Source organism: Spirosoma migulaei, from assembly GCF_054776855.1.
Genome location: NZ_BAAHBG010000022.1, coordinates 57672 through 173014, shown reverse-complemented (window position 1 = coordinate 173014; position 115343 = coordinate 57672). Strand labels below are relative to the sequence as shown.

General features: G+C 47.1%; 90 protein-coding genes (1 of these 90 only partly in view). 58 read left to right on the top strand and 32 right to left on the bottom strand.

What is annotated here, in order from left to right:
• Positions 1–146: 146 nt before the first annotated feature.
• A complete protein-coding gene (locus ACYVGO_RS21960) occupies positions 147–581 on the bottom strand; it encodes a cytochrome B (RefSeq protein ID WP_142771954.1) in 435 nt (144 codons plus the stop codon).
• Positions 582–674: 93 nt separating this feature from the next.
• Between ACYVGO_RS21960 and ACYVGO_RS21955 the strand changes: the two genes are divergently transcribed.
• Positions 675–977 (top strand): DUF4286 family protein, encoded by a 303-nt coding sequence (locus tag ACYVGO_RS21955; RefSeq protein ID WP_460971109.1) that lies wholly within the window; start codon positions 675–677, stop codon positions 975–977.
• Positions 978–1025: 48 nt separating this feature from the next.
• Here ACYVGO_RS21955 and ACYVGO_RS21950 read toward each other — a convergent pair whose 3' ends face one another.
• Entirely contained in the window at positions 1026–3404 is a 2379-nt protein-coding gene (locus ACYVGO_RS21950; protein ID WP_460971108.1) for an efflux RND transporter permease subunit, read from the bottom strand.
• A gap of 309 nt (positions 3405–3713) precedes the next feature.
• On the opposite strand from ACYVGO_RS21950, the gene ACYVGO_RS21945 reads away from it, so the two are divergent.
• From ACYVGO_RS21945 to ACYVGO_RS21930, 4 genes are all read left to right on the top strand, one after another.
• Positions 3714–5888, top strand: a complete 2175-nt coding sequence (locus ACYVGO_RS21945; RefSeq protein WP_460971106.1) for a GEVED domain-containing protein — start codon at positions 3714–3716, stop codon at positions 5886–5888.
• 117 nt (positions 5889–6005) lie between these two features.
• Positions 6006–6584 (top strand): hypothetical protein, encoded by a 579-nt coding sequence (locus ACYVGO_RS21940; RefSeq protein ID WP_460971105.1) that lies wholly within the window; start codon positions 6006–6008, stop codon positions 6582–6584.
• Between the two features lie 324 nt (positions 6585–6908).
• Positions 6909–9260, top strand: a complete 2352-nt coding sequence (locus ACYVGO_RS21935) for a glycosyltransferase family 4 protein (RefSeq protein WP_142771960.1) — start codon at positions 6909–6911, stop codon at positions 9258–9260.
• 101 nt (positions 9261–9361) lie between these two features.
• The gene (locus ACYVGO_RS21930) at positions 9362–10852 is read left to right on the top strand and encodes a glycoside hydrolase family 130 protein (protein ID WP_142771961.1); all 1491 of its coding nucleotides are present in this window, start codon (positions 9362–9364) and stop codon (positions 10850–10852) included.
• Positions 10853–10946: 94 nt separating this feature from the next.
• On the opposite strand, the gene ACYVGO_RS21925 is transcribed toward ACYVGO_RS21930, so the two are convergent.
• The 3 genes from ACYVGO_RS21925 to ACYVGO_RS21915 are packed head-to-tail and all read right to left on the bottom strand — an operon-like array spanning position 10947 to position 16317.
• On the bottom strand, positions 10947–11465 hold the full coding sequence (locus ACYVGO_RS21925; protein ID WP_142771962.1) for a DUF1735 domain-containing protein: 519 nt from the start codon (positions 11463–11465) through the stop codon (positions 10947–10949).
• A gap of 24 nt (positions 11466–11489) precedes the next feature.
• Positions 11490–12998 carry a SusD/RagB family nutrient-binding outer membrane lipoprotein gene (locus tag ACYVGO_RS21920; RefSeq protein WP_460971104.1) on the bottom strand — a complete coding sequence of 503 codons (1509 nt, stop codon included), beginning with the start codon at positions 12996–12998 and terminating at the stop codon, positions 11490–11492.
• Positions 12999–13020: 22 nt separating this feature from the next.
• Complete coding sequence (locus tag ACYVGO_RS21915; protein WP_460971102.1) at positions 13021–16317, bottom strand: SusC/RagA family TonB-linked outer membrane protein; 3297 nt, start codon at positions 16315–16317, stop codon at positions 13021–13023.
• A gap of 639 nt (positions 16318–16956) precedes the next feature.
• On the opposite strand from ACYVGO_RS21915, the gene ACYVGO_RS21910 reads away from it, so the two are divergent.
• The 4 genes from ACYVGO_RS21910 (at position 16957) to ACYVGO_RS21895 (ending at position 23204) form a co-directional block, all read left to right on the top strand.
• Positions 16957–20187 carry a SusC/RagA family TonB-linked outer membrane protein gene (locus ACYVGO_RS21910; protein ID WP_142771964.1) on the top strand — a complete coding sequence of 1077 codons (3231 nt, stop codon included), beginning with the start codon at positions 16957–16959 and terminating at the stop codon, positions 20185–20187.
• A gap of 23 nt (positions 20188–20210) precedes the next feature.
• Positions 20211–21758 carry a SusD/RagB family nutrient-binding outer membrane lipoprotein gene (locus ACYVGO_RS21905; protein WP_460971100.1) on the top strand — a complete coding sequence of 516 codons (1548 nt, stop codon included), beginning with the start codon at positions 20211–20213 and terminating at the stop codon, positions 21756–21758.
• A gap of 510 nt (positions 21759–22268) precedes the next feature.
• The gene (locus ACYVGO_RS21900) at positions 22269–22793 is read left to right on the top strand and encodes a hypothetical protein (protein ID WP_142771966.1); all 525 of its coding nucleotides are present in this window, start codon (positions 22269–22271) and stop codon (positions 22791–22793) included.
• Between the two features lie 33 nt (positions 22794–22826).
• Positions 22827–23204, top strand: a complete 378-nt coding sequence (locus tag ACYVGO_RS21895; protein ID WP_142771967.1) for a hypothetical protein — start codon at positions 22827–22829, stop codon at positions 23202–23204.
• A 74-nt stretch (positions 23205–23278) separates the two neighbouring features.
• Here the strand turns inward: ACYVGO_RS21895 and ACYVGO_RS21890 are convergent, their stop codons facing one another.
• The 6 genes from ACYVGO_RS21890 to ACYVGO_RS21865 form a co-directional block, all read right to left on the bottom strand.
• Complete coding sequence (locus tag ACYVGO_RS21890; protein ID WP_460971099.1) at positions 23279–24760, bottom strand: PQQ-dependent sugar dehydrogenase; 1482 nt, start codon at positions 24758–24760, stop codon at positions 23279–23281.
• A gap of 108 nt (positions 24761–24868) precedes the next feature.
• The gene (locus ACYVGO_RS21885) at positions 24869–25945 is read right to left on the bottom strand and encodes a plastocyanin/azurin family copper-binding protein (RefSeq protein ID WP_460971098.1); all 1077 of its coding nucleotides are present in this window, start codon (positions 25943–25945) and stop codon (positions 24869–24871) included.
• 27 nt (positions 25946–25972) lie between these two features.
• On the bottom strand, positions 25973–26977 hold the full coding sequence (gene meaB, locus ACYVGO_RS21880) for a methylmalonyl Co-A mutase-associated GTPase MeaB (protein ID WP_460971097.1): 1005 nt from the start codon (positions 26975–26977) through the stop codon (positions 25973–25975).
• Between the two features lie 137 nt (positions 26978–27114).
• Positions 27115–27795, bottom strand: coding sequence for a 2-C-methyl-D-erythritol 4-phosphate cytidylyltransferase (locus tag ACYVGO_RS21875; RefSeq protein ID WP_460971095.1), 681 nt, complete (start codon positions 27793–27795; stop codon positions 27115–27117).
• Positions 27796–27866: 71 nt separating this feature from the next.
• Positions 27867–28910: a tRNA preQ1(34) S-adenosylmethionine ribosyltransferase-isomerase QueA gene (gene queA / locus ACYVGO_RS21870; RefSeq protein WP_142771972.1), complete on the bottom strand. Its 1044-nt coding sequence runs from the start codon at positions 28908–28910 to the stop codon at positions 27867–27869.
• Between the two features lie 131 nt (positions 28911–29041).
• Positions 29042–29389, bottom strand: a complete 348-nt coding sequence (locus ACYVGO_RS21865) for a hypothetical protein (RefSeq protein ID WP_142771973.1) — start codon at positions 29387–29389, stop codon at positions 29042–29044.
• 187 nt (positions 29390–29576) lie between these two features.
• Here ACYVGO_RS21865 and ACYVGO_RS21860 point away from each other — a divergent pair, with 187 nt between their 5' ends.
• On the top strand, positions 29577–30524 hold the full coding sequence (locus ACYVGO_RS21860) for a gluconolaconase (protein WP_460971094.1): 948 nt from the start codon (positions 29577–29579) through the stop codon (positions 30522–30524).
• Between the two features lie 106 nt (positions 30525–30630).
• Here the strand turns inward: ACYVGO_RS21860 and ACYVGO_RS21855 are convergent, their stop codons facing one another.
• A complete protein-coding gene (locus ACYVGO_RS21855) occupies positions 30631–31272 on the bottom strand; it encodes a 3-keto-disaccharide hydrolase (protein ID WP_460971093.1) in 642 nt (213 codons plus the stop codon).
• A 269-nt stretch (positions 31273–31541) separates the two neighbouring features.
• Between ACYVGO_RS21855 and ACYVGO_RS21850 the strand changes: the two genes are divergently transcribed.
• From ACYVGO_RS21850 to ACYVGO_RS21840, 3 genes are all read left to right on the top strand, one after another.
• Positions 31542–33473 carry a sensor histidine kinase gene (locus tag ACYVGO_RS21850; protein WP_460971092.1) on the top strand — a complete coding sequence of 644 codons (1932 nt, stop codon included), beginning with the start codon at positions 31542–31544 and terminating at the stop codon, positions 33471–33473.
• A gap of 95 nt (positions 33474–33568) precedes the next feature.
• Entirely contained in the window at positions 33569–34441 is an 873-nt protein-coding gene (locus tag ACYVGO_RS21845) for a PE-PGRS family protein (protein ID WP_460971090.1), read from the top strand.
• Positions 34442–34549: 108 nt separating this feature from the next.
• Positions 34550–35731 carry a cation:proton antiporter gene (locus tag ACYVGO_RS21840; protein WP_460971089.1) on the top strand — a complete coding sequence of 394 codons (1182 nt, stop codon included), beginning with the start codon at positions 34550–34552 and terminating at the stop codon, positions 35729–35731.
• 44 nt (positions 35732–35775) lie between these two features.
• Here ACYVGO_RS21840 and ACYVGO_RS21835 read toward each other — a convergent pair whose 3' ends face one another.
• On the bottom strand, positions 35776–36087 hold the full coding sequence (locus tag ACYVGO_RS21835) for a hypothetical protein (RefSeq protein WP_460971088.1): 312 nt from the start codon (positions 36085–36087) through the stop codon (positions 35776–35778).
• 81 nt (positions 36088–36168) lie between these two features.
• On the opposite strand from ACYVGO_RS21835, the gene nhaD reads away from it, so the two are divergent.
• On the top strand, positions 36169–37455 hold the full coding sequence (nhaD, locus tag ACYVGO_RS21830; protein ID WP_460971087.1) for a sodium:proton antiporter NhaD: 1287 nt from the start codon (positions 36169–36171) through the stop codon (positions 37453–37455).
• Between the two features lie 87 nt (positions 37456–37542).
• Here nhaD and xrtN read toward each other — a convergent pair whose 3' ends face one another.
• The 6 genes from xrtN to ACYVGO_RS21800 form a co-directional block, all read right to left on the bottom strand.
• Positions 37543–38676: an exosortase N gene (gene xrtN / locus ACYVGO_RS21825; protein WP_460971086.1), complete on the bottom strand. Its 1134-nt coding sequence runs from the start codon at positions 38674–38676 to the stop codon at positions 37543–37545.
• Positions 38663–41326, bottom strand: a complete 2664-nt coding sequence (locus tag ACYVGO_RS21820) for an XrtN system VIT domain-containing protein (RefSeq protein WP_460971085.1) — start codon at positions 41324–41326, stop codon at positions 38663–38665. Before ACYVGO_RS21820 ends, xrtN begins: the two co-directional genes overlap by 14 nt.
• A 120-nt stretch (positions 41327–41446) precedes the next feature.
• On the bottom strand, positions 41447–41746 hold the full coding sequence (locus tag ACYVGO_RS21815; protein WP_460971084.1) for a winged helix-turn-helix domain-containing protein: 300 nt from the start codon (positions 41744–41746) through the stop codon (positions 41447–41449).
• Positions 41743–42378, bottom strand: coding sequence for a hypothetical protein (locus ACYVGO_RS21810; protein WP_142771984.1), 636 nt, complete (start codon positions 42376–42378; stop codon positions 41743–41745). Before ACYVGO_RS21810 ends, ACYVGO_RS21815 begins: the two co-directional genes overlap by 4 nt.
• Before the next feature lie 40 nt (positions 42379–42418).
• The gene (locus tag ACYVGO_RS21805) at positions 42419–42787 is read right to left on the bottom strand and encodes a diacylglycerol kinase family protein (RefSeq protein WP_460971083.1); all 369 of its coding nucleotides are present in this window, start codon (positions 42785–42787) and stop codon (positions 42419–42421) included.
• A 15-nt stretch (positions 42788–42802) separates the two neighbouring features.
• Positions 42803–43522: a DUF1361 domain-containing protein gene (locus tag ACYVGO_RS21800; protein ID WP_460971082.1), complete on the bottom strand. Its 720-nt coding sequence runs from the start codon at positions 43520–43522 to the stop codon at positions 42803–42805.
• Between the two features lie 159 nt (positions 43523–43681).
• Between ACYVGO_RS21800 and mazG the strand changes: the two genes are divergently transcribed.
• Entirely contained in the window at positions 43682–44521 is an 840-nt protein-coding gene (gene mazG / locus ACYVGO_RS21795) for a nucleoside triphosphate pyrophosphohydrolase (RefSeq protein WP_460971080.1), read from the top strand.
• Positions 44522–44569: 48 nt separating this feature from the next.
• Positions 44570–45307 (top strand): metallophosphoesterase family protein, encoded by a 738-nt coding sequence (locus tag ACYVGO_RS21790; protein ID WP_460971079.1) that lies wholly within the window; start codon positions 44570–44572, stop codon positions 45305–45307.
• A 40-nt stretch (positions 45308–45347) separates the two neighbouring features.
• On the opposite strand, the gene guaB is transcribed toward ACYVGO_RS21790, so the two are convergent.
• Positions 45348–46820, bottom strand: coding sequence for an IMP dehydrogenase (gene guaB, locus ACYVGO_RS21785; RefSeq protein ID WP_460971078.1), 1473 nt, complete (start codon positions 46818–46820; stop codon positions 45348–45350).
• 251 nt (positions 46821–47071) lie between these two features.
• Here guaB and ACYVGO_RS21780 point away from each other — a divergent pair, with 251 nt between their 5' ends.
• Together ACYVGO_RS21780 and ACYVGO_RS21775 are read left to right on the top strand one after the other, a co-directional pair.
• Entirely contained in the window at positions 47072–47458 is a 387-nt protein-coding gene (locus ACYVGO_RS21780) for a hypothetical protein (protein ID WP_460971077.1), read from the top strand.
• A 475-nt stretch (positions 47459–47933) separates the two neighbouring features.
• Positions 47934–48254 (top strand): hypothetical protein, encoded by a 321-nt coding sequence (locus ACYVGO_RS21775; protein WP_460971076.1) that lies wholly within the window; start codon positions 47934–47936, stop codon positions 48252–48254.
• Positions 48255–48649: 395 nt separating this feature from the next.
• On the opposite strand, the gene ACYVGO_RS21770 is transcribed toward ACYVGO_RS21775, so the two are convergent.
• Positions 48650–49072, bottom strand: a complete 423-nt coding sequence (locus ACYVGO_RS21770) for a DUF2141 domain-containing protein (protein ID WP_460971075.1) — start codon at positions 49070–49072, stop codon at positions 48650–48652.
• Between the two features lie 40 nt (positions 49073–49112).
• On the opposite strand from ACYVGO_RS21770, the gene recJ reads away from it, so the two are divergent.
• A complete protein-coding gene (gene recJ, locus ACYVGO_RS21765) occupies positions 49113–50855 on the top strand; it encodes a single-stranded-DNA-specific exonuclease RecJ (RefSeq protein WP_460971074.1) in 1743 nt (580 codons plus the stop codon).
• Positions 50856–50968: 113 nt separating this feature from the next.
• Complete coding sequence (gene lptB / locus ACYVGO_RS21760; RefSeq protein WP_142776667.1) at positions 50969–51700, top strand: LPS export ABC transporter ATP-binding protein; 732 nt, start codon at positions 50969–50971, stop codon at positions 51698–51700.
• A gap of 11 nt (positions 51701–51711) precedes the next feature.
• Here the strand turns inward: lptB and recO are convergent, their stop codons facing one another.
• Positions 51712–52404 carry a DNA repair protein RecO gene (gene recO, locus ACYVGO_RS21755; protein ID WP_142771994.1) on the bottom strand — a complete coding sequence of 231 codons (693 nt, stop codon included), beginning with the start codon at positions 52402–52404 and terminating at the stop codon, positions 51712–51714.
• Between the two features lie 90 nt (positions 52405–52494).
• Here recO and ACYVGO_RS21750 point away from each other — a divergent pair, with 90 nt between their 5' ends.
• Positions 52495–53331 (top strand): fumarylacetoacetate hydrolase family protein, encoded by an 837-nt coding sequence (locus ACYVGO_RS21750; protein WP_142771995.1) that lies wholly within the window; start codon positions 52495–52497, stop codon positions 53329–53331.
• A gap of 107 nt (positions 53332–53438) precedes the next feature.
• Here ACYVGO_RS21750 and ACYVGO_RS21745 read toward each other — a convergent pair whose 3' ends face one another.
• Both ACYVGO_RS21745 and ACYVGO_RS21740 read right to left on the bottom strand, forming a co-directional pair.
• The gene (locus ACYVGO_RS21745; RefSeq protein ID WP_460971073.1) at positions 53439–54575 is read right to left on the bottom strand and encodes a 5-(carboxyamino)imidazole ribonucleotide synthase; all 1137 of its coding nucleotides are present in this window, start codon (positions 54573–54575) and stop codon (positions 53439–53441) included.
• A gap of 109 nt (positions 54576–54684) precedes the next feature.
• On the bottom strand, positions 54685–55389 hold the full coding sequence (locus tag ACYVGO_RS21740) for a head GIN domain-containing protein (protein WP_142771997.1): 705 nt from the start codon (positions 55387–55389) through the stop codon (positions 54685–54687).
• Between the two features lie 337 nt (positions 55390–55726).
• On the opposite strand from ACYVGO_RS21740, the gene ACYVGO_RS21735 reads away from it, so the two are divergent.
• On the top strand, positions 55727–56425 hold the full coding sequence (locus tag ACYVGO_RS21735; RefSeq protein ID WP_142771998.1) for an ABC transporter ATP-binding protein: 699 nt from the start codon (positions 55727–55729) through the stop codon (positions 56423–56425).
• On the opposite strand, the gene ACYVGO_RS21730 is transcribed toward ACYVGO_RS21735, so the two are convergent.
• Positions 56390–57232, bottom strand: a complete 843-nt coding sequence (locus ACYVGO_RS21730) for an aminotransferase class IV (RefSeq protein WP_460971072.1) — start codon at positions 57230–57232, stop codon at positions 56390–56392. The genes ACYVGO_RS21735 and ACYVGO_RS21730 overlap by 36 nt on opposite strands.
• Positions 57233–57378: 146 nt before the next feature.
• Between ACYVGO_RS21730 and ACYVGO_RS21725 the strand changes: the two genes are divergently transcribed.
• Positions 57379–58821 carry a TolC family protein gene (locus tag ACYVGO_RS21725; protein WP_246859495.1) on the top strand — a complete coding sequence of 481 codons (1443 nt, stop codon included), beginning with the start codon at positions 57379–57381 and terminating at the stop codon, positions 58819–58821.
• An 85-nt stretch (positions 58822–58906) separates the two neighbouring features.
• A complete protein-coding gene (locus tag ACYVGO_RS21720; RefSeq protein ID WP_142772001.1) occupies positions 58907–60319 on the top strand; it encodes an efflux RND transporter periplasmic adaptor subunit in 1413 nt (470 codons plus the stop codon).
• 284 nt (positions 60320–60603) lie between these two features.
• On the opposite strand, the gene ACYVGO_RS21715 is transcribed toward ACYVGO_RS21720, so the two are convergent.
• From ACYVGO_RS21715 to ACYVGO_RS21705, 3 genes are read right to left on the bottom strand one after another with little or no spacing between them, the layout of a single operon-like run.
• On the bottom strand, positions 60604–61776 hold the full coding sequence (locus tag ACYVGO_RS21715) for an ATP-binding protein (protein WP_460971071.1): 1173 nt from the start codon (positions 61774–61776) through the stop codon (positions 60604–60606).
• Positions 61777–61834: 58 nt separating this feature from the next.
• Positions 61835–63067: a hypothetical protein gene (locus ACYVGO_RS21710; RefSeq protein WP_460971070.1), complete on the bottom strand. Its 1233-nt coding sequence runs from the start codon at positions 63065–63067 to the stop codon at positions 61835–61837.
• The gene (locus tag ACYVGO_RS21705) at positions 63064–65532 is read right to left on the bottom strand and encodes a DUF2339 domain-containing protein (RefSeq protein ID WP_460971069.1); all 2469 of its coding nucleotides are present in this window, start codon (positions 65530–65532) and stop codon (positions 63064–63066) included. Before ACYVGO_RS21705 ends, ACYVGO_RS21710 begins: the two co-directional genes overlap by 4 nt.
• A gap of 234 nt (positions 65533–65766) precedes the next feature.
• On the opposite strand from ACYVGO_RS21705, the gene ACYVGO_RS21700 reads away from it, so the two are divergent.
• Positions 65767–66771: an NAD(P)H-dependent glycerol-3-phosphate dehydrogenase gene (locus ACYVGO_RS21700; protein ID WP_460971068.1), complete on the top strand. Its 1005-nt coding sequence runs from the start codon at positions 65767–65769 to the stop codon at positions 66769–66771.
• A gap of 98 nt (positions 66772–66869) precedes the next feature.
• Here the strand turns inward: ACYVGO_RS21700 and ACYVGO_RS21695 are convergent, their stop codons facing one another.
• The gene (locus ACYVGO_RS21695; protein WP_198174729.1) at positions 66870–67025 is read right to left on the bottom strand and encodes a hypothetical protein; all 156 of its coding nucleotides are present in this window, start codon (positions 67023–67025) and stop codon (positions 66870–66872) included.
• A 177-nt stretch (positions 67026–67202) separates the two neighbouring features.
• Here ACYVGO_RS21695 and ACYVGO_RS21690 point away from each other — a divergent pair, with 177 nt between their 5' ends.
• The 5 genes from ACYVGO_RS21690 to ACYVGO_RS21670 all read left to right on the top strand — a co-directional run bounded on the left by ACYVGO_RS21690 (position 67203) and on the right by ACYVGO_RS21670 (position 70145).
• Positions 67203–67790: an RNA polymerase sigma factor gene (locus tag ACYVGO_RS21690; RefSeq protein ID WP_460971067.1), complete on the top strand. Its 588-nt coding sequence runs from the start codon at positions 67203–67205 to the stop codon at positions 67788–67790.
• A 101-nt stretch (positions 67791–67891) separates the two neighbouring features.
• Positions 67892–68905: a S1C family serine protease gene (locus ACYVGO_RS21685; RefSeq protein WP_460971065.1), complete on the top strand. Its 1014-nt coding sequence runs from the start codon at positions 67892–67894 to the stop codon at positions 68903–68905.
• A 111-nt stretch (positions 68906–69016) separates the two neighbouring features.
• Positions 69017–69298, top strand: a complete 282-nt coding sequence (locus ACYVGO_RS21680) for a hypothetical protein (RefSeq protein ID WP_460971064.1) — start codon at positions 69017–69019, stop codon at positions 69296–69298.
• Between the two features lie 133 nt (positions 69299–69431).
• Positions 69432–69680 carry a MoaD/ThiS family protein gene (locus tag ACYVGO_RS21675; RefSeq protein ID WP_142772009.1) on the top strand — a complete coding sequence of 83 codons (249 nt, stop codon included), beginning with the start codon at positions 69432–69434 and terminating at the stop codon, positions 69678–69680.
• A 54-nt stretch (positions 69681–69734) separates the two neighbouring features.
• The gene (locus ACYVGO_RS21670) at positions 69735–70145 is read left to right on the top strand and encodes a molybdenum cofactor biosynthesis protein MoaE (RefSeq protein WP_460971063.1); all 411 of its coding nucleotides are present in this window, start codon (positions 69735–69737) and stop codon (positions 70143–70145) included.
• 91 nt (positions 70146–70236) lie between these two features.
• On the opposite strand, the gene ACYVGO_RS21665 is transcribed toward ACYVGO_RS21670, so the two are convergent.
• On the bottom strand, positions 70237–71355 hold the full coding sequence (locus tag ACYVGO_RS21665) for an endonuclease/exonuclease/phosphatase family protein (RefSeq protein WP_460971062.1): 1119 nt from the start codon (positions 71353–71355) through the stop codon (positions 70237–70239).
• A gap of 189 nt (positions 71356–71544) precedes the next feature.
• Between ACYVGO_RS21665 and ACYVGO_RS21660 the strand changes: the two genes are divergently transcribed.
• The 13 genes from ACYVGO_RS21660 (at position 71545) to ACYVGO_RS21600 (ending at position 87222) form a co-directional block, all read left to right on the top strand.
• Positions 71545–72057: a ribosome maturation factor RimP gene (locus ACYVGO_RS21660; RefSeq protein WP_460971061.1), complete on the top strand. Its 513-nt coding sequence runs from the start codon at positions 71545–71547 to the stop codon at positions 72055–72057.
• 89 nt (positions 72058–72146) lie between these two features.
• Positions 72147–73391, top strand: coding sequence for a transcription termination factor NusA (gene nusA / locus ACYVGO_RS21655; RefSeq protein WP_142772013.1), 1245 nt, complete (start codon positions 72147–72149; stop codon positions 73389–73391).
• Between the two features lie 157 nt (positions 73392–73548).
• The gene (gene infB, locus ACYVGO_RS21650; protein WP_460971060.1) at positions 73549–77004 is read left to right on the top strand and encodes a translation initiation factor IF-2; all 3456 of its coding nucleotides are present in this window, start codon (positions 73549–73551) and stop codon (positions 77002–77004) included.
• Positions 77005–77261: 257 nt separating this feature from the next.
• Positions 77262–77615, top strand: a complete 354-nt coding sequence (locus tag ACYVGO_RS21645) for an S-adenosylmethionine decarboxylase family protein (RefSeq protein ID WP_460971059.1) — start codon at positions 77262–77264, stop codon at positions 77613–77615.
• A gap of 5 nt (positions 77616–77620) precedes the next feature.
• Positions 77621–78922 carry a DUF4178 domain-containing protein gene (locus tag ACYVGO_RS21640; RefSeq protein WP_460971058.1) on the top strand — a complete coding sequence of 434 codons (1302 nt, stop codon included), beginning with the start codon at positions 77621–77623 and terminating at the stop codon, positions 78920–78922.
• Between the two features lie 2 nt (positions 78923–78924).
• Positions 78925–79122, top strand: a complete 198-nt coding sequence (locus ACYVGO_RS21635; protein ID WP_460971057.1) for a hypothetical protein — start codon at positions 78925–78927, stop codon at positions 79120–79122.
• 13 nt (positions 79123–79135) lie between these two features.
• The gene (locus ACYVGO_RS21630) at positions 79136–79342 is read left to right on the top strand and encodes a DUF350 domain-containing protein (protein ID WP_460971056.1); all 207 of its coding nucleotides are present in this window, start codon (positions 79136–79138) and stop codon (positions 79340–79342) included.
• Positions 79335–80882 (top strand): polyamine aminopropyltransferase, encoded by a 1548-nt coding sequence (locus ACYVGO_RS21625; RefSeq protein ID WP_460971055.1) that lies wholly within the window; start codon positions 79335–79337, stop codon positions 80880–80882. Before ACYVGO_RS21630 ends, ACYVGO_RS21625 begins: the two co-directional genes overlap by 8 nt.
• Positions 80872–82530, top strand: coding sequence for an FAD-dependent oxidoreductase (locus tag ACYVGO_RS21620; RefSeq protein ID WP_460971054.1), 1659 nt, complete (start codon positions 80872–80874; stop codon positions 82528–82530). The genes ACYVGO_RS21625 and ACYVGO_RS21620 overlap by 11 nt, the downstream gene beginning before the upstream one ends.
• On the top strand, positions 82530–83573 hold the full coding sequence (locus ACYVGO_RS21615) for a hypothetical protein (protein ID WP_460971053.1): 1044 nt from the start codon (positions 82530–82532) through the stop codon (positions 83571–83573). The genes ACYVGO_RS21620 and ACYVGO_RS21615 overlap by 1 nt, the downstream gene beginning before the upstream one ends.
• Positions 83570–84274, top strand: a complete 705-nt coding sequence (locus ACYVGO_RS21610) for a metallophosphoesterase (RefSeq protein ID WP_460971052.1) — start codon at positions 83570–83572, stop codon at positions 84272–84274. The genes ACYVGO_RS21615 and ACYVGO_RS21610 overlap by 4 nt, the downstream gene beginning before the upstream one ends.
• 175 nt (positions 84275–84449) lie before the next feature.
• Positions 84450–86549: a BatA domain-containing protein gene (locus ACYVGO_RS21605; RefSeq protein ID WP_142772023.1), complete on the top strand. Its 2100-nt coding sequence runs from the start codon at positions 84450–84452 to the stop codon at positions 86547–86549.
• Positions 86550–86700: 151 nt separating this feature from the next.
• Positions 86701–87222: a hypothetical protein gene (locus ACYVGO_RS21600; protein WP_460971051.1), complete on the top strand. Its 522-nt coding sequence runs from the start codon at positions 86701–86703 to the stop codon at positions 87220–87222.
• A 12-nt stretch (positions 87223–87234) separates the two neighbouring features.
• On the opposite strand, the gene ACYVGO_RS21595 is transcribed toward ACYVGO_RS21600, so the two are convergent.
• Entirely contained in the window at positions 87235–88272 is a 1038-nt protein-coding gene (locus ACYVGO_RS21595; RefSeq protein WP_460971050.1) for a chemotaxis protein CheB, read from the bottom strand.
• Positions 88273–88557: 285 nt separating this feature from the next.
• Between ACYVGO_RS21595 and ACYVGO_RS21590 the strand changes: the two genes are divergently transcribed.
• Positions 88558–93204: a CheR family methyltransferase gene (locus ACYVGO_RS21590; RefSeq protein WP_460971049.1), complete on the top strand. Its 4647-nt coding sequence runs from the start codon at positions 88558–88560 to the stop codon at positions 93202–93204.
• A gap of 11 nt (positions 93205–93215) precedes the next feature.
• Here ACYVGO_RS21590 and ACYVGO_RS21585 read toward each other — a convergent pair whose 3' ends face one another.
• Positions 93216–93680 (bottom strand): response regulator, encoded by a 465-nt coding sequence (locus tag ACYVGO_RS21585; RefSeq protein WP_460971048.1) that lies wholly within the window; start codon positions 93678–93680, stop codon positions 93216–93218.
• 288 nt (positions 93681–93968) lie between these two features.
• Between ACYVGO_RS21585 and ACYVGO_RS21580 the strand changes: the two genes are divergently transcribed.
• The 14 genes from ACYVGO_RS21580 to ACYVGO_RS21515 form a co-directional block, all read left to right on the top strand.
• The gene (locus ACYVGO_RS21580; protein WP_460971047.1) at positions 93969–94331 is read left to right on the top strand and encodes a hypothetical protein; all 363 of its coding nucleotides are present in this window, start codon (positions 93969–93971) and stop codon (positions 94329–94331) included.
• A 109-nt stretch (positions 94332–94440) separates the two neighbouring features.
• Positions 94441–94989: a bifunctional nuclease family protein gene (locus tag ACYVGO_RS21575; RefSeq protein WP_460971046.1), complete on the top strand. Its 549-nt coding sequence runs from the start codon at positions 94441–94443 to the stop codon at positions 94987–94989.
• Between the two features lie 547 nt (positions 94990–95536).
• A complete protein-coding gene (locus ACYVGO_RS21570; RefSeq protein WP_142772028.1) occupies positions 95537–96109 on the top strand; it encodes an RNA polymerase sigma factor in 573 nt (190 codons plus the stop codon).
• 207 nt (positions 96110–96316) lie between these two features.
• Positions 96317–97366, top strand: a complete 1050-nt coding sequence (locus ACYVGO_RS21565; RefSeq protein WP_460971045.1) for a sensor histidine kinase — start codon at positions 96317–96319, stop codon at positions 97364–97366.
• Positions 97363–98430, top strand: a complete 1068-nt coding sequence (locus ACYVGO_RS21560; RefSeq protein ID WP_460971044.1) for a sensor histidine kinase — start codon at positions 97363–97365, stop codon at positions 98428–98430. The genes ACYVGO_RS21565 and ACYVGO_RS21560 overlap by 4 nt, the downstream gene beginning before the upstream one ends.
• A 235-nt stretch (positions 98431–98665) precedes the next feature.
• On the top strand, positions 98666–99997 hold the full coding sequence (locus tag ACYVGO_RS21555; protein WP_460971042.1) for a glycosyltransferase: 1332 nt from the start codon (positions 98666–98668) through the stop codon (positions 99995–99997).
• A gap of 388 nt (positions 99998–100385) precedes the next feature.
• Positions 100386–101894, top strand: coding sequence for a glycoside hydrolase family 43 protein (locus ACYVGO_RS21550; RefSeq protein ID WP_460971040.1), 1509 nt, complete (start codon positions 100386–100388; stop codon positions 101892–101894).
• A gap of 281 nt (positions 101895–102175) precedes the next feature.
• The gene (locus ACYVGO_RS21545; RefSeq protein ID WP_460971039.1) at positions 102176–102823 is read left to right on the top strand and encodes an RNA polymerase sigma-70 factor; all 648 of its coding nucleotides are present in this window, start codon (positions 102176–102178) and stop codon (positions 102821–102823) included.
• A gap of 53 nt (positions 102824–102876) precedes the next feature.
• Positions 102877–103875 (top strand): FecR family protein, encoded by a 999-nt coding sequence (locus ACYVGO_RS21540; RefSeq protein ID WP_460971038.1) that lies wholly within the window; start codon positions 102877–102879, stop codon positions 103873–103875.
• A gap of 27 nt (positions 103876–103902) precedes the next feature.
• Entirely contained in the window at positions 103903–107385 is a 3483-nt protein-coding gene (locus tag ACYVGO_RS21535) for a SusC/RagA family TonB-linked outer membrane protein (RefSeq protein WP_460971037.1), read from the top strand.
• Positions 107386–107494: 109 nt separating this feature from the next.
• Positions 107495–108934: a RagB/SusD family nutrient uptake outer membrane protein gene (locus tag ACYVGO_RS21530; protein WP_460971036.1), complete on the top strand. Its 1440-nt coding sequence runs from the start codon at positions 107495–107497 to the stop codon at positions 108932–108934.
• 176 nt (positions 108935–109110) lie between these two features.
• Positions 109111–111417: a GH92 family glycosyl hydrolase gene (locus ACYVGO_RS21525; RefSeq protein ID WP_460971035.1), complete on the top strand. Its 2307-nt coding sequence runs from the start codon at positions 109111–109113 to the stop codon at positions 111415–111417.
• 52 nt (positions 111418–111469) lie between these two features.
• Positions 111470–113773, top strand: coding sequence for a GH92 family glycosyl hydrolase (locus ACYVGO_RS21520; protein WP_460971034.1), 2304 nt, complete (start codon positions 111470–111472; stop codon positions 113771–113773).
• A gap of 143 nt (positions 113774–113916) precedes the next feature.
• On the top strand, positions 113917–115343 hold the 5' portion of the coding sequence (locus ACYVGO_RS21515) for an L-lactate permease (RefSeq protein WP_460971033.1). 343 nt of this gene lie beyond the right edge of the window; 1427 of the gene's 1770 nt are visible here — the first part of the coding sequence; its start codon is at positions 113917–113919; its stop codon lies off the right edge, out of view.

Genomic DNA, 115343 nt, shown 5'->3' with positions numbered 1-115343 from the left:
TGACCGTAAACTAATTACTATGATAAATCTTCTGTTATTTATTTTACTATCCAGAAAATGCTGGCCGTTATCTTAAAATACGTGTGGGTCTAAAGCAGTTCATAGACTACTTTAGACCCACTACAAAACTTCATCTATGGCTTGGCTCAGAACCAGCCTGCGCCAATAATACGGAATGGCCAGGGAATGGAAGCCAGAATAAGCAACAGACCCAAGCCATAGAAAATGCCTACCAGACGTTGCTTGGTTGTAGCATCAGATGCTCGTTTGGAACGGGAATAACCAATGGTAATGAGTATGATCGCAATCAACATACCGGTAGTGTGCTCTACACTGTAGAAACGGTAGAGTTTTTCGCTCATCATACTGAAATTCACTTTTGGGCTGATGAATAAAAGAATCAGGCCTATTATCAATTGGGTGTGAATGGAAATTAGGGTGAACAGGTATAATTTGCGGTTGCCATCGGTATAACCGCTACGACCCTGCCACTTGCCAATGGCGGTGATAACAGCAACCAGTAACAGAATAAGGGCTACCCAGCGAAGCCCCGAGTGGGCGTGTACTAATCCAGAATACATAACTTGGTCAGTTTAACGGACAATTTGGTTTCTGAAAGCAAAGAAACAACCAAACCGCCAACTTACCTTGTCGATTGCTTGTTTGTCTTATCTATGATTCTTTACAATACTACCTATAGCGTTGCCAACGAAGTTGCAGAGGACTGGCTTCGCTGGATGAAGCGATTCTTTCTACCTGCCGCCGTAGCCACGAACCTACCCGTCGGGCATCGGGTTTTACGCTTGCTGACCGAACTCGATAATGGAGGTACGACCTATTCAATCCAACTTGATTTCGACTCTCTGGAGTCCTACACGACTTATCAGGAGCTTCATGCAGATGCCCTGCGCCAGCGGATTCAGCACCGATTCGGCAATCAATTTGTCTCCTTCGATACCTTTTTGGAGGACGCTTAAAAGGAGTGAAGAGTGAATAATGAAGAATAAACCGAACTCTATTCTTCATTATTCACTCTTCACTCCTTTTCTTTTTTTATCGACCGTCAATAGAAACGCAGGGAGCAGGATCAGATTAGAGGCCATCCCCATCAGTAGGGTAATGGATACCAGTATACCCAAGGCAACGGTCCCCTGAAACGTGGAGGCTGCAAAAATGGCGAAGCCCGCAAACAGAATCATGGCCGTATAAAACATGCTGATACCTGTATAGCGTATCGTTTCTGAAATGGCCCGATCCAGGCTAAGTTTCTGGTTGCGCAGTTCATCCCGGTACTTGGTAACGAAATAGATGGTCCCATCCGAGGAAATGCCAAAAGCGATACTGAAAATCAGAATCGTGGATGGTTTAAGGTGAATGCCGCAGAATCCCATAATGCCTGCCGTCACAATCAGGGGTACCACACTGGGCAGAATGGCAATCAGGCTCAGGCGAATGTCGCGAAGCAGAATAATAAGAATGATCGAAACCAGTAAGACGGCTAATACGGTACTCTCGGCAAGGTTCTTAAGCAGGTAGTCATTGCCACGCGTAAACACTACACTGTTGCCTGTAATGTTCACCTCATACTGTTCATTAGTTGCAACGCGCTTACCAGTTGCCCGGTCTATATTGAATATAGAATCGGCTTTGGGCTGGAGCTCATTCAACAGTTGTGTGGTGCGAACTGTGCCCACATCGGGCATCTGGAAACTGATGCGGGTATATTGGAACGTAGTATCCATATACGCCTTGAAGGCAGATCCTCCAGCCGCATTCTTTGCGCCTTTCAACTGGGGAACATAACTCGCTAACTGGCTCAGTTCAAGCGCACCGGGCAGTGCAAAATATTTTGGATCGCCCCCCCGATACGACTGATAAAAAAACTTGATGGCTTCTACCAGCGAGAGTGGTCGTGTAAATTCATTGTAGGTATTGAATTCCCGTTCGAGTACCTTGATTTTGGTTAGTGTTTGCGGAGTGAGTACACGCCCAGGTCGCTTTGTATCAATGCTCACTTCAAACGGCATGACACCCTTGAACCGGCTTTCAATAAACTTTAAGTCGGTATAGATCGGATCATTCTTCGGTAAATCATCGACTACATACCCAATTGGATTGATGCGTAATGCGCCCACAATGGCAACAGCTGTTAGAAGGCCAATGAACGTATATATGGCTGTCCGACGGGTATGAACCAGATGGTTGACCCAGGTCAGGAACCCACTCACCTGCCGACGCTCTAAATGCCCGCGTTGTTTCGGGGAAGGAACGGGTAGATAACTGAATATAATGGGAATCAGAATCAGCGAGACGACATAGGTGGTCATGATGCCAAATGCCGCCACCAGCCCGAATTGCAGTAGGAGAGGGCTACCTGTGAAATAAAACACGAAGAAGCCAATACTGGTAGTTACGTTGGCAAAAAAGGTAGTTTCGCCAACCTTCTCAGTTGCAATAAGTAAGGCCTGGTGCTGGCTCCGGTTTCGATTTAGTTCTTCATGATAGCGATTCAGTAGAAAAATAGTGTTCGGGACACCAATCACAATAATGAGCGGAGGAAGCAGACCTGTTAGTAGGGTAATATCGTATCCAAACAAAACGATGTAGCCCAGGTTCCAGATAACGCCCAGACCTACTACGATCAGAGCCGCCAGCATGACGGTTAGCGAGCGAAAAAAGTAAACCAGAATCAGGCCCGTTACCAGAAAAGCCAGGCCCATAAACAGGGTCATTTCTTTGCTGACTTTGGCCGAAAATTCCGTGCGGATATACGGCATTCCCGACATATGCACCGACCCGTCAGCTCCCAATAGTGTATGCTGTCTGCCGAACGAATCGGCTACGGCCTCTACCTGACGAACCAGTGCAATTCGATTTTTAGTATTCACAACCTTCTGATCGAATGTTATGGCCATCAGATGTGCCCGCCCACTACTGTCGCTTACCAGACCCCGGTAAAAGGGTAACGAGGCAATTCGTTCACGCAGGCTATCCAACCCAGTCTGTGTTGTAAGTGGGCGTGATACTAAGGGCCAAATCCGGAACGTGTGCGCCGAATCATCGCGGACAATACCAAACAGATTGGCATTCGACACGACATCTTTAACGCCCTCAATTTTTCGGATTTTCTGACTCAGCGTATACCAACTGTTGAAGAATCCAAGCTGGTACATGCTATCAGTTTCAATACACAGCACCATGACACTACCATCCTGCCCAAAACGCGATTTGAAGGCTTCATATCGCTGAAAGTCGGGGTCAGTAACGGGGAGAATTTTAGCTAATTCGTAGGAGAGTTTGACCTTACTGGCCTGATACCCCATAAAGGCCGTACCGAGTAATACGACTACAATTAAGGCTATTCTATTACTTAAAATGTACGATGAGATACGGTGCCAGATCATTCCTGATTAACGCAAAGTAAGTCCGAAAGGTACGCAAAAACACTTTAGCAGATTTTTTCTCATGTGCACAATGGGGTTTTGGGCGTACCTATTCAAGGAACGATGTAGTAATCTGGCTGACTATTTCGCCGATTTGTCTTAAACTGGAAACGGTAATCTTATGGTATAAAATCATCAAAAGTCTCTTAGTATATACGTATTGGTAATCTAATTAATAAGATTATTACGAAAACGCCTTTTAGTAGAAATCGACTATGGCTAATATTATATAGTGTATCTTGAGTTTTTTAACCAGCTAGCCAGTTATTTATGCCTAAAATCTACGCGAAGCGTTCTGGCCAATTTGGTAGTCGATTTTTCTATCTATTGATCAGTAGTTTAGTTGCTCTACCGTTTGTCGCAACAGCTCAGCTGATTAACCCACCTTTATTTCAGTGTGCAACGGAAAGCCTTTCACCTGCCGACCGGCAGGCCCTTGAAGCCGAAGCGGCCCTGGCTCTTCGCTTAAAACAAGCCTTTGGCCCTTCTTTTGTCTCCCTAACGTATGTGCCCATCAGACCACATATTATCCGAAAATCGGATGGTACAGGGGGCTACAGTATGTCTAGTTTGAATAATGTGATGGCCCTGACCAATAAATATTATCTCCAGAATGGAAATGGCATTCAATTTTATTTTTCAGGTACCACGCCTGATTATATAGACAGTGATGTCTTATATGCTCAGTATCGTCAGAATGCTGATGATGCTACCGTGGCCCCGCGTGATGTGACAAATGCATTAAACCAGTACTACGTTCACCAATTTGACAACGCTAGTCTGGGTGGTTATGCCCAATTCCCCGCGAATACGGTAGCTTCTACCCGTACAATCATTCTGGATGAAGGCTCTGATGACGATATGGGTAATCGATTAATACCCCATGAGTTAGGGCATACCTTTAACTTGTTGCATACTCATGAGCCATTCTATGGGTATGAACGGGTGACGCGTGGTGCCGGGGCCAACTGCACAACCACCGGCGATTTGGTCTGTGATACACCCGCCGATCCCTATGGGCGGTACGCGGGTGCAAATTATGCCTGTATATCTGGATGCCCACCCTCTTATACGTGTACCTTCGTTGACGATCAGAATAATCTCTATACGCCTTCGCCTACCAATCTTATGTCGTATTATTTCCCGTGCGTACATGATTTTACCGCAGGGCAATATGATCGCATTCAGGCTGGTCTGGCCACGCGTCAGAACCACACCGCTTACACACTCGATGCTCCGGAAACAGCCATGGCGGCCCCTTCAACTGTTGTAGCCACTATACAGGGTAGCGGCATCGTAATTACCTGGCAAGATAACTCCAGTACAGAAATGGGCTATTTCATCGAGCGGTCCACTTTTCCCACAACAGGATTTGTCCCAATAGGTGGAGTAGCGCCTAATATCACTACGTTTACCGATAGGTCGTTCACATCCCAAACCCGGTATTACTATCGGATTAAAGCATCTAATACAACTACGGGAAGTACTAGTATAGCAGCTACAGTGGTTGCTCCCGATTGTCGTCCCTCATTTGCGAATGATGGTTGCCCGTATGCAATTAACATAACGGGTGTAACAGTAAACGGCGCAACCTTAAGTCAAAATTCGGGCTGTTCGCCCAGTAGCAGCAGTTACTATACATCATTTACCGCCGTTAGCGGAACCGTTACTGCCGGGCAATCCTCCACCTTTACTGTTACGAAAGGTACATTTAACCCAATGGGTGGCACTATTTGGGTTGATTTAAACAATAACGGCTTGTTTGAAACGAACGAACGGCTCTATCAAATGCCGGGAGTAAATATGGCCAGTACATTTTCGGGTAGTCTGACTATACCGGCCAGTACTACAGCCAGTACGGTCGCCATGCGGGTTGTAGTTGCTTTTTCAACCGTTCCTTCCGACCCATGCGGAAGTTATTCATATGGTGAAACAGAAGATTATGTATTGGTTGTTAAGCCAGCCTGTAGTGCACCCGTTGCCAGCCTCGCTGGAACAACTACTATTACGGCTGGGCAAACGGCTACACTTATGGTCAGTTTAACCGGAGCCGCTCCTTTTTCACTGACTGTTAACTCCAGCAGCAGTCCGCCTATCACCTATACCGGTATTCCTGCGTCGCCATTTAGTTTCACGGTGGCTCCAACTGTTAGCACCACCTATACAGTAGGACAAGTATCCATTGGCTGTAGTAGCGGTACCGTGAGCGGTACCGCCATCGTTACGGTCAACGCCTGCACAACAATGTACACCCTTAAAGTAGGTAACTGGGACGATCCCACTGTTTGGTCATGTAACCATATTCCTTCCCAAACGGACCAGGTGCAGATAGGTCATGCTATAGTTGTACCAACTAGCTTTGTAGCCAGAGCCTTACGTGTTGACTACAGTATCGGGGGACTTTTGACTATTAGCCCAACGGCCCAGTTGCGCTTGGGACCGTAAGCAATGCAACCTGTTTGTTAGGACGATTCAGTGCTACCTGATTACGTGAGAAACTGATCAAGCATCTTTTTACGACATTTGTTGTTAGGGAGTCTATACCCATTAAATGGAAGTACTATGAACATCGCGAAATGGTTTTTCTATTTAGTTGTTGGTTGCCTGTCCTGTTCACAATCGTCAACTACCCCCGAGCCAGAAATAACGATTGATGGACCATATCGGGTAACAGCCACGTTGAATGACTCAACCTGGTATGGGGCCGCTGATGCCTCTAAAACGATTGGGTTAACTGGCGAAACCAGTTGTACCAAAAATAGAATTGACGTTAAGTTCTCCACCGATTTGCCGTTTTCCAATACTACCCCAAAGCAAGCCGCAACCGGTTGCGTAGGCAATTGTGTACCCACTCAAATACTGGTATTTCACAATATTCCGTTGGCTGTTGGAAAGTATCTGGTCTCCGATCTAAACGCATGTGCTGGGGCGGCAGGTGGTGTTTCCTATTTTCTGCTTCTTGGTGGAGACAGCATTATAAAAACCTACACCTCTCAGGCAAATAGTATCGGTTGGATTCAGATTACAGGGTATAGTGCAAGCCAACAGGCCGTCCAGGGTACGTTCGAAATTGAACTGACGGATATAACAGCACCTACCGTTCGATTCAAAAACGGTAGCTTCAAAGCCTTACTGAACTAGTAAGCATCAGTTTATTGTACGCTTGGAACTTAGCGTTACAGGAATGCCAATTATAGTGCACAGTTAAGGAAGGACTCTTTTAAAAGACGCTGTCTGCATTCTAGCTGCTACAACTACTCACTACCTGCCTTCGACTAAAAATTTTATAGGCTATCTTGTAGATTATAGGGAAAAATAAAGTATTAGTTGGATAATAGTTTGTTCGATTGCCTTATTCGGCTCCTAAGCAATTAAATTATACTGTTAGGCCAAACAAAAGGGGGCATTAGCCGATTATAGTTGTAGATTAAATAGCATTCAGTACGATAAACTAACTCAACCGGTATGACAACTCATGTAAACTATAGTGGAATTACGAATCAAGGCGAACCGCGGTTAAAGGTATGGGAGCATAATCCCAAAAATGTAGCGTTTGTCGGTGACTATCTACCCAGACAGTGCGGCATTGCTACATTCACATCGGATCTTTATACTTCATATAATGCATTTATTCCTAATTCCAATGCTTTAGTTATATCAGTAAACGATACCCTTGAGGGCTATGATTATCCGTCAGAAGTCCGCTATGATTTTTATCAGCATGATCAGAACGCGTATCGCAAAGCTGCCGAATTTCTAAATTCAAAAGATGTCGATGTGGTTTGTCTGCAACACGAATACGGCATTTATGGTGGTTCGGCGGGAAGTTATATCTTGACGCTGCTGCGTAATCTGACCATGCCTGTGGTCACTACGTTTCATACCATTTTGAAAGACCCCAATGAAGAACAGTTGGTGGTGTTGAAAAGCATTGCCGATTTATCATCAAGGGTGATTTGTATGAGTGAAAAAGGCCGGGATTTTCTGATTAATATCTACGAGATTCCCGACGAAAAAATCGACGTTATTCCACACGGTATTCCTGATATGCCTTTTGTTGATCCTCATTTTTACAAGGACAAATTTGGCATGGAAGGCAAACAAACGCTATTGACATTCGGCTTGCTTTCGCCCAATAAAGGCATTGAAAATGTAATTCGGGCGCTGCCCCGTATTGTGGAGCAATGCCCCAATGTGGTGTATATGGTGTTGGGAGCTACTCATCCGCACCTGCTCAAACATGAGGGAGAAGCCTACCGCGATAGCCTGAAAAAATTAGCCGCCGATTTGGGGGTTCGGGATCATATCCGATTCTATAACCAGTTTGTTGAGTTGGAGGATTTGCGCGAATACCTTGGTTCTGCCGATATCTACATTACGCCTTATTTGAATCCGGCTCAGATTACGTCGGGGACCTTATCCTATGCTTTTGGCTGCGGGAAAGCGGTGATCTCGACACCTTACTGGCATGCCGAAGAATTGCTGGCCGAAGGCAGAGGAATGCTAGTGCCCTTTGGTGATTCAGAAGCTATTGCTGATCAGGTTATTACGATGCTGACTGACGAACCGGCGCGGCATTCGATTCGGAAGAAGGCGTATATGATGGGCCGTGAGATGATCTGGGAACGGGTTATTCAGTCGTATGCCCATTCATTTACACAAGCCCGGCAGGAACGAATGAGTACCATTAACAGTCAGGTGCCGTATGCAATGGGTGCGCATAGTAATGCCGCATTTAAACTGCCAGCGCTTCGGCTCGATCACCTGTTCCGCTTAACCGATTCAACGGGTATTGTGCAGCACGCACGACATCACCTGCCCTATTACGAAGAAGGCTATTGCACCGACGATAACGCTCGGGCGCTGATTCTGACGCAGATTTTGCAGGAGGCTGGACTAAGCGACGCTAAACTGGCCCGTACCGCCGACAACTATTGTGCGTTCATTAATCATGCCTATACACACGATTATCGACGGTTCCGTAACTTCATGAGTTATGACCGGCGCTGGCTCGAAGAGGTGGGTTCCGACGATAGCACAGGCCGTACCATCTGGGCATTAGGTACCTGTATCGGTCGGGCTACGGATCGGAATACCGTGAGCTGGGCTATGAATCTTTTTGAAAAAGTATTGCCGAGTGTTGTTACAATGACATCACCCCGTGCCTGGGCGTTCTCGTTGCTGGGTATTCACGAATATCAGAAGAAATTCAACGATGATCGGCTGGCTAAAACCATTCAGCGGCAATTACTCGATAAGCTGGTGTTTCGTTACACCGAAACCGCCACAGAAGAATGGCCGTGGTTTGAAAACACGTTGTCGTACGACAATGCTGTATTGGTTCATGCGCTGCTACGTTCTGGCGATGAGCGGTTTATCCAAATGGGGCTTACATCACTTCGGTGGTTGATAAACTTACAGACGGCCACCTATGGCCATTTTCAGCCAATTGGCTCAAATGGATTTTATACAAAAGGTCAACCTCGTGCTTATTTCGATCAGCAACCACTCGAAGCACAGAGTACGGTGTCTGTTTGTTTGGCGGCCTTTGAGGTAACGGGCGATGCTGAATGGCAACGGACGGCTATCCGGGTGTTCAAGTGGTTTACGGGCTTTAATGACCTTGGCCTGCCGTTGTATGATCAGCAAACTGGTGGTTGTCGGGATGGGTTGCATATCGACCGGGTCAATCAGAACCAGGGGGCGGAGTCCAGCCTATCCTATTTGATTGCCCTGGCAGAATTGCATCTGGCCCAAAAGAAGCGAGCTGAACCAAAACCGGTGAATGTTGAAATGCCCGCTTTACTGAATGGGTAATTTGTCAACCAGTTGTACCGTTTATCAGTTGGACAGCTACTATATTTGCTCCTATACGAACCGGGGAGTTGTCCGCTCGACTACCTTACTTACTGATACTGATGAGTATAAAAGCCACCCGAACAGGCATTGTTCTGCGGCCCGATCCTACGCGAGTGTTGTTTCGCCCGTTTGAACTGGGCAGCGCTACCCGTACCCTGAAAATTATTGCCCGAGTTGGCAGCATGACCGACGAAGAAGCCGAACAGAAACTCGATGAAGTGATTCGCGAATTCGGTGGGCGTCATTATAAACTCGAACGGTTTTTGTTACAGCGATTTGACCAGATTAAATCGCAGTTATTAACCGATGAGCCACTTACTGAGGACCGAAAGCTGTTGCTAGGGGCGTATTTCACCATGGAATATTCGCTCGAATCGGCTGCACTTTTCAATCCGTCGATGATCTGGCACCCCGATCAGACCAATGTGCCGCCTGGATTCAAGCGGTTCATTTTAAGTTTGCGGGCAACGGGAGAGGGGCACGTATCGTCGATTTCATTCCGTATGGGCTATATCGACGAAAACGGGAAAATCGTGTTACGGAAGCCATCCCGCTATGTCACATCGCCCGATATGGTTCCCAATCATGTCTTTAACCGGTCTGTATTTGAGCGTAAACTCTATGAGTTGCGGTTGGAAAACAGCATTCAGGAAAAAATGATGGCGGGCCTCGGTGATGAATTTAGTCTCCTTGAACTGGAAGCCCAGATTAAACGGGTATCGGCTCAATTTCGCTACAATGCAGAATATGAGACCATTGCGAGCGGACTGTTGGCACTGGCTAAATCGAACTACGAAGTTCACTTTGAGGATGACCAGAGCTTAGATGAGCGGTGCATTTTTCCGACTTCGCCCAATGAAACAAACGGCATTGAGGATGCGCGGTTTGTACAGTTCACGGACGATGATGGTCAGATAACGTACTATGCCACCTATACGGCCTATAATGGAAAAGTAACGTTTCCGCAACTGCTGGAAACCAAAGATTTTACCCATTTCAGTGTGAGTACCCTTAACGGGGCCGAAGTCTCTAATAAAGGCATGGCTCTGTTTCCACGTAAAGTCAATGGTAAATATGCTATGATTTCACGGCAGGACGGGGAAAATATCTACCTGATGTATTCCGATGATTTGTATTTCTGGCAGACGAAAGACATACTGCTCAAGCCGACCTACCATTGGGAATACGTACAGTTAGGCAACTGTGGTTCACCCATCGAAACGGAAGCAGGTTGGCTGGTGCTGAGCCATGGGGTAGGACCTATGCGGAAGTATGCCATTGGCGCTTTTCTCCTCGACCTTAACGACCCCAGCAAAGTAATTGGCCGCACTGCCGAACCAATCCTTAGCCCTGATGAGAATGAACGGGAGGGCTATGTTCCCAATGTGGTCTATAGCTGTGGGGCGCTTATCAACAACGATGAATTGATCATTCCCTATGCCATGGCCGACTACGCCAGTAGCTTTGCTACGGTGAATGTAAAGGAACTTCTGGCCGAGCTAACCGGGGAAACTAAGCCGGCAACGGTTACTAACGAGGTAGTTGCTTAAGCTTTTCGTTCTTCGTTCTCACTCGGCGTAGCCAAGCGAGAACAAAAAAGCCAGTTACGAATTCGTAACTGGCTTTTTTGTTAAAAATCACTCTTTACTTCGTTAGTGAAACGACCAGGATCTGCGTATGATAATTAGCACTAATAACTACATTGCTGGGTACGGTTGTAATGCTAATGGGTATCGCATAAGGGCCACCCGTTGCTGGTACCTGTGTACCAACAACGTTGACGTTCACCGTAGCAATGCGCTGACCGGCTGCCACCGTCACCATAGGATTGGGTAACTGGAACGCAGCTGCTGGTGGAATCGTATACGAAGTTTTATTTGCTGTATTGTAAGCCGTCAGGGCTGCCTGATCAATGGCAACGGTAACAGGAACATCCTGCGATGGCGGATTGGGCGACGCAATATTAATGTCGACTGGAGCTACAAGTGATGTGCTGGTAGCCGAAACCGTTACCGTTTTAAGAATACTTCGGTTGGCCACATAGGGAATTTCGGCTACGTAGCCTGCTCCCGCGAAATCGACAAAGTGTTCGTCGTCTTTGAGGCACGAAGTCAGACCAACTGCCAAACTTGCGGCCACGATAATACTAAATAACTTGTTCATGGTTGTTTGCTTGTTTTGGGTGGCTTACTTTTCCCAGAATATTTTGCTTGTAAACTGATTGATAGTACCTTGAGCGCCTACGTTAAATGCGTTATTGCTATACTCTGAGGTGGGATAAAGCAACCGAAGTGGAATTTGCTTCACTGTGGTGCTTGGGTCCTGCGAGATTGGAATCGTAATGGGTAATCCCAGCCGACGATAATCCGACCAGGCTTCAAAGGGCGCTGTGCTATTTTCCGAAGCCCATTTCTGAGTAATAATCGCTTCGATCTTGTTAGTCGATGCATCCCAGTTTACGTCATTCAAACCCGCTTGAGAGTAATACGCAACTGCTTCAGCTGCGGTACGGCCTACGTTAATGAATGACTCCGTAATAGCTGACTGGTACAAGGTTTTTGGGTCGCCCGTAATCCAGCCCCGTTGTGCGGCTTCTGCCTGCATAAACAGGCTTTCGTGCGATAGTAAAATCGGCGAAGGTTGGTCAACACTCGTTAAAACGCCTGGGCCTATATCCGATACCTGGCTGTTTACCAATACATCGGTAGTGCCAAAGTAGGTGCCATTAAATGTGCTGGTTGTACCCGCAACGGGTCTATAATAGGCACCCAACCGAGGGTCATTTGTACTTTTATAGAACGTGATTCCGTACAGATTTCCTTTGAACTGGTTGTTCAGCGTTGTTGGATTACCATTAATCGCGTAAAATGCCCCGAACAACGGATTCTGCATGTTTTGGGAATTCGTATAGCCTGGATTTACACTTGCATTTTCGCCCGCGCCCAAAAAGCTATAACCTGAAGCTTTAATAGTGGCTAACTGCGTTTGAATGAACGAAGCGCGGTCGGTTTTTTCCGATTGACGAAGCAGCATCCGTAACTTAAGGGTGTTGGCAAACTTGAGCCACTTATTGATATCCCCCTGGAACATGATATCGTTTGGTCCCGGATTAAGCGTGCCATCACCTTTGCCCAACAGAACTATTGCAGCGTCGATCTGCTTGAACAAGTCGTCATAAATATCCTGTGCTTTGTCGTAAGTAGGTAGAATATTAGCCGTGCCCTGTAAAGCCGATGTATAAGGAACATCGCCGTAGGTATCGACCAAAATCTGAAAATGCAGGGCTTTCATGATTTTGGCCATGCCCTGTAAAAGTGGTTGCCCCAGCGTAGCCGCCTGATTCTCTACATAATTGTAGTTTTTCAGATTGAGGTAAGCGCTTGTCCAGACGCTGTTGTTGAACGCTTGGGTGAACTGGTAGTTTTTATCCGATGTAGCAATCGAATAGTTACCACTCCAGTTCCAGTAACCCATCCACAAATTCAGGAAATAGAAGCTACCGGCGGCACCACTAGGCGCATTGCCCGTAAGATACCAACCCGTTGTAGCCAGTGCGTCGGGTAACACCAGTTGTGGTGTAGCCGCTGTTACCTGGTTCGGGTTATTATTAACGTCGAGATAGTCGCTTTTGCAGCCCGCCACTACGGCCAGCAGTACAGCTAGCATGCCAGCTGTTAGTCGTTTTATATAAATCATTGTTGTTTGCTGAATTAAGTTCTTAAAAACCAAAACTGAGCCGGAATCCATAAAGCCGAGTTGGGGGCGTCTGGTATTCGGTTGTGGTACCTACCGCGTTACTGGTATCGTTGGCATTTGAGCCACCCGAAAATTCAGGATCGGTGAATACATTTGTTTTAGGTCGAAGCATAATCAGGTTTCGGCCCGTCAGCGCAATGTTCAGCGACTTAATGAATTTGGTGTAATTCATTATCTTGCTCGGAATGTTGTAGCTCAGCACAACTTCACGAAGCTTCCAGAAGTCGGCACTTGTTACGTAACTATAGGCAGCATTATGGTAGCCAGAATTAGTCCAGAACACGAGATTACCATCTTTGGTAGTCACATTCGTATTTGGGTTGATACTGGCTGTAGTAATGCCATCTGGGTTATTGGTTACAATCACCGAGTTCGGGAACACAAAGTTTTGCCGTCCAGCATAAGTCGACCGGATGCCTGCTCCCGTAAATTCGAGCGCATTTCCCAAAGCGTTATAGATAACAGCACCACCACGGTACTCAACCACAGCTGCCAGAGTCAATCCTTTGAATTTAAAGGTATTGGTTAGGCCGAAGCGATATTTCGGTTGCGTTGTACCCGCATATTTAAGGTTGGGGTCCAGCAGGGGATAGCCCGTTGCGTCAACAACAGGTCGGCCAGTATATTGCCCACTTGCATCGTAGTTAGGGGCTTTCGGATCGGTCGATTGTACTCGCTGGATATCGCTGACAAATAACGCTGGGTACGCATACCCTTTGGCCGCATATACGTTCGAGGCTCCGCCCGATAAAGTTGGCCGATAGGGGTCAGTTCCGTAAGGAATATTAATGCGGGGTAGATCCTGATACAAGTCCGTTACCTTGCTTTCCAGATACGTGAAGTTGGCATTAACATCCCAGGTAAAACCTCCCGTATTGACTAGCGGTCGGATGGTGCGTAAATCCAGTTCAAAGCCCTGGTTTTGCATGGTGCCTGTGTTAATCAAAGCCGTGGAGTAGCCCGTTGCCTGCGATATCCCAATCGGAACGGTCTGATTCGTCGTCAGCGTATTATAGTATACAGCTTCGAAATTGAACCGGTCAAACAAGCCTAATTCTATCCCGACTTCCCGGCTGTTCGTGAACTCAGGCTTCAAGTTTGGGTCGTTCTGCTGATTACTTTGTTCAAAACCAGCCTGACTACCAAATGGGAATCCTGTTCCCGGATTGAACACATTCTGTAATTGATACGGAGCAACGTTAACCTGACCAACCTTTGACAAGCTACCCCGAATTTTGGCGTAACTGAGTACAGTATTGCTTTTTAGGGCTGGAATCACTTCGGTTAGCACAACCGATGCATCAACTGCTGGATAAAAGAAGGAACGATTGCTGGGAGCCAATAAGGAAGTCCAGTCATTACGACCCGATGCATGCACGAACAACGCATTTTTATAACCCAGTGTCAGATCGCCAAATACACCCTGTAACCGGCTTTGGCTGCTGTATTCAGCTAACGTAGCGTTCCCCAATCGGTTGGCAACGTTATACGTGCCTGGCACAACAAGCGCCCCTGCATAGTCGTATGTGGTTCGTAAATATTCCTGCCGGGTCTGTTGGCCAAGAATCAGCTTGGTGGTAAAATCGCCAAAGGTTGGACTCAGGGTAACGAGCAGGTCACCCGTGAAGCGCGTTTTTAACTGAGTAGCATCCTGTACACTGGCATTCGTGTGACCACCTGCTGATGAGGCAATATTGCCCGCTTCCCAGGGATCACCGGTAGCATAATCCGAGAACGTTACATCAGCAATGTGGGCTTTCAACTGCGAATTATATACCTGACCGCCAACCCGGTATAATACACTCAACCAGTTTGTGAACTTATACGCTACATCGGCCGATCCCTGAATGGTATACAGGTCCGTAATCTTCCGCGAATTGTCACCCGTTATTTGCCAGTAAGGATTTGGATAATAAGCGTTGTAGTAGCCATTGACATCGCCGTAGGGAGAGGTAATGTCGTTGAGTGGATAACTATTCAGCGGAGCCTGTGGCTGCTGATTCAGTACGTTCCAGTACACAGGGCGGTTTTGGTTGAAGTCGCCATTCTCGGTATTCGTATTCTGATACGAAAACTGTACGCCTGCATTGGCGGTAAACTTATCGACCGCCCGACCTCCTTTAATACTGATGTTGGTCCGCTGATACTTATCGTTCGGTACCACCCCTTTCTGATCCACACGCTGTAAACTCAACCCAAAATAATTGAGGTTATCGCCGATGCGGTACGAAATATCATGCTGTTGCGTAACACCGGTGTTAAAGAAGGCCTTACGGGGATCTTTTGACGGGGCTGAATACGGAATTTTGAGCGTATCGAGCCGAACGTTTCCATTCGCATCCCGAATCTGAACACCGTATCCAAGCGGCTGAATCGAGCCGTCGAACGGGGTTCCAAACTGCTGATTTTCGTAAGGCACGTACGTTCGAGCGTAGTTACGATCATAAAACGGAACGCCTTCACCACCATTAGCGCCAAACTGAGTTTGTAGTCCGGGCATATAGGAAATGCTCTCGAACTGCGTATTGTTCGTGTAGGTAATCTGTGGCTTGTTGTTTTGCGTGCCTCGTTTCGTGGTAATGATGAGGGCGCCATTCGATGCATCGGAGCCGTAGAGAGCGGCTGCGCTCGGTCCTTTTAGTACAGTAGTCTGATCAATATCATTCGGATTAATTGATGTTAAGAAAGAGATGTCTGATATAACGCCATCGACAATCAGTAAGGCCTGATTATTACCGAGAAAGGATCGGTTACCGCGTAAGGTAAGCCGGACGCCCGCTCCTACACCGTTATTGGTTGTATTGATTTGCAGACCCGAAACCTTACCGGTTAATCCGTTGGCCACGTTGATTGGCGCTGCCTGGGTAATTTGAGCATTACTAATACGGGCAATTGATGTCCCGATCTCTCGCTCTGTACGCTGAATACCAAAGCCAGTTACCACAACCTCATTTAGGGTAGAAGCATCAGCAGCTAAAACGACATTGATGGTGCTTTGGCTACCCACAACGATGTCCTGCGATTTGAACCCAACAAATGAGAATGTTAGGGTAGTATTTGGCTCTACGTTGAGCCGGTAATTCCCATTCACATCGGTGGTTGTACCTCGGCTGGTACCCTTTACAACAACACTCACACCTGGCAGACCAGACCCATCATCGGATGATGTCACTCGTCCCGTTACAGCCGCTTCCTGTGCCAGCAATGGCAGACAGGAAAAGAGCGAAAGTAACCAACTTAGAATTAGAACTTTTCTCATAAAGTTGACAGCGTTTAAATTAAGAAATTAATAAAAATTATAGCCATGTTAACGAAGTGTTAAAATGTAACTAATTGCAAATTAAGTAAATAAATTTAATGCAAAAGGCCTTTCACAACTATGGGGAAGCTTCTAATAAAATTGTATTTTTAGGTGAAAATACTTAGGTAGGTCGATAGAGAATACTTAATCTGTAAAAGGGATAGTAACTAACTAATTTTGGAATTAACTATTTAAACGATATATTATATGGACTGTTTCTGAAAACAACTTATTCTATACTAAGATGGCCATTACCTCATAGCCTTCAGAATCACTAAAAAAAGGCAGGCTAGTATGGGAAAACTAATTTTAGAAAAAATAGGGCAGGGAGATTAATAAATTTTAATTCAATTCTTAATTCAGTACAGCTGCTATTAAATTATCATTAAGAAAAGAAAATGTGCTGGTTTGGGCCTTAGCTACCCCTTTAAGCTATATAGACTTGCTATAACAGAACAATATTTTAGCAATAATTCAACAGACAACTTTTTGTGGTTTGCGTTCTCATATTGATAAAATGGTATCTTTAACGAATTTTTAATACTTTTGGTGTAGTTTTTATACTTAAGTATCACTTCTTAACTTAAACAACGTTCTATGCGTAAATTTTTACTAACACAGCTCCTACTGTGTTTATTCGCTATTCCGTTGATTGCTCAAAATCGGGCTATCACTGGAAAAATCACTTCATCAGAAGACGGCTCTCCATTACCAGGTGTTACTATCCTTATAAAAGGAACCACCCAGGGTACAACAACAAATTCAGACGGTACTTTTCAGATTAATGCAGCAAAAGGCGCTGTCATGCAGGTTAGTTTTATTGGCTTTGCAACCGAAAGTGTTAAGCTGGAAAATCAGACCACAGTGAATCTGGCCCTGAAACCCGATGCGTCTCAGCTTCAGGAAATTGTGGTAACGGCTCAGGGTATTCGGAAGAGCCAGCGGGAAATTGGGTATGCTATCTCGAAAGTAGCTACTGAAGACGTAACCGTTGGTCGGTCCCCACAGTTAGCCCAGGCTCTCTCGGGAAAAGTGACTGGTTTGGCTGTTTACAACGTCAATAACAGTGTTGATCCAGCCGTGAAGGTTGTTTTACGCGGATATCGTTCGTTGACTGGTAATAACGAAGCGCTGGTTGTTCTCGATGGTATGCAAACGACCTCGACCATCTTATCAACCATCAACCCAAATGACATTGAGAGTGTGTCCATCCTGAAAGGTGGCCAGGCTGCTACCTTGTATGGTTCATCAGGTATCAATGGTGCCCTGATCATCACCACCAAAAGGGGGGCAAAAGGAAAACTGAAAGTGAATTATTCAAACAGCACGAACTTTGAACAGATCAGTTTCCTTCCTCAGATTCAGGATAAATACGGCTCTGGCTCGCACTATGCTACGGCGTTCGGTACAACGGGCTATAAGACAGATTATCTGGAGCGGATGAAAGATAACTGGCGCGCCTACGAAAACCAGCAGTATGGTGATGCCTTTGATGGATCAGTTCGGATTCAGGGACGAACCGCTGAAGATGGTAGCCAGCTTCTTATTCCGTATTCGGCCGTTCCAGATGCACGCCGGAAAGCCTTCAATACGGGTGTTTCGGTGAATAACCAGATTAATTTCCAGGGTGGCGACGAAACCAGTTCGTTCTACATGTCGATTGAGAATCAGTCGGTAAACGGGATTGTTCCAAACGATAAGAGTGTTCGGACGGGTACCCGTCTGTCGGCTACGAAAGAATACGGTAAACTGACGGCCAGCTTTAACGCCGGTTATGTGCAGGGCGTTTATAATCGTACTTCGTTTGATTTCTACAATGGCGTATTAAACCAGCCAGCAAACTTGCCATTGAGCGACCTACGGAACTGGCAGACCAATCCGTTGGCCAACCCAAATGGATTCTATAACGATTACTACAACAACCCATACTTTGAGGCCGACAATGCCCGGCGAAATTATAAGGACGCCAACATTAACGGTAACCTAAGCCTGACGCTCAAAGCAACGAACTGGTTATCCTTGACGAACCGCCTGGGTGTTATGAACAACTCCCGTACCGGTAAAAATACCGTCGGCAAGTTTACCTATTCTGACTGGGCGAAAAGTAAATCATTTATTCCGGCTCCGTTCTTCCGGGATGGTGATGGCACAGGCATTTACCGGGCACTTACCGATACGCCAGGTTCTGTAGAAGACTTTTCAGGTACGGAAAATGTCATTAATAACGAATTCCAGATTCAGCTGTCGAAAGATCTTGGTCCGGTATCCAATCGATTAATTTTGGGTAACAGCTTGTATCAGCGCACAACAAACAACATTTTGATCGGTTCAAGCTCAATTGTTGTTCCTGATGTCTATAACGTATCGAACCGTCAGGGCATCCTGAGAGGTGGGCAGATTCTTACGCAGGAGCGCCGTCTGGGTTATTATGCCGATTATACCGCGAACTATAAGAACTTCCTGATTTTGAACGGTTCGTTCCGTTTTGATCAGACGTCTAAGTTCTACAAGCCAAACCGAGATGCTAGTTTCTGGTCATACCCCTATTATGGCGCAGCGGTTTCGTTTATTGCTACCGATGCGTTCCCAAGCATCAAGAGTGAGTTCCTGAACTATTTTAAGTTACGGGCTAACTATAACAAAAACGCCAACGATAATATTCCGTTGTATGGATTGGATCTGACCTATCCGAACGGAACGAGCTTCCCATATGGGAACACAGTTGGTTTGACGGTTGGTAACACCCTACCCGATCCCAACTTAAAGCCTGAAACAGTTTATTCTTCTGAAATTGGTGGTGAATTTCAACTGCTGAATAACCGCATCAATATTGATGTGTCGGCTTATACACAGAACTCTAAGGGGCAGGTAATTACGGTACGGGTTCCAAACTCGACAGGTTTCCAGAGTTTGTTAATCAATGTAGGCGAGACCAAAAACTGGGGTTACGAAGCTGAGCTGAAATACCTGATTGCCAGAGGGGGCAAGTTCTCCTGGGATGCCAGTGTTCGTTATTCCTATAACGATAATAAAGTTATTGACCTGTATCCAGGTATTAATGAATTCCAGATTGGTGGTTTCTCGTATGCAAACACCAACGTAATTAAGGATTCCCGCTTCCCGGTCCTGAAAACAGATGGCTACCAATACGCTCCAGATCAGTCAGGACGTGTTTTGGTAAACGCAACGACAGGCTATCCTTTACGTAATACGTCGTTATCAGCTCGAGGTGGTGTTCTGCCACGGCACATTGCCGGTCTGGGCTCCAAAATGGAATATGGCAACTTCGGCTTTACGTTTAACTTTGAGTATCGGGGAGGTAACGTAATGTTCAGTGATTTGGGCCGTCAGATGACCTTTACCGGAACGGGTAAATGGACCGAAGATCGCGCTCCGCACGTTTTCCCGAACTCCGCTATTCTGAATGCTGATGGCAGCGTGTCGCCTAATACGACGAATGTGCGCGAGGCAGAGTATGCTCTTTGGGTAGATAACTACCGGTTAATCTCTGAAAACTTTGTTACACCAGCCTGGTTCATCAAACTTCGGGATATCAACCTGTCGTATCGTCTGCCACAAAACCTGATGAACAAAACCAAGATTTTCTCTGGAGCTAGCATTGCAATCTACGGACGGAACTTACTCACCATCGTTGACAAGCTGAACTATTACACCGACCCTGAATTTAGTTACCAGGGTAACCCAGATCCGGGTAGTCAGGCTACACAAACTCCCACAACAAACTCATCGGTTGGTATCGGGATCAATACAACGGGCCAGACTCCACCAGTGCGCCAGTATGGGGTAAACATCAATCTTACGTTTTAGTCAACAGCAATATTGAACTTGATATGAAATTCAAAACATTAATTATAGCTGCTTTAGTGACCTTGGCGGGTAGTAGTTGCGATACCAAAAAGTTTCTTGACATCAACACCAACCCGAACCAGTTGCCCACCTCGTTGCCCAACTATGTATTTACCAATGCGCTGAATACAACAGCGACGAACATAGCTGGCAACACAAATGGACAGGGTTCGAACGAACTCGGTTTCTATTGGGCAGGTCAGTGGTCGCAGGGAAATGGGTATATTATTACGACTACCCAATTTGCCTACCAATTCACGAATGGTGATTTCAATTATTGGGATCCCTATTATGATAATCTGGAAGATTATCAATTTGTGATTAACAACGCCGATGCTAATAACCAAAAGTTTCTGAAGGGGCCAGCTAAGGTGATGAAGGTAATGCTGTTCCAGCAACTAGTTGATCTGTATGGGAACATACCGTATACGGATGCGCTAAAAGCGGCCGCTGTGTTAGCCCCAAAATTTGATGATCAGAAAGCCGTTTATGCATCGTTAATTACCTCACTGGACGAAGCTATTGTTGATCTAAAAGCGAATCCATTTGCGGGTGGTTTTGGTACGTCTGACATTGCCTTTGGTGGTAATATTACCAAGTGGATTCAATTCGCGAATTCACTCAAGATGCGCATACTGATTCGTCAGTCTAAAGTAGCGGGCCTGGAGTCGTACATCAAGACCGAGATCAACAAAATCGTGACTGAAGGTTCAGGGTTTGTTACGGGATATGATGCTAGTATTGGTGGTCCATCCTTCTTTCAACCGGCAGCGGGCCAGTTAAACCCCGTTTACGATCGCTGGGGCTATGACGCTACCGGTGCTAAACGGGCTTTGAATAACTACCCACGGCCAACGCAATTCCTGATAAATACGCTCAAAGCAAATGGTGATACCCTGCGCCTGAAGCGGATTGCGTATGCTACTGGTGGTGAAAATAGCAACACGCCTGGTGTTAGTACGAAAGCTGAAATTGCAGCAAACTATGCGGGCACACCATTTGGCGCTAGTTCTGGCTACTTACCAGCAAATACCTCCTCTGTAGGACCTAGCTTATTAGTGAAAGGTGATTACAACCGTCCGTATATTATCATGACGGCATCTGAAGTTCAGTTCCTGCTGGCAGAGGCTAAACAACGGTACGCCGACGTGACTTTACCAAATACGGCTAAAGCTTATTTTGAAGAAGGTATTGTTCAGTCGTTCCGCGTATTAGGTGCTAACACAGCTGGTGCCGCTGCATTTAAAGGTAGTAAAATTGAAAACTACGACTTTGATTCGTCAACGGATAAGTTAGCGGCTATTGCCATCCAGAAATGGATTGCCTTGACGAACTTCAGTGGTTTGGAAGCATGGGCTGAATACCGACGGACCAACCTGCCGGTTACGCCACAAAGCATTCAGGTGCCTGATACCAAACGGCCTACACGTCTTTTCTACCCAAATACGGAAGGTGGCTCAAACTCAGCTAACGTGACTGCACAAGGTACCATTGACGTATTTGCTACTAAGTTGTTCTGGGACGTTGACTAACTGATTCTGTTAGCTGTCTCTTCATAAAAAAGGAGGTCATCAATATGATGACCTCCTTTTTTATGAAGAGAATTGTAGCGTAAGCTGAACTATAGGTCAATCCATCCATAAAAAAAGCGGGCCGATAGAATCGGGCCGCTTTCTGCATTACGCTTTATCCAACTATTAAAATTTTCTTGCTTTAGGAAATCGTATGCAGACTAACAAGGATATATAAGGCAGGATTATAGGAGTGGCCTGATACATACTGTGGTGTTAGGCTGTGGGCAAATACACTTGTGTACTGATTTCTATCAGAAAGTAAACCTTATTCTCATTAAAATCATAGTATGGCTAGACTAATGTATATTTTTCGGTAGGTTTATTAATTTCACGGTAGTAAATCCAATGCGAGGGTACATACTTGCATTGCTTGTGTAGTGGTCTTGTACAGTCGTTGTTTATGCAGAGGTGACACCAAACTTTTTGCCCAAAACGAAGTTATTCTATAAAATTAGCCGACTCAACATCATGAAAGACGAAAAAGATATAGATCGAGACGATGCCCAGCTAAATGGCCGAACGGAAGGCCCATTTAGCACTGACGATACGGATATCGACAGGCCGAATGAGGATAATAGAAACCGGTATCAACAGGAGAACTCGGCCAATGGTACGGATAGCCAGCAGGTGCGTGGTGGCCAGGACGGCCGGAATGACCGGGCTATTGGCAGTACCGATATGGACAGTAAAAATGGCGTACTACGTATGGGCGATAATGCCAATAGTACACTTGAACTAACGGAAGAGGGATTAAATAGCGCCGTAGCCGATGAGGCTAAAACGAACACAGCTATGGTAGATGTAACAACCCATGGTCCCGATGATTATGCGTCTGCTGATCAGGTACCCGTACCAAAGGCTGAAGAAGAAGCAAAAAAACAGACTGGTAAAAAGGACAGGAAGGAGTTGGCCAGTGAAGAAAAGGCGCGGCAGACTCACGATACTGACCTAGCTGAGACAGGCACCGATCTGAATAATAAACCTACATATTAACTTTTCTTTCTCAACACCTAACAAAGTAACGTTATGAGCGTAAGTAGCAATTCCCGCAAAGAAAGCACTGAGTCATATGCGGCTCAGGCCATGCACAACACCATGGGGATTCCCCCAGCGTTGGCACAACTAAACGACAAAAATCTGGATAACGAATTGCCTTCCCGTGTAGCAGACAGTAATGACACCGATGTTCCTGGTGACGTTACCGAAGCGGATGCTGTAATTGCGGAAGTCGACGATGAAAATGGCGCCACAAACGCGGATATCGAAGAATCCAAGCGGGCTTCGTGGGGGCAACCTCCTGTAAATACCGACGAAGGCAACCCGGACTGGGCCACCAGCACAACTGATGAACCTGTTCCAGCAACACGCGCTAATGAGCCCGAGCGGACACTGGGTAACGCATAATAGGTAATTCGATAAGTAACAACAGAATCGGGTTGGTTAAGTCTCTAAAAGGCTTAGCCAATCCGATTCTGTTGTTACTTCACCAACTGGTTTAAGGTATAGCATACCAGTCGATTCATGAGCTTTTTTTGTCCATTACTGGCCTGTAAATTGCCAAAGGTAAGTTCATAAATCCGGTTAGGCTTTAACTCGCTTAACGTCAATAATACCGTTTTCCGGTCGTCAGAAAACGCTACGGCCGAAACAGAAACTGTTTGAACGTCCATCTGTGGGGACCCATAAGCACGATGGTATTCATAATAATAACTACGAAAGTGATAGTTTGCCAGACCACGGGCAGTAGCTTCGTCAACAGGATGGGTAAAGGTCAGGGCAAAGCCAGTTGGAGTTAATTTCATCGCCATTAGGTCCAATGGAACACCGGAACCAGATTTATAACGAAGCCGCTGAATACCCCGCGCACCAAGCCAGCCATGATCGGTTTGGCCCAGATATAAGCTGCCATCAGGTGCGAAGGCCAATCGATTATTGCCAATCCGCATCGGAACACCATTTGAACCTGCCTTACTGAAAAAGGGTATGCAGGCTCCCTGCATCTGTCCATTCACCTCATCGGGCAGAATACGTAACAAGTGGGCAAAATCCATATCGCTCACAAACAGTTGATTCGCAAAGGGACCGAATTTGCCGCCTGTATTATCCAATACAATTTGCGTAGGTGAATGCGCCATTAATTCGTGCGGAAAGGCGATACTCTCAACCGTTCGCATACTGTCGAGTGTTTGGACTGACAAGGTCAGTGGGTCGATGTCCGGGAAGCCAGGTCGCCAGACCAGGCTGGTTGGATGGCCGTAAAATTTCCCTTCTTCCACATGATACAGTTTACTGGTGCCAAGCCAGTCCCCCTGATTGTCTGTAACGAATAAACGACCCTGCGCATCGAAACCCAGTCCGTTAGGTGATCGAAAGCCACTGGCAAATGGTTTTAGTTTCCCATCGGGGGTAAGTTTCATAACCCAGCCCCGGTAGGGTACACAGGAATACATCCGTCCTTGTCGCCCCAGCGCATCGTACTTCCCCCGAACTTCATCGCGGATACCCGCGCCGTTAGAACCTGTATTCAGACTGATATACAAATTCCCTTTAGCATCACGCACAGGGCCAAACGCAAACTCATGGTAATTACCCGACATGCCAAACTGATCCGTAACGGTCTCATATTTATCCGCTATACCATCGCCATTCGTATCGGTCAGGCGCGTGAGTTCGGGTCGCTGAACAACCAATAACTCCCGATTACTGATCGCTATGACGCCTAGTGGGTCATGTAGACCTTCGGCAAAGAGTTTCCAGGTTTTGGTTTTAGGCGTATAGAGCATCACTTCGCCCCGGTGGAAACAGGCTGCCATACGCCCGTCGGGCAGAAATGATAAGCCACCTGTTTCGGCCACTAAACCGGGTGGGGTAGGAATCGTTTCCACCTCATAATAATCGGAAATCGTATCTGCCGGGGAGGCCGTGAGCAGCAGGGAGGAAAGTAGGAGGGAGATAAGCATGAGTTAGTTAACAATGTAACATGGATAATGGTCAATGAAAGTGATTGATAGACAAAGGTTTTTTCGGGGTAATTATTCATTATTCATTGTATATTATGCATTATCCATTCAATCTGTTGACACTGATAAAGTGAACTGACGGGTTCCGGCAGGTAGGCGGATCTCTCCATTCTTTAATTGTCCAACGGATGGCCGTAGCTTTATACCAGGTTGGATCGTTGTAACAAACGTAACGGGTTGTTTACTGGGGCCGACCGAAAACGTTCGTATAAGGCCGCGCCCAGTGGGTAACGGTTTAACCAACTCGCGGATTTCCACCCCATTGATGCTATAACGAAATTCAGGGTATCGATTTACCAACTGATAGCCTTTGAACTGGGGTTGTTCCTGGAGGCCAGATCCTATTTTCCAGGGAAAGCCACCCGTGTCCCGAAAATAAATTTCCCCAACGATCTTGGTCAAGCGCTGCCCTTTGCCATCCCACTGTTCGGTATTATCAACGAACCCTCCCGACCAGGCGTAACGCAATCGGCAATGACCCGCATCAAATACGTACGATTGACCGCCTTCAGGTCCGGGTAAGCCTACAGCTATGGCTGCTGGGCCACAATCAGGCATAAAGGTTCGGTAAACGGCAGGGAGCTTCAGCGTGTATGGATGGCCCGACATGGCAGGCTGATGGTGCTGATGACCAAAATCGGCCATACGGTCAGGATTCGGGATATTCAAATCCTGATCCGGTGGAGGGAGTCGTTTGGGCTCGTTGGTGGCATAGATTACCCCGTACATGATTGAACCATGGCCGGGATATGTACATACAAAGGGATAGGCCCCTTCGGGTAAGCTAACCACTAATGAATCGACATTGCCGGGTTCAACGCTTATGGTATGCGCCAGTACATCTTCCATGATCGGTACATGATGCTGAGCGGGCCCCTTGTTTCCCAGCGCTAAAGCGAATTCAACTACGCGCAAGCGTGAGTTTGGCCGGGTAATAACGAGGTTATGGGCCATATCATCCTTATTTTTGAAGACAAGTTTCAGACGCGTATTTGGCCTGATAACCAGTCGTTTCTGATCGAATTGCAGGCCGATCGATGTGGAAAGGGTAATGAGCGTATCTCGTTGAGCATGTGCTATCTGAGCAGATAACAGAATACCCACGATGAGTAACAAGTTTGGCATAGGGTTAAAAGCAAAAATCGATTAACTCTAATGATTATTGGTGGATGGGTTGAGCAACATGTCTACGGCGGGTGAAGGGAGGAGTGTACCCGATAGGACCTGGTTTTCAAGCCTGTTGATCTGCTCACGAATACCCGGCTGACTGTAAAATTTCCCTTCGAGTCGCTGCCGTAACAGGGATCGGAACCAGGCCAATTGCTGCTTCTGCCGTCGGCGATTTCCGGCACCGTTTTGGGTTGTCAGTTGATGGTGTTCCTCAATCGTCTGCCAAACGTCGGATATACCGAATGGTTGAGTGTTATGCTCGGGTAGGGCCGAACAGGTTAGTACCGGCGGAAACCAGCCTGTTCCTGTGGGTGGAAATAAGTGTAGTGCATTTTGGTATTCAACGCGAGTGCGGTTGGCGGCTGACCGATTATCACCATCAGCTTTCGTTATTACCAGTGCATCGGCTAGCTCCATAATGCCCCGTTTCATGCCCTGCAATTCATCGCCTGCTCCTGCCAGCATCAATAGCAGGAAAAAGTCAACCATGCCATGGACAACGGTCTCTGATTGGCCTACGCCTACAGTCTCCACCAGAATCGTATCGAATCCGGCAGCTTCGCAGAGCAACATGGTCTCGCGAGTTCGGTGAGTGACTCCGCCCAGCGAGTCGCCTGCTGGTGAGGGGCGGATATAGGCGCTTGGATTCATTGAGAGCGTTTCCATCCGGGTTTTATCGCCTAGTAAACTACCACCCGAACGCTGGCTGGTTGGATCAATGGTAAGCACTGCTAATCGATGCCCCAAACCAGTAAGGTAAGTGCCAAACGCTTCAATAAATGTACTTTTCCCCACGCCCGGAACACCGGTAATACCTATCCGGATCGAATTGCCTGCTTTGGGTAAAATAGCCTCCAGGACTTGCTGTGCTAACTCCTGATCATCTGCCCGACGACTCTCTACAAGCGTAATGGCCTGACTGAGTAACAGTCGGTCGCCAGCGAGAATGCCGCTAACGTAGTGATGAGCAGGGTGTCGGTGGCGCATTCAGAACCGGGATTTATATGATTAGACTGATTTTTATGATTTTGTTCATTAACTATGATTATAAATCTTATGAATTAAGTATTAATGGCAAGACTCAGATCATTTAAGGCCCGGCAAAATCAGTGGAATCAGTTCAATCATAAAAATCCCGGTCGAAGATCCTCAGGCGTTGTAATTTTTATATTTTCGTATGATCCCTCAATGAGTGTTATCGGAAAACCAGCATATTCCATAACGCTGGCGCAATCGGTGAAGAATGCCTGCTCCTCGGTTTTAAAGGCATGCCGGAATGCAGTTAGTTGAAACGTTTGGGGGGTTTGAACCAGACGATACTGACTCCGATCAACAGCCTGACTAACTCCATCGGTCCCAACGACGCGTATTGAATCTTTCACCGGTACGCAGGTTACTGCTGATCCGGTACGGGCAGCCGTTTCGAAACTAGTCAGGATGATTTCTGGCGAAATAAAAGGCCGGACACCATCATGGACTGCTACTAAGCCATCACTCGCTCCAATCGCCTGTAGCCCATTGCGAACCGATTGGAAGCGAGTGGCTCCCCCATTGACGGTCTGGATGGGTGGGTGAAAATTATGGTCTTCGCAAAGGGTGTTCCAGATAGACCAGTCGCCTGAAGGAAGAACCAGAATAAGCTGGGAAGCAGGTACTACAGTCAGAAAACGCTCAATCGTATGCTGGAGAATCGGCTTGCCTTTTAGTAACAGAAACTGTTTTGGAATGTCGGATTTCATCCGGCTACCACTTCCCCCGGCTACAATAATAGCAAAAAACGGGTTGTTCACTGGTTGGTGGGTCATAACGAAATGAGGGGCTCAATGGCCCCTCAAAAATAGTAATCATACTGACTTTGACCGCTCTGGTTGTTCGGTTAAATAATCAACATCGCATCGCCGTAGCTGAAGAAGCGATATTTTTCTTTAATGGCAACCTGATAGGCTTCCTTGATGAGTTCATGCCCCCCAAAGGCGCTGGTCATCATGATCAGGATAGACTCCGGCAAGTGCAGGCTTGTCAGCAATGAGTTCGCAATTTTGAAGTCGTAAGGGGGGAAAATAAACCGATCTGTCCAGCCTTCAACGGGCTTCAAACGGCTGTTTGCAGAGACCGACGACTCAATCGCTTTGAGTGATGTAGTTCCGATTGCGCACACACGCTTGCCAGCATCCAAAGCCGTGTTAACGATTTTAGATGACTCTTCGGAAATTTTATAGTTTTCAGAATCAGTTTTGTGTTTGGTCAGATCTTCAACATCCACCTGACGGAAGGTGCCCAAACCAACGTGCAGCGTAATAGGGGCGAAGTGGATACCTTTAATTTCCATCCGTTTCATCATGGCACGGGTAAAGTGCAATCCGGCGGTAGGAGCGGCTACTGCCCCAACATGTTGGGCAAAAACCGTTTGATAGTCATCACGGTCGGCGTCTTCGGCTTCCCGGTTCATGGCGCGGGGAATTGGTGTTTCACCCAGTTCGTCTACTGCTTTCATGAATTCCTCATGATTGCCATCAAACAAAAAGCGGATAGTCCGACCACGCGACGTCGTATTATCAATTACTTCCGCAACCAGGTCACTATCACCGAAATATAGTTTATTGCCAACACGAATCTTACGGGCTGGGTCGACTAGAACGTCCCAGAGTTTCATTTCGCGATTGAGTTCGCGCAGGAGGAAAACTTCAATTTTGGCACCTGTTTTTTCCTTATTGCCGTACAGCCGTGCTGGAAAAACTTTGGTGTTATTGATCACCATCACATCGCCATCACTGAAGTAACTCAGCATATCCGAAAATTGCTTGTGTTCAATAGTCTTGGCTTTCCGGTCAACGACCATTAGCCGTGATTCGCCCCGCTCAACTGGGTATTTCGCAATTAGACTTTCGGGTAAATCAAATTTAAACTCGGATAACTTCATAGGATATCAGCACGAAAAAGAACGGTGCGTTTTTTGTAAAGGGCGCAAAGATAGTAAAAAACCCGGAAAAAGTCAAATTTTCCGGGAGATTTTCTTGCAAATATCAGAGAAATGACTATCGAATAGTCATTTTAGTGGCCAATTGGCTGAACAGACCCTTCCGTATTCACATGCGCCCGATCGGTCGTGTTAAATTTCGCCATCAATTCAGGGGAGACTTCATTTGCATACGTGCCCTGGGCAGATACAAAAACACCTTTCATTCCATTAGATGCTGTGATCGCATATAATGTCATTTCATCACCAGGATCTGAAGTGCCTTCGAACCGGTAAAACTTATCGACATTAAATTCTTCGCTCTTCAGTTTCGTTTCTGTGCTCTTCTCTTCCAAATAGTCTTTTTTAGGACCGAATTCGTGTGTATAGCCTTTTGTGCGGAGATCTTCCATCACTTCGGTCAGGGTGGTCATGTGGTTCATAACGGTAGCGTTTAGTACATTAGTAAAACTCAAAAGAGAGTGGATAGTTTTCGGTCCTATAAAGGCCATTGCCTATGTTGGCGAAACATTTGCCAGAAAAAGGGTATTAGGGATTTATTTCTTCATACGGGATACATAACCAGCTATGATTACTTGCCATCAATCTATCCATAAACTCCTCATACTGATGCTACTTGTTTCTGCCTGTAACACCACCGATCCTGAATTTACGATTCCTGTCCTGCCCCAACGGATTGAGTTTTCGGCTAACCGCCAATATCCGGAGGGAATTGCCTATTCGCCTACGCTCGATCTGTTTCTGATCAGTTCAATAACCCAGGGGAAAATAGGAACTGTGGATCAAATGGGCCGGTATGCCGATTTGATTACTGATGACAAACAACTTATCAGTAGTATTGGGATGAAGGTACGTGGCTCGCTGTTATACGTTTGTAATGGGGACCAGGGTGTTTCGGATAAGAGTACGGAACACACAGCCCTGAAAACAGCCGGATTATTTATCTATGACCTGAGTACGAAACAGAATGTACGTCGAGTCAATCTGGCTGCTCTGCTGCCCAATGAAAATCACTTTGCTAATGACATTGCTTTTGATGCAGCAGGCAGTGCGTATGTGACAGACTCATATGCACCTGTAGTTTATAAAATTCCTGCGGATACAGCGCAATCGGTCACGATTATCAACTCTCCACTGTTCGCAGGTGTAGAAGGGATTAACCTGAATGGAATCGTGTATCACCCCGATAATTACCTGATTGTTGTAAAGTCGAACGAAGGAAAGCTGTTTAAAATAGACCTCACTAATACAAACACGATTACAGAAATAACGGGAGTGAATCTGCCCGGCGGAGATGGTATGTTAGTTTACAACAACGATTTATACGTTGTGAATGGACGAAACCAGGTATCGCAGATTCGAAGTTCAGATGGATGGAAAACGGCTTCGCTAGTTAAAGTCGATACGGTTGGGTATGAAGATGCTACTACGAATGTATTGGTAAACGACAAGGTTTATACATTAAACGCCCGCATTGGTGAGGTCAGCGCAGCCGCAACCGCTAAAGATACCTCCCAACTTCAGGCAAGTGGTTATAGTATTCAGCAGTTTAAATAGAAAGGAGGAGAGGGAGTAAAGGGAGGAGGGGGAAGAAAGGGAAAAGCAGCATAGCTTCCAATCCCTTTCTTCCCCCTCCTCCCTTTACTCCCTCTCCTCCTTTTCATCAATCCGGCAACACCTTGATCATAATGTCTTTGTAATAAATTTTGCTTTTTGGATCGTGGCCTTGTAAGGCAACGGTGCCCATGCTTAGTTTTTTTGGTGATTTGCCGTTACTAATGCTATCAGGTTCAGTGTAATCGTTGATGAGCTTATCATTGATTTTGATCATCACTTTTTTGCCCTGTACAATGATGTGTTCAGTATACCATTCTTCGTCCTTTACAAATACCTCCTTTACATCCTGCACTCCATAAACGCTACCGGTTTTACGCCAGTCAGTATGCGTTTGATTTACCTGAATTTCGTATCCTTTGGAAGGCCAGCCAGTGTTCTGGTAGGCTGTGTGAATAAACATGCCTGAATTGGAGCCGGGCATGGTCTTTACCTGCGCTTTAAACTCAAAATTCTTGAAATTATGATTGCCTACGGGGCCTTCGTAAAACAAGTGGGCACGTGGCCCGGCTACAACGATAGCGCCATCCTGAATGGTAAACGTGCTTGGGCTATCTTCATTAACTTTCCAGCCAGTAAATGTTTTGCCGTCGAAAATACTGACCCAGCCGTCGGCAGATGGGCGAAGGGTGAAACTAAAGCAAAAACCGAGCAGCAGTGTGGCTGCTAACAATGTCAGACGAGTTTTCATACGAATGGGGCGAGTTGTGTTTAGGGTGGCCCAATCACTAAAGCAAACAGACGGTAGAAACTAACGAACATGGCTTGTATATATAGCTTTTGGGGTGAAATCTTTATACCTGGCCTGATTTCAGAATAGCTAGCTGCTAGTAACGGAGTTTATCAATTGGTTAACAAATTGCCTGCTTAACCAAGGGCAAATAGCTGAGTTAGTGATAAATAATATAAGTTGATTGTTGTAAATTGCCTCCAGTATTACCACCACCCTTGTACGTTAAAATGCTAACTGAACAGTCCACCGATGTCGGATTTGTTGAGCTTCTTGATGCCCTGCCCGATTCGGTAGTCTGGATGCGGGCGTTGCGTAATGAAGCCAATGAAGTTGTAAATTTCCAAATAGACTACGCCAATCAGAAAGCACAGGACCTGACACAAAGTATGTATCAGGTCTGTGTGGGTACGTTGGTGCTGGGCGATAATGACCATATTAAAGCCTTTACGGAGAAGAGTTTTCAGGTCATGTGTCGGGTGCTGGAAACAGGGCAGCCACATGAGTTTGACTTTTTTAACCCACAACTGAACGGCTGGTTTCTGATGAGCCGCTCTAAACTGGGTGATGGTGTCCTTTGCGTTACTCGGGAAATTTCGTCGCTGAAAATTGCCGAACAGGCGCATCGACGGCAAACGAACTTGCTTAATAGCGTACTGGATAGCTCTCTCAACGGAATTATGTCGTTTGCATCGGTACGGGATGATGCCGAGGAAATCATTGATTTTACCTTTCTGTCAGCCAACAAGGCTGCTTGCCGTATGGTGGCTAAACCGGTCGATGAGATCATTGGGCAGCGGCTCTTATTGATTTTCCCGGGTAATATCGAATCCGGACTGTTTGCGAAGTACATTGAAACGGCCGAAACCGGTGAGCCAACACGTACTGAAACCTATTATAGCCACGATGGGCTGGATTTCTGGCTTGATATTTCAGCGGAAAAGCTTGGGGATGGTTTTGTCGTTACATTCACCGACATAACTGTACAAAAGCTGGCGGCTAAGGTTGTAGAGCGGGCGGCTACTGAGTTGCAAACGATTATTGATACATCGCAAACGGGTATTTTTCTGTTCAGCCCGGTTTATAATGACGATGGTGAACTGATAGATTTCCGGTTTCGGGTAGCTAATCGGCAACTGGCTGCTTACGTAGGCCAGCAACCCAAGGCTGTAATTGGTGCATTAGGGAGTACCTGGTTTCCTGAATTCAAAACAAACGGTTTGTTTGATCGATATCGTCAAACCTATGAAACGGGTGAGCAAGTACGGTTTGATTTTCACTATAACGGAGATGGCATTGATGTTTGGCTCGACATTATGGCCACCAAAATGGGTAATGATGTTCTGGTAACCTTTGCCGATTATACACCCCTGAAACGGCTTCAGCAACAATTAGAAAATACGGTTACAGATTTACAGCGTTCGAACAAAAACCTGGAGCAGTTTGCCTACGTGGCCAGCCATGATCTACAGGAGCCGTTGCGAAAAATTCAGGCCTTTGGCGATATTATTCAATCGCAATACGCTTCTGTCATTGATGATAGTGGTGCTGACATGATTCGTCGGATGCAGTCGGCAGCAGCCCGCATGCAGGTGTTAATAAAGGATGTGCTGGCTTATTCTCGTGTTGCTACTATACAGGAAACGCTAAGTTCCGTGAATCTTGGTCAAATTGTCAACGATGTGTTAACCGACCTTGAAACACCTATTTTCGACAAACAAGCCCTAATTACGGTTGATAAGCTGCCAATCGTGCAGGGAGATGCTGCTCAACTGCGACAGCTCTTTCAGAATCTCCTCAGTAATGCACTGAAATTTTCGAAGATAAGCACAACATCTTCTGTCCCAACGATCACAATTACAAACCGGCGCGTGCATGGACGAATAATGAGCAAAATGGCTATTCCGGCTATCGATGCTGACCGGCTATTCCATCTGATCACCGTAACCGATAATGGAATTGGTTTCGACCCAAATCAGGCCGAGCGAATTTTTCAGGTGTTTCAGCGTCTACACACTCGAAGCGAATACCAGGGCACCGGAATTGGCCTGGCTATTGTTCAGAAAGTTGTTGAAAACCACCAGGGATATGTACATGCCGAAGGCCGACCGGGCCAGGGAGCTACCTTCTCTATACTCTTGCCAGTATCCTCGCAGGCCTGATTAAATTCGGTATGCGTAACTAGCTTTCTTAGCCCATGTTTATCACTTTTGCCTATCTGTTCGTTACTTTGGCAGTTGAATCAACCGGACTATTCATGCGCAATTTCATTTTATTGGTTTTTGGATTGGCACTAGCCTCATGCAAACTCGCTGTTCCCAGCGTGTACGAAGCTCAATTTTCGTCGGATCCAATGTCCGTGTCGGTAACGCCCGGCCAGATTGATGAAGCGTCGGGTATGGTCGACAGTCGTAGCCAGTCCGGTAACCTTTGGATCGAGCAGGATAGCGGTAGCCCGGCCGAATTGGCTTTGTTGGGTTATGATGGGAAAGTAAAAGGAAAAATCAGTATTCCGAATAGTACGAACCGCGACTGGGAAGAAATGACTATTGGGCCTGGTCCGAAGGATGGTACGAATTACCTCTATATTGGTGATATTGGGGATAACAATGCCCAGAATACTCTTTGTCAAATTTACCGGTTGCCTGAGCCCACTTCCGTACAGACGGCCGTATCACAACAGGTTGACCGTATCAACTTCCGCTATCCCGATGGCCCTCGTGATGCCGAAGCGATGTTTGTCGATCCAACGACTAAAGACATTTACATTATATCGAAACGGGAAGAAAAAGTCCATTTATATAGCCTGCCTTATCCACAAAATGTAAATGAGGTGACGGTAGCCAAGGCATATGGCGAACTACCAATAACGTTTGTAACGGGTGCTTCTATCTCTCCTGACGGAGCCGAAATTCTGGTGCGCACCTACACCCAACTCTATTACTGGAAGCGGGATTCTGGCCAGTCGATTGCCGATGCACTACAGTATGGTACCAGCCGTCAGTTGGTTGTCCGCGCAGAGCCGCAGGGCGAAGCCGTTTGTTTTGATAAAGACAACAAAGGATTTTTTACCATCAGCGAACGCGCCAATGCAGCATCGATAAACCTATATTACTACGCCAGGAAATAGTTTATTAGCGGAGTACATGAACGTACGTGCAGTGAGTAGATTAACTATAAAAGGCACATGACCCCACTTCACTTATTCCACTAATCACCTCATTGACTATATTGCTGGATGGATTCATCGATACTGATTATAGTCCTGAGTTTATCGGTTCTGATTTCATACGCTTTTGATTTGTTCAGCAGTCGGTTCAAAACGCCTTCCGTTTTGTTACTCCTGTTGCTGGGCATGCTGACAAGGCAGGCAACCGAGTACTTCAACGTTCAGGTACCTTACGTCAATACCATTCTGCCTACACTGGGTACGCTGGGGCTAATTTTGATTGTGCTGGAAGGAGGCCTTGATCTGGAACTCCACGCCGATCGGCTTAACATTATCCGGCGAACGCTCCTGGCTTCTCTGCTGGCCATTATTGGCGGTACACTCATCATGGCTGGCATGCTGTATCTGCTTCTGAACGATTCGTTTTACCATTGTCTGATTGCGGCCCTGCCATTCTCGATAGTCAGTAGTACCGTAACCGCCCAGACCGCAACGAACCTATTAGGAGGACAGCGGGAATTTGCCATCTACGAATCGGCTTATGCCAGTATCCTGGGAATTATGGCCTATAACTTCCTGGTACTGAGTCGAGATTCAGTGTTGAGAGCTGTCTGGTCGTTCGCTCGCGATACACTGGCAATGGCTATCATTTCGTTAGGCTGCTGTTTCTTGCTACTATACCTGATTGGTCGAATCAATCACCGTATCAAGTTCCTGCCTATCATTTCAGTGCTGTTTCTGGTGTATGCGCTTGCAGAAATCAATCATATGTCATCGTTACTGTTGATTCTGATCTTTGGCCTTTTCCTGAATAATACAGATCTGTTTATTCGCGGGCGATTAAGTCAGATCCTGAAAAATGATTTGTTTGAGAAAGAGCTTGATCAACTGAAAAATCTGACGGCAGAAGGGGCCTTTGTGGTTCGCACGTTCTTTTATTTGATCTTAGGCTATGCTGCTGTCCCTCAGAGCCTAATTGATATGGATGCGCTTATTGTCAGTGTATTATTTGTAGCGGCCATTGTTTCCTGGCGCTGGGTGACACTACGGTTAACCTATATCGGGCCTTTAACCCCCTTACTCTGGATTGCGCCACGCGGTCTGATCACAATCCTGCTTTACCTGAATATTCCAGAAGACCTGCGTTTGGTGGGCTTTCGGGAAGGAATCCCCATGCTGGTTGTGGTAGTATCCTCGGTGGTAGCCATGATAGGCTTGCTGGGGAATAAATCAGTGAAGAGTGAAGAATGAAAAGTAAAGCAATTATTCTTCACTTTTCATTCTTCACTCTTCACTTAAAGGTACTGCCAGAATTTCCAAAATGGCCGATTGGCAAGATAAGTCAGATCCTGCTCATTGGTAAATGCCTCTCGCTCGAAACTAATATTTCGGTAGGCTTTATAGTGATCCCGGTAGTGAAACCGGCGGATGCAATATTCAATGCCATACCAAATATAGAAAGGCAAAATGCCCAGTTCCGCCTGTTGCCGCAAATGAATTCGTTCATGGTTAAGCAGGATAGGTCCAGGATTGGCTTGCCGGACTAAAATGAACGGGAACAAAGCCATTCCATCAGGGCGTAGAGAAGGCAGATGAACAACAAACATAGCTGCACTTTACTTTTACAGGTGGCAAACAAGGACAAACGCAAAAGTATTCACTAAGTCCTGGGTTGACAGCTTCCTCTTATGACTTTATTACTGATTAGTCTCTTTATTGTTGGGTATGTCCTCATTACCCTGGAACACTCGATTACTATCAATAAAACCGCGACAGCTCTCATTACCGGGGTCGTTTGCTGGACGGTATATGCATTAATGGATGGCCATCCCGAATCGGTTGGGCATCACCTCGGTGAGCATCTTGCCAATACCGCCGAAATCCTGTTTTTTCTGCTGGGGGCCATGACTGTAGTAGAATTGATTGATGCCCACGATGGGTTTACCCTTATTACCGATCGGATTGCCAGTCGAAATATCCGGACCCTGCTCTGGATCATCAGCCTGCTGGCGTTTTTTTTGTCGGCGCTCTTGGACAACCTCACTACCGCCATTGTGATGATATCAGTTACCCGTAAACTGGTACGTAATACGGAGCAACGGCAGATTATAGCGGGTATGATCATTATTGCTTCCAACGCTGGAGGAGCCTGGTCGCCCATTGGTGACGTAACAACAACGATGCTCTGGATTGGCGGACAGATTACTACCCTGCACATTATTCAGTGGTTAATTTTGCCCAGTTTGGTCTCTATGTTGCTGCCTTTGGTTATACTCACTCGCGCTCAGCCCAATGTCCAGGTTAAAACAGCATCACAGGGTATCAGCCGCCCTTATGTTACACCTACCGCCCGGCGCGACCGTCGAACCATGCTGGCCGTTGGGCTGGGAGGGATGTTGTTTGTTCCCATCTTCAAGACGGTTACGCACCTGCCTCCCTACATGGGTATGATGCTGGTGCTAGGTGTGATATGGGTTGTATCTGAATTGATCCACAGCGATAAAGATGAAGCTGAGCGGCAGAAATTCACGGCAGCCTATGCCCTCAGCCGGATTGATGCACCCAGTATTTTGTTTTTTTTAGGTATTCTGCTGGCAGTAGGGGCATTAGAAGCCACTGGTATTCTCCATAGCCTGTCTGAAGCATTAAATCAGGGAATAGGTAATTTAGATGTAATTGTATTTTTAATTGGGATCGTTTCGGCCGTCGTCGACAATGTTCCGATTCTGGCTGCTACGATGGGTATGTATGACTTGCAAACCTATCCGGTCGATGACAAACTTTGGGCATTTCTTGCCTATTGTGCGGGTACTGGCGGAAGCATACTGATTATTGGATCGGCAGCAGGAGTAGCCGTGATGGGGATGGAAAAGCTGGCTTTCGGCTGGTATTTGCGTAAAATTAGCTGGTTGGCATTAATTGGTTACGTGGCTGGTGCCTTGGTCTATCTAGCCGAATTTGCGTTGATAAATTAGCCTGAAGATGAGGCTATAAGGGGATGAAATATAGTTGCTTTTTAGTGCCTTAACCGGTTGGTTTCTAGTAGAAAAAGTCCCCAAAACTCAGTGCTTTGGGGACGAGGGTTCAAGTATGAACGGCTTGTCAACGGTTACATTTACTAACATGAATCCAGTTGAGCCACGGAGCATTTGGCCTCGCATGACAAGCTGACTGACGGTTGTAATCGCGCCGTTACTGAACCACCAGGCGGTATGCAGCACATGCCTTTGTTTACGTAACTCCCCAACATAGGCCGGATGCCCATCAAGTACTGTTTCCCGAACGCGCCCTAATGCATAGCCACTACCGAGCCAACAAGCCATAGGGCTATGATCGGCACTGAACCAGTCCGGCTGAGGTTTCAGATAGAGTAATGTGCCCGGTTTCGCAAACTGAATAAACCCATTGGCAAGGGTTTTACGCTGGCAACCTGGCCCATAGTTCCGCAGAATGGAATCTGTTAACTGCCTGGTAACTTCTGAATCAATTGCTGATTGGTTCGGCAAAGACGCAAACGCCCTAATACTGATACCAACCACCAATACGCCGAATCCCCAACCTGCCGACTTCACCATAACCAATGGTGATTTTATCGCTGACGTCTCTACTTCCATCAGACCAGTTTTCTGTACCAGCAAGCGCGCTAATCCCCAGCTAGGCAACCAGGCGTATACGGCAACGCAGGCTAATCCAATACCCTCGTGCGCCCATGAACCAGGCATTGCGCCAAACGCAACCAGCAATACGATCCGAAACAAATTACATAAGATAGTCAGGCTGAAAACGACAGATTCATAGGCTACTACCCAGCTTACTACCACCTTTTTCTGCTGAATGCGCTCCTGCCAAATCAGGGCAAACAAACCAAGCAATAAGGATACACCCGTTAGCTGTAGACCCATACAGGCTGGATCAACAGCCATTTCAAGAGGCCCCGTATCCGGCCCAGCTTTGATAAGTACATTACCCTCCACCTGTACGTTCAGGCCCGCCAGCCTAAGTAGAGAGGCTGCCCAGGCGCTAAGTTGCAGTCGAATTGGAAACGTAAACAAAGCCGAAAAGTAGCGAAGGCCTGGTGAGAACAGGCATAAAGCAACCAGCCGCCCTGTCCAGCGGTTTCGTCCTGCGTTGCCCGGCCACCAGGCGTAAACCAGGAGCAGAATAGAGAGCAGGGTTGTCAGATCAATGGATAGCATAGTTTTTCTTCCAGACGCCCCAGCCAATCAGACCCGCCAGCATAATTAATAAAGCCCATTCAGGAGGTTCCGGTACGGCTCCTTCCTGCTTAAGGGTTGCGTTGTCAAGCCCCGAATGATCTTTCTTGATCCCAAATCGGTCGTAGTCGGCTTCGGTTTCCAAAACAACCAGGCTTGATAAGGGAGAGACGATGTGCGCCTGTTGGGCTTCCTGAATAAGGGCTTCTGTCTGGTAGTTTTTGACAAAATACTGCCGTCCAATCTGATACAATAGATGGTTATAGGTAAACAGGCGGGCTATGTGGTCGGGTGCTACCGATGCCTGAGTGGGTTGACCTGGCGTTTCGCGAATGACAATACCCGCTTCGGGTAAGGCAATACGATCGGGTTCATCAGAGCGACCTGGAAACTGATGTGTTTGGCTATACGTCCGGAGATCGTCTGTATTGCCAGTTGCCATGTTTAGCACCGAGAGTTCGGCCAGCGTTTTCAGATAAGGCGATAACACCAGCTTCGTATCATCCGAAACGAAACAAAAGGTGCGGATGGGTGTCTGCTGTTTCGACAAAAGCCCGAGATTATCGGCAAAGCGGCTTCCTCTTAAGTCACTCAACGTAGGCGACATTGCCGTGCCTTTCGTAATGAGTAGGGCTGATTCTGGATTCGCAATCCGATAAATTGGGAACAGACTAAATGCTTGCTGACTGAGCCGTTCAAAAGCCGCATCAAGATCCCCTTCCGTTAGTTGCTCTAGCCCGTCATCGAATACCCAAATCCGGCAGTGAAGTTGTTTTTTAGCCGCCTGAAAAGCTGTTATAAACTCGTTTTTCGTCCATGATTGATTCACGTCGAGATACACATCCGTAGGTGTAAATGACTCACTAGCTGGTTTTAGTGGCTCTACCTGATACGCTTTCTCGTTCAATAGAAAGGCGTCGGACGATAAAGCGGGCGTCTGGAAACGTAACGACCAGTTGGGTTCATAACTACCCTTATGCGTGAGAATGCGGCCCTGTAGTTTATCGAAAAACCAGGGTGTTTTTAGGTCCGTCGGGGATGATGCAAACTCCACATGTACAAGTTCATTCGCCGACGAAGCATCGGGGCCTTCGATAGTGGGAGTCTGATAAATCAATTGCTTACCCGTCAATAGTAGGGGAGAGGTAATCCCCAGTTTCACGCGCCGATCTTCGCCTGCACGGCAGGGAAACACACGTACCGTTACCCGATTTCCTTCCTGCCAGTACACAACCGACGGATCTCGGGCAACCACCCGGGATTCTACGCCAACAATGGTCCGATACGCAGAATCGGCTTTCGCAACGGTTGTCAGACGAGCGGGTTCTTCCCGGCCATTGACCCATAACGACATTGAGGAAACAACCGAACCCGCGGGCAAGTGAAACGTCATTAGGGCTTCTTCGGTGGCGTTGCGTGCCTGATTTCGAATCCGCAACGTTTGCTCGGTGTAGCTTACCCGGAACTGGGGCCAGATGCGCACCTGCGATACAATATCCTGTGTAGTCAGGTGCCGACCCGTCCATAATTTCTCTTCGGCACCGTGTCTATTCGACGAAAGCACTTTTAAAAGGGCAAGCTGATCGTCATTACTCAAAACATCAGTCGGAAACAACTGCGAGGCAATGACTACCAGTGGGTCGTGCTGGCGAACGTCATCAAATGCAGTTAGTCCGGTTAATCCCCACCCACGTCCATTGAAAAATTGCCCTTGATCGTAAACCCGATTACTCAACAACAGTCGATTCGTTATCCATTGCGATACCAGCCCGTCGGATTGAATCCGTTGGGCAATCAGAACCCAATCGGGCAGGTCGCTCGTTTTACGGATGGTAGATTCCATATGGGTTTCCTCCATATGGTTGAGGTCACGTATCCAGCCACTCAGAAAAAGACCAAGTATCAGGAGTGGTACAGATAACCCGATCCCTACGCCGAGCCGTACATGTTCTTCTCGTTTTGCATCCTGCCATAGGCGTTTGCCCAGGACAACAGCAAATAAAAGTGGTACAAACGAATGGATAGACAACCCCAGACCAATTAGCATAGGTACGCTAATGAGGTATAACGGAATCACATAAATTGCCATATAGGCAAATAGCCACCACCCAAACGCTAATACCGCATAGAGTAGCTGCTGCATTCTGACAGATAACTCTTCTTTCCAGGTGTAAAGAACCATTGCAGCACTAACCAATACCAGCGCCCAGCATAGCCACTCGGTCGATTGCTGAAAAACGGGTATTTCCCGATTCAATCCATAGGCGCTGATTAGCCAGAGTAGCATTCCCATCCATCGGGCAGAACGGCCATCCGGATAGTGTTGCTCACGAAATTTAAGAAACCCATTCATGTATAACACCAGCGAAATGGTTAATGCCAGGCCGTAATGGAGCATGAATAGTATAGTATTGGTGGCGCTTACCTTGGGCGAGTCGAAGAAATCATACAGCAAAAACACGCCAGCCGATATTGAGAGCAGTAATAATCCCAAACCGAATGTTGAGTCACGAAATGGCCACAAAAAGCGGGATCGAACAGAATCTGGCAGCGTATACTCGGTGTTATCTGCCTCATCGAGTGGCAGTTCAAGATCAGAACGCAATTGGTTTTCGTTGATTTCTGTTTTCATGAAAGTACTTTGTTTGACAAAGTGAAATGATAAAAAAATAGCTAATACGATTGCTCAAAACCGGTTTGAACACTGTCGAACCAGGTTTGCTGTGAAGTTAATTTGCCAGCAGTGCAGTTATTACAGATTCTTAATAAAGGCCTCCAGCGCATTCAGGTGTTCCGAAAATGCCTGTTGCCCTTCCTGGGTTGCCGAGTAGGTGGTATTCGGCTTTCGCCCGATAAACTGCTTTTGCACAGACACATAGCCTGACTCCTCCAGCGCACGAAGGTGCGTGGCCAGGTTGCCATCGGTGAGACCAAGCAGTTCTTTTAGCGCGTTGAAACTCATAGAGTCATTGACCATCAGAACAGACATAATGCTTAGCCGCGCTTTGCTTTCAAAGGCTTTATTAAACTGAGCCAGCAGGTCGTTCTTCATGCAGTAGTGCGTTCATATTTGTAGTACATGGCAAGGCCATACACAATGTGCAGCACCCCAAACCCAAGCGCCCACGTTAATAAGTTATAACCCGGCCAGAACAGCGATAGTAGGCCTAGCACGATTTCGCAATAAGCCAGCGACTCCACATCACGAAGGGTATATTTACTGCCATTTAACAGGGCTAACCCGTAAAAAATAAGCGTTGCCGGAAATGCTAGCCAAATCAGGTCATAGTACAGCAACGCCAGGCAAAACACTCCTCCCGTTGCCAAAGGAACCACTATAGCCCAAAGTAATCGTTGAGAGGATTGGTTCCAAACACTCAATCCCTGACGCCGGGCTTTACGAACGGTGAAGTACGTTCCTGCCAACAGAGCCGATACCAATACACTAATGGCCACTAGTACAAGAAACTGCCTGACATCATGGTGGTTTCCTTCCTGTGAATTAATGCGAAAGCTGGTGAAAAAGCCCCTTTGCAAACGCATCGAAACAACAACGGCCCCAGCAAGGGCGATTACACCCGCCGATACGCCCGATAAACCACTCAGTGACAAGAATTTGGAAGAACGCTCCATTAGGCTACGGATTTCCGTCAGCGTTTGTAGGTGTTCGCGCGATTCGTGCATGGGTAAAGGTGAATAGAAATTGAGAGAATGAGTTAATCAATTAGGACAATAGGGTTACCAAGTGCCCTCCGAGGATGATCAGGCCAACGATTACCGCTGTAATGGCCAGAATTAGTACGGCACCTGACGACAAATCTTTGATGGCTTTTATTTGCGGATGCCGACCCGGCGAGACAAAGTCGCATAGTTTTTCAATAGCCGTATTGAACGCTTCTGCCGCCCAAACCAGTCCGATTTGTGTCAGGATAATGGCCCATTCTGTTCGACTCAGTTGCAAATATAAACCAGTTGCCACAACAAGCCCGGCAATCAGCAGGTGTACTTTAGCATTGTTCTCGAAACGAAACAAATCCAGAATACCCTGTCCGGCAAACCGAAAACTACGGACGACTTTGCGGAAATCAATCATTCGGCAAACATAGCATTAAAATAAGCGCACTTTGCTTGTAGGATCGTCTTCATGCTCGGCGTACCAGTAGAAGGCTACGTATAAAACAATCAAGACAAAACCGTAGGCAAGTGTTAGTTTTATACTCAAATGGTCATGGTAAGTATGGGCAATGGCTACCATCAGCGAGGAAGGGTTCGTTAGTATGTCCCAACTGTTCCACCGGCCAATACGCCCGAGGTAAATGCCAAACCCCGAAAGAAACTGACTAACTACCAGCAGCCCCCAGAGTTGCCATTTTTCCAGTACTGGTTTAAGCATACGATGGACAATCAGAATGGAGTATAAGCCTACCAGCAAGCCCGTTAGCGCAAACATGAACAGCGTCATTGTATCAAACCAGATGAGCGGCATGTCGATATGTTTAATATGCGACAAGTCGGTAATGATGTAAGGGGCATTCGGGAAAAAGACTAGCCACGTTAGCAGGCCGCCGATCAATAACCAGCTACTTCGAAACTGTGATGCTCGTAAATCTCGAAGAACAAGAACAACACCGAGTGGAAACCAGGCTAGAAACAGATTCCAGGCAAGCATCTCGAAAAACCACCAGTTGCCTGTGAGTAGCCCGCGGACTGTTACCAGACTTAACCCGGCTACGGTTAGCAGGGTGAGTGCCCGGAGGCCTTTCCCCGGTTTCGCATCTCGGGTTAGGGGTAACCCAGCACTATAGGTAGAAGCGTATTGAGTTTGCATTTATAAAAGTACTTTGTTTTGCAAAGTAAACTCTTAAAAAGAATGCCAGTCAAGGAAACTGGCAAAAATATTTCTATCGGTTCAAAATGGCCTCAATTTGCTTTCCGCCTTTTTTACTAGTTTTACCCGAAGCAACGATAGTGATTTATAGCCTTCTGAATGAATTTTAATCAATTAGCTCCCCGCCGTCAGGAACAACTGATGGCATTTGACCGGCTGCTGACCATCATGGATGAACTGCGTGCGCAGTGTCCCTGGGATCGGAAACAAACCATGGACAGCCTGCGCCACCTCACCATTGAAGAAACCTACGAACTCTCCGACGCTATTCTGGAAAAAGACCTTCCCGAAATTCGGAAAGAGCTGGGCGACATTCAATTGCATCTGGTTTTCTACGCGAAGATTGCGTCTGAGACGGGTACCGAATCGTCGGACCGCAGTGCGACTGACCGCTTCGATATGGCCGACGTCCTGAATGGGGTTTGTGATAAACTCATTAGCCGCCATCCGCACATTTATGGAGATGTAGTGGCCGATACCGAGGAACAGGTAAAAGCCAATTGGGAACAGCTTAAACTTAAAGAAGGTAACAAGTCAGTGTTGGGTGGCGTGCCGGGGTCATTGCCTGCTTTGGTAAAGGCTATGCGCATTCAGGAAAAGGCGCGGGGAGCCGGTTTCGATTGGGACGAAAAGCAACAGGTTTGGGAGAAAGTAGAGGAGGAGATGCAGGAGTTCAAAGCCGAATTCAATGCCGAAGCGAATGAAACCATCAATCACGAACGGGCTGAAGGAGAGTTTGGCGATCTACTTTTCTCTCTGGTCAATTATGCCCGTTTCATTGATATTAACCCCGAAACCGCTCTTGAACGTACCAACAAAAAGTTTATCAAACGCTTCCAGTACCTCGAAGAGCAAGCCCGCGCCAATGGCAAAACACTGAACGAGATGACACTAGCCGAAATGGACGTTTACTGGAATGAAGCCAAGAAAGATATATAATGTATTTTGCTGCCCCATACATTCTACTTTCTAAAGCAGACCTAAACTATGCGTATAGCCTTTATTACTGACATGCACCTCGGTGCCGAGGGCGAAAATCCACAGGGCGTTGATGTTCGGCAGAATTTTTTGAACGCACTGGATTTTCTGACAGAATTGAAACCGAATTGCTTAGTACTAGGCGGAGATCTGTCCAATACGAAAGTTGATCGGTCAATCTATGAGTGGATTAGAAAACAGGTCGATGAACTCCCCATACCCTACTATGTTATTGCCGGAAATCATGATGACCCGGCTATCATAGCCGATGTGTTTCATAAAGCGCATGATTTGAATGACAATGAATTATACTATGCGTTGCCGCTGGAGGGTCGTCCGGTTTTATTCTTAGATTCGTCGAAAGGTGAATTTTCTACAGCGCAGTGGGCCTGGCTGCGGGATTATTTAGTGGCCCTGCGCGACACTAATGTGCTGATTATGATGCATCATCCGCCCTTGCCTGCCGATGTTGAATTTATGGATACGAAGTACCCGTTCCGGCAAAGTGATGAATTCATTGAATTAGTGCGCGAATTACCCTGCCACGTTACGGTAGTTTGCGGGCATTATCACGTCGAAAAAGTTGTGCAGCGTGGTAATCTGCTGGTATTACTTTCGCCCTCAACGTTCTATCAGATGAAGCAGGATACGCCCGGATTTGCCATCGACAATTACCGCGTTGGTATCCGCGAAGTTAACCTCAGTACACACGGCACGACCAGCGCAGTGCACTATTTGGCTATATGATATAGGAGGTATAGTCTTACCTCCTATATCATATAGCACTTCACCGTGCCGAATAGTTCGGCGCTTCTTTCTGGATAGATATATCGTGGGGATGGCTCTCGCGTGAACCCGCCGTGGTAATTTTAACAAACTTAGCTTGCTGCAAGGCGGGGATGTCAATGGCACCACAGTAGCCCATGCCTGCTTTTAAACCACCAACCATCTGGTAAACGATTTCCGAAACTTTGCCTTTGAAAGGTACTCGCCCAACAATGCCTTCGGGTACGAGTTTCTTGATGTCGTCTTCTGCATCCTGGAAATAACGGTCCTTAGAACCATCTTCCATCGCTTCAACAGATCCCATACCCCGGTATGTTTTAAACCGCCGACCTTCGTACAGCACCACTTCGCCAGGAGCCTCTTCGGTTCCAGCCAGGAGTGAGCCGATCATAACGGTACTGGCACCACCGGCGAGGGCCTTTGTAATATCACCCGAGAAACGAATACCACCATCGGCAATCACCGGAACACCTGTTCCCTGAAGGGCTTTTGCTGCTTCGTAAACCGCTGTTAATTGGGGCATGCCAATACCGGCAATGATACGTGTGGTACAGATACTGCCTGGGCCTACACCCACTTTTACCGCATCGGCACCTGCATCGGCCAGAGCTTTCGCTCCTTCGCCCGTTGCCACGTTACCGGCCATGACCTCTAATTTAGGAAACTGATCTTTGATGCTCCGAACAGCATCCAGAACGCCCTTCGAGTGTCCATGTGCGGTATCAACGCTGATCACATCGACACCCGCTTTTACAAGCGCTTCAATACGCCGGGTAAGGTCATAGGTAACACCTACAGCAGCCCCAACACGCAGCCGACCTAACTCGTCTTTACAAGCGTTAGGGTGGCTCTTTTTCTTGAGAATATCTTTATAGGTAATCAGCCCAACTAAGTGGTAATCATTATTAACGATTGGCAATTTCTCGATGCGATACTGTTGCAGAATACTCTCAGCCTCTTCGAGCGTCAGCCCTTCCCGTGCGGTAATGAGTTTTTCGCGGGTCATAATGCCCGTAACTGGCTGCGAAAGGTCGCTTTGGAAACGTAGGTCACGGTTGGTCAGAATACCGACCAATTTGCCCGATTCGTCAACGACCGGAATACCACCAATTTTAAACTCGCGCATGATTTTGAGCGCATCGCTTAGGGTAGCCGTTTCCAGTAGTGTGATCGGATCAATGATCATCCCACTTTCTGAGCGCTTCACCTTGCGGACCTGATCGGCCTGGGCTTCTACGCTCATATTTTTGTGAATGATGCCAATACCGCCTTCCTGGGCCATCGCAATGGCCAGAGCCGATTCGGTAACAGTGTCCATGGCCGCTGAAATAAGCGGGATGTTCAGGCGAATGTTGCGGGTAAGCTGGGTGACGGTTTGCGTATCGCGTGGGAGAACTTCCGAGTAGGCAGGAAGGAGCAGTACATCGTCGTAGGTAAGAGCCTCGTAAAGAAACTTACTGGTATCTAAGCTCATGAGCAAATAGCAGGTTGTGTTATTTGCCGGACAAAGCTACGAAAAAACTTTGACTTTCAGATACTAAATTTGCTAGCGACCTCCATAGGCTTTATTAGCCATCGTTTATTCGCCAGGTTTTGATCTACAGAGCAGAAATAAAGACGTACTCCCATAAAAAACCTTATCCCAAATGGTATAGTTGTCGCTACTGCTTACTGTATATTCGCTTTTCCTCTTTCTAACTTAAGTTTCTCTATTCCAGAACTACTATGAAAAAAGTTAGTTTTCTAATCGCCCTGATTGGGGTAGTAGCTGGCTGCAAGCCCGCAGTTGATGTTGACCTTGCCAGGTTAGTAGAAGGTGTTTATCAGCTAAATGAATATAGTTCACCAACCCGACTTGATGTCCTGCCCAGTGGTACCCTACTTGTTACCAGACTGGATAATGAGCATGTGCGTATTCAAGCTATTGGGTTAACGGGTAAAACCAAAATAGCTTATACGCTGCCCAAAGTCCTGGTAATCAATGTGAATCGGACAACCAATGCGTTGTCAGTGAAAGGCAAGGATGTGGGACAGGTAGTGGATGATGGCGCAAGTCGATTTGTAACGATAATGCCTAGTTCAAAAATAAAATTAAGCGCAATGGTATTTTAAACGGTTGTCATTTTCGCGCTGTTTGGGCCACTGTCTGGACAAATCGATTTAGTCGAAGTTTTAGTATTGTTGACGGAAATAAACTCTTTGGCTTAATGAGCTATTGGACAAATTTGGGTTTTAGTTGTAACTTTTGTTAGTGTATTTGGCTTTTTGGTAACAACCCTATTTCTTCGGATCGTTCATACCTTTTCCTGTGTAATTGGAGTATCCCTATTGGCAATCGCCAGTGGGGATTTTTTGTTACATTTCAGTTGTAGCCGAATCCTCCTCACGATGCTGGTTTACCAAGTATTCGTGTTAAAGCGCGATGTAGTTTAGCCCATATAATAATCCAACTAGTTTACTGGCGATTTGCTGAAGGGAGGCTGTTTTGTATGCGTCTGCGCCTTTTTGGTTAAAATTTTATTAGAATAAGGGCCTTTGATAATCCATTTATCATCCTGGTCGTTTTAATAGAAAAACCTTTACCCATATGAGCAACTCGAAATCACGCTTGTTTTTCTTCCCTAACCGCTTCTGTAGTACAATTCCAGTTAGTACCACTGGCTCACTATGGGTGGGTTATGGTGGCTTTCATTATACCGCCTGTAGTTTTTTGCTGACCAAGCTTGATCCTGGTCTGGGTGTTCGAACGCTCCGCGCTGCTTGCCAGTTTATTCCAGTGGGATTTTATTATGTTACCACTCACTATCCATCCCGACACCTTCGCTCCCGACTACGCAAGTGGATACGAATTGATGACTCGCTACTGGTTTCTAATTTCAGGTCCCATTTCCACAAATGGGCTGCCTAATGATCATTGTTGAAATTTGAATCTGGTTTACTCATGAGGTTTTGTGACTTTTCCTGAAATTTATTTTCTAAGGAAAAGTTAGTTCGTAATGGCGATTGTTCTCATGAAAATCAACAAAAAGTCATTCCCCATCCCTGGCCCCTGGACGCTGGTATTTATTATTTCTGGCTGGCTGTTCTGGCTAGCGATTGAGGCCATCTGGCGGTTATTTTAAGGGCTTAGTAGCTCTTGATAGGTACGCATGGCGGCCATAATTCCTGTGTACTCAAGAAAAGAAAGTAAAAGGTTATTGACCATAGCCTAGAAGCGTGCTTTATACCAGGCATCTGGCGGTTCATTAACTGGCCTACTCCCTGAATACGTATAGCCCTCCAGGAGTCTATATAAGTCTATCCTCACTCTAGCTTAATACTAATTGTCCTCCCAGATGTGCCAACACTAAACTGGCAGTCTTTAAATTTGGGTGCTGACAGACGGGGCCGAAAATTATTACTGAAACCGTAGGGTTCTTTAGGCATACCGAAAATCCGCTTGTCTAGTATGCCGTTCCCGTTTTCATCGTGAAAAACTGCAACTGCGTACTCTCCTGGCTCAATCGAAAATATTGTTTGAGCATTACTTCCCTTAATGTCTGCCTTTTTGCCCTCCACGGGGTTTCCTTCCGGAAAACCGCTGTCAGGTTTAAATAACGCAATATAGACGGAGCCTTTTTGCGATCGGATATTCTGAATATCAATCGTTAAACTAGTTTTGGGCGACGAAGCTACAGGACTAATACTGGATGAAAGGAAACTGATAAGTGAAACCAAAAAGAGCATAGACAGAGTGTTTTTCTAAAAACGGATTTATCTTGCAGTTATGATAACCCAGCCGTCCCCCCCGCCTAAACGATGGATCTCCAAACCGTTCCCTGATTCAGACGATCAGCAGCTGGCTATTCAATCGTTAACGCAGTCGTTGGGCATCAGTCCATTTCTGGCAGCTTTGCTGGTCCAGCGTGGGGTAACAACCTACAATGAAGCGCGGGTGTTTTTTAGGCCCGAAATTAGCCATTTGCACAATCCGTTCGACATGAAGGACATGGATCGGGCTATTATGCGTCTTCAAATGGCTATGCTACCCGAACGGGAGGAAAAAATCCTGATCTATGGCGACTACGATGTAGATGGTACGACTTCCGTAGCCCTGGTCTATAGCTTTCTGAAAAATTATCACTCAAAAATAGATTATTATATCCCTGATCGCTATAAAGAAGGCTATGGGATTTCGCGACAAGGTATTGAGTGGGCCGCCGAAAATGGGTTTTCGTTAATTATTGCGCTTGACTGTGGCATTAAATCCATTGAAAGGGTAGCAGAAGCCAAAGCCCTCGGTGTCGATTTTATTATTTGTGACCACCACCGCCCAGGTGATGAATTGCCGGATGCCGCAGCCGTGCTGGACCCTAAGCGCGATGATTGTGTGTACCCCTATAAGGAATTGAGTGGTTGCGGGGTGGGGTTCAAATTGCTTCAGGCATTTTGTATGCATAAAGGCATTGAGCTGGATATCCTTTATCCATGCCTCGATTTAGTGGCCATCAGCATCGCATCGGATATTGTACCACTTACAGGAGAGAACCGTGTTTTGGCCTACTATGGCTTAAAATATCTTAACTCGGCACCTCGCACGGGTGTAAAAGCGTTAATCAAAATAGCGGGCTTTTCGCGGGAACTGGACATTACAAATCTGGTCTTCGGCTTGGGACCACGGATCAATGCTGCTGGGCGTATTCAACATGCAAAAGCCGCGGTGCAACTACTCCTGGCCGAATCGGAAGAGGAAGCCGACGAATTTGCCATGGCTATTAACAAACATAATAATAGCCGACGCGAGTTTGATAGTAGTATTACTGAACAGGCCTTGGCTATGATTCGGGAAAGTGACGTACTGACGCACGCTAAAAGTACAGTTTTGTACGATGCCAGTTGGCATAAAGGCGTTATTGGTATTGTAGCCTCTCGTTGCATCGAGCATTTCCATCGACCAACAATTATTCTGACACAGTCCAATAATAAGGCGGCTGGGTCGGCACGGTCGGTACCTGGGTTTGATGTGTATGAGGCCATTGAAGCTTGTTCTGATTTGCTGGAGCAGTTTGGAGGTCATACGTTTGCCGCTGGAATGACAATGCCTGTCGACAACATTGACGCGTTTCGACGAAAGTTTGAAGAGGTTGTATCTCGTACCATCAAGGAGGAACATCTGACTCCCCTGATCGACATCGACCTTCCATTGGACTTTAGCGAGATCAATGATAAACTCGTTCGGATTGTGAAACAAATGGGTCCCTTTGGCCCTCACAATCTACAGCCAACATTTATGTCCGACGATGTATATCTGGTTGGCGAACCAATTATTATGAAGGATAAACACTTGAAAATGAGTGTTAAACAAGGTAGGTCTGGGCATACATTAACAGCCATTGGCTTCGGGTATGCGCATCTTGCGGATCAGATTCGAGTGGGCAAACCCTTCTCGATCTGTTATCAGGTAGAACAGAATTTTTATAACGGAAATGTGTCTTTGCAGTTAATGCTCAATGATTTGAAATGTAGTTAATGAGTCGGTAAGCGAGTAAGTCGATAAGTCAGTAAGTGGCTGACGCGAAAACAGTACACATGCGTCAGCCACTTACTGACTTATCGACTTACTCGCTTACTCACTAACTTATCATGATTCTTAGAACAGAAAATTTAATCAAGAAATACGGGTCGCGGTTAGTCAACAACAACGTGTCGTATCAGGTAGAAACCGGCGAAATTGTGGGGCTACTTGGCCCAAATGGTGCGGGAAAAACCACCTCATTTTATATGGCAGTTGGTCTGGTAAAGCCGAACAGTGGAAAGGTTTTTATCGATGATTTAGACGTTACTGCCTTGCCTATGTACAAACGGGCGCGACTTGGGCTTGGTTATCTGGCGCAGGAAGCCTCCGTTTTTCGCGATCTGAGTGTTGAAGAAAATGTGCTGGCGGTTCTTGAAATGACCTCTATACCCAAGAAGCAACAAAAGGAAAAAGTAGAAGAACTGCTGGAGGAGTTCAGCCTGACGCACGTTCGGAAGAGCAAAGGTAAAGTGCTTTCGGGAGGTGAACGCCGACGAACGGAGATTGCACGGGCGCTGGCTGTTGACCCTAAATTTATTCTCCTGGACGAACCTTTTGCGGGTGTCGATCCCATTGCTGTTGAGGATATTCAGAGCATTGTTGCTAAGCTAAAACATCGTAACATCGGTATCCTGATTACCGACCATAACGTGAATGAAACGCTCTCCATCACCGACCGGGCGTACCTGCTTTTCGAAGGAAAAATCCTGAAACAGGGTACCGCTGAAGAGCTAGCCAACGACGAACAGGTTCGACGAGTGTACCTGGGGCAGCATTTTGAGCTGAAGCGGAAGGTATAGGTACGGATAAATTACCCCAGCACTTCCCTCAACACCGGTAACGATTTCACTTCTCCCACCGAATCAATATGGATTTGGTAGTAGGCTACCAGCGCATCGAGCAATTCATTGCGGGCTGATCGATGCAGTTTAATGGGCGTTCCGAGCGGTTGACGCAGCATGATATTTAAAGCCGTTTCCATTTCGTTATCGGGCAGGAATGGATAGGAGTTTTCGCGAAGTTGATCCTCGAACTCGCGGGCCGATTCGGGGCCGAAACCCAGGAAGAACGATAGCTTGAGCAGAAAGGCTAGGTGGAAATTTTCGTAATTTGTGTGGGCTTCCTCCAGAAATAATACAGAATCGACCAGAAACCGGAAGAGAACTGGGCTGCTTGCTTCTTCTTTCAACACTTTGTTCAGCATCTCCGTCACAAACATGGCGATCGTTGACTTTGCTACTTCGAACGGCAGGCTCTGAAACGGATAGCTGGTTTTAACCTCCGACAGCCGGTGCAGGTCGCGGTCGTGTTTGTTATAAACAACCATGTCCAGCAACGTCAGTGGCTGAAACAAGGCTATTCTGTTGTTCTTACTTCGGGCCGTTCGGACGCTGTTGACAATGTAACTTTGCAAACCGAACTCTTCGGTGTAGATGCGGGCGATAATAGACGTTTCGCGGTAACGAAGGTAACTGAGGGCAAGGCCCCGGGTTTTTTGCAGCATTTCCTGGAAAGCAGTAAACTATCTAAGATAACGCTTTTTAGTGTAAAAAGTCGCCTTCGTGCACTATAATTGCTGACAAATTCGCCTTCCATGAAACTTTACAAAACCCGCTTCGGCATTGTTGCTGACTATCAAAATCAATTTTATTCCATTCCTGCCGCTGATTGGGACGAATTGGTCAATCGAGATGATTTGCATGATTTTTTAGTAACTACAACGGCAATTACCCCGCCATCGGATGAGGCCGAAGCCTGGACTAAATCCAGCGTACTGGCTCCCATTGGTCGTCAGGAAGTGTGGGCATCGGGGGTTACCTACCTGCGTAGCCGAAACGCGCGTATGGAAGAGTCAAAAAAATCAGGGGGCGATAACTTTTATGACCGCGTTTACGATGCCGAACGGCCCGAGTTGTTCTTCAAAGCCACGCCGGAGCGCGTTGTTGGGCCAGGCGCTAACGTTCGTATTCGGGCAGACTCAACCTGGAATGTACCCGAGCCAGAATTGACCCTGTTTATTACATCGACGGGTAAAATAGTTGGCTATACCTGCGGTAACGACATGAGTTCGCGGAGTATTGAGGGTGAGAATCCGTTGTATTTGCCACAAGCCAAAAGCTACGATGGTAGTGCAGCCCTTGGCCCCTGCCTCTATGTTCCTAAAACACCTATTGCGCCCGAAACACAGATTCGACTGGAAATCATTCGGGATGATCAGGCCGTTTTTACGAATAACATCGCTATTGATCAAATGAAACGACAGCATACGGAACTGGTCTCGTTTCTGTTTCGTGAGTGTTCCTTCGCCAACGGATGTTATCTGATGACGGGTACAGGTATTGTGCCTCCCGATAGTTTTACGCTTCGCTCCGGCGACGAAATCAGTATTAGCATCGAAGGAATCGGAACGCTAACGAATGTAGTAGGGTAGGTTAACCAGTTTTTAACCGCAAAGGGCGCAAAGGTTATCGCAAAGAACGCAAAGTTTTTCCTTACGTGCCTTGCGTTTTCTTTGCGCCCTTTGCGTTTAAAAACTGGTTAAGAAACCACCCGAATTTTCGCTTTCACCTCCGCCACCTTCTCTCGCAATGCATCCAGCGAATCGTCCATGACTGTTACGTGGCCCATTTTGCGGAAGGGTTTGGTGATGGCTTTGCCGTAGAAAAATGGGAATACCCCTGGCATAGCCAGCAGGTTTTCTAAGCCTTCATAAACAGCTGGCCCGGTATGACCATCCTCACCGAGGAGGTTTACCATAGCAGCAGGTTGATAGGCTGACGTATCGCCAAGCGGATAGTTAAGGATGGCCCGCCAGTGCTGTTCAAACTGCGAAGTTAAATTGGCACGTATGGTCTGGTGACCACTATTATGCGGGCGCGGAGCTACTTCGTTAATCAACACATTTCCAGACTTATCCAGGAATAATTCTACTGCCAGTAAACCCACAATACCAAAGGCATCAGCGGTTTTACGGGCAATATCCTGCGCTTGTTGATTAATTTCAGGCGAAATTTCAGCAGGGGCAAAGAGGTATTCAACCAGATTTAGTTCTGGGTGAAAAACCATCTCGACGGTTGGAAAGGTCTGTACCTCACCTTGCTCATTTCGGGCAACAATGACGGCTAATTCTTTCTCGAAATCAACGGCTTTTTCCAGGACACCGGGAGCGTCGAAGGCTTTTCCAACATCGGCAACTGTTGCAATACGCTGCACACCACGACCATCGTATCCATCGCGACCGAGTTTATGGAAAGCAGGAAAAAAGTCGGGCTGATGAATTTCTAATAAGGCGACATCCGCCCGATTTTCGGTCAGAATAAAATCGGCAGTGGGTAGGTTATGGTCGCGGTAAAATTGTTTCTGTAGTCGTTTGTCCTGGATAATCCGAATGACCGATGGTTGTGGAAAAACACGTTTTCCTTCGCGTTCAAGCGCTTCGAGTGCTTCTACATTAACGCGCTCAATTTCAATTGTCAGCACATCGACCGACTGCCCAAATTGATACACCGTATCGTAATCAATTAATGAGCCTTGAGTAAATTGAGTGCAGAGATGCCGACAAGGTGCTTCGGCATCGGGGTCAAGAATATGAACGCGGAGATTCCAGTCAATTGCGGCTTGCAAGAGCATCAGGCCAAGCTGGCCCCCGCCGAGAATACCAATAGTAGGTGTCACGTGTTGGTGGAGTGAGTTGTAGTATGTGCAGTGAGTGCAGATAGTGCGGCTGCAAAATTACTGCTTTTACCCACTACACCTACTGCACATACTATACTAATTCCAGTATCTAATCTCTCCGCTTAATATCCGAGCCGCCCGACTCACTCTTGGCTAATACTTTAGCGGAGCCGGAATAATAAATGTCTGAACCTCCCGATGCCTTCATGCTCAATTCTTTACTGGCGTTGACATACACATCAGAACCACCCGATGAGTTGGCATTGCAGATGTCGGCAGTTAGTTTGCGGGCATCTAGGTCGGCACCACCCGAACCATTGGCGTTAAGTGTACGAACAGAGCCTTGAAGGATAGCATCTGCTCCGCCCGATGCGGATACGTTCAATTGATCGGCTTTAAGCTCCAGTTTTACATCCGACCCACCCGATGCATCCAGATTCAGATCGTTGAAGGAGAGCCTTCCCTGACCAAACACATCCGCACCGCCCGACGCCTGTAAGTTATTCAACTGTTTAAATGTCAGATAGGCTTTCACGTAAGTATTACGACCAAAATTCCAGCCACTGAACCCTTTTCGTTCAATATAGAGTTTCAACGTACCATTTTTGACTTCCGAGATAACCCGATCTTCGTCGACGCCTTTTGCTTCGAGCGTTAGTTTTTCCGAGTTTCCCTGCGTTAAATAAACGTCAATGCCGCTGCTGACACTCAAGCCCGTAAATCCTGAAACAGTGCGATCTTTTTTCCAATCGTCGGTGCTCGCCGAGTTTATACTGGTCGTTAGGATGAAAATTCCTGCAATAATTGCTTTCATTGGTGAAGGTGTTTGTATGATTTAGTAGAAGATGCGAAAAAGAGACTCTATGTTGCATTGTAACCCGAAAAAAGATGTCCGGTTTTAAGGATATCTTTGTCCGGTAACGGACGCCATATAGCGGGATGCCTACTGTAAAATTCTATTAATCAATGAACTATGAGTTTGGCATGACGCTTGATCTTCGTATATCGAATCGAAAGTAATAGTATAAACGGAAAAGTGAACGAAGGCTTTAATTGCTTTACAATATTTGTTGATACGGATTGCTTTTTGAGCAGTAAACACCCCTAACGATCAATCGGCTTAACTTAACTCCTTACTAAAGTAATTAAATATGATTCAACTCCGCAACGTCTCGAAATTCTACCCCGCTGGTTTCGGCCGGGTATATGTGTTGCGTAACATCAACCTCGAAATAGCTCAGGGCGAGTTCGTATCCATCATGGGGCCGTCTGGATCGGGCAAGTCTACGTTGTTGCATATTCTGGGTTTACTCGAAGAACCCTCCGAAGGGGAATATTTCTTTGATGATCAACCTGTTCAGAAATTATCGGAAAAAAGACGGACTGAGCTACATCGTACCCGGATTGGTTTTGTCTTTCAGGCCTATCATCTTATTGATGAACTGACAGTCTATGAAAACATCGAAACCCCTCTGCTCTACAAAGGCCTGAACGGTTCAGAGCGCAAAAGCCGGGTTGCTGAACTGCTCGACCGATTCAATATGGTGGCCAAAAAGGATTTGTTTCCGGCACAATTATCTGGCGGGCAGCAACAATTGGTTGGTATTGCGCGGGCGCTGGCGGCAGAGCCAAGCGTTATTTTCGCTGATGAACCAACGGGTAATCTGCACTCCGATCAGGCCCGTGATATTATGGAACTGTTCCGCGAACTGAACCAGAAAGATGGTGTAACGATCGTACAGGTAACGCACTCAGAAGTCAATGCTGAATATGGCTCGCGGGTAATCAGGCTCAAAGACGGCTGGCTGGAAGATTCAGCGCTGAAGCTGAGTGAACAGGGCGTTAAGTAGCGGATCGGTCGTGAAGTCTGCTTTCCTACCTTTGAGTGATAGGCCGCTTATCTGACGCATCGATTGAATCCCCATAACATTCACGCAAAATACAGCTTCAGCATGCACCAGTTCGGCTGGCTTGTAAGCCCCTTCGGCAACGGCAATGCCTATTGAAGGGGCTAACCGAAGTAGTTGCTGCCGCACAATGCCGTTGATGCAGCCGGTTTGCAGCGAGGGAGTAAGCAGGGTTTGGTTACTATACCAGAATAAGTTTGAGGCAAGGCATTCGGCTAGGTTGCCGTTCGTATCGAGCAGAATAACGTCGTCAATAGCATGCTGTTGTTTGTAAAGGCCAGCCAGCACGTAGGGGAGAGCGTTCAGGGTTTTAAAGGCCGAAACTGGCGACTGGGTTAAGCGAAACGCGTCATAAATGCCAACTAACGATTTTTCCGTTATTGAAAACGCATGCCCAGCCCGGGCCGTAATCAAAGTGTGAGCATGGTTGCTGGATGGCGTGTACAGGCCACCGGATTGTCGCCATACTTGAATTTTGATTCGGGCGGGTTGATTTATTAGCTTGTTTGCCGAAAGTAATTGCTGAATGCCCTCAAAAACTGTTTCGGTGTTGAACCCTTCCGGTTGATTGAATTGCAAGGCAGCCATCCCGGCAGTAAGCCGGGCGAAATGGTCGGGCCAGTACCAAACCCGGCCATTTTCGTACCGAATGGTTTCGAACAGACCGTCGCCATATTGGAACGCCCGGTCATTTTCCGACAGACGGAATTCATTTTCAGAAAGTACATCCGAATTATAAACCAGAAACATGCTTAGTTTGCGCCGTTTATCCTAAAACGATAGCTGCGCCGAAGGTAAGTTTGTAACATTGAACCATCAAAATTATGTGTATGCAGCGTAAGCTTTTTTTAGGAATCGGAATCGTGGGATGTTTGCTGTCCGTAAGCCCGTCAGGCTTGCGCGCACAAAACGCACCGGGAACCGTGTCGCCAGGGGTGGGGACAGCCAAAACGGACACCCTCCCCGTGCTGAGTTTACCGCAATGTATTGATATTGCCCTGAAGAATAACATCACCGTTCGGCAGGGGCAATTGCAGGTACAGAATAGTGCATTGCTATTAAAGCAGTCAAAGCTTAATCAGTTACCAACCGTTAACGGATTTGCTTCGCAAGGTTTCAGTTCCGGTCGAAATATCAACCCGAGTACCAACCAGTTCGTTGATGTAGGGGTACGATCTAATAATTTTCAGCTTTCTGGCTCAGTACCCATTTTTCAGGGCTATCAATTGAAGAATCTGATTCGTCAGAACCAGGTTATTGTTAAGGCCACGGAAAAAGAACTGGATGCGACTGAAAATAACGTAATTCTTAATGTCATACAGCAATATCTGGGCGTATTAACCGGTGCTGAGCAGTTAGCCGTTGCTAAACGGCAGGCCGAGACCTCGCAACTTCAGGTAGAGCGTACGCAGAAATTAGTGAATGCGGGTTCTGCTCCAGAAGCAAACCTGTTTGAAATTAAAGCGACGCTGGCGAACGATGAATTAGCCATTGTGAATGCTCAGAATACGGTCGATCTGGCAAAACTTGCTTTATTGCAGGCTATGAACCTACCGGGCGGCCAGTCTTTTGAGATTGAATATATTAAGCTGCCAGACCCTCGTATTGAAGGGTATTCGGCAACCGCATTGCAGGTGTATGAAACAGCCTTAAGTTCACAGCCGCAAATTCAGGCCGCTGATCTTCGTACTGAAAGTGCGCGTATAGCGGTTGATGTAGCCAAGGCGGGCTTATATCCACGCCTTAGTTTAAGTGGTAATTTATCGTCGCTATATTCGAGTGTTGGGCTCTCGCGGTTTATTGCTGATGGGTCAACAACGGAGAATAGAACAGACGCTAACGTTCTCATCGGCGGTACTATACAACCAGTTACCATCATCACTACGCAGCCAGGCGGTTCATTTCAAACGTATGGTTTTTTTGAGCAATTAAGCAATACCCTCAACCGTGGGGTGTCGCTTAACCTCAATATTCCTATTTTTACAAACCGGCAGTTCCGTACCAACGTAACAAGTGCTATTATTCAACAGCAGAATACACAACTTACGGCTGATAACACGCGGTTGCTGCTACGCCAACAGATCGAAACGGCATACACAAATCTGCTGGCAGCTTCCAACCGCTATCGAGCCACTGAAGCATCGGTTTCATCTTTAGATCGGGCATTTAAGGCAGCTGAAAGCCGTTTCAATGCAGGGGCGATCAACGCTGTTGATTACAGTCTTGCTAAACTCCGGCTCGACAATGCTCGTGCTCAATTGGTACAAGCGAAATACGATTATGTGTTCAGAACCAAGATTTTAGACTTTTACCAAAATAAACCGCTTAGTTTTAATTAATGGTTGAATGAGAGATTGAGAGAATGGGTTAATAATCTAGCTACTCATTCATTCGCTCATTCATTCAATCGCTCATTCACTCATTATGAAGAAGAAGTCAAATCGCATTTGGTGGATATTAGGAGGGCTCGTTGTTTTGATTGTAGGTGGCCTGGTAGCTGCCAAACAAACGGGTATGATTGGAAAGCCAAAGGCAACAGAAGTTGACTTTGCGTCGGTTAAACGGCTTGATATTACAGAGCGGGTCAGTGCCTCAGGCCGTGTTCAGCCTCAGGTTGAAGTAAAAATAAGTCCGGATGTATCGGGCGAAATTATTGGTTTGTACGTTAATGAAGGTGACCCTGTTAAGGCAGGTCAATTACTGTGCCGTATTCGGCCTGATAACTACGAGTCGTTGCTGGCGCGGGCGCGGGCAACGGTTAACCAAAGCCGTGCACAGTTAGAGCAGGCAAAAGCTTCTGTAGCGCAGTCGGGTGCACGCCTAATTCGGGCTAAAGCTGACTATGAGCGGAACCGTAAACTCTTTGCCGATAAAGTAATTTCATCATCTGATCTGGAAACCAGTGAGGCTAACTTTAACGTAGCCAAGCAGGAAGTAGAAGCGGCTAATGCCAATGTTCGGGCATCGCAGTTTAACATTCAAAGCGCCGAAGCCAGCCTTCGTGATGCAAACGAAAACCTGCGTAAAACAACGATTTATTGCCCAGTAAACGGAACCGTTTCGAAACTGAATATTGAACTGGGTGAACGCGTGGTGGGTACCTCGCAAATGGCCGGTACCGAAATCATGCGGATCGCCAATCTGCAAAATATGGAGGTTCGCGTCAATGTAAACGAAAACGACATTGTACGTGTGAACCTCGGTGATACGGCCGATATTGAAGTGGATTCGTATACAACCGCTGGCCGAAAATTTAAGGGTGTTGTCTATGAGATTGGTAATACAGCCAATGGATTGACGAGTTCATCTGGAGCAGCCGCTTCGCTCTCCGCTGATGCCGTAACCGAGTTTGAGGTGAAGGTGAAAATCCTGAATAATTCCTACTCTGATCTGCTAGCCGAAAAAGATAAAAAAGGCTACCCGTTTAAGCCAGGTATGACCGCTTCTGTTGAGATCTTAACGGACCGAAAAACCGGTGTGTTATCGGTGCCGATTGCTGCCGTAACCACGCGTGGAGCGGACTCTACGGCCATTGACACCGCGAAGATGAAAGACAATAGCAATGGTACTGTAGAAGAAAAACCAGCCGCACAGGCAGATAAGAAAGAGAAGCCTAAAGAAATTGTTTTTGTGAATGTAGGCGGTAAAGCCGTACAACGCGAAGTGAAAACTGGTATCAGTGATTTTGAAAATATAGAAATACTCTCAGGTCTAAAAGTGGGCGAACAGATTATCTCGGGGCCATTCATTGCCGTTTCGAAGAAACTTAAAAACGGTGAGCTTGTAACCAAACGAGACCCGAACAAGAATAAGAAGAAAGAAGAAGAGAAGGAGTAAATAAATAAACCGATAAGGTCTTCAAGACCTTATCGGTTTATTTAGGATCGCAACAGAAAATGAGGGTGTCCTGAACCACCACTATCCGAATCCAATAATGCATCAGCCAGCTTAACAGGAGTCACCTAACGGTCGACACATTTCCCAACTGGTGTTGACAACCTATAACAACCGTACGAAAAGCCGGACTAATTATATCCTTACCGAAGGATATGGCAGCGCTAGCGCATAAGTGGCTGAGGGCGAACTTTTGTGAGTAGTTTCAAGGAAGCATCAGTCAATTATCAGGCCGTATAAATGGCTGGCAACCGTGCCATTAAAAACTCAGTCAGGTTGCAGACCCAAAGCCCATCGGCCTTTGGATAACTCTCACCTTCGGGAATAACGATGAATGCATAATCCGGATTGATGTCGGCAATACTTTGATAAAAGCCTTTCGATACCGTAGGCGCATTTGATAATTTGATTTCGATGGCTGCTTTTTTGCCATTGGGAGCCACTAGCAACAAGTCGATTTCGGCACCGGCAGCGGTTCGGTAATAGTAGAACGACCAGGCATCTCCCACAACCCGGTGTGTTTGCTCAATGACATAACCTTCCCAAGATGAACCAACAATCGGATGACCTAACAGCGCATCATAGCTAATAACCTGAGCGAGTTGGTGTAGAAGACCAGAATCACGGAGATATAACTTTGGGGCTTTAACTAAACGCTTGCTCACATTAGCAAAATAGGGAGATAACCGATGTATAACAAAGCTTCCTTCCAGCAGGTCAAGATAGCGATTGATGGTTGGTTGAGATACGCCGAGAGAACGGGCCAGATCACTCACATTGAGAATACTACTGTTGATATGGGCAATCATTGACAGTAGTTTGTTGAGCGTGTGGCCAGAAATTTCATAGCCTAATGCCCTAATATCACGTTCGATATAAGTTTGAACAAAGCTTGATAGCCACCGAAACGTGAGCGTTAGACGAGGGGCAAGAAAGGCTTCTGGAAAACCTCCTTTAAGCCAATGCATAGCCATTGAGTCGATTGTCATAACTTCAGACCAGGAGAAAGGCATCAATTCTATGTAACTAATACGCCCTGCCAGACTTTCTGAACTCTCCCGGATTAGATCTGGAGATGATGAGCCAAGCAGGATGAAGCGAGCTGGCTCTCGTTGCTGGTCCACTAAGGCACGAAGCACTGGAAAGAGATGCGGCATTCGTTGAATCTCGTCTAAAATCACGCATTTGCTGACGTTTCGTTGCAGATACGTTTGAGCATCTATCAGTTTTTGAGCGTCTGTTGCGAGTTCAAGATCAAGGTAAAGCGTCTCCTTACTCAGTTGTTTGCTTAATTGTTTTGCCAGTGTTGTTTTTCCAACCTGTCGTGGCCCAATGATACTTACAATAGGAAAGAAATCTAAATCTTCCTTAATCCTGGCCGTTATTGCTCGATCTACCATCCTTGCAAATTACTAAGTCAGCTTATAATTTGCAAGGATAAATGAACACCTTAGAGGTTTATACAGTTTCCTTCTCCATAGCCCGCAACATCCGATATGACAATAGCCCTAATACTACTAACACCAGCCCTAACGCTGGCCAGATAATACGGCTGTCGGTGAAAAACAAAGTGGTCTGTTCGCTACGGATACTATTGGGTCTTACAGGGCCAATGCCAATGATGGGTTGATTCCCAGTCGATATGGGTTTGAAGGGCGTCAGATCATAAGAAGGCGCAACTACATCGTCTGTCGAAAAATGAAGCTGGTAGGGCTGACCAGCTAGTAGGTCAGCTAGTAGATAAGTGGTTAATTGATATCCATGAACATCCTGAATCACAAGCGGTGGACTATCGTCGTTGGCGATAACTACGTATACGTCTTTCGTTTTTAAACCCGGCAAATACACCTCATGGCTATCCGCTGAACTTAGCTCAATGGTCCGAATAACCTCGAACCAGCGGTCAATACGTCCACGTTTCAATTTTCGGGAGTGAAACTGACCTATTTCGGCTCGCCGACTGAAGGGAGCAGATGCCTGAATTGTAATAATGAGTTTATCAAACCGGGCATTACTTGAGCCGACGAGATGTATATAGGTATGTTTGTCACTACTATCACGTTGTGAAAAGGATAGGTTTGGAATAGTAGAGTAAGCACCGGCTGCGGCCTGTTGTGTAGAATGGCCAACGCGCAAAATATTCAACGGAGTACTTAGGGAATCATTGATCACTAACCGATAATATTCATAATCACTAAGTGGAAAGTTGATTTGTTTTGTTTCCGTTGTGTTGATGGGATTCTGGGTCGGGCCAAGCCAAATTGCATCGTCGATGGCGTACCAGTTATGCGCATCCGAACTCCCACTGAGCTGAGCTGTTTTACCCACGTTTGTATTTTTCAGCACAAGGGACAGGGACGTAATACGGCTTTTTGCCTGGTTGCGTAGGACTAGTGTGGTGGCTACATTTGGGCGAGATTGCTTACTAACGATGTCATAATCCGCAAAAGAAGACACCTGTTCAGGCTGTTGCCGAATCAGCACATAAGGCACCTCTTTTTGTTGTCCGTCATAAAGCCGAATGTCGGTCAGACTTGCGTTTAACTGACCTACTACATTGGGCGGAAGCATAATCCGATGAAAACCTGACTGCTGAACCGTGTCAACATTGGCCTGAAAACGAAACGATTGCGCCTTGCTTATGAACGTAATCAGGAAGCCTGCTAGAAGTAGGACTAGTAGTTTATTCATAGTTCTTCTGGGGCAGATTGCGGTGTGTCAGTGTCGAGAATAAGCTGCTTAATACGCTGGTACATGAACGAAATGATAAGTAACAGCGCCCCCAGCGAAATAAAGGCTGCAATTCGCCCTCCTTCCGAAATTCCCTGGAGGTCATAAAAGAACAGTTTCAAGAGCGTCAGTGCAAATAAACTGAGCGATATGATCCGAAACTGGCGGTTCCGCCGATTTAGTCCCACGTACATAAACGCGAAGGCACAAACGCCCCATAAGATTGGTAAACCTACTTTGTTGATTTGTTCGAGTAAGGCGTAATAGCGGGTAGTAATGGCAAGTTTTTGGTTAGTTGAGGTCGGAAGATCAGCGCCGGAAAACGTAAAATACACCACATGCGAATACAATTCTGAGCTAGCGGTATAGACCAGTATGAACCCAAGAAACCATGGCCAGATCTTGCCAAATACTGCCGGAAGCGGGTCCAACTGTGGTCGGATGGTATGCAGTAAAACCAACAGGCCTAGCACGCAAGCTAAACTGAGATAATGAATCGGGAACCCAATAAGACTAGTGTCCTGTCCTTGAAAATAAGCTCCTAACAAATCATGCACTGCCGGGTCGAAAAACGTTACGTATAAAAGAAGGAGAATGACGCCAAGCACTGAAGTCTGTAGTAGCCTGCTGCGGAGGGCAGACCGCCGAGCGATCAGCAGCAGCCCGGCGGCAAAAAGCAAGTTGTACGTACCTAGAAAAATGGTGCGATTAGCGCCAAATCCAAATGCGTGACTAGCCTGATAATCGAGTTCGCAGACACCCGCGAAATAGGTAACGATAACCATCAGGTAGCCGATAATGCGTTGATAGGTCGATACAGTCAACTGACCAAGCCAGAACTGAAACGGAGACGCTTGATTTCGTAGTAACCGCTGAGTTAAGGCTAAGCTAGCAATGGCAATTAAGCTGGTAACGAACGCTTTGTTAAACACGATGCGCAGGAAGGGAGGTGTGTAGGCATCCCGGTAAAGTGCCGACCAGTCCATGGTCAGGCTAATCAGCATTAACCCCATCACAATCACGGCTCCTGTTGCCAGCAACGTTAAGCCCGAACGTTGCGCCAGCCAAAGAAGTAGTACGGCTTCCAGAGCCCAGAACATCGTAATAAAATTACCATCCAGTTGAACAGGAACCGTCAGGCTGGCAAAGGTGACGACCAAGCCAATCAGCAGGTAAATGAGCGTTCGGTCTACCGTTCCTTGGCGGTATAATAACGTAGCAATGCCAAAATTTACGACAGCTAATCCTGCTGTAAACAGTCCCTGGTAAGCCCCGTGATTTACATTAGCCAGAATTATCATCCCCGCTGCATAATAAAATGCTGTATCGCTCAGGAGCAAGCTGATTTCAACGGCCGAGAATTTTGCCTGATGTTTCAGATTGTAGATTAGGTTCATAGCCATAAAGACGACATAAAACAGCGAAGCAAAGAGTAAGGCACTGCTATAAGGCCCTTGCTTAACCCCCAGAACTTCAGTACTGAGCCATAGACTGTATAGCAGGACCGTGAATCCATAGGCCACAAAATGAACGATGTTCCATTTCTTGAAATAAGCTAATACCAGCATTCCACAGTCTAGAACAAGCAGATAGCTAAACAGTACAACATAATTACTATGCCCCGTACTCACCATGAATGGAGTAGCAAATCCGCCAATGAGCGACATCACCGCTAGGGCAGATCGGTTGTAGGCAATGGCCAGCAGGACGGCGAAGCCCGTAATAACCACCATTAGCAGAAAAGCCGCTGTTTGGCTGAAAATCTTATAGTCGGAGAAGGCAATGGCAATGGTGAAATAAAGGACAGATAATCCCCCTGCTACCAATACTGAACTAAAGGCTGTAAACGTGTTCCGAAGGCGGTGAGCGACGCCCAACAATAAACCACCCGCCAGAATGCCAATTAGTACACGGCCAATTTCGTTTATCCAGTTTTGATCAATGGCAAACTTCACAAAGTAGCCAATGCCCGCAACCAGAATGGCAATCCCGATTTTGTTGATGAGATTTTCGCCGATAAATTTTTCGAGATCCGGGTTTTCTGCCAGAAATCGCTGTAAGAAGGAAGGCGTTGGTTCTGACCGAATAAGTGGCTGTGGAGCAATCGGTTGAACTGGAGCAGCCGCTGGTTCGATTACTGGTTCCGGCACAACCGATTCCACCAAAATAGGCTCCGGCTCTAGGATGGGTGGTGCTGGTGGAACAACCGTGATAACCGGAGTCGGCTCACTGATGGGTTCAATGGGTTGTTGGGCAGGTGGTGGTTCTGTTACCGGACTCCGAAACTCATTCTGAAACGCGAGCAATTCCGCCCGTAGTTGATTAATAATTGTAATCTGAAGATTAACAGCTTCTTTAACCGCGCTAAATCGGTTGTTCCCGACAATGACAAGAATCAGCAGGACAACAAGTAGAAACAGCTCCATGGTAGTGTAAGTGGCAGGTTTAGAGCACTATCCGTGATAGTACTTGGGCAAATATGCAAAAAATAGACGCCTGCTTGATGAAGTAGTTGTCTGTAGGTCAGACAACTTAGCTTTCGGTAAGTAAAGACCATTGACTAGGATTCGATGAGCTATCTATTTTAGGCACAGCCCTAACCGAATCGACTGTATTGGTGGTTTGTATCGAGTCTCCTCCTTTCTTCCTTACTTTGCTTCATGAAAGTAACTCAACCCGTTCGGCTGACAATGGTAGGGGGGGGGAGCTGGGCAACCGCGCTCGTTAAAATCCTCTCCGAAAATAACGTCAGTGTTAAATGGTGGCTTCGCAAATCGTCCGATGCGGACCATATTAAGAAATTCGGACATAATCCCAGTTACCTGAGTGACGTGCAGATTAACACGCGTAAAGTGAAGGTATGCACGAAGATTCGGGAGGCTTTTCGGGATAGTGATTATATAATACTGGCCGTTCCTGCGGCATTTATTGGCGATGCATTAATGGGTTTAAAACCGGAGAATTTCGCTGGAAAGTCAGTAGTGTCGGCCATTAAAGGAATGATTCCAGGCGCCAATCAGTTGGTTACTGATTGGGTCAGTGAGCAATATAAGGTGCCTACGGAACGGATGGCGGTCATTGCTGGTCCGTGCCATGCTGAAGAAGTAGCGCTTGAAAAACAGTCGTATCTGACGATTGCTTCACAGGACCCGGATTGTGCTGAGCGGGTAGCTGATTTATTGCGTTGCCGTTTCGTACAGACAACACCCGTTGATGATATTTATGGGATCGAGTATAGCGCCGTAATGAAAAACATCATTGCGCTGGCCTGCGGTATTACCCGTGGCCTGGGTTATGGCGATAATTTCCAGGCAGTGCTGGTGTCCAATGCCATGCAGGAAATCAAGCGGTTTGTGGATGCCATTTACCCTAAACACCGCGATCTGAGCGGCTCAGCCTATCTTGGCGACTTACTCGTAACCGCCTATTCACCCTTTAGCCGAAATCGCACATTCGGCACCCTCATCGGTCGGGGTTACACCATACAATCAGCTCAGGCCGAGATGAATATGATAGCCGAAGGGTACTATGCTGTTAAAAGTATTTATGAAATCAACCGAAAATTCAAGGTCGCCATGCCTATTACGAATGCCGTTTACAACATTCTGTACGAACGGGCTGCACCAACCGGCGAAATGAATGAGTTGAAAGGGTTGTTAATGTAATCGGTGACAAAACAAAAGCCTCCTGATTGTGTCAGGAGGCCCTTATATCGGTATAGCGTTGTCGGCAATTGTTACCGGCAGTTGTGCCTTAGCAAAAATTACTTCGCGCTATCAGCAGACATCGTCGAAGCAGAATCCGTAGCCATCGTCGAATCCGTAGCCATCGTCGAAGAAGAATCCGTCGTGGTGGTGGTCGTTTCGGTGGTTTCGGTCTTTTTCGAGCTGCAAGACGTAGCCAGGGCGATCATAGCCATGAAAAAGAAGGCGGATTTCGTGATTGCTTTCATAGTTTTGGGGATGTTTTCGTTTAAGTGATTACTAACTAATGTCAACGTTAATACTCCATAGGGAAAAAGGTAACCCAAGTTTTTTTAATTATTTTTTTTGGGTTACGTCTCAGGCATTTTTGTATTAAGTAATGACTCGACTCAATGAAGGAAAGTAGGCAGCCTATATTGTCGGATGAGGAGTTGCTGATGGGTTTGGCTGATGGCTCCGACAATGCACTGACGCAGTTATATCGTCGGTACTTTCCGATGGTGCTTCACTTTGTGACCACGAACAGTGGCAGCGAAGACGATGCCAAGGATATTTACCAGGAAGCGTTGATTGTGTTGTATGAGAAAGTAAGAAGTGATTCGCTTGAGTTGCACTGCCAGTTGAAAACGTATCTTTATTCAATTGGCAGACGTCTATGGCTTAAGCAATTAACTCAACGAAATCGGTTTGTGGTACGTGATGTGGAAACGCCTGTTTCGGATGAAGTAGCGCTGGACCACCTGAACGACGATCTGATCGATCATGAAGAACGTGACCGCCAGTTTGACCTGATGGCAGATTCGCTCGACCGGCTTGGCGAACCCTGCCGGACGCTGTTAGATGATTTTTACATCCAGCATTTAAGTATGCAGGACATTACCGAAAAGTTTGGCTATACCAATGCCGATAATGCCAAAACGCAGAAGTATAAATGCCTGATGCGGCTAAAACGGCTCTTCTTTTCGGAATATAAACAGTGAGATGTTACTGAGTTTGTAGTGACTGGATTATGTGATCGAAAAATATCCATTCTCGTTAGTACTAGCTATTTAGCTCAATAACCTTATAACTCTTTACCGTAATGGACGACGAAAAAGACATTGAAAGCGCCCTGCATGCCTACGGCGACCGAATTCGGTTCAAGCAGCGGCTGGCAAAAATTCAGGCTGGTGTCGATATGAACGCGATGCGTCTGGAGGCTGATTCATATCAGTCTGCAACGGAGCAGTCGGGGCAAATTCGTGCGTTATGGCAAACGTACCGTACTACGCTGGCCGTAGCTGCATCGGCGGCCATTATTACTACGTTCGGTTCTATTTTTCTATATCGGTCTTATCAGCAAAGCCATCAGCAAGAGCAGCAATATAGCCAGTTAAGTAAAGAAATTCAGGCGGTTAAGTCATATCAGCGTAAAATGCAGAATGATCTTAATGGCCGCGGCCGTGGCCTAAGTGTTAACCCGGCACAGGTTTCTGGTTCTGGCTTTTTACTAACGGGTGATGGCTATTTTGTAACGAACAATCACATTGTTCGCGATGCTGATTCTGTATACGTGCAAAGCACAAAAGGGGAAGTCTATAAAGCGCGGGTCGTTTATACAGACCAGACGCATGATCTGGCTTTCCTGCAACTCTGCGATGACAGCGCCTTCCGTACACTGCCTCCCGTTCCGTATAGCTTTGAGTCCCGGCCATCTGATCTTGGCGAGCGTGTTTACACACTCGGGTACCCTCGCGAAGAGATTGTGTATGGAGAGGGGTATCTAAGTTCCGGCACAGGTTACCGGGGTGATTCAACTGCCTATCAGGTAGCTATCGGTGTGAATCCTGGTAACTCAGGCGGTCCACTCCTGGACGAAAAAGGAAATGTGATCGGGATTATTAGCGGTAAGCAAACTACGTCAGAAGGGGTAAGTTTTGCTGTGAAAACCAACTATTTACTCGAAGCTCTCAATAACATTCCTGTTGATTCGCTGAAAGGCCAACCGCTGCGCCTGAATAAGAAGAACACACTGGCGAATTTACCACGCAAAAAGCAAATTAAACGGATGCAGGACTACGTTTATCAGGTAAAAGTATTCAAGCATAAAGAGTAAAAAAGATTATAACCTAATAGGAATGCAGCTAGGTTAAAAGTTTTTTCCACTGGCTAAACATTTGAGTAGGCAGGGGTGTTGTTGAGGACGATAATCACCAACTCAACAACCATGAAAAAGATCATTATGCTGGCCGTCGCGATGGCCTTCTCAACAGCACTCGTATCGGCACAGGATACAAAAGAAAAGGCAAAGGAAACGGCACATCAGGCGAAAGAAACGACAAAAGCTGCTGGTAAGAAAATAGGCCGTGAAGCTGATAAGGCAGGCGATAAAGTATCCAAGGCAGCTAAAAATACGAAGGAAGATGTGAAAGATGGAACGGATAAAGCCCTCAATAAGGCCGACCGAAAAATGAAGAAGGCCGAACGTAAGATGAATAATTCAAAGTAAATTTTGAGGGTTTAAGTAAAAAGGGTGTCACTTCGTAAAACCAGTGACACCCTTTTTATTGGCAGTTCGCGAACTTCGATCAACCTTTGTTACGTTCTTTGTATAGGTTCCGTTTCCGGATTATAATTAACACATGGATTTACCTGTTTCAGTACTTTTGTTTGGGATCACTCGCGATTTGACAGGCCAATCAACTGTTTCAATTACGTTAGATGATGATTCGCGGGTTAGTGATATGCTCAGTAAGCTGCATCAGCAATTTCCTGCCCTCGCCGGTATCCGGTCGTTACTGGTGGCCGTCAATGGGGAATATGCTGAGGCCGATCAACTCCTTAACCGGAATGATGAAATTGCCCTTATTCCTCCGGTTAGTGGGGGGTAAGGAATTGGATAGCGTACAGTATCCATTATCCATTACACATTTTTCATTCGTTTCATGATCACGCTTACTGTTGACCCAATTGACGTTGCCACCGCTTTGGCCTATTTGCAATCTGATCAGGCAGGAGCTATTGATTTATTTTTAGGGGTTGTACGTGATAATACGCAGGAACGTCCGGTTGACCGGCTCGAATACGAAGCCTACGACCGTATGGCGATCACTGAAATGCAAAAAATTGCGGACGAAGCTCAACAGCAATGGCCCATTCTTCGCTATGTAATTATTCACCGCAAAGGCACTTTAACAATCGGGGAAATGGCTGTTTTTATCGGCGTAGCAACCGCTCATCGTGCCGATGCCTTCGATGCCTGCCGGTACATTATTGACACCATCAAACAGACCGTACCTATCTGGAAGAAAGAAGTTTTTACCGACGGTGAGGAATGGGTGAATGCGCACCCGTGATTTTGTGAAGTAGGTGTAGTAAGTAAATTAAGTGGAGTGGATACATCCTTGAATAGACCTACTACACCTAATCGACTAGTATACCAATCTACTACTTTACCAAATACGTTCCCACAATGGGGTAGTGGTCGGAGTAACGGATATAGTTAATTGTCTCGAAGTTTAATACGGACAACTTTGGATCATGAAACTGATGGTCTATACGAATGAATCCAGGTAGACGGTTGTAACTAAAGCCAAAGCCGCGCCCTGCCTCTTCATATGTATTGGGTAACAGCCGATGCAGTCGTTCATACACCACACTATAGGGCGTGTCGTTATGGTCGCCGGTGACAATTACTGGGTAAGGACTCGTACGAATATACTCTTCAACGATACGGACTTCCGCATTGCGGTCGATAAATCCGGTTCGTAACGCACTCAATACCCCCCGGGTCTCATGCTGGACACCCTTCATTTGCTTCTGCTTTAATACTTTACCAACTCGAATGCCCATCGAATGTAAATGTACATTGATAATCCGGATGGTATCGTTCCCTATTTTTATATTGGCCCAGACAAGGCCATTATGGGTTCCAAACGATTCACGTCCCGAATCTACAATGGGGTAAATAGAAAAGATAGCTATCCCAATGTCACCGTTGGCTGTCTGAGCCATTTCGGGATGCAGAAATGCAGAATACGGATAGCCCCCTCGCTGAAACCGCCCGACGAGATCATAATCCGGGACTTTTGTTGAGTTATAAAATTCCTGAAAACATTTGATCGGCGCATCATAGTGGAATACGTAACTAAGTATTCGCCGAACACGGGGTGAGCTCTTATTTCGCTCCCAGGCTTCTTCTTCGCCAAATGCCTGCACATTGTAGCTAAATACCTTAACAGAAGTGCCTTGTGTAGGTTTTTCTGCTGGCTGATGCCAGACGAACGTGCGATATCCGAATAAAAGAATGCCAATTAATAAAGTCACGCCCGACAGCCAGCTACGCCAGGGACGGGTGGTTAACCACAAAAAAACGATGATCAAATTCAATACCCACACAAGTGGTATTGTAATCATGATCATACCGGCTACCCAATGTTCAATTTGCAGGCTGTGAAGCAGCCAATAAGCCAGACACGTATAGGCTGCCAGCACTAAATTGATTGACCACAACAAGGACCGGAAAAAAAAGGCAATGAGCTGCCCAACGCGCATTCTTATCGTCATACTGTCGTCTTGGAGCAAGACAGATACCTTGAAGATGCCAAAAATAACGTATAATGACTGGAATGCCCACTGTTAGCTCAAATCCAGGGCTTGCTATGCACACAGAAATGCATTATCTTTGTGGCACAAAAACCATATGGCATTGATCAAAAAAGGGAGTCGCACTCCCTTTTTTGTTAGCCTTACCTTATGGACGACAAAGCAAAAATAAGCGAACTCCTCCAGCCCTACCTAAACAACGATCAACTTTATGTTGTTGATGTTCAGGTAGTTGGTCGTCAGGGTGGCCGCATTAAAGTGACCATTCTGCTCGATAGTGACGCTGGAATTACCATCGAAGAGTGTGCCAATGTTAGCCGTAGGCTGGGTGCACAAATGGATGAACTTAATTTTTTTGGTGAAGCGCCGTTTACCCTCGAAGTTTCATCACCAGGTGTTGATTTCCCGCTGACGTTTCCCCGTCAGTTCGTCCGTAATGTAGGGCGTCAGTTAATCGTAACCCTAGTTGATGGAACTACCAGAAAAGGTAAACTGGAGTCTGTTGCCGATGATCATATCGTGCTGGACATTGAAGCCGAAAAGAAGTCGAAGAGTAAAAAGAAAAAGGAAGCTGATTTAACTACTGAAGCATCACCTGTCGGCCCAACACCGATTGCCTTCGGAGAAGTAAAAAAGGCGCATGTAGAAGTATCATTTAAATAGTTTTCGGTTTATGGTTTACTGTTCCTGGCAATACGTATGCGTTAGACAACAGTAAACCATAAACCGAAAACCGAAAACTTTCAACAAGAATGACCAGTGGACTATTAATCGAATCGTTTGCTGATTTCGCCCGGTCGAAAAATATTGACCGGCCCACCATGATCGCCATTCTGGAAGAAGTCTTCCGGACAATGATTCGTAAAAAGTATGGTACCGACGAGAATTTCGACGTCATTATCAATGCCGAAAGTGGCGATCTGGAAATGTGGCGTACACGCGAAATCGTAGACGATAACTCCGAAGATATTTGGGATTACGATAAAATCCCCCTTGCCGAAGCCCGCAAAATTCAGGACGACTTTGAAGTAGGCGAACAGGTTGCCGAAGAAGTAAAACTGGAGGATTTTGGACGGCGTGTTGTGCAGACAGCCCGTCAGACATTGATCCAGAAGATAAAGGATATGGAGAAAGAACTCCTTTATCAGAAGTATAAAGATCAGGTCGGCGATTTGGTTGGTGCCGAAGTATATCAACTGCTGAAGCACGAAATCATTCTGGTCGATTCAGAAAATAACGAACTGAGTCTGCCCCGTACGGAGCAAATTCCGAAAGATCGTTACCGGAAGGGTGAAGCCGTAAAGGCGGTTATTAGTCGGGTAGAAATGATAAACGGAACGCCTAAAATCGTTTTGTCGCGGACATCGCCGGTGTTTTTGGAGCGCTTGTTTGAAATTGAAGTGCCGGAAATTTATGATGGCCTTATTTCAATCCGCAAGATTGTTCGGGAGCCGGGCGAACGGGCTAAGGTGGCCGTTGAATCCTACGATGATCGTATTGATCCAGTAGGCGCTTGTGTTGGTATGAAAGGTTCCCGAATTCATGGCATTGTACGTGAACTGGGCAACGAAAACATCGACGTCATTAACTATACCGAAAACCTTGAACTGCTAATTAGCCGGGCACTTAGTCCTGCTAAAATCAGTACGATGCAGATCGACCGGGAGACCAAACGTGTATCAGTTTTCCTGAAACCTGACCAGGTTTCACTGGCAATTGGTAAAGGAGGTCAGAATATCAAACTGGCCGGTCGATTGGTTGACATGGAGATTGACGTATTCCGCGATAACGAAGGCCAGGAGGACGATGAAGACGTTGACCTAATGGAATTTTCCGACGAAATTGACGAATGGATGATCAACGAACTCCGTAAAGTAGGTCTCGACACCGCAAAAAGTGTACTGGCCCTGAGCAAAGAGGAACTCGTTCGCCGAACCGATTTGGAAGAAGACACTGTTGAAGAAATTGTGAATATTCTGAAACAGGAGTTTGAATAAAGAAAAATGTACAATGAATAATGTAGAATGACGGCGGAGAAACACTGCCCATTTTACATTATTCATTGTACATTATGAAAATGCGGGATTTTTATTGTTGTAAGTGGTGTTCATAAGATACCAACAACCATTAAATTTGCGGAATATAGACCGAAGTATGGCAGAAGAAAAGTCAATGCGCCTAAGCCAAGTGGCAAAAATTCTCAACAAAGGACTCTCCTCTGTTGCGGGTAGTCTGTCTGCCAAAGGGTTTAAGGTCGAAGTTAATCCTAACACCAAAATCAACATGGAACAGTTGGAGGTGTTAGCGAAGGAGTATAAATCAACGGAACTCCTGAACGGAGCTCGTCGAGCCGAACCGCCGGTTGCGGTCGCTGAGCCACCGCGTCGTCAGGAGGAGGATGTCGTTTTGTACCGTCGTGATGACGCGAGACGTCCAATTGTCGAAAACAAACCAGAATCAGCTCCGGCTGAATTACCCAAGGAGGCTCCAATTGAGTCGAAACCAATTCTACAAACTGCTCAGACAGGTTTGCCAGGATTGAAAGTAGTGGGTAAAATTGATTTGAATGCAAAGCCAGTTATACCTGCTCCCCCTGTGCCGCAAGCGAAAGTGACGCCACCACAGGAGGTAAAACCGGTAGATGTACCCAAACCTTCAGAAAGTTTGGCTCAGCCGGTTAGTGCACCTGCGCCCACACCAGTGGTAGCAGAAGTGCCCAAGCCAGTAACGGTTCAACCACCAGTTGCTAAGCCAGAAGTAGAGGCTGTAAAGCCTGTAGTACCAGCTCAACCTGCTGAGGTGAAACCTGTTCCGGTAGCTCCCGTTCAAGTTACACCTGTTCAGACAAGTACACCAACTGTAAGTGCTCCTCCTAAGGAAGTGCCCCCGGTAGTAACCAATACAAATCCACCAGCGCCAGTACAGGCACCTGTGGCAAAAGTTGAGGCTTCCCAACCTGTGGTTACCCCTGAGGTTCAGAAACCTGTGGCTCGTGCTGAAGCACCGAAGCCAACAGTTCCTGTTAAGCCTAAATCAGAAACCCCACAAGCTAAACCGCCTGTAACTTCTGAGGAAGAGGCACCAACCGAAACTATTCGTGCGGCTGGTAGCCATCAATTAGGCGGGCTGAAAATTCTTGGTAAAATTGAATTGCCTGTTAATAACCCTCGTCAGGGGGGCGGTAACAGCAATGCTGATAAGAAAAAACGCAAACGGATTCGTGGTGGACGTGAAGGTGCTGTTGGTAGCACTGCACAACCGAATCAGGGTGGCGGTGGCCAACAACAAGGTCAGGGTGGTAATAACCGCAATGATCGGGCTCCACGTGAAGGTGATCGTGGTCCCGCAAACCGCACTCCGGGTGATCGTCCGCAAGGTGATCGTAACCAGGCAGGTGGCAACACGGCTCCGCGCGATGGAAATAATCGTCCGCAAGGCCAAGGTCAGGGTGCGCCACGTGAGGGCGACCGGAATCAGGCACCAGCTAATCGCGCTGGTGGTGGTACAGGTCAGAACCAGGGCACCAATACCGCCAATCGTGGAGGACAAGCTGGTGCCGCTTCTGGCAATAACGCCAACAACAATCGTACGGGCGGTGGTAATCGCGCTGGTGGTGGCGGAACTGGACAAGGCCAAAATCGCGGTGGCGGTGGTGGCGGAGGTAACAATGCCAACCGGGGTGGTGGCGGTCGTCGCGAAGCGCCAACCCAAGCCGATGTTCGGAAGGCAATTCAGCAAACCAACGCCCGGATGCAGGGCAATACGCCCAACCGGGGTGCTGATCGCCGACGAGATCGCCGGAGCCAGCGCGAAGAAGATCGCCGTTTGTTGAATGAACAGGAGGAACTGGAAGCAAAAATCCTGAAAGTAACTGAGTTCGTTTCGGCAAATGATCTGGCCTCCTTGATGGATGTGTCCATTAACGAAGTTATTTCGGTTTGTTTAAACCTTGGAATGTTCGTCTCGATCAACCAACGTTTAGATGCTGAAGCGATTACCGTTATTGCCGATGAATTTGGGTATGATGTACAATTTATATCGGCAGAAGATGAAACCGAAGCCGGTATTGATGTTGAAGCCGATGAACCAGACGATTTACAGCCTCGTGCGCCAATCGTTACGATCATGGGTCACGTTGACCACGGTAAAACATCCTTACTTGACTATATCCGACGGGCGAAAGTAGCGGCTGGTGAAGCAGGGGGTATTACGCAGCACATTGGTGCCTACAGCGTGAAAACCACTGATGACCGTATGATTACGTTCCTGGATACACCGGGTCACGAAGCCTTTACGGCCATGCGTGCTCGGGGTGCTAAAGTAACGGACGTAGTTATTATCGTAATTGCGGCTGATGACAGCATTATGCCACAAACACGCGAAGCCATCAACCATGCACAAGTGGCCGGTGTACCCATCGTGTTTGCCTTCTCGAAAGTAGATAAACCAGGTGCTGATGCCGAGAAAATTCGGGCTGAGTTAGCGTCTATGAATATGCTTGTTGAAGAATGGGGTGGTAAATATCAGGCACAGGAAATTTCGTCGAAGTCCGGTATGGGTGTCGATGATCTGCTCGAAAAAGTTCTGCTTGAGGCTGAACTGCTCGAACTGAAAGCCAATCCAAACCGGCGTGCATTAGGTACAGTTATTGAAGCCTCACTCGACAAGGGGCGGGGTTACGTATCGACTGTACTAGTCGAAAATGGCACACTCCGCCAAGGCGATATTATGCTCGTAGGCGCCCACTATGGTCGCATTCGGGCTATGACCAACGACCGGGGTGAGCGTATCAAAGAAGCTGGCCCGGCAACACCGGTTCAGATCCTGGGTCTGCCAGGCGCACCACAGGCAGGAGATAAGTTCAACGTAATGGAAACGGACCGTGAGGCCCGCGAAATTGCGAACAAACGCGAACAGCTTCTGCGTGAGCAAACGCTACGCACCCGCAAGCACATTACACTGGAAGAAATCGGTCGCCGGAAAGCGATTGGTACCTTCAAAGAATTGAACGTGATTGTGAAAGGTGACGTGGACGGTTCAGTAGAAGCGCTCTCTGATTCGCTGTTGCAACTCTCTACGGAAGAGGTTCAGGTGAACATCATCCACAAAGCAGTTGGACAGATTTCCGAGTCGGACGTTCTGTTGGCTTCGGCTTCAGATGCGGTAATTGTCGGCTTCCAGGTACGGCCTTCATCAAGTGCCCGCCGGTTAGCCGAGCAGGAGCAGATCGAAATTCGTCTCTACTCAATTATCTACGACGCTATCAACGAGGTACGAGATGCCATGGAAGGCTTATTGGCACCAACGGTTGAAGAGGTTATTGTAGGTAATATTGAAGTCCGTGACGTATTCAAGATTAGCAAAATCGGTACCGTGGCAGGTTGCTACGTAACGGAAGGTAATATCAAGCGGAACAACAAGATTCGTATCATTCGCGACTTTATCGTAATTCATACAGGCGAAATCAGTGCGCTGAAACGCTTTAAGGAAGATGTGAGCGAAGTGAAGTTTGGTTACGAATGTGGTCTGAGCATCAAGAACTTCAACGATATTGAAGTTGGCGATGTGATCGAAAGCTTCGAATTGAAAGAAGTGAAACGGACGCTATAGTCTTAACCGGGATTTAACTGATTTTTGGATTTAATCTGATTCTGCTTAAAAGCAAGTGCGGATCTAATTACAAAATCCTGAAAATCCAAAAATCAGTTAAATCCCGGTTTAGATACTTGCCCCAACTGGTTTCCAGTTGGGGCTTTTTTATGCCTGTTATCCAGTACAGGAACCGGTGTTCTATTTTTTGAGCGAGGAAATTAACTACGAATAACTTTGTGGCTTATATTTCACAATCGTTCCTGTAGCCTAAACGCATGACTGCCTACCGACCGGGCTTGCATTTGTTGTCAACATTTGCCTCAACACCTGATTGCCTCACAAACGTGGGGGGCTGTCAGGCTACATTCAACCGGCTAATTGACGCGCTAACCTTAACGAAGGTGGGTGAAGTTTATCACGTTTTTCCAAACGGAGGGTTCACCGCTGTAGTCTGCCTAACCGAATCGCACGTATCGATTCATACCTGGCCAGAATTAGGAATCGCTACCTTCGACGTTTTTCTATCAAACTACCTAAAGGACAATACGGCCAAAACCCAGCAATTTTATAGGGATGTACTGACCTATTTTGACGCCACGGAGCTCTCTAAACAGGAACTCAACCGATGATAAACATGGCTCTCTCTGGCCATACGTTCCCGTCGGCCACGCTTACTTGCCCCAACTGTCAAACCACAATTACCTATTACGATATATCAGGTAGTTCATACTATGGCTGTCCAAACTGCCATGCGTTTTTTAAGTACGAAAACGAAGGTACGCCCGAAATTCTGACTACGTTTCAACTCTCCACGGCAACACCCGTTTTGCCAATTGGCTCAGAAGGCTACCTGAATGGTCAGTTCGTTCGGGTGGTGGGTCTACTGCATAAAAAAGAGGCTGGTTCATTTTACAGGTGGTTAGAATACATGCTGTTGCGACAGGATGGACGCTACAGCCAACTGGCTGAATACAACGGGCACTGGATGGTTATTGAGCCAACGGATCACACGTATTCGCACTACCATGTTGGCGGCAAAACGTATACGATCAACACCGATGAAGGTCAATACTGGCTCTATAATCAATATAAACCTGAACTACTTAACGCCGTAGGGGAGTTCGACTGGAATTGTCTGGAGGACGAAAAGCTGACGATCTCTGAATACATTCGGCCCCCTTCCATGCTGGTTAATGAACAGGGAGCGACTGATACTAAGTGGTACAAAGCGCACTATATTTCCCGTTCAGAATTGGCAACAGCTTTTGGCATTGCAAAGGACGTGTTGCCGGCTCCATCCGGTGTTGGGGCTATTGAACCTGCCGACCCTGATGATCGTTCGGGTACGTTACTGGCATTTACAGGTATGCTCCTGGTTGCCGTTTTTGTACTTCAGGTTATTCTCAGTATTGTAAAACCGTCAACACAACTGCTTAAAGAGTCCTATCAAACTGAATCAGATTCGTCGGGTACGATCAAACCAATTATTACGTCTTCATTTGATGTAGATGGCCCTACCGTACTGGCGTTTAATCTGTCGGCCTCGCTTGATAATCAGTGGATTGAATTGCCGGTTACGTTAATCAACGAGCAATCGGGTAGAGTTTATGAATTTAGTAAGACGCTGGAATATTATTATGGCGTAGAAGGTGGCGAAAGCTGGTCGGAGGGTAGTCGTGATGACGATGCTGTTTTATCACGGATTCCGTCAGGGCGTTATCATGTAAATATATATCCTGCCAGAGATCCTGGTAAACCAGTATCGTTCAGTATTGGTATCACGCAAAACACCATGCTGGGCTCCAATATTGCTTTGCTCCTTTTATTATTTTCTATTTACCCAATTAGTCTCTTTGTGAATAAGCAATGGCATGAGAGCCAGCGCTGGAGCAATAGTGATTATTCTAAGGTTTATACAGAGGAGGATAAATCATAACTATGAGTAAAGAACTGGCCAAAATAAAATACTATGTAGTAGTTGCGCTCCTTGCGCTTGGCGGATTTGTGTGGGCTGGTCTTACCGGAACACGTTTACTGGGCGACGACAATGAGAGTGTCGAAAACAAACAGGGCTACTATGGTGGTTCAGGCCATTCTGGCGGCAGTCGCGGCTATTCCCGATTTTATCATAAATAACCTTACCTCCAACATGGAATACAAGTACATTACGGCCTCCATTGTTTACTCGCTATTGGGCATTGCTATCCTGATCATCAGTTTTGTAATTATTGAAAAGCTGACGCCCGAAAATCTCTGGAAAAAGATTCTGGATGAGCAGAACGTTGCCCTGGCCATTCTGGCGGCTGCGTTCATGATTGCTGTTTCTATCATTATCAGTTCCGCCATTCATGGTTAGTGACGAAGAGCGGGTGGCGGTCAGGCCGGGATTAACGCCCCTGCATTGGCTGTTACTGGTATCGGTATTTGTTATTTCGACCTGCGGGCTGATTTACGAACTCGTGGCCGGTACGCTCGCTAGTTACCTGCTGGGTGATTCGGTCATGCAGTTTTCAACCATCATCGGGGTCTATCTATTCTCGATGGGCATCGGCTCATGGCTCTCTAAATACCTCGATGGTAACCTGCTTAAGTGGTTTATTCGAATTGAACTTCTGGTAGGTATTGTTGGCGGATGCAGTGCGCCGTTGCTGTTTGTCCTGTTTGATTATGTGGCCTCATTTCGGTTGGTGTTGTACACGCTGGTCGGGTTAACGGGTATTTTGGTCGGGCTGGAAATTCCACTGCTCATGCGCATTCTGGAGAACCAACTGTCGTTCAAAGACCTCGTTTCCCGTGTGTTTACATTCGATTACATTGGGGCACTGCTGGCATCATTAATCTTTCCCCTGATTCTGATTCCGCAACTCGGCCTGATTCGCACCTCCCTGTTTTTTGGCTTACTGAATATCGGTGTGGCGGGGTTCCTGCTGTATCGATTTGCTGAAACCCGCGCGTTCCGGCCTGGATTCACGATCGTACTACTGGCCTCCGTTATTCTATTAACCGCTGGTTTTGTTTATGCCGAACGCATCATGTCGTATGCCGAAGGCGTATCGTTTCAGGATACGGTCATTTACAGCAAAAGCACGCCCTATCAACGGATTGTGCTGACCCGGAACAACCGCGAACTCCGACTTTACCTGAACGGTAATCTGCAATTCAGTTCGGCCGATGAGTACCGTTACCACGAGGCTCTCGTACATCCGGCCATGCAGGCGCGCCCCAACGCCCAACGCGTACTGGTGCTGGGTGGGGGCGATGGAATGGCCGTGCGGGAATTGCTCAAATATCCGGCCGTTCAGCACATTCGATTGGTCGATCTGGACCCAGGAATGACGAGTTTGTTTCAGCAGAATGAAACACTACTGAAGCTTAATCAGAGGTCATTGTTATCACCTAAGGTGCAGGTTATCAATAACGACGCGTTTACCTGGATACGCCAGGACACCATCCACTATGACGTTATTATTGTGGACTTCCCCGACCCGTCGAATTATTCAATTGGCAAGCTTTACAGTACCACTTTTTATGCCGAGCTGGAAAAGCGGCTGGCACCCGATGGGCTAGTGGTAGTACAGTCGACGTCGCCTTATGTAGCTCGGAAATCGTTCTGGTGTATCCGGAACACGCTGGCAGCGGTTGGTTTTCAGACCATTCCTTACCATGCTTATGTGCCGTCGTTTGGTGAGTGGGGGTATGTGTTGGCGCTCCGCAATCGGCACTGGCGCGTAGATGGCCCACTGCCGAAGGGGCTTCGCTATACTAATACGGCTACCCTCCGGGATATGCTTTATTTTCCACCCGATATGTCGGAAGTGCCAGCAGCGGTCAATAAATTGAATAATCAGGTTCTGGTACAGTCGTTTGAAGAAGAGTGGGCACCCTATGGACAATAACGCTGACCAATACGAAGGGCCAACGGCCAGCCGACGCGAATTTTTGGTACAGGCAGGCCTTGGCGTGGGGGCCTTGATGATCGGCGCTACTGGATTACCTGCCTGCTCTCCATCACGTTCGAGTAGCCATATTCAAGGTGGGATGGTGGGTGCCAATCATCAGACTGGCCACAAACTCAGAGCAATTCCAGCATTACACAAGTTGCCGATTGCCGGGCAGCTAACGACCGATGTCCTCATTATTGGTGGCGGTGTTTCGGGCTTATCGGCACGGCGGTGGTTGCATCAGCAGGGCGTTCGGGAGGTGCTGTTGGTGGAAATGGATACGCAAACGGGCGGCAACGCAGCCTATGGACAAAACGCCGTTTCTGCCTATCCATTTGGCGCGCATTACCTGCCAGTTCCGGATCTTCGGCATAAAGAACTGCTTGATTTCTTACAGGAGAGCGAGGTCTGTACAGGTTTCGATGCGGAGAAACGGCCGATATATAACGATTACTTCCTTTGTCACGATCCTGAAGAACGCCTGTTTATTAATGGTTTCTGGCAGGAGGGGCTTGTGCCGGAAACAGGTGTGCCGGAGATCGAAAAAGAGCAGATTCGGCGTTTTTTTGAAGTGACTGAACGCTTCAGACAGGCGAAAGGTACCGATGGGCTCGATGCGTTTACGATTCCACTCGACCGATCCTCTACCGATGCGCAGTTTCGCGCTTTAGACGCTATTTCATTTGCCGGTTATCTTGATAAAGAAGGATTTACGTCACCGTACCTACGCTGGTACCTGACCTATTGCTGTCGTGATGATTACGGTGCCACGTTAGAAACGACCTCGGCCTGGGCCGGTATTCACTACTTTGCTTCTCGGAAAGGACAAGCCGCTAACGCAACTGCGGCCTCAGTGCTGACCTGGCCACAAGGGAACGGATTTCTGGTCGATCAACTTCGGGCGCAGGCGGATTCGCCGATCCGGCAGAATCTACTAGGCTACGATCTGCAACTCAGTAGTTCTGGCGTGACGGTTCGAGCCTGTGATGTTGAGACTAATCATACCATCCTGATTCACGCGCGTAAGGTGATTATGGCAACCCCACAATTCATTACAAAACACCTGACTGGCTCTATTGATCCAGAGCGAACCAATCTGGCGAGTTTTCGATACGCCCCCTGGATGGTGGCTAATCTGACTATTTCAGGACTACCGCAGGGGAGAGGTATGCCGCTTTGCTGGGATAACGTGCTCTATAATACTCCATCGGTTGGCTACATTACCGCTAACCATCAGGACCTGCACGATACTCCTCAAAAAGTAATTACGTATTATAAACCACTCACTGATCAGGAACCGGGCGCTGCCCGACGAACGGCATACACGACGACTTATGAACAATGGCTGGACCAGATTCTGAATGAATTAGAGATGGCACATGCGGGCATAACCCCTTATGTTTCGCAAGTGGATGTCTGGTTGTGGGGGCATGGTATGATTGCGCCATCACCCGGTTTTATTTGGGGAGCAGAACGCCAGCGGGCTCGTCAACCCATTGACAATCGGGTATTTTTCGCTCACTCCGATTTAAGTGGGATCTCTATTTTTGAGGAGGCATTCTATCAGGGTATCCGGGCCGCTCAGGAAGTTACGAAGGCGTGATGAAACAGCCCTGGATAAAAAATGCCCGCTTCGACGGCCTGTATGTACTGGCTCCGCCATTTCTGGCTTTGCTGGTCGTATGGCTGTTGCCGGAGCGGTTCAAAACCACCAGCGAGATGCCGCTTGTTGGCTGGGTGATACTGGTGTTGCTGGTTGATGTGGCGCATGTGTACAGCACTTTGTTTCGTACCTATTTTAACCGCGCGCGTTTCCGGCAGCAGCGGCTATTATTTCTGATGATCCCATTGGGTTGCTATCTGGGAGGGGTCTTGCTGCACAGTGTCAATAGCTTATGGTTCTGGCGGGCACTGGCGTATTTGGCCGTCTTTCATTTTGTGCGCCAACAGTATGGCTTTATGCGCATCTACAGCCGTTTCGACAATGTACCTGGTTGGTCAAGGGGACTGGATACACTGGTCATTTATGCGGCTACAGTATATCCTGTCATTTGGTGGCACCTGACTCCCGGGCGGCATTTTAACTGGTTCATTGACGGTGATTTTGTTCAGCCGCAGCTAAAATGGCTGAAAATTACGGCAACAATTCTGTACTGGCTCTTGCTTGCCTTATACGTTGGAAAAGAAAGTTGGCTATATGCCCGCTCCCGTGAGCTTAACTGGCCTCGTAATTTGTTGGTTGCGGGTACGGTTAGTTCGTGGTATTTCGGGATCATTCAATTTAATGGGGATCTGGCGTTTACGATGCTCAACGTGGTGTCGCACGGTATTCCGTATATGGCGTTGATCTGGGTCAGCGACCGACCGAAACTGACTTTGAAACAGGAAAATTCTACTGGATTATCAATAAACAGGTTTAGTTGGCTTGTTTTTTTTAGTTTACTCGGTATTCTGGCTTATCTTGAAGAGGGTTTGTGGGATGGGCTCGTCTGGCGCGAACACGCTACGGTTTTTGGCTGGTTTCAGGCACTTCCACTTGTAACGGAACAACATCTGCTGGCTTTGTTAGTCCCTTTACTCGCACTCCCACAAATGACCCATTATGTGCTGGATGGTTTTATCTGGCGGAGAAAAGATCGTTCATGAAATTCCTTACCATCAGTGACCTTCACGGAAGAACCGTCTGGAAGGAAGCTAATTTTGACAAGTACGACCAGATTATTTTCCTTGGCGATTATACAGATAGTTATATTGTTGATGATGAAACGATTTATACGAATCTGCTTGAAATCAGTCAGTTAAAGCAGGCTAATCCAGATAAGTTTGTGTTGCTGATTGGCAATCACGATGCCCAATACCTGCATTTTCCGCACTATCGCTGTTCTGGATTTCGGGCTTGGGCGCAACCTACGTTGAGCGACTTTTTTGCCAAACACCAAAATCTGTTTCAAATAGCGCATCAGGAGGGGCCTTATCTGTTTACGCATGCGGGCATTACCAATAAATGGCTTAAACGATTACTGACGGAAACCAACAATGGATCCTTAGCCATAACTCCCGATTATCATTTGGCCGAATTAGTAAATGAGATCCACCAGCGAGAGCCGTGGTTCCGTAATCTGCTATTTGAGGTTAGTCCCAAACGGGGTGGCTCTAGTCCGTTTAGCGGACCAATTTGGGCCGACCGTTCCGAAACGAAAACCGATTACGTAGCGGGATTCCATCAGGTTGTTGGGCATACACCCATCCATGAATTTACAACAGTGGGCGATGAGTCTGGGTCAATTACGTATACAGATGTACTGCAAACCAAAACAGCATTTTACGAAATCACAATCCCTGACTAACTTAGGCACTAAAGAAACGAAAGGCCTGTATCAGGTCGTTACTTATAAAATGGACACGTAATTGTTAGTCGTTGTCATACGATTGTCATTGCTAGTCATTGATTGCCTTATACCTATCAAATGACCAGTAATGACAATCGTATGACGATTGACAGACTCTTCTTACTTTGCCTGAATGAACTTCCTTTATCCTACTTTTCTGTTTGGCCTGATGGCCGTGTCGGTTCCAATTGCCATTCACCTGTTTAATTTCCGGCGGACACGGCGGGTATTTTTCACGAATGTTGCCTTACTGCGAAGCGTTCAAACGGAAACCAAATCGTTTCGGCGGCTGAAACACTGGCTCATTCTGGCATGCCGTTGTTTATTTCTGGCCTGTCTGGTGCTGGCGTTCGCACAACCGTTTATCCCCAGTAAAAATAAACTGGGTTTGTCGCGGCAGGGCGTTACCAGTCTGTATGTCGATAATTCGTTCAGCATGCAGAATGAGCGGAATACCAAGCGCTACCTGGATATTGCTACGGGCAAATTAGATGAACTGTTGACACTGTTTCGCAATGCCTCTTCCCTTCAACTACTGACCAACGATTTTTCGGCGGCCGAGCAACAGGCCGGAACCGCCGAATCGGTTCGTGACCGCGTGACCTCCATCCGCTTTGCCCATACGCCCCGAACGCTCGAAACCGTTTACCGCCGACAGCGTAACCTGCTGAGTTCGCTCAATCCGGGTGGTCGAAACCAGTTGTTCTGGTTCTCCGATTTTCAGAAAAGTACCGCGGGTGATTTATCGCGGCTTAAAATCGACACCACCGATCGTTTGTTTATTGTGCCTTTGGATGCCCAGGCAACTAAAAACGTGTATGTCGATTCCGTGTGGCTGAGCACGCCCTTTATTCGGGAAATGCAGAACAACAGCATTAACGTTAAGCTCAATAACGCGGGCCGGGAGAATGTCAAGAACCTGCCAATACGCCTGTATTTAGATGATACACAAACGTCAACTGCTTCGGCTGTGCTGCCGCCGGGTGGATCGGCAACGGTATCACTCAATTTCAATGTGACCTCGAAAGGGTACCACCGCGGACGGATTGTGTTTGAAGACTACCCAATCACCTTCGATAACCAGTATTTCTTTGTCATTGAAGCGTCTCCGGCTGTTCGGGTATTGCATTTGTATGAACAGCAGGCTGGTTCACCAACCCGCACAACGCCTTATGTAGATGCTGTGTATTCCAACGACAGCCTGTTTGTGCATCGGAGTTTCAATGCCCAGAATTTCGATGTGGGCCAGTTGAAGGAAACTGATTTAGTTGTTCTGGAGGGAGTTGCTGATGTAAACGGCACCCTGCGTTCTGAGCTGGAACGCTTTGTTCGTCAGGGTGGTAGCTTAACTATTATTCCACCTGCTGTGCCAAATGCAACCTCGTACGAGCCATTTCTACGAAGTTTAGGGGTTGGGAATCTGCAGGTTTTGGCTTCGCCGGGCGCAGCCCCCACCTCGGTTCCCGTGGCCGATCCTGACCGACGGACTCCATTTTTCCGGGATGTCTTTCAGCAGAGCTATCAATCCGAGCCGCTGAACATGCCAACGGCAGCGCCCGTCTGGCGCTGGAGTGCGGGAGAACGACTCCTAACCCTGCGCGATGGAAATCCATTACTAACTCAGTCCAGGGTGGGTAGTGGCACCGCCTTTGGCAATGTTTATGTGCTTGCCAGCCCACTATCGTCGGCCTACGGGAATCTGGCTGAACACGCCTTATTTGTGCCGGTTATGTATAAAATGGCTGCCCTGAGCGTTCGGGCGCAGCGGACGGCCTACTCATTCGATGATAACCTGTTGACGATTCCAGTGAGCAATCCGTCCGAACGGTCAGTATATAAATTGAAGCGCGATAAACTGGAAATTATTCCGGTTCAGCGTGTAGTTGGCAATCAACTCCTGCTCGAAATGCCCAAGAGTAACGAACTGGCTGCTGGACAGGAGGTGGAAGCGGGCTACTATGCGTTGCAGAACAGCGACGGGAAAACGGAGCGATTGCTCGCCTTTAATCACGGTAACGAAGAGTCATCAATGGATTTTTATTCAGCCGACGAGCTTCGCCGGGCATTTGCCAATCAGCCTAATGTTGAGGTATTCGACAGCATTCAGGATGGCGATTTTGTACAAGTGCTGGAGCAGGAAAATTTGGGAAAAAGTCTCTGGAAGTACTTCCTGCTGGCGGCATTGGCGTTTTTGCTGGTGGAAGTGGGCTTAGTGCGGTTTATGAAAGGATAAGGCCGTTAGAATAAGACCTACCTAATTAAATCAACTTCCCAAAAACTTTAGAACATTTCTAAAGTTGCTAAGTTGGGCAGGTACATGAAGCCTCAGGAAACAGCGCTTAGGGTACGCTGCTAATCGAGACGACCACTAAACCAGAACAGGTATGACACTCTCGTTTACAGCTTCAACTACAGAGGACCAGTTACGACACTTTAGTTGCCAACTTCCTGAACTGGAGATTGCATTGGATGTCCTGAGTTCAATCACTTTAAAGGGCGATAAAATTCTTAAAGCCTATATTAGTGATGAAGATGGAAGTATGGAGCTTCCTACAGAAGCTTTTGATGGGGAACCATTCACCGATCCGTTGCATCAACTGGCAGAACAATGGCAGATTGCCCTTGGTGAATCCATCGTCTTGGTCTCGCCCGATAATAGATGGTATATCGAATTAACCCGTCGGCGAATTAAGCTATATGATGACAGAATTGGTCAGCTTCTGTTGACAATAACCAAGTTAGAGCAGTTTCGTGAACGGGTTCATGGGTCTATTACGCAAGGGCCCAGGGAAATAAAAATAATTAATCACTACGACTCGTTACTTATTACTTATCTCCATCAGGTCGATCAGGTCAAAAATGGTCGGCAATTAGCTCAGGAAAAACTTAGTTATTTACTGGGCTAATTTACTTCGGCTTTATACTGACCCTGATTGCATTGGAGTAAACGAGCTTTCACTCAATTGCTCCTGCTGGAAAACAAAGGTATGCGCCTGACGTGCCCGCTCACGGGCTTCTCGGGCTTTCTGAAAAAATTGCTCGGCAGCATTCTTGTTGCCCCCTTCGGCAAACTGTCTGCTGGATTGTTCAAGTAAAATAACCGTTTCTTCCAAGGCGCGAATAGCCTTCCAGAACGATTCTTCCACCACTTTACTCGTATCAGCCAATAACGAACTGGCCGTAAAGGCGTGACCAGTATGGCAGCGATACCGAATGAGCTTCCCTTCTTTGATACTGACCAGGGCTCCCTGACACTCGGGGCAGGTCAATGGCGTTAACTCGCCCATGTCTAAGATTCCCATATCGAATGCATTGTCCTGAGCCGCAATATTTACCTCTATTTCCAGCCGTTTCTGCTCCTCGGGTGAGAGGTTTGGTTTATCTGGAACCGTTTCTCCAATTAAATCACAGAGCAATAAAGCCATCTTAGAGATTGGGAGTGTGTAATCGACATCTACATATTCCAGAACGTGGGTTGGCATACTGGCATACAGAGCCTCCTCGGGTTGCTGGATGATGCATGTGCCCCCTAGTCGCTTTACCGACCACATACCCGATGTACCATCATCGAGCATACCTGTCAGAATCAGGCCAATTACCCGGGGCCCGTACGTATAGGCGGCCGACCGGAACAAGGCGTCGATAGACGGACGGAATCGGTTTTCTTTTGGTCCTTTTTTTACAATCAGCTGGTCATATTCTACCAGCAAGTGATGATCTGGTGGGGCTACATAAATATGACCCGGCTGGATGAGTTCCCCATCTTTCGGATGAGATGCCGGTATAGGCCCAGAATGGCTCAGAATATCAGGCAAATAGCTCGGAGAGTGGGGAGATATATGCACCACCACAAAAACAGTTGCGTTAAAGTTGGGGGGGAGAGACGCCATTAATTCCTTCAGGGCAAAAACCCCACCAGCCGAAGCTCCAATAACAATAATGTCTCGTTTTGCCATACATTTATCTAACCTAGAACCACTTTCACTAAGCCACGAATAGTGGAAGTTTCTTGCAACAATATGTAAAATTAGGCAACAATAATAGGCTGATTTTCAGGGCAGAATCTAACAGATAATACGCCCGTTTAGCTGGCTTTTCACGCCTGATTACTTAACTAAAGTTGTACTATTTAGTTAGTTAATTAGCGGCAAGCCATATCTTTATAGGACGTTCGAATCCTGCCGACTGTGGTTATAAAGTAAACCGGTACCCTGCCCGTTGGTTTAGTAAAGCAGTAAAAAATGCCTAAGAAAAAATCATCTTCTGACCAGTCAGAATCAACGTCTTCCGCCATTGTTCCTATTGTTGCCATTGGGGCATCGGCAGGGGGAATGGAAGCCATGACAGAGTTATTGGAACATCTGTCGCCAATGACTAGACTGGCGTATGTTTATATTCAACACCTTGATTCGAATTTCGATAGTCAGCTTGCCAGCATTCTGGGACGTGCAACCACCATGCCTGTCAGGCAGGCCAAACATCTCATGCGAATTGAGCCTGATCATGTGTACGTTATACCGCCTAACCAGGATATAGAGGTTGTAGACGGTTTATTGACACTCCAGCCACGCCAGTCGAATGGGTCGCCACATATGCCCATCGATCGGTTCTTTATTGCCCTGGCCGACCGGCAGAAGGAAGGATCTATTGGCGTTTTATTATCCGGAATGGCTAACGATGGAACGCTGGGGCTACGGGCTATTAAAGTGGCAGGAGGGATTACGTTTGCGCAGGACGAAACGGCACGGTTTCAGAGTATGCCCAAATCGGCAATTTCCGAAAATGTGGTAGACCGGGTGCTTTCTCCCATTGAAATTGCTCATGAACTGGAATTGCTGAGTGGCAAGCCTGAGCTGTTTCGGCAGACGGAACAGGCTGATGTATCGGAAGATGACGAAACCGACGAAGATATAAAGGCGGTCATTTTATTGCTTCGTAGGGCAGTTGGAGTTGATTTTGGGAATTATAAAATTACAACCATTCGTCGGCGTATTATCCGGCGAATGCTGCTTTTTAAGCTTGAAACACTAAAATCGTACGCTAATTATATAAAACAGCATCCGGATGAAATGGAACTGCTGTACAATGATCTGCTAATCAATGTAACTACGTTTTTTCGCGATCCGGAAACGATGGACTACCTCCTAAAAGTCCTGTTTCCCCGGATTATCAAAGAAAAGGGGGCTCGCGAGCCAATCCGAATTTGGGTGCCTGCCTGTTCAACAGGGCAGGAAGCCTATTCACTAGCTATCCTGTTGATCGAAGCCCTGGGCGATATGGCGTCGAGCATGACGATTCAGGTATTCGCAACTGACTTGAGCGAAGCTGCGGTAGCCAAGGCCCGGATGGGTAGCTATACAAAAAGTGAGGTCATGGATGTATCGGCCCGGCGGCTACAGCGGTTCTTTACCAAAACGGATGATCACTATCGTATAAACCGAGCCGTTCGTGATTTGTGCGTATTTGCGCCCCACAACCTGCTAAAAGATCCGCCATTTTCGCGCCTTGATTTTGTTAGTTGCCGTAATCTATTGATTTATCTGGGCAGCACCTATCAGCGAAAGGCGATCTCTATGTTTCATTATGGACTCAATCCGAATGGCTACCTACTGCTTGGCAAATCCGAAACGGTAGGTAGCTTAACTACGCTGTTCGCTCAGGTAGAAAAAAATTATAAGATCTACATCCGTAAAAACGACGTGATTAGTCGGGCATCTTTTGAGATGAACCCCCGGCCCGGCTTTGATCGGTTGAATTTAGATAATCCGGAGCCCGACAATAAAGGAGAACGGTTCAGTGGGGCCGATGCGGCAAAGCGGCCTGAATCGGCTCCTGAGATGGGGTTTCCGGTCAACGATCTGGAAAAAACAATTGATGATTTACTCCTCCGTCAGTATGTGCCTGCCAGTGTAGTGGTCAACGATGATCTGGATATCCTGCGATTTAGGGGCTCTACCAGCACATTCCTTGAACCCTCAACCGGAAAAGCCAGCCTGAACTTGTTGAAAATGGCCCGCCCTTCGCTGGTATTTGAACTACGTAACACAGTTCATAAAGCTCGAAAAGCAGGCCAGCCTGTACGCAAAACGGGGCTGGAGGTGAAAATTAAAGACAAAATACATCAGGTTGCCATTGAAGTTGTTCCGCTTAAGACAGATACCGAAGAGCGGCTGTACCTGGTTCTTTTTGAAGAGGTAGAAGCACCCGGAAGCGTAGGTACCGATCTGGCTGAAAAACGCAATCGCCGGATTAAGCAACTGGAGGAGGAACTGGCTACGCTGCGCGAAGATATGCGCTCAATTGTAGAAGAACAGGAAGCTAGTAACGAGGAACTCCAGTCGGCCAATGAAGAAATCATTAGTAGTAATGAGGAGTTGCAGAGCATCAATGAAGAACTCGAAACCAGCAAAGAGGAAATTGAATCGACAAACGAAGAATTGCTGACCATTAACCAGGAGTTACAGGTCCGAAATGATCAGTTGTCGGAGGCCAACGAGTTTTCTGAGGTCATCTTTGCAACCATCCGGGAGGCTACCCTGGTACTCGATGAAGATTTACGGGTAAAGAGTGCTAACAAGACATTTTATAAGCTGTTCCGGGTAGATGAAGACCAAACTCAGGGGCGGCTTATTTACGAACTGGGTAATCGCCAGTGGGACATTCCTGCCTTACGCTTGTTGCTGACAGATGTGATTCGGCATAATGTTCAGGTCGATTCGTTTGAAGTGGCTCACACCTTCGCCGATATTGGGGAGAAAATTCTGCTCGTCAATGCCCGCCGGATTGTGCGGAATCAGGAAGCAATTCTGCTGGCCATTGAAGATATAACCGAACACCGCCGGGCACAACGCCTGCTGGCCGAGCGTGAAGCCTGGCTTCATAACCTGGTTGAAAATGCGCCGGTATTGATCTGGGTATCAGATGCCAATGGCTACTACACCTTCTTTAACAAAGCCTGGATCAACTTTACAGGCCATTCATTAGCTAACTCTATAAAGCAGGGCTGGGAAAAAGACATACACCCCGACGATCAGCAGTCGTATTTAACAACCTATAAAAGCGCATTGGCAAAACGGCTGCCCTTTCAGGTAGAGTTACGCCTGAAACGATTCAATGATGACTACAAATGGGTACTACTGAACGCCAGCCCCATGTTTTTGCCCGGTACGGCGGAGAGTCGTACCCCCGCCAGTGGGGTAGAGGCTGATAGGTTCGATTCATCCAGAGGTATATTTAATGGCTACATCGTTACCTGTGCTGAAATTTACAATCATAAAACACTACTTCAGGCTTTAGACTTCCGGGCTCAGCAGCGAATGCAAAAAGTGTTTGAAACCAACGCAATGGTATTGCATGCCCAGCGGGAGTTAGCCAAAAATAAGACGGATAATTCTGTCCATGAACTAGCTCAGAATGAGCTTCAGCAGCATGAAAACCAGTTCAGAGAACTGATTGAAAGCACATCGGATGTGATTACCCGCTGGGCTCCGGATCTGAAATTGCTGTATGCAAACTCAGCCTTCGAACAAAAGATAGGTAAACCCAAAGAGGAGTTGGTGGGGAAAACCAATCAGCAAATGGGCCAGCCCGATGAGATTGCTCTTCCGTATATGAACAAATTGCAGCGGGTGTTTGACACTAAACAGCCGCAAAGCCATTATAATACATTTCCTACACCCAACGGTATATCGTATTTCTTCTCCAGATTAGTCCCGGAAATAGGTCCTGATGGTAACGTTCAAAGCGTACTGGCCATTGCGCAGGATATCAGCGACTTGAATCTGGTTGAAGAGATTCAACAGACCGCTTTTAATTTACAAGGGGTATTGGATAGTTCTCCGGCTGCCATTGGTCTCCTGCATGCCATTCGAAATGAACAGTATCAGATCATTGACTTCGAGCTGGTTGTTTGCAATCAGAAGTTTTCGGCACTGGTTCATCAGCCAATCGAGCACTTAGCGGGGATGTCGGTATCGCGGTTAGCAGATGCTTTATGGGGAGATGATACATTTGTTGAATTAGAGAAAGTATTGTTAACCAATGAAATAACCTACAAGGAGCAACACGAGACATACGAAGATGGCGATCGCTGGCTGGCTATGTCGCTCACAAAACATGATGATGGGGTAGTGATTACGAGTTTAGATGTAACCGCCCTGAAAAAAGCCGAGCAGCAGCAACTTGTTTGGTTAACCAAACTGGAGCAATCGAACAAAAACTTAGCAACGTTAGACCAAATCAGAAAACACATACGGACACGGGGTGAACTCCTGCGCAGTACCTCGCACGATCTGCGGGGTAACTTTGGTATTATTCAGGGCGCTGCTTCTTTACTGGATATGGCCAATACCGACGAGGAGCGGAATCAGATGCTGGCTATGCTTCAGCGAAATTTAAAACAGGCCACGCAAATGTTAACTGAGTTGCTTGATTTCTCCCGATTAGAGGCTGGTCAGGAAGAACGGCAGATCGATTCCTTTGATGCTTCCAACTTATTAAATGGACTGGTTGAGAGTGTACAGCCATTAGCCCATGAGCAGGGATTATGGCTGAAACATGAAGGAACTGGACGGCTTATTGTTCAGGGAGATAGGACTATGACCCACCGAATTGCCCAAAATCTATTATTGAACGCCCTCAGGTACACCAAGAAAGGCGGGGTAACTGTTGAATGGGGACTAGCTGATGACCAGGAACATTGGCAATTCACGATTAAAGACACAGGACCAGGCCTTCCAACTGGTAATCAGGCTAATCAGGGCGAAGGCATCGGTCTATCAATTGTCAGGCAGTTGTGTGAGTTATTGAACGGCCATATAGAAATAGATAGTCAGTCTGGTATAGGAACACGGTTTATGGTGTTATTACCCCGGCAATATGAGCGTTAGTTTATTGGTTGTTAGGCATACTTGGGCAAGGTAACAGCCTCCCACCAATAGTGGCGGAATGAAGCAATACAATCGAGCCATTTTTCGTACCCCATAGGCTTAACAATGTACGAGTTACTTCGGAGGGAATAGGATTCACTAATATCTTCAGGATCGCTGGATTGGCTTAGGATAACAACGGGTATTTCCCGGAACAGGTAATGCGCCTTAATCATTGCTAACAGTTGCCAGCCCATTTGCCGCTGGGGTAAGTATAAATCCAGTAAAATGAGTTTTGGCAATTCGCGTACATCGGCTTTACAGGCTTCCAGATACATGATTGCCTGAGCAGGCTCCTGCATCCAGATAGCCTCCACTTCAGGAAAACGCTGTAGTAATGCCCAATGAATAATGAACCATTGATCGGCATTATCTTCAACCACTAAGATGGTTGCCTTTCGAAATTTACGCGATGATGAAGTAGTCAAATTGGTCATAAATGAGCGGAATACAGAGTACTGTAAAAATACAAAATGCTCTCGTTTTTAATCAAATGTATGTTGTTTTTTTTGTTATATGAAGAGGCCGAATAGTAGGCTGGCTTTCCCTGTTCTGAACGCCAATAGCTGATACTGTTCCGGAGTTAACCGGCTATTGATTTGCTGCTGTCAGCCTAAGTGTGAACGAAAAATAGGGGTGATTATAAACCAATTTCGTACTCACAGGTTTAACTAACTGATTGATCCCCTGATTTTTGTTGACAATCGGGATGCGCTGAGATACCTATGGGAAAACGATCATTTTATATAGATAAAGGAGCTTATGCCAATCTCCTTGCTGGTATAGGCAGCCTACACACTACAGAACGAAAGGGGAATCTATCCGATTTTCAGGTATATGCTGACAATACATGGCTAGCCGATACCGTGATTATTGAGCAACTGACCCGCTCGCAGGGGGAGTGGCAGGTTGAGTTGTTGTTTGCTTCGATTCATAATCCGCTTAAATTTTTAAAGCAACGCATGATCGCTAATTCCTGCCCTGAACGGGCGGCTCAACAGGCGCACGTTATGCGTAAACTGACAGCTAACGATCGGCGGAGGGACATAACCATGTCAATCGGGCAGATGAATATCTGTTCGAATTGAGACTTGGAAATGGCTAAAATACTACTAGGTCGGTATATAACAAGAGTAACGGCTTTGACCCTGGAGTTAATGCTGGATGTGTGTTCGTTTAGTCAATGAAACCAATCAGATGGAAGCGATTGAACTTACTATTGTGGCCCTGTCAGAAAGCCTGTCACAACCGGGTAACTACGCGCTTATTCTGGAAGATATGGTCAGTCAACGTCGTGTTCCGCTGATTATTGGTCCTGCCGAAGCTCGGGCTATTGCTATGGCAATAGAGAAAATGACTCCCTATCGACCGCAAACCCACGATCTGTTTTTTCAGACACTCGAACGCCTGAACACGCATCCAACGAGCGTTCAGATTCATCGGGTTGGCGAAAACAGTGTATTCTTTGCCTATCTACACCTCAATACCCCATCTGGGCCAGTAAGTATTGATGCCCGACCTTCCGACGCCATTGCATTAGCGGTCCGGGCGGGCTGTTCGATCTTTATGAACAAAACGGTTCTGGATATAAGTGGCTACTATCCCGACGATACTGCCCGCGCCCTGGATGGCTTTTACGCAGCTTGTACCCTCACCGAACTCGACGATTTGCTCGATAATACCCTGAAAAAAGAAGATTACGAGAGCGCAGCCCTTGTGCGTGACGCCATTGAGCGTCGAAAATAAGCCATAGACTAGACTACCCTTCACATTCGTTTGCCATCGTGGCCCCATATTCTTAGCGTAGGAATATTGGATTTACCCAATTTTACGTATTTTGGTAACAAGATTTGTTATCGAATGCTTTTCTTTGCCCAACTATTGCCTTGCCGTTTACATGTCGCCTGATCAAAAGGCTACTAGTAAAAGGCCCTTTAGGAGGCATAAAGGCACGTTATAGCACAATGAATCTATAGAAAGCTGCTGATAACGAGGTAAGTATCGCTGGATTTATGCAACTATCAGCCTTATCAGTTCTATATTTTATAGTGACCAATAGTTTATGTTTGGTGATGTATTGCTACTGTGTGACTAACGTACTTTGGTTGACGTGTATTGACGGTAGGTCAATGAAACCAGAATAGGGTAGTTTTTAACTAGTCTGAGTTCGAATTTTTGGCGAAGGGAAGAGCGGTATTTGTGAATAGAGGAGCTATTAAAACGAAATCAGGCGGTATACGTAATTCAACTTAGAACCCATAAATGATGTTTTATAAATTTGATCCTCTTACGTATGCTAACTTTATTCACCGATGAAGAAGTAATTCTCCAATTCTCAGACAGCCACCCCAGGCAATGCTTCGAAACCCTGTATAAGCGGTATTTCGGCAAAGTGTATCGTCGCTGTTTGTCCATGACCCGAGATCATGAACTCGCTCAGGACTTTGCCCACGACATCTTTCTGAAGGTGTTTGCTAAACTGGACGCTTTTCAGCAACGATCTAGTTTTTCGACCTGGCTTTATGCCATTTCGTACAACTACTGTTCAGACCAGCTTCGACTCGCGAAGCGGCTTAAGTTTGATTCACTGGACAATCTGTTGAAACAGGATATACCTGATTCGGATTTTGCTCAGTTACACGAAGAGAAGCTCCAACTGGTGAGGGATGCACTGGCACAATTGACAATGAATGAACAGGCATTACTTCACTTGAAGTATGAAGATGGCTTAACGGTTAATGAAATTGCAGGGTTGTATAGTCTTAAGGATTGTACTGTGAAAATGCGGCTCAAACGAAGTCGGGATAGAATGCATAAATGGTGTACTCAGCAGTATGCCTATCCTTCCATACCCACGTATTCATAATAGCCAAGACGTTGGTATTGTCAATCACAAAGCCCGCTATGACACTTCATGGCGGGCTTTTGTCGGTTCATCGCCCGAACGGTTGATGTTAACTGCTCCGTCAACTACTTTTGACCCACTAGGGAATAAACGTTGATGCGGTGTACCAGTCCAAAGGACGGCCGCAACCTGCTATATTTACAAAGACGAAATCAACCTCAACGGGCTTTGAAGACCTTTAATGACCGGCCGTTACGAATTTTTGGTCCACTCACCCTGTTTGTAGTTGGAACCGTATTTTTTCGCCTGAACTGGTACTTTGAGCAACCCTTCAGCAGCGTACTCCGAACCGATCTGATTGCCCTTAGTGCGGGATACTTTTGTTGGAATCTGGCCCGCTGGGTGGTGCTTTCCTTACAAAAATACTATCCAGGTCTGGCCAATACCCGCCGTCGTCTGCAGTGGATGGTGCTGGCTCTTCCCGTGTTGGTCAATATTGGCTGGCTTGTCCGGCAGGTAGCTCACATCGCTTTCAACGGGTTAACTACATTCGACACGACACTGCCTGCCTATACCTACTCACTAGGTATTCAGCTATTTTACCATGCTATTTATTTTGTTATTTACGAAGGCAGTTATGTGCTACTAGCCTGGCAGCAAGCTTATGAGCGAAACGAACGACTCAAAAAACGAAAGCTTCAACTTCAGCTCGATACCCTGAAAAGCCAGATCAACCCGCACTTTCTGTTCAATAGCCTCAACTCGCTCTCCTCGCTGATTTACGACAATCCCGGTCAGGCCGAAAATGTCGTGGATGAAATCAGTAGTGTGTACCGGTATTTGCTACGTGCCAATGATGGGGAATTAACAACTCTTGGCCGGGAGTTGCAGTTTATTCAGTCCTATTTTCACCTACTGAAAACCCGCTATGGGGCCTGTCTCGATCTGCGGATTTCAGTAGGGGCAGCGCAGATGGAAATGAAGCTTCCAGCGCTAACCCTGCAACTGTTGCTGGAAAATGCCGTCAAGCACAATGTCATGTTGCCCGAACGACCACTCCGGGTGGTTATCGAAGCCCAGGAACGGTCATTGATTGTGCGCAATAACTTACAGCGGAAGAGTACCCCCGTACTATCGAATCGGATTGGGCTGACCAATATTGCAACCAAATACCGATTACTGGGTGAAGGCGATCTATCTATTCTGGAAGCGGATGGACAGTTTGTGGTGACTTTACCCTTACTGGCTCATCAATATGAAATGCCGGTTCGTTCATGAAACCACTCAATGACACCCGCCTGCGTTTACTTGGCCCGGTTGGGTTGTTTTTGTTTGTTGGCCTTTTTTTTCGGCTGGACTGGTATCTCAAACTGCCTTTTAAAACGACACTGTTCAATGACGCCATTGCGCTGACGGCAGGACTAGTCTGCTGGCAAATTGCCCGCTACGTAGTTTTACAGATTCAATACCGGTATCCGGGCCTTGTCAATACCCGCCGGCGGTTACTGTACTTATTGGCAGCGCTGCCTGTGCTGGTTTTCTTTGCCTGGCTGATGCGTCATTGGGTGCGTTACCTGATTGATGGTAAATTCTTATACTTTACCAGTGCGGTCGAGCTTAGCCGGACGCTTGGTATACAGGTTTTCTATCATATCATTTATTTTTCGGTGTACGAAGGCTGGTACATTCTGCGCCAGTGGCAGCGTGAAACGGTAGAAAGCAGCGACCTGGAGAAGATGTCGCTACAAAGCCAGCTCACGTCCTTACAGAGCCAGGTTAATCCTCATTTTTTGTTTAACAGCCTCAACTCGCTTTCCGCACTGATCCGGGAGAATCCCGATTCTGCCGATCAGTTTTTAGACGAGCTTACCAGTGTGTTTCGATACTTGCTTCAGGCTGGGGACCAGCACTTGATTCCCTTACGCGATGAACTGAGTTTTATTCGGTCGTACTTTCATTTATTACAAACCCGATACCAAACCGGGCTACTCCTCAAATTAGCCATCGATGAACCGTTGCAAACGATGTTCATCCCTCCGCTTACCCTTCAAATGCTGGTTGAAAATGCTGTGCGCTACAATGTCATCCTGCCGGAGCAGCCCCTGCACATACGCATCAGCACAACGCCAGATGGCTGGCTACGCGTTGAAAATACCCTACAACGAAAGCCGCTTCGGGTGGATACAACGGGAGCCCGACTAACGAATCTGGCAACTAAGTATGAGTTGTTAGGCCAGGAAACTGTGCTTATTGAAGAGAGAAGAGGTTGGTTTGTTGTAACTGTCCCCTTACTGAACGAAGAGTCGTCGATTAACTCGCCCAAGTTGCTGTTCAATAAGTAGTCATTGATGGTCATTGATAGTCACTCATGGTTTTTACGAATAATGACCATCAATGACTACTAATGACCACGTAGTTAAGCCTGAACGATTGATGCCCCATCCTGGCGGTTTCACCGATAAAACCTATCGTTTCACCGAACACCAGCTTGAGATATAGCTACTCTTCCCTGCATCTTCGACTCACGAACGGGCGGTGCACCCTTCTATACCTTTCTCTTTTTTACCGAACAACATAATGAACACTAAACGTATTCTATTCGCCAGTATGCCCTTAGAAGGGCACTTTAATCCACTAACGGGGCTGGCCGTTCATCTGCAACGGCTTGGCTACGATGTTCGCTGGTATACGGGGCCTTCGTATGCCGACAAAGTTCATCGGCTTGGTTTACCGTTTTATCCGTATCAGCAGGCCATCGAGCTGAATCAGGACAATTTCGACGAGATAATACCGGAACGGAAGCAAATAAAGGGGGCTATTGCCAAGCTGCGATTCGATATTAACCATGCTTTTCTGTTGCGGGTACCGGAGTTTGTTGCCGATTTGACCAGTATTCATCAGGAGTGGCCGTTCGAGTTGCTCGTTTGCGATGTTGCCTTTACCGGTGCGCCCTTTATCCGACAATTGCTCAATGTGCCGGTGGCAGCAGTGGGTGTAGTGCCGCTCATCGAAACCTCCCGGGATTTGCCCCCATCGGGGATGGGGCTGACACCAATGCGTGGGGTGCTGGGTAGACCCATACAGGCTTTACTGCGTTACCTGATCACGCATCACCTGCTAAAAACATGCACGGATCAATATAATCAACTGCTCCAGGCGTATGGCTTACCCAAAACAGCCAAATTTCTCTTCGATGCCATGATTCAGCACTGCGACGTGTTACTGCAAAGCGGTGCGCCTGGGTTTGAGTACCCCCGTTCCGATATGAGCGAAACTATTCGGTTTGTTGGTCCCATGCTGCCTTATACTAATGGCGTAAAGCGCCCATTCGCGGACGTAACTAAAGCCCGGATGTATGAGCGTGTAGTTCTGGTCACGCAGGGAACCGTTGAGCGCGACGCAACGAAACTGATTGTTCCAACACTCGATGCCTTCAAAAACGATAGCCGAACGCTCGTTATTGTAACAACCGGGGGCTCACAAACCGCTGAATTAAGAGAGCGCTACCCCCAGGAAAACGTCATCATCGAAGACTTCATTGACTTCAACTCCGTTATGCCGTATACGGATGTATACGTGACCAACGCGGGCTACGGTGGTGTAATGCTGAGCCTTCAGCATGGTTTGCCAATGGTGGCGGCCGGGGTTCACGAAGGTAAAAATGAGATTGCTGCCCGTGTTGGGTATGTTAATGTGGGGGTAAACTTAAAAACTGAGCGTCCTACGGCCCGCCAGATTCAGACAGCCGTAGAAGAGGTGCTGACCAACCGGGACTACAAGCGGAACGCGCAACGCCTTCGGGCTGAATTTAAGCAGTATAATCCCAATGCACTTTGTACAAAGTACATTACAGACTTGCTGGAAAAGCAGCCAGTCGTGCGCGAGCCTGTCCTGAACTCTGTGGAGTAATTCATCAACCAAACTAATCCTGTTTCAGCGGATCATCATGAAAATTATTCGTTGACCCTAATAATAGTACGACGAATTCGATTCGGGTTGTTTTTCGGGTGAAGAAAGTCTGAAGATAGGTTTACGTAAGGTACTCATCGAACCTGCTTAAAGTAAATCCTTGGACAGGTTCATTCTTTTTAAGTTGATTCGTTCCGATCAAAATACCTGCTTAACGTTTGAACGGTAGATGCTACTTAGGAAGATGCTTTTAGGGTTAATGATACGGTCATTACCTGATGGCGCAAGGCAGGAGCCTTGCGCCATCGTTTAAGCCTGAATTAATCTATTCATGAAGAGTCTCATTTTCCTTAGCGTTTTTACGTGTAGTCTACTTACTCAACTGTGTTTGGCACAGCAACCGACCAAGCCGGTTGTTACGTACCGAAATCCAGTCATCTCGGGCGATTTTGCCGATCCATCCATTATCCGGGTTGGTACCACATACTATGCCGCAGGGACTTCCTCGGAGTGGGGGCCACCGTACCCCATGTATACATCCACCGATCTGGTTAACTGGACGTACCTTGGGCCAGTTTTTAAGGAGATGCCAGCCTGGACGATGGGCAGCTACTGGGCACCGGAGCTTTTTTATCGGAATGGGACGTATTTCGTGTATTATACCGCCCGCCGGAAGTCGGACAAGCGATCGTACATCGGCGTTGCCTCTACCCGCGACCTGCGGAAGGGCTTTACAGACCACGGTTTATTGATCGAATGGACGACCGAAGCTATCGACGCGTTTGTGCTGGAAGACCAGGGGAAGTTATACATTACCTGGAAAGCTTACGGACTAGACAAAGGGAAGGCTATTGAGATACTGGGTGCCGAACTCGCTGCCGATGGTCTTAAGGTGACTGGTAAAGCGTTTACGCTCCTGACCGCTGACAAAAACAACTGGGAAAGCGGAGGTGCAGAAGGGCAGGCTATTTTCAAACGGGGGCGCTATTACTACATGACTTATTCCGGCAATGCCTGTTGTGGGGCCCGCTGTAATTATCAGGTAGGTCTGGCCAGGGCCGAAAAGCTCCAGGGACCCTGGGAGAAGTACGCCGGAAATCCGGTGCTGGTCAGCGATAGCATCTGGAAATGCCCTGGCCACGGAACAGTAGTCACTACCCCCGATAACCGCTATTTTTACCTGCACCATGCGTATAACGGAGTCGATTTTACGTCTGTGGGCCGCCAGGGTGTACTCAGTGAATTAACCTGGGATGACAAAACCCAATGGCCTGCCTTTCGATACGGTACTGAAATGCCCGCTGTGTCTGAATCCCCAATGGGCGTCAGCCAAACGATGCAGCCTGGCCTGAAGCTGGACTTTGGAACCAACAAAACCGAAATGCCCTGGGTATGGGATGTAAGTTTGCCTAAACCTACGTTTACTGTTCAGGAAGGCCAGCTTCAGTTAGTAAATACGGCCTCTGGTTCAATAGGTAGTTTTCTGGGATTCGTTATCAAGCGAGGAACGTATACCTTCTCGGCAACCATTCGCCCGCAAGTGGATGTCCTTCAAAGTATATGCCTGTACGGTGACGCATCGAATGGGCTTGGCTTGGGTGTCCGGAAAGGCCAACTGGAACTTTGGCAGGTGAAAGATGCCGTTCGAACGGTACTGGAAACACAGTCGATACCTGAATCACTATCATCCATTAGCTTGCAAGTCCATACCGCTGCCGGACAATTTTACACATTTAGCTGGTATACGGGTGGCACAAACCCACAACTCCTAACAGCCGGACCACTCAATGGATCTTCCGTGCCCCGGTGGGATCGCGCCCCACGTATTGGGGTTAGCGTATCTGGGACGGGTAAAGAGAAGAGTCATATCCAATCCATTCAACTGAACTACAACTAAGCAGGCTGATTTTTGCCTTGATATTTAGTAGTAAACCGAGCCATTTTTCGCTTCTTATGGGGCAGAAATAGGATCAGTTATCTTATTCGTTCTAAACGGCCTTTTCAACTGCCTATAAACAGACAGCTGAAAAGGCTTTTTCGTATTCAGCACTATACACCTTGGCTCCACGTTTAGTAATAAATGTAATTACGCGAAGTTTTATTTTTACTTTTTTTTGCTGACGACTAAGGGTAAATAGGGTTGAATTCGTCACCCTATTAAATACTCATCCTTAGCCAATGCGCCCAGTCGAAAACTTTTCAGTTTCAGAAACTCCCTTTCACAAAGGGGGGATTCACCGGCATGATGAAATACAGTCAGTAGTGGTAGATAATGAACATCTGATTCGGGTAGCTTTTGCAGAGTCGACAAACAAGGGCTTTGAAGCACTCTTTCGAATCTATTATCAGGCCTTATTCAGCCATGCAGTTCGCTTTGTCTATACCAAAGAGAAAGCGGAAGATATCGTGTGCGAAGTCTTTCACGATTTTTGGAAGAGCAATAGTTTCAATTCCATTAAGATCACTTATCGGGCTTACCTGTATGCGGCTGTTCGAAACCGGGCCTATAGCTACATCCGCCACGAACTCCGGGAAGAGCGCAGCATGACCTCCCCGGAGCTGTCGGAGCAAATGCCCAGTACCGAAAGCCCGCAATTACTGATCGAATATGATGAGCTCTATCAACGGATCGAATCGGTTATTCACAACATGCCCCCCCAGTGCCAGCGTATCTTTCTGCTGAGCCGGTTCGAAGGAAAAAAGAACCACGAAATCGCTACCGAATTGGGTGTAGCCTTGAAGACCGTTGAGGCCCATATGGCCCGCGCATTAAGTCTCCTCCGTAAGGTCGTCCTCGCCCTGGGCCTGCTTTTTCTGGTTAGTTAACTAAGGGTAAAACACACCACCATTGTCAACCTTACTAAATGATGGATTATCATATGGAAGATATACTAGATAAAAAAGTAGTATTCGATTATTTCTCGGGTCATACAACCCCGCTTCAAAAAAAAGCAGTTGAGGCCTGGTTACAGGATACCGCTAATCATGAGCAATACTATCAGTGGTTGCATGAGTGGGAGTTATCCCATTTGCAGGCCACGGCATCCTGGCAGGATGCGTTTAATCGGACGCAGGAGCGAGTGAACCAGGAAGTCCCCGCGAGCAGTCCCTTTTTGTCCGTATCCTATAATCGGAGCTGGTGGGCATTTTCTAATCGAAACATGGTGGCAGCCATTGTTCTGGTTACGCTGATTGGTGCTTCTTTATTCGGACTAAAGGATCGTATTTTTTATAAGACCATTCAGGTTGGCTATGGACAGACAGAGCAGGTTAAACTGACTGATGGATCGCTGGTCGTATTGAATGCCAACTCGTCGATCCGATTCCCGAGGTTTGGTTTTGGCGATGGTACCCGTACCGTTGAACTAACTGGAGAAGCTGATTTTCAGGTGCAGCATTCCCCAAAAAATCAGCGCTTTGTGGTGGTTACGCCCAAAGGATTACAGGTAACCGTGTTAGGTACGCAGTTTACGGTTTTTGCCCGCCAGCGACGATCTCAGATAACACTACGCACGGGTAAAGTTGCGTTGCAAATGAGTCAGACGCCTAAAGCGCCTTCTATCATTATGAAGCCCGGCGACCTGGTAACCCTGGATAATTCGGGCAAACTAACCCGAGCGCATACTACTAATCCGGAAGTCCAGTCGGCCTGGAAGCATCAGCGGATTACGTTAGAGCGGACCTCGTTGAAAGAGATTGCCGCCATACTACAGGAAACGTACGGTTTTCAGGTCGAGATAAAAGAGCCTGAACTAGCCGATCGTACGGCAACGGGTTCCTTCCCCGCCCATAATGCCGATGAAGTTCTGGAAATGATCACTGAGCTGTTCGATATCAACTTTACCCGCCAGAATAATAAAATCGTTTTTAAAGACTAATTCCTACCCTCTAAATCCCGTTAAACCATGAGATACTTTTTACGGGTAACTCGTAAAGCATTACTACACAGTGGTTTGTTGTTTGTGTGCTATCAGGCACCGGCTCAATTGCTAGCCAGCACAAAAATTAACGCAGTGAGTACGCATGCTGTGCAGGCAACCACCATTTCGTTACGAGAGGTCCTGATTCAATTTAAAGCCCGCTATCATGTTGATATTCTGTTTGAAGATCGACTGGTCAATCAATCCGTGAATTCGTCCGTCATTGAAACAACGGCAACGCTGGAAGAGAATCTGACGAAGGTGCTTCAGCCGTATGATCTTCGCTTTAAAAAAATAAAGGACGGTGTTTACGTGATCGTGAAAAGCCGGAAGGCACAGAGCACGGCTAGTCAGGGCTTACCAACGGGCTCTGAGACGACAGATATCCTACCAACCACTCCGCTGAACCGGACTAGCCTGCAACCCTACAATTCGCTGGAAATGCACCTTCCGGCTCCGGCAGATATTCCGGTTCAGGGTAAAGTGATCGATGATAAAGGGGAGGGTTTACCCGGTGTCAGTATTGTTATAAAGGGTACACAAAAAGGAACAACCACCGATGCTGACGGAAATTATAAACTGGATGTTCCCACAGCGGCTGCCATCCTGATATTTAGTTTTGTAGGTTACCTGCCGCAGGAAGTCAACGTGGGCAATCGTACGGTTGTGGATGTTACCCTCAAAACGGATGATAAAACCCTGGATGAAATTGTAGTTGTCGGCTACGGAACCGTCAAGAAAAAGGATTTGACGGGATCGGTTGGGGTAATCAGCAGCAAAGAAGTAAAAGACCTGGGCGTAACCCGGATCGAGCAGGGATTGGCTGGACGGGTAGCGGGTGTGCAGGTAAAAGCCGTTTCCGGCGAACCGGGTGCCGCACCGCAGATTCGGGTGAGAGGTATCGGTAGTATTTCGGCAGGAGCCGGTCCCCTGTATGTGGTCGATGGGTTTCCGACGGATAACATTCAGACCTTGAACCCAAACGATATTGAAACCCTGGACATTTTGAAAGACGCTTCGGCTACAGCTATTTATGGATCGCGTGGATCGAACGGTGTGGTTATAATTAATACCAAGCGCGGCAAATCGGGCAAGGCGAACATTACGCTGGATACCTACTACGGCTGGCAGAACGTATCGAAAGTGCCCATCATGAAGAATTCGCTCCAACAGGCGCAGTTTTTCTATGATGGGATGCGGAACAAAAATCTGGATGCTGGTAAAGATGTAACAGGGCCACCTACTGCCTGGTTTACGCCAGTTCCCGCCATTATCATGGACGTAATTGAAGGCCGGAACACTACCGATGAAAACTCCCTGGATAAAGTATTGATTACAGCTCCCCAACGTCAGATTCAACTAGCTGCAACAGGAGGCTCCGAAAATATTCGCTATGCGGTAAGCGGTGAGTATTTCAATCAGGATGGGATTATCATCAACAGCGGGTTCAAGCGGTATTCGTTACGAACGAATATTGACGCCCAACTCACAAAACGGTTATCGCTGAAGCTGAATTTCAATCCATCGTATACAGATCAGCGTTCGCTGCCGTCGACCGGAGTTAGTGGAGGTACGGCCAGTACGCTGGGGATTGTAGCCTCTACCTTACAGATTCATAATTTTCGGCCGTTGTTAGATGCCAATGGCAACTACTTTAACTACGCTGGCCTGGCCGACATGGCCGACATTTATAACCCGCTGGCCGTGGCGAAGGAAACGATCACCTCGCAAAAAGGCCTTCGTCTGCTGGGGAATATCAACCTCGATTACCAGATCATGGATGGCCTGAAGTTCAACGTGCTGATAGGGGGGAGTCTTATAAGCGGCAAGGGCATGTATTTTCGGCCGCAGCGCGTTTACTTCGCCAATGAGCTGGCGCTAGGTACCGATAACTCATCCCTGATTACGAACTGGCTCACCGAGTACACCTTAAATTACACGAAGAGTTTCAACAAGCACTCCATTTCGGCTTTGGCGGGTTATACGGTTCAGAAAGAACATGGTGAGTCTAATTTGTTGAGCAGTAATAAGTTTCCAAATAATTTAGTGCCTACCTTAAGTGCCGTTGGTGGGCTAATCACCAACGGAACGTCAAGCATTTATGAGTGGTCGTTGCTGTCATATCTGGCACGGGTCAATTACAATTACAACAGTAAATACTACGTAACTACCTCCATTCGTACGGATGGATCGTCCCGCTTTGGAACTGAAAATAAATATGGGATATTCCCATCTGTTGCCCTGGCCTGGCGTATTTCGGATGAAAGTTTCCTGAAAAACATCCGCGCCCTCAACGAACTTAAACTCCGGACCAGCTACGGTGAAACCGGGAACAATAATATTGGTAACTACGACCAGTATGGAACCATCGCCTACGAAAATTATGGTCTGGGCAACTCAGTAGCAACGGCCATTGCACCCGGTCGTATTGGCAACCCATCCTTAACCTGGGAGAAACAAACCTCCATCAATTTTGGGGTCGATGCCAGTTTCTTTAACAACCGGATCAGCGGCTCGATTGACCATTTTCAATCTAAAAACACGGACCTGCTACTGAACGTAAACATCCCGAATAATACCGGTTTCAGTACGGCCCTGCAAAATATCGGCGAAGTCAGAAACACCGGCTGGGAGTTTGTGCTCAGCACCGTAAACGTTGACAGAAAAATTAAATGGTCAACGGACTTTAACCTGTCGACGTACCGAAACAAAGTGGTGAAATTAGGTCCCCAGGGTGATCCAATTTACTCGGGAAACAACGTTACCCAGATTGGCCAGCCTATCGGGATGTTCTATGGCTGGTTGACCGATGGGATCTTTAAAACCCAGGCTGAACTGGACAAGGGACCATTTTATAACCCAACTGGTAGTGACCGCTCGCACGTGGGGGATATCCGATTTGTGGACATCAACGGCGATGGCGTCATTACAAATGCGGATAAAACGATCATGGGCTCGCCTTATCCTGATTTCTATTATGGCATGACGAACCGCGTCAGCTATAAAAATATCAGCCTGAGTTTCACGCTGCAGGGTTCGCAGGGGAGCCAGATCTATAATACCTCACGCGGTGGAGGGAATAGTGGCCGCGCCCGTGTAAGAGGCTATGCGTTCAGCAATAACTACTGGAAATCGGAACAGGACCCTGGTGATGGCAAGACACCCCGCCCCAACGATACGCCAACGGGTGGTGTTCGGCTACCCAGCCAGCTCTTCCTGGATACCGGTACTTATCTGCGGGTCAATAACATCTCGTTAGCGTACGTACTGCCCGCCAATATTGTACAAAAACTGGGGCTCAACTCCCTTCGGGTTTATGTAAATGCATCGAACCCGTTCCTGATCACCAAGAACACGGCGTTTAATCCGGATGTCAGTACAACGGATAATCCATTGACGCCAGGCGTAGAGGCTAATGACTATCCACTGCCCAAAAGCTTACTCATCGGTTTAAATGTGGGATTTTAATTAATCGAAAATGGATAGTGTAAAATGAATGATGGATAATGATTTGGCCTGATAATCAGGTGTATGTATTGTCCATTTTACATTATCCATTTTCTTGAAGACTACGAACATGAAAAAAATAGCCTGCCTTGTCGTTTTCGCATCCATGTTCACCGTGTCATGCCAGAAGGACTTTATTGAATTGAATCCAATATCTACTGTTAGTGTTGAGGCCGTCTATAAAACGGACAAAGATTTTCAGGATGCGGTGGTTGGCGTATATAGCATGCTTAAAAATCAGTATCAGGATTTCTGGATTTTTGGCGATCTACGCGCCGATGATTCGTGGCACGCGCTGGGGAATGATGCTTTCTTGATTTCGGTGGATAAGTTCAACATGAATAGTGATGCCAACTTAATGATATCCACCTGGCGAAATTATTACAGTGCCATCAGCCGGGCGAACCTTATTCTATCGAAAATTGAAGGAACCGACCCGGCCGTTGTGACGAACAAAGACCGGCACATTGCAGAAGCCAAGTTTTTACGCGCCTTCGCCTATTTTGATCTGGTACGTATTTTTGGTGATGTTCCCTTGAATACCAAGCCGACTACAATTGAGGAGGGCTATACTAAAGTACGGGAGAAGGTCGATAAGATTTATGATGAGGTGATCATCAAAGATCTGCTGGAGGCCGAAGCCAAGCTTCCCGCCAAGTATACAGGTGTGGATGTGGGCAGAGCTACCAAAGGAGCGGCTAAAGCCATTTTAGGGCGGGTCTATATGACCCGGAAGGATTTCGTGAAAGCAGAAGCCAAATTTCAGGAAGTAACCACCCTGGGTTATGCACTGCTCCCCAATTACAAAGACCTGTTCGATTATACCAAAGACGAACATCATAGCGAGTACATCTTCGATATTGAGTATCAGGATGGCAACCTGGGGGCAGGCAGTGGTTTCTCGAATAAATTTTTGCCCAAATCCGCCAATTCATTAGCAGAAACTTTTTACGGCATTAAAGGTGGTGCTGGGGAACAGAATACGCCAACCCTTGCTCTGTTCGATTCCTTTGACCCCACCGACCCAAGACGGGACGTTACCGTGGCCAAAGGATATACCGATAACAACGGCGTTTTCCAGGGCTTTTTACAGATTGCAACCTTCACCAAAAAGTATCTGGCCATTACGAACTCGCTGAATGACAGCAAAGTAAACTGGAAGGTGATCCGTTATGCCGATGTCTTATTGATGTATGCCGAAGCCCTGAACGAAAATGGCAAAACAGATGTCGCCCTTACCTACCTGAATCAGGTGCGCACACGGGCAAAAATGCCTACCTTCTCAGGCCTGACAAAAGATCAATTGCGTACCAAAATCTACGACGAACGAATCTATGAACTATCCATGGAAGGTGTACGCTGGTTCGATCTGGCACGGACAGACCGGTTAGCAACCGTTATGGGACCGCTTGGCTTTAAGCCCTATAATGCACTATTTCCGATTCCATTAGTCGAAATACAAATCATTAATAACCCAGCTGTTCTGCCGCAGAATCCAGGGTATAATTAGTGGGTAATTTGCCCTTACCTAAACTACCCCCAACCCCCTAAAGGGGATAGTTCCCATGTCGAGCAAAGCCCTCTTTAGGGGGGTGGGGGTAGTTTTAGATGAACTGATTCCTCACTGGTACGCCAGCCCGGTCGGCAAGCCAAGCGAGAACGGGAGGCTAAAATAGAACCTACAAGATGATCCTAAAAAACAACGCCATATTTGCCGCCCTGTCAATCCTCCTTTCTCTAACAGGAATACAGGTTGGCTTTGCTCAGCAGAAAAAGAACCCTACGCCAGCGGTTGGGCTGAACTACATCGATCCGACTATTGGGAATGTGGCACCTTTCTACAATACCAATCGGCCGATCGTTCAGGTGCCCAACCAGATGGTACGCATGTTTCCTAAGCGGCAGGATCACCTGGATATGCAGATCACCGACTTCCCGATGTCGTCGCTGAATATCATTACGCCCCAGGTCATTTTTGCAATTAAGCCCTATGCTGGTGCCCTGGCCGATACAGGTTGGTATAGACGCCTGACGTACGACCATGATCTGGAGGTTACCCAACCCTGGTACTACTCGGTAAAACTAACAGATGATGATGTCCTGACAGAATATACGGCGGGCGAAAAAACAGGAATCTACCGATTTACGTTTCCGGCAGGCGCCAAGAAAAACCTGCTTCTTTCACACTATTACGCAAAAGGAAAGTACGAACTAACCGATGGCAACACCCTAACCGGTGTAGAGTTCGTAGATGATGCGAATCATCAGCAAAAGGGCATTGCCTATTTGTATGGAAAGGTGTCGGGCAAACCAGAAAGTGGAAAGAAGCAGGGCGAAAAAGATTGGGGTCGATACACAGTTTTGGGGCCTCCCCAAAAGCATAAAAAGGTAGATGGGGAACGGGCATACTTCAGTTATGGAGAATCCGATGCACCTGTGCAGGAATTTCGCTACGCCATTTCGTTTATTAGCCCCGAACAGGCTAAGAAAAACTTCGAAAAAGAACTGACCAACGTTACGTTCGATCAGCTTAAAGAGAAAGGCAAAGCCGCCTGGGCAAAAACCATTGGCCAGGTGAACGTTGAGGGCGGTACCGACGCCCAGAAACGCAGTTTTTATACCGCACTCTACCGCTGCTACGCCCGCATGGTGAATATGTCGGAAGAGGGGAAGTATTTCAGTGGGTATGATAAAAAGGTTCATCAGGACGCCCGGCCATTCTACACCGACGACTACACCTGGGGCAACTACCTGGCGCTTCACCCGCTACGCTCAATCCTCGACCCTAAAGCGGAAGCTGATATGCTCCAAACGTATGTACGGATGTATCAGGAAAGTGGCTGGATACCCGAATATCCTAAATTCTTTGGCGACCGGGCGGGCATGTTTGGCTTCAAATCAATGGTGGTCTTTCTGGATGCCTACCGGAAAGGAATCCGGGATTTCGATACGAAAACGGCGCTGGAAGGCATGGTAAAAAGTGCCGACAAACGTACCATGCTCCCGCACCGCAACGACCCCAAAGGCGCGCTGGACGATTTTTACTACGCTAAAGGTTATTATCCAGCACTCCACCCCGGCGAAGTTGAAACCGACTCCGTTGCCAAACTCCACGGTACTGGTCAACGACGATCGTCTGTGGCTATTACGTTGGGCAACAGCTATGATAGCTGGGCACTGAGCGAATTTGGAAAAGAACTGGGCAATCAGGATGTGTATAAAAAATATGCGCCCCGAGCCCAGAATTATAAGAATGTCTGGCATGCAAAAACCGGCTTTTTTATACCAAAGGACGCTCAGGGAAACTGGATCGAAATTGATCCCAAATTTGATGGCGGTCATGCCGGGAATGATTATTACAACGAGAACAACGGCTGGAGCTACCGCTGGAATGTACAGCAGGACATCAAAGGCTTTACCGACCTAATGGGCGGACCTGATAAGCTGGAACAAAACCTTGATCAGCTTTTCCGGGAAGGTCTCGACCGGAGCAAACCCGTGTTCTGGGAGAAGTTCCCTGATCAGACAGGCATGATCGGCCAGTTTGCGATGGGCAACCAGGTGACCTTCTTCATTCCCTACCTCTTCAACTACACCAACGCCCCCTGGAAAACCCAGAAATACACCCGACTGCTGCTCGACACCTGGTTCCAGGATACCATCTTCGGGGTGCCGGGCGATGAGGATGGGGGTTCCATGTCTTCGTTTGTGGTTTTTTCGGCCATGGGTTTTTACCCCACCACACCCGGTTTACCCCGCTACAGCATCACCAGTCCGCTGTTCACCAAAGTGAGCATCGACCTGCCCAACGGCAAGAAGTTCACCCTGCTGGCCCCCAAGTCATCACGTCGCAATAAGTACATCCAATCGGCCACGTTAAATGGCAAGCCGCTGAAATCGCTTTCGTTTAGCCATGATGAGTTGATGAACGGGGGCACGCTGGTGCTGGACATGGGCGAGAAAACCGATACAAAATGGGAGATAACGTATTAGCGTACCCATGGGTACATATATACAACTAAACACCTTTAACCTTCCCGGGAATATGTTCCTATTACACCATAGTCTACGTAAAACAGCTTTAACCGCCCTGATTAGTACCCTATGTCTGTGTCAACTCAGTCTGGCGCAAACGGGGAAAATAAGCCAATCGGGCATAAATTACATTGACCCCACCATTGGCAACGTAGCCCCTTTGCTGAACACGAATCGGCCTATTGTTCATTTGCCCAATCAGATGGTACGGGTGTTTCCCCATCGGCAGGATCATCTGGATATGCAGATCACCGATTTTCCGATGCTGTGCCAGAATATCATTACACCCCAGATGATTTTTGCCATAAAGCCATCCGTTGGCAACGTAACGGATACGGCCTGGTACAGCCGATTAACCTACGATCATGACCTGGAAGTGACCCAACCCTGGTACTACTCGGTAAAACTGACGGATAGCAATATCCTGACGGAATATACGGCTGGCGAGAAAACGGGTATCTACCGATTTACCTTTCCGGCGGGTACGAAGAAGAACCTCCTGCTATCGCATTACTACGCCAACGGGAAGTATGAGCTACAGAATGGTAACCAGCTAATGGGTACGGAGTTTGTTGTCGATGCGATCCATGAGCAGAAAGGAACTGCTTATATCTACGGCGTTTTCACTGGAAAGCCGCAAACGGGTAAAAAAGATGGCGAAAAAGACTGGGGAAAATATACCGTAAGTGCCGTGCCTGAAAAACCCAAAAAAATGCCCGGCGAACGCGCTTTTGCCAGCTATGGGGAATCCGATGCGGCCGTACAGGAATTTCGTTACGCCATTTCATTTGTCAGCCCCGAGCAGGCCAAGAAGAACTTCGAGAAAGAACTGACCGGCGTTACATTCGATCAGCTTAAAGAAAAAGGTAAAGCGGCCTGGGAGAAAGTTATTGGACAGGTTAAGGTAGAAGGTGGGACCGAATCCCAGAAACGGAGTTTCTACACTGCCCTGTATCGCTGCTATGTGCGCATGATTGACTTTTCGGAGAACGGAAAGTACTTCAGTGGCGCTGATAAACAGGTACATGATGTTACTCGCCCTTTCTACAACGACGATTACACTTGGGGTAACTACCTGGCACTGCACCCCTTACGGTCGATTCTTGATCCCAGGCGGGAAGCCGACATGCTGCAATCGTACGTGACCATGTACCAGCAAAACGGCTGGATGCCCGAATACCCAAGACCCTTTGGTGATCGGCCCGGTATGTTTGGCTTCAAATCGTCAGTTATGTTTCTGGATGCGTACCGAAAAGGTATCCGGAATTTCGATGTGAAAACAGCATTTGAAGGCATGCTCAAAAACGCCGAGCAGGCAACCATGCTCCCGTTCAGAAATGGCCCTAAGGGAGATCTCGAAGAATTCTATTTTACAAAAGGTTATTATCCCGCACTCCATCCCGGCGAGGCCGAAACGGATGCCTTTGCGTCACAGAAGTCGGGTCAGAAACGCTCGGCGGTAGCTATAACCCTTGGCGATTCCTACGACAGCTGGGCGTTGAGCGAATTGGGTAAAGAGCTAGGGAACCAGGAAGCCTATAAAAAGTATGCACCCCGAGCCCAGAATTATAAGAATGTCTGGCAGGAGAAAATAGGGTTCTTTATGCCTAAAGACGCCAAAGGCAACTGGATCGATATAGACCCTAAGTTTGATGGGGGGCATAATGGATTTGATTACTACAACGAAAATAATGGCTGGAGCTATCTGTGGAATGTGCAGCAGGACATCAAAGGACTGAGGGAGTTACTGGGTGGAGCCGATAAAATGGAGCAGAAACTCGACCAGCTTTTCCGGGAAGGCCTCGACCGCAGTAAACCCGTGTTCTGGGAGAAATGGCCGAATCAGACCGGCATGATCGGCCAGTTTGCGATGGGCAATCAGGTGACCTTCTTCATTCCCTATCTGTTTAACTACACCAACGCCCCCTGGAAAACCCAGAAATACACCCGACTGCTGCTCGACACCTGGTTCCAGGATACCATCTTCGGGGTGCCGGGCGATGAGGATGGGGGTTCCATGTCTTCGTTTGTGGTTTTTTCGGCTATGGGTTTTTACCCCACCACACCCGGTTTACCCCGCTACAGCATCACCAGCCCGCTGTTCACCAAAGTGAGCATCGACCTGCCGAATGGCAAGAAGTTCACCCTGCTGGCCCCCAAGTCATCGCGTCGCAATAAGTACATCCAATCGGCCACGTTAAATGGCAAGCCGCTGAAATCGCTTTCGTTTAGCCATGATGAGTTGATGAACGGGGGCACGCTGGTACTGGATATGGGCGAGAAAACCGATACCAAATGGGAAATGCAAAATTGATTTTTTTAACACAGAGCCACAGGGAACACAGAGATTAAAAGTCTGATTTTTTAGTAAAATAAATCTCTGTGTTCCCTGTGGCTCTGTGTTAAAAAAATCTCAAGAGCCTAATTTTAAATACACCTATTAATGCAATCAACCCTATGAAATGGACACAGGTTATTGATCCACTTAACAATATAGCTTTGTCCGTTCTGGTCGCGGCAGTGCCTATTATCTTCATTTTCTGGGCATTGATCATCAAGAAAATGAAGGGCTATCAGGCTAGTTTGATTGCCATCGTGATTGCTGCGTTCATTGCCATTCTGGTGTATGGAATGCCGGTTAAACTGGCTGTTCTGTCCATCGGACATGGCGCTTTATATGGCCTGTTCCCTATCTGCTGGCTGGTGGTCATGTCCGTTTTTCTCTTTAACCTCACCGTTAAGAGTGGTCAGTTCGAAATTATTAAGCATTTCATGGCGTCCATCACTGCCGATCGGCGGTTACAGGCACTGCTGATTGCGTTTTCCTTCGGCTCGTTTCTGGAAGGGACCGCTGGTTTTGGCGCACCCGTTGCTATCACAGCGGCCATGCTGGTAGGCTTAGGCTTCAACCCACTTTATGCATCGGGGATCTGCCTGATCGCCAATACGGCCCCGGTTGCGTTTGGCTCCATTGGTATTCCCATTACGGTGGCCTCGCAGGTATCCGGTATTCCTGAGTTGCCCATTTCGCAAATGGTTGGACGGACGCTGCCGATCCTGTCGATCATGCTGCCTTTTTACCTGGTCATGATCATAGCGGGCTTTAAAAAGGCCAGAGAAATATGGCCCGCTGTGCTGGTAACGGGGATATCGTTTGCCTTCCTGCAATGGTTTTCGTCCAATTATTTAGGGCCATCGCTTCCCGATGTTATTGCGGGTTTGGGCTCGATTGTCTGTCTGATGGTTTTTCTGCGTTTCTGGAAACCTAAAACGGTATGGCGTTTTGCCAATGAACCAGCTCCTACGTTTGATGCCAGCATTACCTACACCAGCGGACAAATGCTTCGAGCCTGGTCGCCGTTTATTGTACTGACCATTATGGTGATTGCCTGGGGTATGCAACCGATCAAGGACGTACTCAACTCCATTGGTATGTTCCAGTTCGAGTTTCCGGGACTGCACAATGCCATTCAGGGGCAAGATGGTACTGTATTGCCCAAGCTATTCAAAGTCAATTACTTATCGGCCGCTGGTACGGCAATACTCATTGCCGATCTCGTAGCCATCCCGTTAATAGGTCTGACCTATAGCGAGGGTGCCAGGGTGTTCGGGGCTACGTTGAACCAGCTAAAATTCCCGATTCTGACAATTGCCGCCGTATTGGGATTTGCCTACATTTTGAATGATTCGGGTATTACGCTAACCCTGGCGGCCGTACTGGCTAATACAGGATTTATGTTCCCGTTTTTTGCGCCGGTGCTGGGCTGGTTGGGTGTGTTCATTACAGGCTCTGATACATCGGCCAATGCCCTGTTTAGTAAACTTCAGTACGCTACGGCGACGTCCATTGGGGTTGATCCCGTCGTGACGGTAGCGGCCAACAT

Excerpts from the sequence above, each read along its gene's own strand:
- ACYVGO_RS21680 (WP_460971064.1), top strand. The coding sequence starts at position 69,017 with ATGAAAAAGATCATTATGCTGGCCGTCGCGATGGCCTTCTCAACAGCA.
- ACYVGO_RS21840 (WP_460971089.1), top strand. The coding sequence starts at position 34,550 with ATGGATTCATCGATACTGATTATAGTCCTGAGTTTATCGGTTCTGATT.
- ACYVGO_RS21555 (WP_460971042.1), top strand. The coding sequence starts at position 98,666 with ATGAACACTAAACGTATTCTATTCGCCAGTATGCCCTTAGAAGGGCAC.
- queA (WP_142771972.1), bottom strand. The coding sequence starts at position 28,910 with ATGAAGTTATCCGAGTTTAAATTTGATTTACCCGAAAGTCTAATTGCG.
- nusA (WP_142772013.1), top strand. The coding sequence starts at position 72,147 with ATGACCAGTGGACTATTAATCGAATCGTTTGCTGATTTCGCCCGGTCG.
- ACYVGO_RS21740 (WP_142771997.1), bottom strand. The coding sequence starts at position 55,389 with ATGAAAGCAATTATTGCAGGAATTTTCATCCTAACGACCAGTATAAAC.
- xrtN (WP_460971086.1), bottom strand. The coding sequence starts at position 38,676 with ATGCTATCCATTGATCTGACAACCCTGCTCTCTATTCTGCTCCTGGTT.
- recJ (WP_460971074.1), top strand. The coding sequence starts at position 49,113 with ATGATAACCCAGCCGTCCCCCCCGCCTAAACGATGGATCTCCAAACCG.
- ACYVGO_RS21950 (WP_460971108.1), bottom strand. The coding sequence starts at position 3,404 with ATGATCTGGCACCGTATCTCATCGTACATTTTAAGTAATAGAATAGCC.
- lptB (WP_142776667.1), top strand. The coding sequence starts at position 50,969 with ATGATTCTTAGAACAGAAAATTTAATCAAGAAATACGGGTCGCGGTTA.
- ACYVGO_RS21665 (WP_460971062.1), bottom strand. The coding sequence starts at position 71,355 with ATGACGATAAGAATGCGCGTTGGGCAGCTCATTGCCTTTTTTTTCCGG.
- ACYVGO_RS21815 (WP_460971084.1), bottom strand. The coding sequence starts at position 41,746 with ATGAAGAACGACCTGCTGGCTCAGTTTAATAAAGCCTTTGAAAGCAAA.
- ACYVGO_RS21575 (WP_460971046.1), top strand. The coding sequence starts at position 94,441 with ATGGAAGCGATTGAACTTACTATTGTGGCCCTGTCAGAAAGCCTGTCA.
- ACYVGO_RS21590 (WP_460971049.1), top strand. The coding sequence starts at position 88,558 with ATGCCTAAGAAAAAATCATCTTCTGACCAGTCAGAATCAACGTCTTCC.
- ACYVGO_RS21900 (WP_142771966.1), top strand. The coding sequence starts at position 22,269 with ATGAAAGACGAAAAAGATATAGATCGAGACGATGCCCAGCTAAATGGC.
- ACYVGO_RS21675 (WP_142772009.1), top strand. The coding sequence starts at position 69,432 with ATGGATTTACCTGTTTCAGTACTTTTGTTTGGGATCACTCGCGATTTG.
- ACYVGO_RS21895 (WP_142771967.1), top strand. The coding sequence starts at position 22,827 with ATGAGCGTAAGTAGCAATTCCCGCAAAGAAAGCACTGAGTCATATGCG.
- ACYVGO_RS21930 (WP_142771961.1), top strand. The coding sequence starts at position 9,362 with ATGAGTATAAAAGCCACCCGAACAGGCATTGTTCTGCGGCCCGATCCT.
- ACYVGO_RS21600 (WP_460971051.1), top strand. The coding sequence starts at position 86,701 with ATGACACTCTCGTTTACAGCTTCAACTACAGAGGACCAGTTACGACAC.
- ACYVGO_RS21715 (WP_460971071.1), bottom strand. The coding sequence starts at position 61,776 with ATGGTAGATCGAGCAATAACGGCCAGGATTAAGGAAGATTTAGATTTC.
- ACYVGO_RS21535 (WP_460971037.1), top strand. The coding sequence starts at position 103,903 with ATGAGATACTTTTTACGGGTAACTCGTAAAGCATTACTACACAGTGGT.
- ACYVGO_RS21775 (WP_460971076.1), top strand. The coding sequence starts at position 47,934 with ATGAGCAACTCGAAATCACGCTTGTTTTTCTTCCCTAACCGCTTCTGT.
- nhaD (WP_460971087.1), top strand. The coding sequence starts at position 36,169 with ATGACTTTATTACTGATTAGTCTCTTTATTGTTGGGTATGTCCTCATT.
- ACYVGO_RS21940 (WP_460971105.1), top strand. The coding sequence starts at position 6,006 with ATGAACATCGCGAAATGGTTTTTCTATTTAGTTGTTGGTTGCCTGTCC.
- ACYVGO_RS21850 (WP_460971092.1), top strand. The coding sequence starts at position 31,542 with ATGCTAACTGAACAGTCCACCGATGTCGGATTTGTTGAGCTTCTTGAT.
- ACYVGO_RS21530 (WP_460971036.1), top strand. The coding sequence starts at position 107,495 with ATGAAAAAAATAGCCTGCCTTGTCGTTTTCGCATCCATGTTCACCGTG.
- ACYVGO_RS21660 (WP_460971061.1), top strand. The coding sequence starts at position 71,545 with ATGGACGACAAAGCAAAAATAAGCGAACTCCTCCAGCCCTACCTAAAC.
- ACYVGO_RS21910 (WP_142771964.1), top strand. The coding sequence starts at position 16,957 with ATGCGTAAATTTTTACTAACACAGCTCCTACTGTGTTTATTCGCTATT.
- ACYVGO_RS21730 (WP_460971072.1), bottom strand. The coding sequence starts at position 57,232 with ATGTTTCTGGTTTATAATTCGGATGTACTTTCTGAAAATGAATTCCGT.
- ACYVGO_RS21955 (WP_460971109.1), top strand. The coding sequence starts at position 675 with ATGATTCTTTACAATACTACCTATAGCGTTGCCAACGAAGTTGCAGAG.
- ACYVGO_RS21615 (WP_460971053.1), top strand. The coding sequence starts at position 82,530 with ATGAAACAGCCCTGGATAAAAAATGCCCGCTTCGACGGCCTGTATGTA.
- mazG (WP_460971080.1), top strand. The coding sequence starts at position 43,682 with ATGAATTTTAATCAATTAGCTCCCCGCCGTCAGGAACAACTGATGGCA.
- ACYVGO_RS21860 (WP_460971094.1), top strand. The coding sequence starts at position 29,577 with ATGCTACTTGTTTCTGCCTGTAACACCACCGATCCTGAATTTACGATT.
- ACYVGO_RS21885 (WP_460971098.1), bottom strand. The coding sequence starts at position 25,945 with ATGCCAAACTTGTTACTCATCGTGGGTATTCTGTTATCTGCTCAGATA.
- ACYVGO_RS21925 (WP_142771962.1), bottom strand. The coding sequence starts at position 11,465 with ATGAACAAGTTATTTAGTATTATCGTGGCCGCAAGTTTGGCAGTTGGT.
- meaB (WP_460971097.1), bottom strand. The coding sequence starts at position 26,977 with ATGCGCCACCGACACCCTGCTCATCACTACGTTAGCGGCATTCTCGCT.
- ACYVGO_RS21685 (WP_460971065.1), top strand. The coding sequence starts at position 67,892 with ATGGACGACGAAAAAGACATTGAAAGCGCCCTGCATGCCTACGGCGAC.
- ACYVGO_RS21525 (WP_460971035.1), top strand. The coding sequence starts at position 109,111 with ATGATCCTAAAAAACAACGCCATATTTGCCGCCCTGTCAATCCTCCTT.
- ACYVGO_RS21710 (WP_460971070.1), bottom strand. The coding sequence starts at position 63,067 with ATGAATAAACTACTAGTCCTACTTCTAGCAGGCTTCCTGATTACGTTC.
- ACYVGO_RS21580 (WP_460971047.1), top strand. The coding sequence starts at position 93,969 with ATGGGAAAACGATCATTTTATATAGATAAAGGAGCTTATGCCAATCTC.
- ACYVGO_RS21790 (WP_460971079.1), top strand. The coding sequence starts at position 44,570 with ATGCGTATAGCCTTTATTACTGACATGCACCTCGGTGCCGAGGGCGAA.
- ACYVGO_RS21690 (WP_460971067.1), top strand. The coding sequence starts at position 67,203 with ATGAAGGAAAGTAGGCAGCCTATATTGTCGGATGAGGAGTTGCTGATG.
- ACYVGO_RS21770 (WP_460971075.1), bottom strand. The coding sequence starts at position 49,072 with ATGCTCTTTTTGGTTTCACTTATCAGTTTCCTTTCATCCAGTATTAGT.
- ACYVGO_RS21800 (WP_460971082.1), bottom strand. The coding sequence starts at position 43,522 with ATGCAAACTCAATACGCTTCTACCTATAGTGCTGGGTTACCCCTAACC.
- ACYVGO_RS21670 (WP_460971063.1), top strand. The coding sequence starts at position 69,735 with ATGATCACGCTTACTGTTGACCCAATTGACGTTGCCACCGCTTTGGCC.
- ACYVGO_RS21780 (WP_460971077.1), top strand. The coding sequence starts at position 47,072 with ATGAAAAAAGTTAGTTTTCTAATCGCCCTGATTGGGGTAGTAGCTGGC.
- ACYVGO_RS21945 (WP_460971106.1), top strand. The coding sequence starts at position 3,714 with ATGCCTAAAATCTACGCGAAGCGTTCTGGCCAATTTGGTAGTCGATTT.
- recO (WP_142771994.1), bottom strand. The coding sequence starts at position 52,404 with ATGCTGCAAAAAACCCGGGGCCTTGCCCTCAGTTACCTTCGTTACCGC.
- ACYVGO_RS21820 (WP_460971085.1), bottom strand. The coding sequence starts at position 41,326 with ATGAAAACAGAAATCAACGAAAACCAATTGCGTTCTGATCTTGAACTG.
- ACYVGO_RS21960 (WP_142771954.1), bottom strand. The coding sequence starts at position 581 with ATGTATTCTGGATTAGTACACGCCCACTCGGGGCTTCGCTGGGTAGCC.
- ACYVGO_RS21520 (WP_460971034.1), top strand. The coding sequence starts at position 111,470 with ATGTTCCTATTACACCATAGTCTACGTAAAACAGCTTTAACCGCCCTG.
- ACYVGO_RS21805 (WP_460971083.1), bottom strand. The coding sequence starts at position 42,787 with ATGATTGATTTCCGCAAAGTCGTCCGTAGTTTTCGGTTTGCCGGACAG.
- ACYVGO_RS21855 (WP_460971093.1), bottom strand. The coding sequence starts at position 31,272 with ATGAAAACTCGTCTGACATTGTTAGCAGCCACACTGCTGCTCGGTTTT.
- ACYVGO_RS21595 (WP_460971050.1), bottom strand. The coding sequence starts at position 88,272 with ATGGCAAAACGAGACATTATTGTTATTGGAGCTTCGGCTGGTGGGGTT.
- ACYVGO_RS21605 (WP_142772023.1), top strand. The coding sequence starts at position 84,450 with ATGAACTTCCTTTATCCTACTTTTCTGTTTGGCCTGATGGCCGTGTCG.
- infB (WP_460971060.1), top strand. The coding sequence starts at position 73,549 with ATGGCAGAAGAAAAGTCAATGCGCCTAAGCCAAGTGGCAAAAATTCTC.
- ACYVGO_RS21640 (WP_460971058.1), top strand. The coding sequence starts at position 77,621 with ATGGCTCTCTCTGGCCATACGTTCCCGTCGGCCACGCTTACTTGCCCC.
- ACYVGO_RS21625 (WP_460971055.1), top strand. The coding sequence starts at position 79,335 with ATGGTTAGTGACGAAGAGCGGGTGGCGGTCAGGCCGGGATTAACGCCC.
- ACYVGO_RS21585 (WP_460971048.1), bottom strand. The coding sequence starts at position 93,680 with ATGACCAATTTGACTACTTCATCATCGCGTAAATTTCGAAAGGCAACC.
- guaB (WP_460971078.1), bottom strand. The coding sequence starts at position 46,820 with ATGAGCTTAGATACCAGTAAGTTTCTTTACGAGGCTCTTACCTACGAC.
- ACYVGO_RS21750 (WP_142771995.1), top strand. The coding sequence starts at position 52,495 with ATGAAACTTTACAAAACCCGCTTCGGCATTGTTGCTGACTATCAAAAT.
- ACYVGO_RS21735 (WP_142771998.1), top strand. The coding sequence starts at position 55,727 with ATGATTCAACTCCGCAACGTCTCGAAATTCTACCCCGCTGGTTTCGGC.
- ACYVGO_RS21720 (WP_142772001.1), top strand. The coding sequence starts at position 58,907 with ATGAAGAAGAAGTCAAATCGCATTTGGTGGATATTAGGAGGGCTCGTT.
- ACYVGO_RS21695 (WP_198174729.1), bottom strand. The coding sequence starts at position 67,025 with ATGGCTATGATCGCCCTGGCTACGTCTTGCAGCTCGAAAAAGACCGAA.
- ACYVGO_RS21845 (WP_460971090.1), top strand. The coding sequence starts at position 33,569 with ATGCGCAATTTCATTTTATTGGTTTTTGGATTGGCACTAGCCTCATGC.
- ACYVGO_RS21545 (WP_460971039.1), top strand. The coding sequence starts at position 102,176 with ATGCGCCCAGTCGAAAACTTTTCAGTTTCAGAAACTCCCTTTCACAAA.
- ACYVGO_RS21905 (WP_460971100.1), top strand. The coding sequence starts at position 20,211 with ATGAAATTCAAAACATTAATTATAGCTGCTTTAGTGACCTTGGCGGGT.
- ACYVGO_RS21875 (WP_460971095.1), bottom strand. The coding sequence starts at position 27,795 with ATGACCCACCAACCAGTGAACAACCCGTTTTTTGCTATTATTGTAGCC.
- ACYVGO_RS21645 (WP_460971059.1), top strand. The coding sequence starts at position 77,262 with ATGACTGCCTACCGACCGGGCTTGCATTTGTTGTCAACATTTGCCTCA.
- ACYVGO_RS21700 (WP_460971068.1), top strand. The coding sequence starts at position 65,767 with ATGAAAGTAACTCAACCCGTTCGGCTGACAATGGTAGGGGGGGGGAGC.
- ACYVGO_RS21915 (WP_460971102.1), bottom strand. The coding sequence starts at position 16,317 with ATGAGAAAAGTTCTAATTCTAAGTTGGTTACTTTCGCTCTTTTCCTGT.
- ACYVGO_RS21620 (WP_460971054.1), top strand. The coding sequence starts at position 80,872 with ATGGACAATAACGCTGACCAATACGAAGGGCCAACGGCCAGCCGACGC.
- ACYVGO_RS21635 (WP_460971057.1), top strand. The coding sequence starts at position 78,925 with ATGAGTAAAGAACTGGCCAAAATAAAATACTATGTAGTAGTTGCGCTC.
- ACYVGO_RS21890 (WP_460971099.1), bottom strand. The coding sequence starts at position 24,760 with ATGCTTATCTCCCTCCTACTTTCCTCCCTGCTGCTCACGGCCTCCCCG.
- ACYVGO_RS21610 (WP_460971052.1), top strand. The coding sequence starts at position 83,570 with ATGAAATTCCTTACCATCAGTGACCTTCACGGAAGAACCGTCTGGAAG.
- ACYVGO_RS21920 (WP_460971104.1), bottom strand. The coding sequence starts at position 12,998 with ATGATTTATATAAAACGACTAACAGCTGGCATGCTAGCTGTACTGCTG.
- ACYVGO_RS21865 (WP_142771973.1), bottom strand. The coding sequence starts at position 29,389 with ATGAACCACATGACCACCCTGACCGAAGTGATGGAAGATCTCCGCACA.
- ACYVGO_RS21570 (WP_142772028.1), top strand. The coding sequence starts at position 95,537 with ATGCTAACTTTATTCACCGATGAAGAAGTAATTCTCCAATTCTCAGAC.
- ACYVGO_RS21630 (WP_460971056.1), top strand. The coding sequence starts at position 79,136 with ATGGAATACAAGTACATTACGGCCTCCATTGTTTACTCGCTATTGGGC.
- ACYVGO_RS21560 (WP_460971044.1), top strand. The coding sequence starts at position 97,363 with ATGAAACCACTCAATGACACCCGCCTGCGTTTACTTGGCCCGGTTGGG.
- ACYVGO_RS21540 (WP_460971038.1), top strand. The coding sequence starts at position 102,877 with ATGGAAGATATACTAGATAAAAAAGTAGTATTCGATTATTTCTCGGGT.
- ACYVGO_RS21705 (WP_460971069.1), bottom strand. The coding sequence starts at position 65,532 with ATGGAGCTGTTTCTACTTGTTGTCCTGCTGATTCTTGTCATTGTCGGG.
- ACYVGO_RS21835 (WP_460971088.1), bottom strand. The coding sequence starts at position 36,087 with ATGTTTGTTGTTCATCTGCCTTCTCTACGCCCTGATGGAATGGCTTTG.
- ACYVGO_RS21935 (WP_142771960.1), top strand. The coding sequence starts at position 6,909 with ATGACAACTCATGTAAACTATAGTGGAATTACGAATCAAGGCGAACCG.
- ACYVGO_RS21810 (WP_142771984.1), bottom strand. The coding sequence starts at position 42,378 with ATGCACGAATCGCGCGAACACCTACAAACGCTGACGGAAATCCGTAGC.